The sequence below is a fragment of the Candidatus Thiodiazotropha sp. AKIB8 genome (assembly GCF_058244675.1).
In genome coordinates, this window is sequence record NZ_JBSYOO010000049.1 from 1 (window position 1) to 115,343 (window position 115,343).

The 115,343-nt window shown below is 45.9% G+C and carries 100 protein-coding genes and 1 riboswitch; of the genes, 55 read left to right on the forward strand and 45 right to left on the reverse strand.

All coding sequences use genetic code 11. The features are described 5' to 3' along the window. Positions 1-674: 674 nt before the first annotated feature. The 7 genes from AC4IFB_RS16815 to AC4IFB_RS16845 form a co-directional block, all read right to left on the reverse strand. Positions 675-1,469 (reverse strand): esterase/lipase family protein, encoded by a 795-nt coding sequence (locus tag AC4IFB_RS16815; RefSeq protein WP_490780766.1) that lies wholly within the window; start codon positions 1,467-1,469, stop codon positions 675-677. Positions 1,470-1,482: 13 nt separating this feature from the next. Continuing rightward, positions 1,483-2,460, reverse strand: coding sequence for a sulfite dehydrogenase subunit SoeC (gene soeC, locus AC4IFB_RS16820; protein WP_490777918.1), 978 nt, complete (start codon positions 2,458-2,460; stop codon positions 1,483-1,485). A 126-nt stretch (positions 2,461-2,586) separates the two neighbouring features. Continuing rightward, entirely contained in the window at positions 2,587-3,312 is a 726-nt protein-coding gene (locus AC4IFB_RS16825; protein WP_490780767.1) for a 4Fe-4S dicluster domain-containing protein, read from the reverse strand. Positions 3,313-3,337: 25 nt separating this feature from the next. Then, on the reverse strand, positions 3,338-6,247 hold the full coding sequence (soeA, locus tag AC4IFB_RS16830; protein WP_490780768.1) for a sulfite dehydrogenase subunit SoeA: 2,910 nt from the start codon (positions 6,245-6,247) through the stop codon (positions 3,338-3,340). 288 nt (positions 6,248-6,535) lie between these two features. Beyond that, the gene (locus tag AC4IFB_RS16835; protein WP_490780769.1) at positions 6,536-7,015 is read right to left on the reverse strand and encodes a hypothetical protein; all 480 of its coding nucleotides are present in this window, start codon (positions 7,013-7,015) and stop codon (positions 6,536-6,538) included. Beyond that, on the reverse strand, positions 6,990-8,891 hold the full coding sequence (locus tag AC4IFB_RS16840; protein ID WP_490780770.1) for an ATP-binding cassette domain-containing protein: 1,902 nt from the start codon (positions 8,889-8,891) through the stop codon (positions 6,990-6,992). Before AC4IFB_RS16840 ends, AC4IFB_RS16835 begins: the two co-directional genes overlap by 26 nt. Before the next feature lie 208 nt (positions 8,892-9,099). After that, positions 9,100-10,095, reverse strand: a complete 996-nt coding sequence (locus AC4IFB_RS16845) for a response regulator (RefSeq protein WP_490777913.1) — start codon at positions 10,093-10,095, stop codon at positions 9,100-9,102. 569 nt (positions 10,096-10,664) lie between these two features. Between AC4IFB_RS16845 and AC4IFB_RS16850 the strand changes: the two genes are divergently transcribed. The 3 genes from AC4IFB_RS16850 to AC4IFB_RS16860 all read left to right on the forward strand — a co-directional run bounded on the left by AC4IFB_RS16850 (position 10,665) and on the right by AC4IFB_RS16860 (position 12,311). Beyond that, a complete protein-coding gene (locus AC4IFB_RS16850; RefSeq protein WP_490777912.1) occupies positions 10,665-11,372 on the forward strand; it encodes a Crp/Fnr family transcriptional regulator in 708 nt (235 codons plus the stop codon). Positions 11,373-11,465: 93 nt separating this feature from the next. Continuing rightward, a complete protein-coding gene (locus AC4IFB_RS16855) occupies positions 11,466-11,912 on the forward strand; it encodes a DUF6858 family protein (protein WP_490777911.1) in 447 nt (148 codons plus the stop codon). Positions 11,913-11,936: 24 nt separating this feature from the next. Beyond that, positions 11,937-12,311 (forward strand): NifB/NifX family molybdenum-iron cluster-binding protein, encoded by a 375-nt coding sequence (locus AC4IFB_RS16860; protein WP_490780771.1) that lies wholly within the window; start codon positions 11,937-11,939, stop codon positions 12,309-12,311. Between the two features lie 4 nt (positions 12,312-12,315). On the opposite strand, the gene AC4IFB_RS16865 is transcribed toward AC4IFB_RS16860, so the two are convergent. The 6 genes from AC4IFB_RS16865 to dapA all read right to left on the reverse strand — a co-directional run bounded on the left by AC4IFB_RS16865 (position 12,316) and on the right by dapA (position 18,728). Continuing rightward, the gene (locus AC4IFB_RS16865) at positions 12,316-12,816 is read right to left on the reverse strand and encodes a GlcG/HbpS family heme-binding protein (RefSeq protein ID WP_490777909.1); all 501 of its coding nucleotides are present in this window, start codon (positions 12,814-12,816) and stop codon (positions 12,316-12,318) included. An 86-nt stretch (positions 12,817-12,902) separates the two neighbouring features. Then, positions 12,903-14,114 (reverse strand): flavodoxin-dependent (E)-4-hydroxy-3-methylbut-2-enyl-diphosphate synthase, encoded by a 1,212-nt coding sequence (ispG, locus tag AC4IFB_RS16870; RefSeq protein ID WP_490777908.1) that lies wholly within the window; start codon positions 14,112-14,114, stop codon positions 12,903-12,905. 162 nt (positions 14,115-14,276) lie between these two features. After that, the gene (locus tag AC4IFB_RS16875) at positions 14,277-15,545 is read right to left on the reverse strand and encodes an NAD(P)/FAD-dependent oxidoreductase (RefSeq protein ID WP_490777907.1); all 1,269 of its coding nucleotides are present in this window, start codon (positions 15,543-15,545) and stop codon (positions 14,277-14,279) included. Between the two features lie 263 nt (positions 15,546-15,808). Then, a complete protein-coding gene (locus AC4IFB_RS16880) occupies positions 15,809-16,579 on the reverse strand; it encodes an MBL fold metallo-hydrolase (RefSeq protein WP_490780772.1) in 771 nt (256 codons plus the stop codon). A 3-nt stretch (positions 16,580-16,582) separates the two neighbouring features. Beyond that, entirely contained in the window at positions 16,583-17,725 is a 1,143-nt protein-coding gene (gene bamC, locus AC4IFB_RS16885; RefSeq protein WP_490780773.1) for an NlpB/DapX family lipoprotein, read from the reverse strand. A gap of 127 nt (positions 17,726-17,852) precedes the next feature. Next, positions 17,853-18,728 carry a 4-hydroxy-tetrahydrodipicolinate synthase gene (gene dapA, locus AC4IFB_RS16890; protein WP_490780774.1) on the reverse strand — a complete coding sequence of 292 codons (876 nt, stop codon included), beginning with the start codon at positions 18,726-18,728 and terminating at the stop codon, positions 17,853-17,855. Positions 18,729-18,886: 158 nt separating this feature from the next. Between dapA and AC4IFB_RS16895 the strand changes: the two genes are divergently transcribed. From AC4IFB_RS16895 to AC4IFB_RS16905, 3 genes are all read left to right on the forward strand, one after another. After that, positions 18,887-19,426 carry a glycine cleavage system transcriptional repressor gene (locus AC4IFB_RS16895; RefSeq protein WP_490777903.1) on the forward strand — a complete coding sequence of 180 codons (540 nt, stop codon included), beginning with the start codon at positions 18,887-18,889 and terminating at the stop codon, positions 19,424-19,426. A 16-nt stretch (positions 19,427-19,442) separates the two neighbouring features. Beyond that, positions 19,443-19,928 carry a peroxiredoxin gene (locus AC4IFB_RS16900; RefSeq protein WP_490780775.1) on the forward strand — a complete coding sequence of 162 codons (486 nt, stop codon included), beginning with the start codon at positions 19,443-19,445 and terminating at the stop codon, positions 19,926-19,928. Between the two features lie 76 nt (positions 19,929-20,004). Then, positions 20,005-21,414 carry a PhoH family protein gene (locus AC4IFB_RS16905; protein WP_490780776.1) on the forward strand — a complete coding sequence of 470 codons (1,410 nt, stop codon included), beginning with the start codon at positions 20,005-20,007 and terminating at the stop codon, positions 21,412-21,414. Between the two features lie 198 nt (positions 21,415-21,612). On the opposite strand, the gene AC4IFB_RS16910 is transcribed toward AC4IFB_RS16905, so the two are convergent. Next, positions 21,613-24,453 (reverse strand): hybrid sensor histidine kinase/response regulator, encoded by a 2,841-nt coding sequence (locus AC4IFB_RS16910; protein WP_490780777.1) that lies wholly within the window; start codon positions 24,451-24,453, stop codon positions 21,613-21,615. 173 nt (positions 24,454-24,626) lie between these two features. On the opposite strand from AC4IFB_RS16910, the gene AC4IFB_RS16915 reads away from it, so the two are divergent. Further along, a complete protein-coding gene (locus tag AC4IFB_RS16915) occupies positions 24,627-25,313 on the forward strand; it encodes a Crp/Fnr family transcriptional regulator (protein ID WP_490780778.1) in 687 nt (228 codons plus the stop codon). Positions 25,314-25,449: 136 nt separating this feature from the next. Further along, positions 25,450-25,644, forward strand: a complete 195-nt coding sequence (locus tag AC4IFB_RS16920; RefSeq protein ID WP_490777898.1) for a YgaP family membrane protein — start codon at positions 25,450-25,452, stop codon at positions 25,642-25,644. 77 nt (positions 25,645-25,721) lie between these two features. Here the strand turns inward: AC4IFB_RS16920 and AC4IFB_RS16925 are convergent, their stop codons facing one another. The 3 genes from AC4IFB_RS16925 to AC4IFB_RS16935 form a co-directional block, all read right to left on the reverse strand. Next, positions 25,722-26,792, reverse strand: a complete 1,071-nt coding sequence (locus AC4IFB_RS16925; protein ID WP_490780779.1) for an AI-2E family transporter — start codon at positions 26,790-26,792, stop codon at positions 25,722-25,724. Positions 26,793-26,914: 122 nt separating this feature from the next. Further along, positions 26,915-27,301, reverse strand: a complete 387-nt coding sequence (locus tag AC4IFB_RS16930) for a hypothetical protein (protein WP_490777896.1) — start codon at positions 27,299-27,301, stop codon at positions 26,915-26,917. Between the two features lie 43 nt (positions 27,302-27,344). Then, positions 27,345-28,253, reverse strand: a complete 909-nt coding sequence (locus tag AC4IFB_RS16935) for a selenium metabolism-associated LysR family transcriptional regulator (RefSeq protein WP_490777895.1) — start codon at positions 28,251-28,253, stop codon at positions 27,345-27,347. Positions 28,254-28,534: 281 nt separating this feature from the next. On the opposite strand from AC4IFB_RS16935, the gene AC4IFB_RS16940 reads away from it, so the two are divergent. Further along, the gene (locus tag AC4IFB_RS16940) at positions 28,535-29,812 is read left to right on the forward strand and encodes an OmpP1/FadL family transporter (RefSeq protein WP_490777894.1); all 1,278 of its coding nucleotides are present in this window, start codon (positions 28,535-28,537) and stop codon (positions 29,810-29,812) included. A gap of 213 nt (positions 29,813-30,025) precedes the next feature. On the opposite strand, the gene dsrE2 is transcribed toward AC4IFB_RS16940, so the two are convergent. The 3 genes from dsrE2 to AC4IFB_RS16955 form a co-directional block, all read right to left on the reverse strand. Continuing rightward, on the reverse strand, positions 30,026-30,508 hold the full coding sequence (gene dsrE2, locus AC4IFB_RS16945; RefSeq protein WP_490777893.1) for a sulfur carrier protein DsrE2: 483 nt from the start codon (positions 30,506-30,508) through the stop codon (positions 30,026-30,028). A 50-nt stretch (positions 30,509-30,558) separates the two neighbouring features. Beyond that, on the reverse strand, positions 30,559-30,789 hold the full coding sequence (locus tag AC4IFB_RS16950; protein WP_490777892.1) for a sulfurtransferase TusA family protein: 231 nt from the start codon (positions 30,787-30,789) through the stop codon (positions 30,559-30,561). A 183-nt stretch (positions 30,790-30,972) separates the two neighbouring features. Then, positions 30,973-31,299, reverse strand: coding sequence for a rhodanese-like domain-containing protein (locus AC4IFB_RS16955; protein WP_490777932.1), 327 nt, complete (start codon positions 31,297-31,299; stop codon positions 30,973-30,975). Between the two features lie 178 nt (positions 31,300-31,477). Between AC4IFB_RS16955 and cysG the strand changes: the two genes are divergently transcribed. After that, the gene (gene cysG, locus AC4IFB_RS16960; RefSeq protein ID WP_490780780.1) at positions 31,478-32,902 is read left to right on the forward strand and encodes a siroheme synthase CysG; all 1,425 of its coding nucleotides are present in this window, start codon (positions 31,478-31,480) and stop codon (positions 32,900-32,902) included. Positions 32,903-32,970: 68 nt separating this feature from the next. On the opposite strand, the gene AC4IFB_RS16965 is transcribed toward cysG, so the two are convergent. The 5 genes from AC4IFB_RS16965 to AC4IFB_RS16985 all read right to left on the reverse strand — a co-directional run bounded on the left by AC4IFB_RS16965 (position 32,971) and on the right by AC4IFB_RS16985 (position 39,136). Then, a complete protein-coding gene (locus AC4IFB_RS16965; RefSeq protein ID WP_490780781.1) occupies positions 32,971-33,435 on the reverse strand; it encodes a rhodanese-like domain-containing protein in 465 nt (154 codons plus the stop codon). 277 nt (positions 33,436-33,712) lie between these two features. Further along, positions 33,713-34,357: a response regulator gene (locus tag AC4IFB_RS16970; RefSeq protein WP_490777931.1), complete on the reverse strand. Its 645-nt coding sequence runs from the start codon at positions 34,355-34,357 to the stop codon at positions 33,713-33,715. 72 nt (positions 34,358-34,429) lie between these two features. Beyond that, positions 34,430-36,100 (reverse strand): histidine kinase, encoded by a 1,671-nt coding sequence (locus tag AC4IFB_RS16975; protein WP_490780782.1) that lies wholly within the window; start codon positions 36,098-36,100, stop codon positions 34,430-34,432. 32 nt (positions 36,101-36,132) lie between these two features. Next, positions 36,133-37,278, reverse strand: a complete 1,146-nt coding sequence (locus tag AC4IFB_RS16980; RefSeq protein ID WP_490780783.1) for a tRNA nucleotidyltransferase/poly(A) polymerase-related protein — start codon at positions 37,276-37,278, stop codon at positions 36,133-36,135. A 31-nt stretch (positions 37,279-37,309) separates the two neighbouring features. Continuing rightward, entirely contained in the window at positions 37,310-39,136 is a 1,827-nt protein-coding gene (locus AC4IFB_RS16985; protein ID WP_490780784.1) for an ABCB family ABC transporter ATP-binding protein/permease, read from the reverse strand. 186 nt (positions 39,137-39,322) lie between these two features. On the opposite strand from AC4IFB_RS16985, the gene AC4IFB_RS16990 reads away from it, so the two are divergent. The 4 genes from AC4IFB_RS16990 (at position 39,323) to AC4IFB_RS17005 (ending at position 43,423) form a co-directional block, all read left to right on the forward strand. Continuing rightward, positions 39,323-39,679: a S24 family peptidase gene (locus AC4IFB_RS16990; RefSeq protein ID WP_490780785.1), complete on the forward strand. Its 357-nt coding sequence runs from the start codon at positions 39,323-39,325 to the stop codon at positions 39,677-39,679. Positions 39,680-40,082: 403 nt separating this feature from the next. Further along, on the forward strand, positions 40,083-40,316 hold the full coding sequence (locus tag AC4IFB_RS16995; protein ID WP_490777885.1) for an ATP-binding protein: 234 nt from the start codon (positions 40,083-40,085) through the stop codon (positions 40,314-40,316). A 665-nt stretch (positions 40,317-40,981) separates the two neighbouring features. After that, complete coding sequence (locus AC4IFB_RS17000; RefSeq protein WP_490777884.1) at positions 40,982-42,109, forward strand: NAD(P)/FAD-dependent oxidoreductase; 1,128 nt, start codon at positions 40,982-40,984, stop codon at positions 42,107-42,109. 102 nt (positions 42,110-42,211) lie between these two features. Further along, complete coding sequence (locus tag AC4IFB_RS17005; protein WP_490780786.1) at positions 42,212-43,423, forward strand: GGDEF domain-containing protein; 1,212 nt, start codon at positions 42,212-42,214, stop codon at positions 43,421-43,423. A 72-nt stretch (positions 43,424-43,495) separates the two neighbouring features. Here AC4IFB_RS17005 and AC4IFB_RS17010 read toward each other — a convergent pair whose 3' ends face one another. The 4 genes from AC4IFB_RS17010 to egtB all read right to left on the reverse strand — a co-directional run bounded on the left by AC4IFB_RS17010 (position 43,496) and on the right by egtB (position 47,680). Next, positions 43,496-44,329 (reverse strand): heparin lyase I family protein, encoded by an 834-nt coding sequence (locus AC4IFB_RS17010; protein ID WP_490780787.1) that lies wholly within the window; start codon positions 44,327-44,329, stop codon positions 43,496-43,498. Positions 44,330-44,831: 502 nt separating this feature from the next. Continuing rightward, entirely contained in the window at positions 44,832-45,275 is a 444-nt protein-coding gene (locus tag AC4IFB_RS17015; protein WP_490780788.1) for a hypothetical protein, read from the reverse strand. 192 nt (positions 45,276-45,467) lie between these two features. Next, on the reverse strand, positions 45,468-46,421 hold the full coding sequence (gene egtD / locus AC4IFB_RS17020) for an L-histidine N(alpha)-methyltransferase (protein WP_490780789.1): 954 nt from the start codon (positions 46,419-46,421) through the stop codon (positions 45,468-45,470). Beyond that, positions 46,421-47,680: an ergothioneine biosynthesis protein EgtB gene (egtB, locus tag AC4IFB_RS17025; protein ID WP_490780790.1), complete on the reverse strand. Its 1,260-nt coding sequence runs from the start codon at positions 47,678-47,680 to the stop codon at positions 46,421-46,423. Before egtB ends, egtD begins: the two co-directional genes overlap by 1 nt. A gap of 363 nt (positions 47,681-48,043) precedes the next feature. On the opposite strand from egtB, the gene AC4IFB_RS17030 reads away from it, so the two are divergent. Then, positions 48,044-48,637, forward strand: a complete 594-nt coding sequence (locus tag AC4IFB_RS17030; protein WP_490777879.1) for a class I SAM-dependent methyltransferase — start codon at positions 48,044-48,046, stop codon at positions 48,635-48,637. Positions 48,638-48,720: 83 nt separating this feature from the next. Then, positions 48,721-49,017 (forward strand): MGMT family protein, encoded by a 297-nt coding sequence (locus AC4IFB_RS17035; protein WP_490780791.1) that lies wholly within the window; start codon positions 48,721-48,723, stop codon positions 49,015-49,017. Positions 49,018-49,048: 31 nt separating this feature from the next. On the opposite strand, the gene AC4IFB_RS17040 is transcribed toward AC4IFB_RS17035, so the two are convergent. The 4 genes from AC4IFB_RS17040 to AC4IFB_RS17055 are packed head-to-tail and all read right to left on the reverse strand — an operon-like array spanning position 49,049 to position 53,286. Then, entirely contained in the window at positions 49,049-49,642 is a 594-nt protein-coding gene (locus AC4IFB_RS17040) for a nucleotidyltransferase family protein (RefSeq protein ID WP_490780792.1), read from the reverse strand. Between the two features lies 1 nt (position 49,643). Further along, positions 49,644-50,633, reverse strand: coding sequence for an XdhC family protein (locus AC4IFB_RS17045; RefSeq protein WP_490780793.1), 990 nt, complete (start codon positions 50,631-50,633; stop codon positions 49,644-49,646). Beyond that, positions 50,633-52,822: a xanthine dehydrogenase family protein molybdopterin-binding subunit gene (locus tag AC4IFB_RS17050; RefSeq protein ID WP_490777875.1), complete on the reverse strand. Its 2,190-nt coding sequence runs from the start codon at positions 52,820-52,822 to the stop codon at positions 50,633-50,635. Before AC4IFB_RS17050 ends, AC4IFB_RS17045 begins: the two co-directional genes overlap by 1 nt. Further along, complete coding sequence (locus AC4IFB_RS17055) at positions 52,819-53,286, reverse strand: (2Fe-2S)-binding protein (RefSeq protein ID WP_490777874.1); 468 nt, start codon at positions 53,284-53,286, stop codon at positions 52,819-52,821. Before AC4IFB_RS17055 ends, AC4IFB_RS17050 begins: the two co-directional genes overlap by 4 nt. Positions 53,287-53,784: 498 nt before the next feature. On the opposite strand from AC4IFB_RS17055, the gene AC4IFB_RS17060 reads away from it, so the two are divergent. From AC4IFB_RS17060 to mltF, 4 genes are all read left to right on the forward strand, one after another. Beyond that, entirely contained in the window at positions 53,785-55,674 is a 1,890-nt protein-coding gene (locus tag AC4IFB_RS17060) for a DUF6345 domain-containing protein (RefSeq protein WP_490780794.1), read from the forward strand. 374 nt (positions 55,675-56,048) lie between these two features. After that, a complete protein-coding gene (gene dinB / locus AC4IFB_RS17065; protein WP_490780795.1) occupies positions 56,049-57,239 on the forward strand; it encodes a DNA polymerase IV in 1,191 nt (396 codons plus the stop codon). A 257-nt stretch (positions 57,240-57,496) separates the two neighbouring features. Continuing rightward, the gene (locus AC4IFB_RS17070) at positions 57,497-58,285 is read left to right on the forward strand and encodes a DUF2189 domain-containing protein (RefSeq protein WP_490777871.1); all 789 of its coding nucleotides are present in this window, start codon (positions 57,497-57,499) and stop codon (positions 58,283-58,285) included. Between the two features lie 531 nt (positions 58,286-58,816). Continuing rightward, positions 58,817-60,250, forward strand: coding sequence for a membrane-bound lytic murein transglycosylase MltF (gene mltF / locus AC4IFB_RS17075; protein WP_490777870.1), 1,434 nt, complete (start codon positions 58,817-58,819; stop codon positions 60,248-60,250). A 25-nt stretch (positions 60,251-60,275) separates the two neighbouring features. Here mltF and AC4IFB_RS17080 read toward each other — a convergent pair whose 3' ends face one another. Genes AC4IFB_RS17080 through tadA form a run of 3 tightly spaced genes read right to left on the reverse strand, consistent with a single transcriptional unit; the run spans position 60,276 to position 62,631 of the window. Then, positions 60,276-61,064 (reverse strand): inositol monophosphatase family protein, encoded by a 789-nt coding sequence (locus AC4IFB_RS17080; protein WP_490780796.1) that lies wholly within the window; start codon positions 61,062-61,064, stop codon positions 60,276-60,278. A 44-nt stretch (positions 61,065-61,108) separates the two neighbouring features. Then, entirely contained in the window at positions 61,109-62,149 is a 1,041-nt protein-coding gene (locus AC4IFB_RS17085; RefSeq protein ID WP_490780797.1) for a phospholipase A, read from the reverse strand. Between the two features lie 5 nt (positions 62,150-62,154). Next, entirely contained in the window at positions 62,155-62,631 is a 477-nt protein-coding gene (gene tadA / locus AC4IFB_RS17090) for a tRNA adenosine(34) deaminase TadA (protein WP_490780798.1), read from the reverse strand. Positions 62,632-63,284: 653 nt separating this feature from the next. On the opposite strand from tadA, the gene AC4IFB_RS17095 reads away from it, so the two are divergent. From AC4IFB_RS17095 to AC4IFB_RS17205, 23 genes are all read left to right on the forward strand, one after another. Continuing rightward, positions 63,285-63,488, forward strand: coding sequence for a dodecin family protein (locus AC4IFB_RS17095; RefSeq protein WP_490780799.1), 204 nt, complete (start codon positions 63,285-63,287; stop codon positions 63,486-63,488). A 101-nt stretch (positions 63,489-63,589) separates the two neighbouring features. Further along, complete coding sequence (lysM, locus tag AC4IFB_RS17100) at positions 63,590-64,021, forward strand: peptidoglycan-binding protein LysM (RefSeq protein WP_490780800.1); 432 nt, start codon at positions 63,590-63,592, stop codon at positions 64,019-64,021. Positions 64,022-64,389: 368 nt separating this feature from the next. After that, a complete protein-coding gene (locus AC4IFB_RS17105; protein ID WP_490777864.1) occupies positions 64,390-65,187 on the forward strand; it encodes a substrate-binding domain-containing protein in 798 nt (265 codons plus the stop codon). A 10-nt stretch (positions 65,188-65,197) separates the two neighbouring features. Then, positions 65,198-68,050 carry a putative bifunctional diguanylate cyclase/phosphodiesterase gene (locus AC4IFB_RS17110; RefSeq protein ID WP_490780801.1) on the forward strand — a complete coding sequence of 951 codons (2,853 nt, stop codon included), beginning with the start codon at positions 65,198-65,200 and terminating at the stop codon, positions 68,048-68,050. A gap of 655 nt (positions 68,051-68,705) precedes the next feature. Then, a complete protein-coding gene (locus AC4IFB_RS17115; protein WP_490780802.1) occupies positions 68,706-73,343 on the forward strand; it encodes a PAS domain S-box protein in 4,638 nt (1,545 codons plus the stop codon). After that, entirely contained in the window at positions 73,331-73,771 is a 441-nt protein-coding gene (locus AC4IFB_RS17120; RefSeq protein WP_490777860.1) for a bacteriohemerythrin, read from the forward strand. The genes AC4IFB_RS17115 and AC4IFB_RS17120 overlap by 13 nt, the downstream gene beginning before the upstream one ends. 1,635 nt (positions 73,772-75,406) lie before the next feature. Continuing rightward, the gene (locus tag AC4IFB_RS17125; RefSeq protein WP_490780803.1) at positions 75,407-76,108 is read left to right on the forward strand and encodes a hypothetical protein; all 702 of its coding nucleotides are present in this window, start codon (positions 75,407-75,409) and stop codon (positions 76,106-76,108) included. A gap of 138 nt (positions 76,109-76,246) precedes the next feature. Continuing rightward, on the forward strand, positions 76,247-76,534 hold the full coding sequence (locus AC4IFB_RS17130) for a pilus assembly protein (RefSeq protein ID WP_490777858.1): 288 nt from the start codon (positions 76,247-76,249) through the stop codon (positions 76,532-76,534). A 107-nt stretch (positions 76,535-76,641) separates the two neighbouring features. Then, a complete protein-coding gene (locus AC4IFB_RS17135) occupies positions 76,642-78,543 on the forward strand; it encodes a pilus assembly protein TadG-related protein (RefSeq protein ID WP_490780804.1) in 1,902 nt (633 codons plus the stop codon). 79 nt (positions 78,544-78,622) lie between these two features. Further along, complete coding sequence (locus AC4IFB_RS17140) at positions 78,623-79,459, forward strand: hypothetical protein (RefSeq protein ID WP_490780805.1); 837 nt, start codon at positions 78,623-78,625, stop codon at positions 79,457-79,459. Positions 79,460-79,463: 4 nt separating this feature from the next. Then, the gene (locus AC4IFB_RS17145; protein ID WP_490780806.1) at positions 79,464-80,177 is read left to right on the forward strand and encodes a hypothetical protein; all 714 of its coding nucleotides are present in this window, start codon (positions 79,464-79,466) and stop codon (positions 80,175-80,177) included. 212 nt (positions 80,178-80,389) lie between these two features. Further along, positions 80,390-81,235 carry a Flp pilus assembly protein CpaB gene (gene cpaB / locus AC4IFB_RS17150; RefSeq protein ID WP_490780807.1) on the forward strand — a complete coding sequence of 282 codons (846 nt, stop codon included), beginning with the start codon at positions 80,390-80,392 and terminating at the stop codon, positions 81,233-81,235. A 27-nt stretch (positions 81,236-81,262) separates the two neighbouring features. Beyond that, the gene (locus AC4IFB_RS17155; RefSeq protein WP_490780808.1) at positions 81,263-82,381 is read left to right on the forward strand and encodes a type II and III secretion system protein family protein; all 1,119 of its coding nucleotides are present in this window, start codon (positions 81,263-81,265) and stop codon (positions 82,379-82,381) included. A gap of 3 nt (positions 82,382-82,384) precedes the next feature. Continuing rightward, the gene (locus AC4IFB_RS17160) at positions 82,385-84,073 is read left to right on the forward strand and encodes a TadA family conjugal transfer-associated ATPase (protein WP_490780809.1); all 1,689 of its coding nucleotides are present in this window, start codon (positions 82,385-82,387) and stop codon (positions 84,071-84,073) included. Continuing rightward, complete coding sequence (locus AC4IFB_RS17165) at positions 84,073-84,921, forward strand: type II secretion system F family protein (protein ID WP_490780810.1); 849 nt, start codon at positions 84,073-84,075, stop codon at positions 84,919-84,921. Before AC4IFB_RS17160 ends, AC4IFB_RS17165 begins: the two co-directional genes overlap by 1 nt. Before the next feature lie 27 nt (positions 84,922-84,948). Continuing rightward, positions 84,949-85,869: a type II secretion system F family protein gene (locus AC4IFB_RS17170; protein WP_490780811.1), complete on the forward strand. Its 921-nt coding sequence runs from the start codon at positions 84,949-84,951 to the stop codon at positions 85,867-85,869. A 32-nt stretch (positions 85,870-85,901) separates the two neighbouring features. Next, positions 85,902-86,447: a hypothetical protein gene (locus tag AC4IFB_RS17175; protein ID WP_490777849.1), complete on the forward strand. Its 546-nt coding sequence runs from the start codon at positions 85,902-85,904 to the stop codon at positions 86,445-86,447. A 38-nt stretch (positions 86,448-86,485) separates the two neighbouring features. Further along, entirely contained in the window at positions 86,486-86,857 is a 372-nt protein-coding gene (locus AC4IFB_RS17180; RefSeq protein ID WP_490777848.1) for a DUF192 domain-containing protein, read from the forward strand. Between the two features lie 2 nt (positions 86,858-86,859). Then, entirely contained in the window at positions 86,860-87,333 is a 474-nt protein-coding gene (locus tag AC4IFB_RS17185; RefSeq protein ID WP_490777847.1) for a tetratricopeptide repeat protein, read from the forward strand. 40 nt (positions 87,334-87,373) lie between these two features. Then, entirely contained in the window at positions 87,374-89,572 is a 2,199-nt protein-coding gene (locus tag AC4IFB_RS17190; protein WP_490780812.1) for an AHH domain-containing protein, read from the forward strand. A gap of 7 nt (positions 89,573-89,579) precedes the next feature. Next, on the forward strand, positions 89,580-90,239 hold the full coding sequence (locus tag AC4IFB_RS17195) for an imm11 family protein (protein ID WP_490780813.1): 660 nt from the start codon (positions 89,580-89,582) through the stop codon (positions 90,237-90,239). Between the two features lie 202 nt (positions 90,240-90,441). After that, positions 90,442-91,020, forward strand: a complete 579-nt coding sequence (locus AC4IFB_RS17200) for a hypothetical protein (RefSeq protein ID WP_490780814.1) — start codon at positions 90,442-90,444, stop codon at positions 91,018-91,020. A gap of 376 nt (positions 91,021-91,396) precedes the next feature. Further along, positions 91,397-93,121, forward strand: coding sequence for an OmpA family protein (locus tag AC4IFB_RS17205; RefSeq protein WP_490780815.1), 1,725 nt, complete (start codon positions 91,397-91,399; stop codon positions 93,119-93,121). Between the two features lie 55 nt (positions 93,122-93,176). Here AC4IFB_RS17205 and AC4IFB_RS17210 read toward each other — a convergent pair whose 3' ends face one another. Beyond that, on the reverse strand, positions 93,177-93,899 hold the full coding sequence (locus AC4IFB_RS17210; RefSeq protein WP_490780816.1) for a hypothetical protein: 723 nt from the start codon (positions 93,897-93,899) through the stop codon (positions 93,177-93,179). Positions 93,900-94,221: 322 nt separating this feature from the next. Here AC4IFB_RS17210 and AC4IFB_RS17215 point away from each other — a divergent pair, with 322 nt between their 5' ends. From AC4IFB_RS17215 to AC4IFB_RS17250, 8 genes are all read left to right on the forward strand, one after another. Next, on the forward strand, positions 94,222-95,316 hold the full coding sequence (locus tag AC4IFB_RS17215) for a 6-bladed beta-propeller (RefSeq protein ID WP_490780817.1): 1,095 nt from the start codon (positions 94,222-94,224) through the stop codon (positions 95,314-95,316). Positions 95,317-95,820: 504 nt separating this feature from the next. After that, a complete protein-coding gene (locus AC4IFB_RS17220; protein ID WP_490780818.1) occupies positions 95,821-96,447 on the forward strand; it encodes a cytochrome c3 family protein in 627 nt (208 codons plus the stop codon). A 62-nt stretch (positions 96,448-96,509) separates the two neighbouring features. Then, positions 96,510-97,154, forward strand: a complete 645-nt coding sequence (locus AC4IFB_RS17225; RefSeq protein ID WP_490780819.1) for a c(7)-type cytochrome triheme domain-containing protein — start codon at positions 96,510-96,512, stop codon at positions 97,152-97,154. Positions 97,155-97,375: 221 nt separating this feature from the next. Continuing rightward, the gene (locus AC4IFB_RS17230) at positions 97,376-97,873 is read left to right on the forward strand and encodes a c(7)-type cytochrome triheme domain-containing protein (RefSeq protein WP_490780820.1); all 498 of its coding nucleotides are present in this window, start codon (positions 97,376-97,378) and stop codon (positions 97,871-97,873) included. Between the two features lie 232 nt (positions 97,874-98,105). Beyond that, on the forward strand, positions 98,106-99,893 hold the full coding sequence (locus tag AC4IFB_RS17235; RefSeq protein WP_490780821.1) for a hypothetical protein: 1,788 nt from the start codon (positions 98,106-98,108) through the stop codon (positions 99,891-99,893). After that, positions 99,890-100,897 carry a 6-bladed beta-propeller gene (locus AC4IFB_RS17240; RefSeq protein WP_490780822.1) on the forward strand — a complete coding sequence of 336 codons (1,008 nt, stop codon included), beginning with the start codon at positions 99,890-99,892 and terminating at the stop codon, positions 100,895-100,897. The genes AC4IFB_RS17235 and AC4IFB_RS17240 overlap by 4 nt, the downstream gene beginning before the upstream one ends. 1 nt (position 100,898) lies before the next feature. Continuing rightward, positions 100,899-102,692, forward strand: a complete 1,794-nt coding sequence (locus AC4IFB_RS17245; protein ID WP_490780823.1) for a cytochrome c3 family protein — start codon at positions 100,899-100,901, stop codon at positions 102,690-102,692. A gap of 73 nt (positions 102,693-102,765) precedes the next feature. Then, positions 102,766-103,920: a c-type cytochrome gene (locus AC4IFB_RS17250; RefSeq protein WP_490780824.1), complete on the forward strand. Its 1,155-nt coding sequence runs from the start codon at positions 102,766-102,768 to the stop codon at positions 103,918-103,920. A gap of 72 nt (positions 103,921-103,992) precedes the next feature. Here AC4IFB_RS17250 and AC4IFB_RS17255 read toward each other — a convergent pair whose 3' ends face one another. Together AC4IFB_RS17255 and AC4IFB_RS17260 are read right to left on the reverse strand one after the other, a co-directional pair. Further along, positions 103,993-104,379: a hypothetical protein gene (locus AC4IFB_RS17255; RefSeq protein ID WP_490777833.1), complete on the reverse strand. Its 387-nt coding sequence runs from the start codon at positions 104,377-104,379 to the stop codon at positions 103,993-103,995. A gap of 107 nt (positions 104,380-104,486) precedes the next feature. After that, positions 104,487-104,575, reverse strand: a riboswitch (cyclic di-GMP riboswitch). Between the two features lie 306 nt (positions 104,576-104,881). Then, positions 104,882-105,247, reverse strand: a complete 366-nt coding sequence (locus tag AC4IFB_RS17260) for a tautomerase family protein (protein WP_490780825.1) — start codon at positions 105,245-105,247, stop codon at positions 104,882-104,884. A 362-nt stretch (positions 105,248-105,609) separates the two neighbouring features. Here AC4IFB_RS17260 and dctP point away from each other — a divergent pair, with 362 nt between their 5' ends. The 3 genes from dctP to AC4IFB_RS17275 all read left to right on the forward strand — a co-directional run bounded on the left by dctP (position 105,610) and on the right by AC4IFB_RS17275 (position 108,734). Continuing rightward, positions 105,610-106,614: a TRAP transporter substrate-binding protein DctP gene (dctP, locus tag AC4IFB_RS17265; protein ID WP_490780826.1), complete on the forward strand. Its 1,005-nt coding sequence runs from the start codon at positions 105,610-105,612 to the stop codon at positions 106,612-106,614. A gap of 84 nt (positions 106,615-106,698) precedes the next feature. Further along, a complete protein-coding gene (locus AC4IFB_RS17270; RefSeq protein ID WP_490777830.1) occupies positions 106,699-107,331 on the forward strand; it encodes a TRAP transporter small permease subunit in 633 nt (210 codons plus the stop codon). Beyond that, the gene (locus tag AC4IFB_RS17275) at positions 107,328-108,734 is read left to right on the forward strand and encodes a TRAP transporter large permease (protein WP_490777829.1); all 1,407 of its coding nucleotides are present in this window, start codon (positions 107,328-107,330) and stop codon (positions 108,732-108,734) included. Before AC4IFB_RS17270 ends, AC4IFB_RS17275 begins: the two co-directional genes overlap by 4 nt. Before the next feature lie 670 nt (positions 108,735-109,404). On the opposite strand, the gene AC4IFB_RS17280 is transcribed toward AC4IFB_RS17275, so the two are convergent. Both AC4IFB_RS17280 and AC4IFB_RS17285 read right to left on the reverse strand, forming a co-directional pair. After that, positions 109,405-109,695 (reverse strand): hypothetical protein, encoded by a 291-nt coding sequence (locus AC4IFB_RS17280; protein ID WP_490780827.1) that lies wholly within the window; start codon positions 109,693-109,695, stop codon positions 109,405-109,407. A 90-nt stretch (positions 109,696-109,785) separates the two neighbouring features. Continuing rightward, positions 109,786-110,682 carry an AraC family transcriptional regulator gene (locus AC4IFB_RS17285; RefSeq protein ID WP_490780828.1) on the reverse strand — a complete coding sequence of 299 codons (897 nt, stop codon included), beginning with the start codon at positions 110,680-110,682 and terminating at the stop codon, positions 109,786-109,788. Between the two features lie 160 nt (positions 110,683-110,842). On the opposite strand from AC4IFB_RS17285, the gene AC4IFB_RS17290 reads away from it, so the two are divergent. Beyond that, a complete protein-coding gene (locus tag AC4IFB_RS17290; RefSeq protein WP_490780829.1) occupies positions 110,843-112,300 on the forward strand; it encodes a C13 family peptidase in 1,458 nt (485 codons plus the stop codon). A 181-nt stretch (positions 112,301-112,481) separates the two neighbouring features. Here AC4IFB_RS17290 and AC4IFB_RS17295 read toward each other — a convergent pair whose 3' ends face one another. The 4 genes from AC4IFB_RS17295 to AC4IFB_RS17310 form a co-directional block, all read right to left on the reverse strand. Continuing rightward, positions 112,482-113,435 (reverse strand): ketopantoate reductase family protein, encoded by a 954-nt coding sequence (locus AC4IFB_RS17295; RefSeq protein WP_490780830.1) that lies wholly within the window; start codon positions 113,433-113,435, stop codon positions 112,482-112,484. 12 nt (positions 113,436-113,447) lie between these two features. Next, entirely contained in the window at positions 113,448-113,645 is a 198-nt protein-coding gene (locus tag AC4IFB_RS17300; RefSeq protein ID WP_490777823.1) for a tautomerase family protein, read from the reverse strand. Positions 113,646-113,807: 162 nt separating this feature from the next. Beyond that, positions 113,808-114,734 carry a catechol 2,3-dioxygenase gene (locus tag AC4IFB_RS17305; protein WP_490777822.1) on the reverse strand — a complete coding sequence of 309 codons (927 nt, stop codon included), beginning with the start codon at positions 114,732-114,734 and terminating at the stop codon, positions 113,808-113,810. 58 nt (positions 114,735-114,792) lie between these two features. Further along, on the reverse strand, positions 114,793-115,143 hold the full coding sequence (locus tag AC4IFB_RS17310) for a 2Fe-2S iron-sulfur cluster-binding protein (protein WP_490780831.1): 351 nt from the start codon (positions 115,141-115,143) through the stop codon (positions 114,793-114,795). Between the last annotated feature and the right edge of the window lie 200 nt (positions 115,144-115,343).

Sequence of the window (115,343 nt, forward strand, 5' to 3'; positions counted from 1 at the left end):
ACTCAATATACTCGGCGCCGAACATTTCAGAGCGTATTGCCAAAAAAGACATCAGGCGAATGAGATTATAGCGATCATGTGATTGTATGGCATTGTTTTACATGGGTAATTACGTATTTCACCACATTGGAAGCCATGAGGTGGCAAGGAAATAATCCCAATTATTCTTTGGCAATAAAGCCTATTGGCAGCATAGAAAAACTATCGACGTAAATGCTGACACTCATGCTCAAAGCACACAACCGAAAGGTCTAGTGGAATTAAAATAATACTTTCACAGTCTCTGGAGCATGGGAACGAGAAAAGCTTGAAAACTTGATGGCAATAAAGACAGGGGACAAGCTCTAATGCCATGACATTTGAAGGGATAGCATCTGATATGGTATTTGAAATGGTGAGGCAGGGCCGACACCCTACGCTCCATTCTGGCTTTTGGTGGGGCATGGCCCCACCCTACCCTGAACAGTGCGCCTCTTATTCATTCCCTCGCTGGAGCGTAGGAAAAAGGAAATACAAGTCGCCAGGTTATTGGAAATGCGATCTGTAGGGTGCTGGCCCTGCCGCACCATTCTGCCCGTTCTGGCTTTTGGTGGGGCAGGGCCCCACCCTACCTATCTTGAGAAAATGTAGGTGCGGCCTGGCCGTACCATCCAATTAGCACGCTAAAAAACAACTCAAAGAGTTTCCAGGATTTCCGCAAGCAGTTTACCGTCCAATGGATGTAAGGTATGGCTGAGTGGCGATTGCCGGACCTGAACCCTGCCTTTCAGCGCTGAGACACTATTCATGTCTTGGCTAAACGCCGGCACCAACTCGTCTCCCATACCAACTGGGCCAGAACGCACCACTGAAAGATAGTGAATCTCAGGATGAGGTTGGCGATTTAGCCAAAACAATAGGTTTCCAGGACGCTCAGGGGTTAGATCCAGTAATACGCCCCATGAGTCACGCACCACGTCATAGAGATCTCCGACAAGCAAGGATTTCACTGTACTGACCGGAAACAGATCGTCAGTCTTATCCAGTGCCTCAACGGATCTTAGGGTTCCCAAATGGGGCGATGCAATGGTAATCAATGCCTTTGTTTTCGGTATTCCACCCATCACCAGTGCTGCTCTTGCAACAACACCACCTGCTGAGTGACCAATCAGTATCAATTGCTCTTGAGGGTGACGTTTAGCTATGGCATTCAGCATATCCCTCAGAACCCTTGCCTGGATCATAATGGGCTCGATAGAGGGAAGCTCAACCGTGTAAAACTTATTTTTCGCTGATGCCGATGAGAGTGGAAGCAAGCCTCGGGCTGTGAGTACACCTGCCTGTTGCCAGCCTGCCTGATGAAGTCTATTGCTGATGCCGCTATGCTCCCAGGAAGCGGCGCTTCCAAGATAGCCATGCACCATAACCGCCACATCGGCCCTTGCCGATAAGGTAACCAGACTCAAGAATAAAACAGCAAACCATTTCATATTCAAACCCTCCTTACGCCATGCTTTGGTAATAGAGATTCTGCGGGTGTTTAGCCTCGGTAAAAAAGTGGTATCGCTCTAGAATAAGTCCCAGATATTGAATTAAAAAAGCGGCAATCGGTAGTCGCGATGATTCCAATACATAAGCAAGAAGAATCAATAGCACTGGCAGAATGAACACCATCAACAGAAAGCCGTAGCGAATCATCTGCAAAAAGGCTTCACTTTTACCATGGAAGAACTCACGGGTATTGAATGACCCTCCCATAAAACCCTGGGCCTTCTGGTGAAGATGCGCATGGTGCACCCCAATTGCTGACTGAAGGCTGACCTTGCAGCGGAATTCACTGTTACGATAGAGCGTCGCACCGCGGCTTATCGCTCCAAGCAAAGTTGCCACAACTGCCCAGGTGCCATAAAAAACCACCAAGTTCGATCCCTGATAGGCTGACACGGCAGCGGCCAGCATAAAGCCAGATGCTATACCTAGGAAAAGAAAGTTGGCTACCGTCAAAGGAGAGTGCCAGGCCTTGATAAAGCGAAGGCTGGCGTAAATCATGGCGGTACAGAGAAACAGTAAAAAAGTCGCCACGGTACCAATGGCACCGATAATCAAAGTGATATCCACCGGTAAGGTTTGCGATATAACAAAAAGAGGTTGAGTCCATTCCAGATAGTGAAATAGACCATACATTGCCGTTAAGGCCATTGTGACAGGCAGTATAATCACTTCACGGGATAGCCAGGAGGTTCGCCATTGAGTCGCTGCTCGCCAGGCCCTTTCTGGACGACCTAAATGAAACACCGATGCGATCAGTCCGGCAATCAGCAACAACAGGGATAAGATACTGCCCTGGGCATAGAACTCATCACTCTGCACCGGCAGCAAATTGGCCAGTGAGTAGAGTTGGCCTGTAAACAAGGCTAAAAACAGCCCCTGTCCGACACCTATCAAGGTGGTCAGGAATATTACAGAAAAGGCTGGATGCATGATTAATTCTCCGAAACTCAAATATCATGAAGGTTTTCGCTTGCAGCGTGCCTAACCATTACGCTTTCAGCCATCGCAATCGATACACCATTCATGAACATAAATTCATTGTCCATCTGGACGCTCTTACCAAGCCACATCATCAAGAGTCTCACCACCTTCAGGCAGGCTGGGCAGTTGCTCTTTCTTCAGCGGATTGTCAGCTCGTACCAACTCATCCTCATGAATCTGGATACGAGTCTTGCGTCGAGGCAGATAGTGATTTGCCGGTTTGGTACCCCATTCAGGCTGCAAGGCATAGCCACCCTGTTCACGGATCGCTACAGAGACTACCGAATCGGGATCATGCACATCGCCAAACAATCTGGCACTGGTTGGACAGGCCAAAACACAGGCGGGCTTACGTTCTGATTCCGGTATTGTCTTATCGCTAATGCGATCGATACAGAGGGTGCACTTTTTCATCACCCGCTGTTTTTCATCAATCTCGCGGGCGCCGTATGGACAGGCCCAGGAGCAATATTTACAACCGATACATTTGTCATAGTCCACCAGCACCACACCATTATCCTCACGTTTATATGAGGCACCTGTCGGACAGACCGGAACGCAGGGTGGATCTTCACAATGCAGGCAAGACTTGGGAAAGTGATAGGTCTCAGTATGGGGGAATACACCGGCCTCATAGGTCTGTACCCTATTGAAGAAGGTGCCGTTTGGATCTTCGTCATAGGGCCGTTTATCAGTCATGGAACCAGCCCAACCGGAGGTATTCCACTCTTTGCAGCTGGTCACACAAGCGTGACAGCCGACGCAGACGTTGAGATCAATGACGAGTGCTAGTTGTGTCATTTTATTAAACCAATAGTTAGATCATTCATTTGATGTTGTGCTTGCGCCGAAACATGCCGGCAAAGTAGGCCTGCCATTTACCTCGGCGAGGATCCTGACCTGGCACTCTCTTTTGCACTTTAAACTGGGGCGAGGTCACCTTGGGTTCATCCTTGCCGGCCGGATAGATCTTGACCCGCACATCAAACCAGGCCGCCTGCCCGGTTACGGGGTCAGAATTCGACATGAACTCTCCCGCTTCACAAGGTGGCAGCTCTTCAGAAATCAGATGATTGAGCAGAAACCCCTTCTGTGACTCATTCGCTTTGTCACTCAACCCCCAGGCACCGGCTGCTTTACCGATCGCATTCCAGGTCCAGACCGTACTCGGCTCTACCGCCTCAGAGAATCGCGCCATACAGCGCACTTTGTTGGTTGGCGATTCCACCCAGATCCAATCACCGTCTCCAAAACCACTCGCTTCCGCCAGCTTGGGATTGACGAATAGATAGTTGTGGGTGTGGATCTGACGCAACCAGGCATTCTGGGAATCCCAGGAGTGGTACATCGCCATCGGGCGCTGGGTCAGGGCACTGATCTGATACTGTCTGTTATCGATCAGCTTGTGCTCCAGCGGTGCAGTGTAAAACGGCAGTGGATCGAAATTTCTGTCAATCCGTTTACGTAACCGCTCCGGTGGCTGCTTACCCGGTAATTTCCCCTGGGCTGCCAGACGAAAGCGCTGCAACACTTCGGAGTAGAGATGTATCGTTATCGGCTCCACATAACGGGTCATGCCGTGGGCTCTTGCCCACTCCAGGTAGCCCTGATTCCAGTTGCGCATGTATTGATACGATTTTGGCAACTCGTATTGGTAGAAACAGCCGTTTTTCTGGTACATCTCCCATTGGCGGGGATTGGGTTCACCTTTAAGAAACTTCTCACCACCTTTACCCCGCCAGCCGGCCAGAAAGCCGATCCCGGAACCAGGAGAGCTTTCATAGTTGGTGATAAAATCCGGGTAGTCCCTGAATTTCCGACTACCATCCTGTTTCACAAAAGCCGGTAAACCAAGTCGACTGCCCAGTTCAATCAATACCTCTTGGAATGGTTTGCACTCCCCTTTCGGCGGCACCACAGGGATACGCACAGAGTCCACAGGCCCCTCAAATTCAGAGATTGGCCTGTCGAGCATCGACATCGCATCGTGACGCTCTAAATAGGTGGTATCGGGCAGCACCAGGTCGGCAAAGGCAACCGTCTCTGACTGGAAGGCGTCAGCAACAATAATGAACGGAATTTTGTACTCACCATGCTCATCCTTGTCTTTCAGCATATCCCGAACATTTTCGGTATTCATGGAGGAGTTCCAGGCCATATTCGCCATGAACAGCAACAGAGTGTCAATTGGATAGGGGTCACCCCGCCAGGCATTGGTGATGACATTGTGCATCAGTCCATGCACCGATAAGGGATACTCCCAGGAGAAAGCCTTGTCGATTCTTACCGCCTCTCCCTGTTCATCTACAAACAGATCGTCTGGCTTGGATGGCCAACCCAGAGGCATGCCGTCCAAAGGCGTATTCGGTTGCACACCCTCTGGTGAGTTGGGTGGCTTGGGACAAGGGGGAATGGGCCTTGGAAACGGGGCTTTGTGACGAAAACCACCTGGTCTGTCGATGGTGCCCAGAATGGTCATCAGGATACCCAGTGCACGGATCGCCTGAAAACCGTTGGAGTGAGCAGCCAGCCCACGCATGGCATGAAAGGAGACAGGATTACCAGTGACACTGGCATGGTCGTTACCCCAGCTGTCTGTCCATTGAATCGGCAGTTCAATTTTCTGGTCACGAGCTACCACACCCATTTCATGGGCCAGGCGCTTGATTGTCTCAGCAGGAATTCCGGTGATGTCTTCGGCCCACTCTGCGGTGTACTCTTCCACACGCTCTTTCAGCAGCTGAAAAGCCGGCTTTACTGAGGTGCCATCCTCAAGGGTGAAATTCCCCAACAGTCGGGGGTCAGTACCGGGTGTATGGGTTGAAATTTCCCGATCCAGCTCCCGATCCCACCAGAGTTTATTCTCTGGATCGAAGCAGCCCTCTTCCACATGGGTCTCAAAGCGACGGAAGAGGCCGTAATCGTCACACTCCTGGTCATCAACAACAAGTTCGGCAGAGTTGGTATATTTGATCAGAAACTCTCGATCGTAGAGTCCCTGCAGGATCAATTCACGGATGATCGCCAGTATCAGAGCGCCATCGGTACCCGGCTTGATGGGCACCCACTCATCGGCAATGGCTGAATAACCGGTGCGGATCGGATTGATGGAGATAAAACGTCCACCCCGCCGTTTAAAATCGGCCAGGGCAATCTTCATTGGATTGGAGTGGTGATCCTCTGCTGTACCGATCATGATGAACAGCTTGGAGCGCTCCAGATCGGGCCCACCGAACTCCCAGAATGAACCACCGATGGTATAGATCAGGCCAGCGGCCATATTGACTGAGCAAAAGCCGCCATGGGCTGCGTAGTTTGGCGTACCGAACTGCTTTGCAAACAGCCCTGTTAGGGCCTGCATCTGATCCCGGCCGGTAAACAGCGCAAATTTCTTGGGATCCTCCCCCCGTATTTTTCCAAGACGCTCTTCAATCAGGTCGAAGGCCCGCTCCCATGAGATCTCTTCAAATTCTGAGTCTCCCCGCTCAGCGCCCTGCTTACGCAGTAGTGGCTTGGTCAGCCGCGCAGGTGAGTACTGTTTCATGATACCGGATGAGCCCTTGGCGCAGATCACCCCTTTGTTTAGCGGATGGCTGGGATTACCCTCGATATGGCGTACTTCCCCATCCCTTAGGGTGACCCTTATTCCACAGCGGCAGGCACACATATAACAGGTGGTCTCTTTGGTCTCGACACGACCCAGATCGCTGTCAGATTGTTTTGTAGGATCCTGCATGGTGAAAAGCCTTGGTTTGAATTCAGTATGGGTAAGAATATCCTTATATTAGCTTTTTATGATTTACCATGCCAGCAATTACCATCACAATCCTTTGGGGGAGGACATACTTCATTTAATGGCGTTTAATAAGATTGACTAAGCCAACGCTCGTATGTTGCTTCGCCAGAACCGGAGAAACCGGTAGAAAAGCGGTTAATTTTTGGTTTGGTTTTTTGCCGTATCCTGTAGATTAAATCAATTTCCCTATTCAACAGATCCGGCTGAGGGTTACCTAAATTACCACGCCTAGTAACGATACCTCTCCACAACCTCGTAGCCGTACTCCTGCTTCCAGCCCCAGGAGTAGTTGCGCAGATCATATAGCGCTGCCCGCTCCGCCTCTGCTGAGGAGCGTGGACTGAAGCCACATCCATAACTGGTACGCGGTTTTCCACGTAGGGTGGTGTATACCGTTTTTACGATCACCATATAGGCATGGGGCAGATCGGTACTTGCCTGGGCGTGAACATCCTGACCTTTTGTTCGATAGCCTTGATCAAGAAGACGCTGTTTCGCTTTCAGCAGCGCTGTTTCCGCACTATCTGAGAAGGAGGCGTGCCACTCAATGGCGAGGGAGTCACCCTGGCGTTTGGCAACCACACAACTGCCACCAGCCCAGACTGATGCCGGAAACAGCAATCCCAGAATAATAAGCAGAACCAGACCCTTCATGAGAGAGGGTGTCGGGCGTGAACGTCGATCACAGCGCCTCCTTGAGTGATTCAAGATATTCCCAGCGTGCATAGGCCTGCTCCAGGTTTTGTTCCACCTCTGTCATCTGCAGCTGTAGCTCACCAACCTGTTCTGCCCCGGATGTCTGATAGAGATCGGGATTACTCAATTGGGCTTGGAACCCACTCAGGGATTGCTCCAGCTGTTCGATCGTTTGAGGCAATTGATCCAATTCGCGCTGATCTTTATAACTCAGCTTTGCTCTCTTGTTTTTCGGCTTTTCTTTCTGAGACTTGACCTTTTCCTGGTTGATTTTCTGCGCATCTTGCCGAAGCTCACGGCTTTTTTGCTCCCAGTCACTGTAGCCACCAACAGATTCTGAGAGCCTGCCCCCCTCCTCAAACACAAGACAGCTGGTCACAGAATGGTCGAGAAACTCCCGATCATGGCTCACCAGCAGCAGCGTCCCCTGGTAGCTCACAAGCAGCTCCTCAAGTAACTCCAGAGTTTCAATATCGAGGTCATTGGTAGGTTCATCAAGAACCAGAACATTGGCAGGCCTGGTAAACAGTTTAGCCAACAGCAGTCGGTTACGCTCACCACCAGATAAGGCATGTACCGGGGCTCTCGCCCGTTCTGGGGTGAACAAAAAGTCCTGTAGATAAGAGATGATGTGCTTGCTTTTGCCATCCACCTCAACCTTGTCGCTACCCCCGCCCACATTTTCCTGCACAGACAATGCTTCATTCAGCTGGCTGCGTAGCTGATCAAAATAGGCAACTTGTAGTTGAGTTCCTAACTTGATCTTTCCTTTGTCAGGCTGCAACTTCCCGAGCAGCAGATTTATCAAGGTCGTTTTGCCCGATCCGTTAGGACCGATAATACCAACCCGATCACCTCGCATGATGGTGGTTGAGAAGCCTTTGATCACGGGAGCCCCCTCCCAGGCAAAGTCGATACCCTCCACCTCGACCACCAGTTTTCCAGACCGCTCCGCTGACTGCAGCTGCATCTTCACTTGTCCGGTTGTATTGCGTCGTTTGCTGCGCTCATCTCGCATCGATTTGAGCATTCTGACCCGCCCCTCGTTACGGGTTCTTCTCGCCTTGATGCCCTGTCGAATCCAAACCTCTTCCTGGGCCAGTTTTTTATCGAATCTATCATTGGCTTGGGCTTCAGCATTCAGCATCTCCTCTTTTCGACGCAGAAAATTGCCATAGTCTCCAGGCCAATCAGTCATCTGCCCCCGGTCAAGTTCGAGAATCCTGGTCGCCAGCCGGCGTAAAAATGCCCGATCATGGGTAACAAACAGAACTGCACCTGGAAAACCAAGCAATAGATTTTCCATCCAGTCGATCGCCTCAATGTCGAGATGGTTGGTTGGTTCGTCCAGTAACAGCAGATCGGGTTCGGTAACCAATGCCTGAGCTAACAGCACCCGGCGCTTCAAACCTCCTGAGAGTTCACTGAATTGGGCATCTGCATCCAGTCCTGTGCGGGAAATAACAGTTTCCACCCGTTGCTCCAGCTGCCAACCACCTGAGGACTCAAGATCATGCTGCGCCTCTGCAAGTGATTCCAACAGCGCCTGATCTCCCTCCTCGGCCAGACGATGACTGATACGGTGGTAGTTCTTGAGTTTTTCTGCCAGCCCTCCCATGCCGTCAGCAACCAGGTCATAGACAGATCCGGAAACATCCTCGGGTACCTCCTGAATCAGACGGGCGATATCCACACCGTTACTGACTACACGCTCACCATCATCTGCGATCTGAGACCCCATGATCACCTTCATCAAGGTCGACTTACCCATACCGTTACGCCCCAACAGCGCGATGCGTTCTCCTTTTTCAATACTCAGGTTGACCCCATCCAGTAGTGGCGCATCGCCAAAGCTCAAGTGGAGGTTGCGCAGGGTTATTAACGGCATTGGTATTCCTGTATTTAAAGGCCCTTGTCGATGCAAAAGAGAAGCTTTTGATCACAGAGTAATAGCCTGATGAGGTGTGATTATCTCACAGCACTCCAGACTCGTCTCTTACCCTGGAAACAGGAGAACCGCGACAACGCTTAGGAGGGGTGGTTACCAGGTAATGGAGGAGGACTACGAAAATCCTGAAAGCGGATGTATCTGCAGCTTATAACTGCTCAGACTCCCAAGCCATCAATAGACGACTGACGTGGTGAGGCGCCTCTTCATTAAGCAAAATATTTTCCTGGCTCTGTATACCATCGATGAGTTTATGAATGCTGGTTATCAATGGTTGCAATCGCTCTCGCTCACCCTGCTTATCAACTAACCGCTGCACACCTGAGATCCGCTGATTAACCACCTCAACCAACAAATTCAGATTCTCCTTCCAACGCTGATAGCAGGTCTTGTTGTGCACGGGCATATTGCGCACTAAAACTGAGACAAATTTTGTATTGATTAAAGTGCGATGACCAAAATCGATGATTCGGCCTTTGTCATACATACTTTCCATCATCTCCTGATCCAATACCCCCACTTCACCGGCATGGGAAAAATAGTGGCCGCTGGAGGTCATACGTATAATCACCCGTAAACCAAATCGCTCAAAAGTGGTCAGCATCTGTTCCCCAAGAGAGCGGATATCATCGCACTCAAGACTGACAGAGATAAACTTCGCCAGCTCCCCAAGTTCAGCACTGAACGCCAAAGACTCTTCCATCTCCTCCTGAACCAGAGACGAGCGTTGCTTCGCATTCTGCAGATCATGATGATTGTTGAAAGCAATTCGAATCTTCAGTAACAGCTCATCTACATCATAGGGCTTGGAGACATAGTCATCAGCGCCGGCCTTATAACCAGCCAGACGCTCGCTTAATCTGGAGAGCGCAGATACAAAGATCACAGGGATCGGTGAGGTAGCTGGATTGGCCTTAATGATTCGACAGACCGTCAAGCCATCCATCAACGGCATATCGACATCAAGCAGTATCAGATCAGGTGGATCCTGCTCAAGCTGATCGAGACACATCTGCCCATTTGAGGCCAATGAGACCCGATAAGTGATTTTCAATATCTGTGCAAGGCTTGTCAGGTTTGACTGTTGATCATCTACAACCAGTATATGGTGAAGTTTAGAAGTCGGTTCCTGGTGACTCATCATCCACATCTCCGGGGCAAATACAAAACACCGTTATTTGAGGCCATACTCCAGAAAGCAATTGCTATCCCCCTTACTGGACGCCAAAATAAAGCCTGGTTAGTACATCTAAATTCTATCCCTTTTTGATGATTCCGAAAGCCCCACATCAAAGATGGATTATTGTCAGTTTAGTGATTTTTATGCGCATAACCATACACCTCAGCCCGCACAGGTTCCACCGTCACTGGAAAAAATTCACTGCCTATCAATGCACGATCTGGTATGGTTGACAATGTAGCTATGTTTTTACCTGGGTAGTTCCGGTTTTCTGATTGGAAAAAGTCTATGCAAATGGAGGCTTTATTATAATCGGCATTGATTTTGTCTCCTCTGAGCTAAACCAAGCCGGTTTCGCTGCATGTTGAAACTGACAGTCAGGATGGATGAAAAATCAAACGCTTCAGAGCTATCTTAGGTAACTAAAAACGGGCACAATCGACTACTTCCAGAGATCACTATTTCTCGCTGATACGGAATATATTCTCAGGTGCCCCTAAAAGCCGTAAATTTTATGTGGTTAAAAAATAATTATGGTTAAAATCGTTACCTTTAAGGACGCCAGGGATGGAGTTGCAGACTGTCTGAAGTGCTCGTTACGCGAATCGGTTCTGTTTGCGGATCTCAAAGAAGAGGATTTCGAGAAGCTCCACGACCCGATAGATCAGTACACACTCCCAGCCGGATCAACCCTCTATCATGCTGGTGACAAAGGCGACCGCATGTACACAGTGCGCAGCGGCATTCTCAAATTGGTGCAGTATCTGCCTGATGGGAGTCAGCGCATCGTTCGCCTTATCCGCACCACAGATATTACCGGCCTCGAATGCATCGTTGGAGAGGCCTACCAACACGATGCGGTGGTTTTGCAGGAAACAGAGGTCTGCTCTCTGCCTGTCCGGGTAGTGGATAACCTCAGCCAAGAGAACCCAGCACTCCATAGAGAGCTGCTCAACCGTTGGCAGAAAGCACTCAATGAAGCCGATGCCTGGCTCACTGAACTCTCTACCGGTTCTGCAAAACAGCGTGTTGCGCGATTGTTACTGAGGTTGGTGAAAGACACCCAAGAGAGTCAGTGCAGCCTGTTTGCCCGTGAAGACATGGGGGCCATGCTGGGTATTACCACTGAGACGGCGAGCCGAACCATTGCCGAGTTCAAGCGCCAGAGTCTACTGATTGAAACCACTCCCAACCAGTTCTTACTGGACACACCAAATCTTCAAAGAATTGCAGAGGATTGATCATTTTCAATGCCTTAGCTGGCCTGTAAGCATTACATTCCCCGGATAATCAATTGTTCAACCATCACCACCGATGGACAATGGAGATGCCACTTGCAACAGGTCGTCGAGGAAATTGGGCTTCCGGTATTTTCACTCCAGATCGATACAGCGGATTGTCGCTTCAAATCGGTTGAAGAGATCGTCGCCTATTTAGAGTCAGAAATCGCTGGTCACAAATCGGCCCGGTTCATTGCCACTTTCAATCACTTGAAACACACGTCAGAACTGCCCGAGGGGCAATTGGCGGAAGGCATAATCGCTGCCTACAATGTTCTTTTCTGCTTTGGATTTACCCTCCAGGCGCCAGAGCAATTGGCCTGCCGTCCAAGATCCATTGGCATCTGTCAGATGGAAGATCAGATCACCGTCTCATTTATCGAGGCACCTATGCCTGTAGCCAATGCAGTGATGGAAAAATGGGCAAATTCACTGATGATAGAGCATCCTGCATCTACTTCCAGTCCGATGAGACCCGAAGCTAAAAAGATCCTCTCCTGAGCAAACAAGAGATGTAATTGAACGATGAAAATTGCTGTAACCAGTCAGAACTTTCGCACCATCACTGCTCATGCAGGTAAATGTCGCCGTTTTCTTATTCTAAGTCGGAATGGCGACGGTGAATTAGTTGAAGTGGATCGGCTGGACCTACCCAAAGATATGTCGATGCATGAGTTCAAAGGCCGGCAACATCCGCTGTTCGAATCTGATGTGTTACTGACAGCCAGTGCTGGGCAAGGTTTTATCAGACGCCTGGATCAGGAAAAGACCCAGGTCATCTGTACCAGTGAAACCGATCCCTATGCCGCAGCCAGTGCCTTGCTGGATGGCAGACCACTGCCAGCAGCAGAACAACACACGCACCATCAGCCAAGCACACCCATCATGCCGGGACTTTGAAGAATCAGAACTCCATTTCCAGATCATCTATTACCTGATCGATACCAGCTTGTGCGCAAGCCTCATCCGTTTCACCTGAAGGTGCGCCACTCACCCCTACTCCACCAAGCAGTTGTCCACCCGCTTGAACCGGCAGGCCTCCGGCAGACATCACCAAGCCATCTATCCGCCCGATGGGGCTGTCGGCTCTATCTTTCAGTGCTGAGGTGGCAGCATTGAAGTTGACCGCAGTAAAGGCCTTTTGACGACTGATAGGCAGTGTAATTTGAGCCGCAATCGTGTCACGCATGGTAACTTGTACAATCCCATTCCGGTCGACCACGGTCACACCTATCTGGATACCCTGCTTACGACAGGCCTCAACTGCACCTAATGCGATCTGATTGGCTTTTTCCATCGTCAGACGTTTCAGATTAACCGTAGGTGACGCCTCGTCATCAGCATGTACTACAGGGACTGCCAGAAACAGCAGCATACTTGCCAGTGCTATTTTAGATTTTTTCATTATCCTCTCCTCAGTGGCTCTTTCTTGGCCATATATTATTGTTTAGTCGGACTAAATCTAACAGTTAACTGTTACTATTCATCTCATTATTGATAGTGATTCTGCACATATTCATCCACCAGCTGAATGAACTGCTGTGCAATATTCTCGCCTTTCAGGGTGACGCTTTTCTCCCCATCCACATAGACAGGTGCTGAAGGGGACTCACCTGTTCCTGGCAGGCTGATACCAATGTTAGCCTGTTTGCTCTCACCAGGGCCATTGACAACACACCCCATGACAGCAACCGTTAGAGAGGCCACTTCTGGGTATTTTTCACGCCACACAGGCATGCTTTCACGAAGATGGGTCTGTACCTCTTTTGCAAGATGCTGGAAAAAGGTGCTGGTTGTCCGCCCACATCCTGGACAAGCCACTACCATCGGCGTAAATGCACTGATCCCCATGGATTGAAGCAGCTCTTGGGCTACAATCACTTCCTGGGTTCTTGCTCCACCCGGTTCCGGCGTCAAAGAGATTCGGATCGTATCGCCAATACCTTCTTGCAACAACACCGCCAGGGCAGCACTGGAGGCAACTATCCCCTTTGAACCCATCCCCGCTTCAGTAAGACCGAGATGAAGCGCATAATCGCAACGCTTTGCCAGCTCCCGATAGACAGCAATCAGATCCTGTACGCCACTCATCTTACAGGAGAGGATGATTTGCTCAGGTGAGAGACCTAGTGCCACCGCACGTTCCGCACTTTCGAGAGCAGAGGTCACCATGATCTCCCGGGTCATCTGGTCGGCTGGAAGAGGATTCTCAGAATTTGCATTCTGATCCATCATTCGGGCGACGAGTCCCTTATCAAGACTGCCCCAATTAACACCAATTCGTACCGGCTTCCCGTAGCGGCAAGCCAGTTCGATCATAAGAGCGAACTGATTATCACGCTTCTCACCACTTCCCACATTACCCGGATTGATACGATATTTTGCCAAGGCCTGGGCGCAGTCAGGATAGTCACTTAACAGACGATGGCCGTTGAAGTGAAAATCTCCGACCAGAGGAACATCAAGACCCATCTGTTGCAGGCGATTTTGGATTTCGGGTACTGCCTCTGCAGCAGCCTCATTATTGACTGTGATTCGCACCAGCTTTGAGCCTGCACGGGCCAGCGCAGCCACCTGCTCAGTAGTCGCGTCGATATCAGCTGTATCGGTGTTGGTCATAGACTGTACAACCACAGGTGCGTCACTCCCAATGTGTACTCCGCCAACCAGAACACTTCGGGTTTGATGTCTTTGAATTGCCACGCTTGTCAATGCCTCTGTTTACCTACTTGGTTTGGCACGATTTTGCCTGACTGGAGATGCCTCGCCAACACCCTTGTGAAAGCGCAGCGATGAGAAAGTTCATGGTAGTGCGCTAGTGTGGTGATGCCCGGCCGACGGCCGGGCTGCTGAGAAGAGTGTAAACTATTTCAGTTTACCGATACCTAGCATCTTCAAAATATACTTTTCATAGATTGGCTCGGATGTACCTTTCTTCATCTTGCGGATGAAATACTTCTCAAAGGCGATCTTGGCCATATGAACCCACTTGCCTTTCTTGAACCAGGCAACGTTGCGAGGAGGGATTTGAGGCAGAGCCACGAAGGCTGCTCCTGTATCGCCCATATCTGCCAGGCAGATGGCGTTCCAGGTTGCCAGAGTTGTACCCTCTCTTCCTGCCAGATCATCAGCAATGTTGTGCACAATAGCGGTTACCATTGATTCGATCATATAGCCAGTCTTAGGGGCACCTGTTGGTACTGCGGTCGCTTCCACAGGGGGTATTGCAATACAAACACCGGCAGCATAGATGTTGGGATATTTTGGATTGCGCTGATGATCATCAACAAACACGAAACCACGTGGATTACACAGCCCATCAACCTCTGCCACGGCTTCAACACCTTTGAAGGCGGGTAACATCATCGAATATTTAAACTCAAGCTCATGATCTTTGATCTTATGGCCTGAATCATCGTACTGTTCGACGATCATCTTACCCTTTTCAACCTTGGTTACCTTGGCATTGGTTATCCAGTTGATATGGTGATTGCGGAAATCGCTCTCGAGAAAACCCTTTGAATCCCCCACACCACCAAGACCGAGATGGCCGATATAGGGCTCAGAGGTAACAAAGGTGATCGGTATTTTGTCACGAACCTTCCGCTTTCGCAGATCCGAGTCCATGATGAAAGAAAATTCATAAGCCGGGCCGAAACAGCTGGCAAATGGCATTGCACCAATAATCACATGTCCAGGATCATCCAACAGATCGAGATAAGCCTGATAAGCCTTCTCAGCATGATCAACTGTACAGATTGATTCGGTAAAACCCTCCGGCCCTGAACCCTCAACTTCTTCAAATGCCAATCTGGGCCCAGTTGCAATAACCAGGTAGTCAAAGTCGACCGAATCTCCACCATCCAGGGTAACCGTCTTGGCTTCGGGATCAATCTTTGCGACCCTATCGGCAATAAAATTGATACCTTTCCGCTCCAAATGGGGACGAATATCAAAGGTGATGTGGGAACGATCACGCCAGCCGACTGCGAGCCAGGGATTTGAAGGAACGAACTGGAAATACTCCCGCTCGTTGATCATTGTCACTTCGTGTTCACGACCAAGTTCCATGCGAAGTTCATAAGCACAGGGCATCCCACCTGTACCGGCACCTATTACTACGATATGCGCCATCTTAGGAAAACCTCCATCCACTCCTGAAATTATTAGTATGCGGTGATGCCAGGAGAGGACACAGCACCGCTAGCTTGTGAAGTTGTCAGTTTATATTCAAGTTACTGAAAATCAAAGCTAATAAAGCATTTCCGCATACAGTAATCTACTGTATTACTTAAACTTTCTGCATCCACACCAACAACATTCAATTTTTCAATCAGGCTGATTACAACGCACCACTGACGCCAAGCCTGAGGCTTAAAAGCTTTAGATCTGAGTCTCTACTGGCGTGTAAACCAATCACTGACGCTACTCTGGGAGGCGAGGCTGAGTTTTGCTTCCAAGTGTGGCAGATGTTGCGTGATCAAGGATTTAACCAACTCCGCAGAGTTATTTTTTTCACTGATATGAGAGGCAACCAAATTGTGTAATCGTTCAGTAGGCAGTTGATTTAGCAACTGTAGTGCTTGATGGTTACTTAAATGGCCAAGGCCACCACCAACCCTGGCTTGCAATGAACGGGGATAGGGTCCATTCGCCAACATCTCCGAATCATGATTGAACTCCAATACAAGATTATCGCAATCCTTTAGGATTTGACTGATATGGGGCGTTATATGGCCAGCATCGGTCAATACCCCCAGGCGGTGTTTGGCTGATGTAAATACAAATTGGCAGGGTTCTCTGGAATCATGTGGTACTGGATATGGCAGAACGGAAAGATCCCCGATGGAGAAGGGCCCTGCATGACTGTCTATCAGCTGCAGATCGGGGAGAGATCCATAGCTGACGCTATGAAATGTACCTGGCGTCATCCACACCGGTAGCTGGTAACGTCTCGCCATGGCACCCACACCCCGTATATGGTCACCATGTTCATGGGTTACCAGAATTGCCGTAAGCGTAGTGGGATCAATCGCCAACTGGCTGAGCCTTGCCTCTACTTCACGAGCTGCAAAGCCGCAATCGAGCAGCACCCTGACATGGGCAGTCTCCAGCAGCAGCGCATTGCCGCGACTGCCACTTCCGAGAATCGCAAAGCGTAGCGACACTAATCAGCGTATCTGTTCGTGAATCAGTCCAAGTATGGTTTCAACAGCTATGGCATCGGCTTCTCCACCCTGCTCATTTCTCACCACAACCTGGGTAGTTGTTCCGTCAGATAAGAGTTTCACCTGATATTGAGCCTCACTGTTGATCTTTTCTTCATCATCCGACCAGAATGCAAGCTTGGAGAGAAACCCCTCATCCTCTTTTTCATCTTCCGATAATTGGCTGTAACGAACAAAATAGGTGCCATTGGATCGATCCCTGTCTTCCACCGCAAACCCAACCCGATCAAGGGCAACCCCAGTCAGTCTCCAGGCTCGGGCAAACTCTTCGTCGATCCACAATTCCGGTAATTCTCCAGTCGTCAGCAGACGAGAACGATCTGCTCGTTCGCTGGATGCAGAGACCGCCTCCTTAGCCTTCTCAGAGGAGACACCAAGATGCACCATAAGGCTGCGTAGCATAGAGGCCTCGACCTCAGGATCATTGGGACGAGGGGTCCAATAGGTGGTATCCGCATCACCACTGATATTTTCTTTCAGCTTCTCTTCCAATCCTCTATGGGTTAAATAGAGTTCAGTAGTTCCTTGCTCGAGTCCCCGATCCAATCTGACCCGAAACTGATCCCTGGTGGCTGATGAGTAGATACCGCCCAGGGCTTTTCTGAAGAATTCAGTAATAAAGCCTTGCTTGATATCAGCACGGCTCTCCAGCCAGTCCGTTTTCATGACACCGACTTTTGGATTCTGCTCGATCAGAAGTAGACCGTTTTTACGCCAGAATGCCACTACTTTCGGCCAAACTCGACGTGGTTCAGCATCGATAACCAACCAGCGCTTATCACCATCACGTTCGACTCGTATACCTTCAAATTCAGGTAATACTTCCTCGGCAACTATGGAGCCGGAAGTTCGTTTATCCCGCTGACTGGCATACTCCTCGTAGGAGGCACTGCCAGCACCAGGAATAGCCATTGCATCCTGAATGGTCTGGCTGGTTAGATCTGGAGGTATCTCCAAGTCATCGACAGTCTCTTGCTGAGTTCGGTATTCACGCTCCGAATCGGAGAAAAATCCACCATCAGAACTGCAACCAGACAATGACAGAATCGATAAGGATAGAGAGATAAAAATTAGGTTTAAGCGCATATTCAAGGAGTTTTGCCAGATTGTACTGTGTTGCCTATGACAAGGATTTTGACTTCAAGTTTTGAGCAGGAAGAGGTTTGGCACTTCTTACTCGGGACTTTCGGTGCATGAAGGCTGTATTTAATAATCACAAAACCCCTGCCTGCTGCATGGCAGCACGCACTGGCGGCTCTGATGTTTGTGTCATCCAGGTAAGGGGTAACCGGATACCCTTCTGAGCAAGCCCAAGCTCTGTCATCGCCCATTTTACCGGAATCGGACTCGATTCCACGAAAAGTGCACTATGCAATCCTGCCAGACGCTTATCAATTGCCTCTGCCTCAGAGCGGTTGCCTGCCAAAGCAGCAGCCACCATATCATGCATCAAAGCTGGTGCTACATTCGCTGTTACAGAGATAACCCCGTGACCGCCTCTCAGTAGAAACTCACATCCGGTGGCATCGTCACCACTATAGAGCTCGAAATCAGAACTGCAGAGATCCATTATCTGCTGTAACCGGTCAAGATCACCTGTTGCCTCTTTGACCCCGATAATATTCGGGATAGGTGCCAGACGCGCAATCGTCTCGGGGAGCATATCGCAGGCGGTACGACCTGGGACATTGTAGAGAATCTGAGGAATATCGACCGCTTCGGCCACAGCCTTGTAGTGCTGAAAGAGCCCTTCCTGGGTAGGCTTATTGTAATAGGGCGTAACCAATAGACAGGCATCTGCCCCAGCCTCTTTGGCACAGCGTGTCAGATCTATTGCCTCTCGGGTAGAGTTGGCCCCGGTACCGGCAATAACCGGAATGCGTGAGTCAACATATTCAACCACACGACGAATAACCGCACAGTGCTCCTCTTCATCGAGGGTAGCCGATTCACCTGTCGTGCCGACAGCCACTATGGCATCACTGCCCTGCTGGACGTGAAAATCCACCAACCCTTGCAGAGCGCCATCATCCAGGACGCCATCTTCACTCATGGGAGTGATCATTGCTACCATACTGCCGTGAAACATCAGTCCACACCCCTAATTTTGATCAATCCGCAATGTTAGCCTGTGGCTCGTGACTCTGACAAGTGGCACAAATTTAAACCATGACATATCGCTTGTGACTCACCCCTGGTGGTACACTCAACAAAACCCTGAACAATAACTGACTGTAAGAGATCCCAATGTCCACACCGAAGAACTTTCTGGTTATCTCGGCACTCGGCAAAGACCAACCCGGTATCGTCAAGAATCTTTCCAAAAAGATCCTCGACGAGGGCTGCAATATTACCGACAGCCGGATGACTGTACTCGGCGGCGAATTCGCCATACTGCTTCTGATCGAAGGGCCGTGGAATACCCTGGCCAAACTGGAGTCAGCTGTTCCTGAATTGCAAAAAGATTTGGGCCTGACAATCATCTGCAAACGTACAGAGGGCCGCATTCCATCGAGTAATCAACTGCCCTATCTCGTTGAAGTGGTCTCCATGGATCACCCTGGCATTGTCAATCAATTGGCTGAGTTTTTTTCCGAGCGTCAAATCAATATTGAAGATATGACTACTAGCAGTTATTCCGCAGCCCACACCGGCACACCGATGTTCTCGGTACACCTGAGTGTCGGCATACCATCGGAAACCCAGATTGCCGTGCTGAGAGAGGAGTTCATGGACTACTGTGATGCCCTCAACCTCGACGCAGTCATAGAACCGATCAAAGGTTAAGGAGGAATCACCACAAATGAGCGCTGTCGCCATTGGAAAAACCGTAGCCGATATCCCACTCCCTGCTACGGGAGATAAACAGATAAAATTCAGTGATTTCCGAGGTAAGCCGATTGTGCTTTACTTCTACCCCAAAGCAAGCACACCAGGATGTACCCAAGAGGGTCTGGATTTCACTGCAGCGATTGCCAAATTCCGCCGACAATCTGCTGTAATACTTGGCGCCTCCAGAGATGGAGTAAAAGCGCAGGAAAACTTCAAATCCAAACAAGGATTTCCGTTTGAGCTGCTATCTGACAAAGATGAAACCCTATGCCAGGCCTTCGATGTCATAAAAATGAAATCGATGTATGGCAAGAAGGTAAGAGGGATCGAGCGCAGTACTTTCCTGATCGATGAGGCTGGTAAGTTACGCTATGAATGGCGAAAAGTTAAAGTGAAAGGCCACGTTGAAGAGGTATTGGAGACACTTAAAGCCATGCGGGCTGGAAATCTCTCCTGAACCACACCCTAAAAAACCGTTGTATTGAGTTTCATGCCAATGAAGCTCATCGCCTGCCTGAGAATTGAGACCGAGCATGTCAGAATCCCAAACCAATAAACCACGCTTGTTTGTCCTTGATACCAATGTATTGATGCATGATCCGACCGCCCTCTTTCGCTTCAAAGAGCACGATATCTTTCTTCCCATGGTGGTACTTGAAGAGCTTGATAAGGGCAAGAAGGGCATGTCAGAAGTGGCAAGGAACGTTCGCCAGACCAGTCGTTTTCTCGACGAACTGATGGGACACGCCTCCCAGGAGACAATCAGCCAGGGATTACCCTTGAACACCCTGCAGCTGAATGGCACCAGTGATGCAATTTCTGGACACCTATTGTTTCAAACCAAACCAGTCACCAAGGATCTGCCACTCTCGTTACCGGGCAACACCCCTGACAACAACATACTCGCCACAGCGCTCGATCTTCAATCGGAATACCCTGAAAAAAGTATCGTACTGGTATCCAAGGATATCAATCTACGCATTAAAGCCACCGTACTCGGAATCCGGGCTGAGGACTATAGCAATGATCAGGTGTTGGAAGACGTCAATCTGCTCTACAGCGGACTCGATGAGGTTGAACCTGATTTCTGGGAGCAGCATACAAAAGAGCTTGAATCATGGCAGGAGGAGGGTAGAACTTTTTATCGTGTCACTGGACCCGATACTCAATCCTGGTATCCGAGTCAGTGCCTTTACTTAAAGGGCGATGAGGGATTTCAGGCAATTGTCAGGGAGCAGCAGGATAGTAGCGCCGTCATTGAGCTGGCTGAGGACTACAGTAATCCCAAACATGCTGTTTGGGGCATCACCGCACGCAATCAAGAGCAAAATTATGCGCTGAATCTATTGCTCGATCCGAACCTCGACTTTGTATCACTTTTAGGTACAGCCGGCACAGGTAAAACCCTGTTAACACTGGCCGCCGGATTGGTACAGACACTTGATCTCAACATCTATCGTGAAATCATCATGACCAGAGTCACTGTTCCCGTTGGTGAGGATATCGGTTTTCTACCCGGCACCGAGGAAGAAAAAATGACTCCCTGGATGGGGGCATTGATGGATAACCTTGAGGTACTCACCCAGACCGAAGGTGGTGAATGGGGTCGCGCTGCAACAGAAGACCTGCTGCGCAGCCGTATTCGAATCCACTCCCTCAACTTCATGCGAGGCAGAACCTTTCTCAACAAATTCATCATCCTGGATGAGGCTCAAAACCTCACACCCAAGCAGATGAAAACCTTGATCACCCGTGCAGGACCAGGTACTAAGATCGTCTGCCTGGGGAATGTCGCGCAAATCGACACCCCCTACCTGACTGAGACCACCTCCGGTCTGACCTATGCAGTGGATCGTTTTAAGAACTGGCCTCACAGTGGCCATATCACCTTGCAGCGTGGAGAGCGTTCTCGATTGGCCGATTATGCATCAGCTAACCTTTAAGGAGCCCCTGAGACATAGATAAATCGGTTCCTGATGGCTGAAAGGCTCCAATGCTGCCATAGCCCTTCGCGAGCCGTAGGATGGGGCCATACTCCACCAGAGAAGTTGGAAAATTGAATCAAGTTGCCTCAAATTCACACCAGCCATGCAGAAATAACACTATCTGAATCTCTTGATGTGCTTGGGTCTACGCACCATTCAGTGGATACTTCCCCTATCCACAATACTCTTAAGTTCGCTGATAGAGCGTCTATAGATCTCTGCTGTCTGGTTATAACTGGCGATTAAGCCGCCGGTATCCCCCTGTCTGCCTTTGAACTCAAGGTCTCTGGCGAGGATGGAAAGCTCCATAGCGCCAACATTTGCGCTGCTCGATTTCAGGGGATGGGCCGATTTAACCAATCCATCCATATCACCGGCCTTTACGGCGTCACGAATTCCAAGCATCAGCCCAGGTGCGCTCTTAAGATAACTCTCAAGCACAGAGACGAAATCCTCTTCCATGATTTCGTATAGCTCTTCTAATACGTTACGATCAATCATGCCACCAGATGACATGCCCGTATCTCCAACATGCAGCAAATCCTCACTCGATAAATCAATTTCTGCCCCTTCTTCAGTTTCTTGAACAGGCTCTGTTAGACTAGCATCACTGCCCTCACTTATCATCTCTTCCATCGGCAACCACTGACGCAGCATATTTTCGAGCTGGGCCGGTTTTACCGGCTTTGACAGATAATCGTCCATACCCACTGCCAGGCAGCGCTCCCGATCCCCAGCCATGGCATTTGCTGTCATGGCAATAACCGGGGTACGCATCAACCCCTGCTTCTGCTCCCGATCCCGAATTGCCTCTGTGGTTTCATATCCATCCATTCTGGGCATCTGGCAATCCATCAGTACCACGTCGAACTGCTCTTCGCTCATCGCTTGAATAGCTTCGATACCATCATTTGAGGTTATTGGAGAGAGACCAGCCTTCTCCAGCATTTTCTTCACAACTGCCTGATTGACTGGATTATCTTCAACCACCAGCACCCGCCCTGCCAACCTGGTATGAGACTGATCCTGCTTAGCATCATCTTCCCGAATGGCACCAGGTTCTTGCTGTGGTTCAAGTTGACTATCCAGCCAATTGAAATGGTCGTCCGGCATACGTGGAATCGGTACCTCTTCCGGCATAGTTGTCACCCCAGAGGTCTGCTCAACATCGAATATTCGATTTAACCGTTGTTTGATCTCTTTGCCGGTCGTGTTGGCAGTTAGACACTCGACACCCAAGGCCTCGTAGGTCGTAGAGGCTTCATACGGCACGTTCACGGCCAGAATCATGACATCGCGCATATGCGCCACTTCTCTCGCCGAATTGATGGTTTGGGCCAGATTAATACTGGTTAGTGAAGCATCGAACACAATCAGCTCATAACGCCAGCTCACGCCTAGGTTTGCTGAAGATTTGAGTTTATGGAGAGCATCGTATTGATCCACAGTCTGTTCCACCATCATCCCCTCTTCCTTAAGGGTATAGAACAACTGCCGGGCCTCTTGAATTTGTGTATCAGCAACCAGCAGGGTGCGAATATCCTGCAGATTCCGTCTTCCAGAAGGCATCTCTTGTAGAGATTTTCTCATTGGCAGGATAAACCAGAAAAAAGAGCCTTGATTCGGCGTAGATTTGACCCCGATCTTACCCCCCATCAACTCAGTCAGTCTTTTGCAGATCACCAGACCCAAACCGGTTCCACCATGCTTGCGCGTGGTTGATGCATCTGCCTGTGAAAAGGGTTCGAACAGACGCTCTACCTGTTCCTGGGTCATTCCAATCCCCGTATCACGTACCGCGAACATCAGTTCAACCTCTGTACGGGAGGTTTGACGATTAGACAATTCAACCGTGACCTCACCGTGCTCGGTAAACTTAATTGCGTTGCTTACCAGATTAGTGAGAATCTGACGCAAGCGCATGGGATCACCCCTTACGGTTTTCGGTACACCCCGTTCGATTCGATAGTTGAGTTTTAAATTGCGTCGATCAGCAGCGTTCTTCATCAAGGAGGTTACCTGCTCAATGGTATTTACCAGATTGAGCTCAATAAATTCCAAATCGAGTTTACCCGCTTCAATCTTTGAGAAGTCGAGAATATCGTTAATGATGCTGAGCAATAGCTGTGATGAATTGAGCGCTGTGCCGACAAACTGTTTCTGCTCCCGATTCAGCTTGGTCTCAAGCAACATTTCGAGGATTGGCAGAATGCCATTCAAAGGTGTTCGGATTTCATGACTCATGGTGGCCAAAAACTCAGATTTGGCCAGGTTCGCACCTTCTGCCTCCTCCTTGGCTAGAAACAGCTCCTGCTCAACGGACTGACGCTGATCGTTTTCCTGAATCAAGCGACTCCTCATCTCACTCAATTCTGTTTCCGAAGCAACCATACGCTCATGTAACAACACCCGATTTGCGGCCATCAACAGGTAGCCCTGCTGATATACCGTCATCCATGCAGAGAGAATCAGTAACGCAAGAGCATAAGCAATCAACCCGGCGAGGAACTCTTCACTGACCCCCTCTTTATCGCCATTCAGCACCAGTACTATCAGAAGTGTTGCCGACAGCACGAAAACTATGCTGAAGAAGGTATCAATAGTGAGTAGCAGGGCAGTCAGCAGGAAAACAGTACCGATCAAAACCAGATCGATGACCAGATAGTTGGTTGATTCTGGATTGAATAGTAGGTGCACCAACGCTGCAGCCCATAACAAGCCAAGCAAAAGAACCCCAGGAAGCATGGCGTAACGCCAGAACTGCAAATTTTCAAGCTGACTTTGCCTGGAAAACAACGTCAGTGTCGTTTGTCCCAGCAACACAACTGCAAGCAGTCCTCCCCAGACAATACCCAGGTTGAACTCCCAGACTTTGTTGAGATAGAAAAAGAGCACTCCAGCGATTAAATTCGCAATAATGAGTGTAATGCCATTGGCATATAACAGGCGAATTCGTTCTTTTTTGATTTTTATCGCTTCTGCGTCTGGATCTGACATGCGGGTAACTTAAGAGCCTTAGATCACAAATATATAGTAAATTAGCACATCATGAATACAAGTGTCTCATCTTCAGTTACTTTACCCGAAGTAAAATTGCCTTTATTTTGTATTAGAGGCACTTTGAACAGCACTATTTCGCTCCAAATGTTCAGCAGTTTTCTGAGGTTGCTTTGATTACCGACGCCAACACAATTTCCCGAATTATCGAACAATTCCATTTCCTGCAGAGCGCAGATAGTGACTTCGTACAACGCTTTTTCGATCGTGTTAACAAGATAGAGTTGCCCCCATCACAACCAATTTGCCATCAGGGCACCCAATGCAGTCATCTCGCACTGGTCATCTCGGGAGTGGCGAGGGTCTATAAAATCAGTGACAGCGGTAGAGAAATCACATTATACCGAATCGGCCCGGGTGAAAGCTGCATCCTGACTGCCTCCTGTATCATCAACGACGAGCCCTTTCCTGCCTATGCGATAACTGAAGAGCCAATTGAAGCAGTGCTGATCAGTACGGCTGATGTGATACGTTGGACTGATGACACGCCCGCCTGGAGAAACTATCTTTTCAATCTTATCAGCAGTCGCTTAAGTGAAGTCATTGGGGTGGTTGAGGAGATTGCTTTCCGCCGTGTTGACCGCCGCTTGGCCAGCTACCTGATACAGAGAGCTGATACCATTGATGGATCTATCGAAACCACACATCAGGTAATAGCCTCAGACCTCGGAACTTCCAGAGAGGTGGTCAGTCGCATTCTTAAAGACCTCGAGCAGCAGCAAATGATCTCCACAGCCAGAGGTGTGATAAAAATCTGCAACAGAGACAGCCTCTACGAAAAAAGTAGTGAAACTCAATAAACCAAGTGCTGTGTGACTTAGTCACATACATTTACTGGATCAGGGCTTATCCTCTGCTTTGACCTCTACCAGCACAACGGAAATCTGAACTCGTTGGCAGCTTGGTGGTTTAATCGAATAACTCAGGAGAAATAGCATGACTCAAAATGTAGGCGGTATTGAACGAATTCTCAGGATTGTTGGCGGACTGGCCATTCTTGCATGGGGCTTTCTGCTCAGTGACCCAATCAACTGGTTAGGGGCTATTGGCGCTGTTCCTCTGGTCACAGGCCTGGTCTCCTTCTGCCCACTCTGGACACTGTTTGGAATCAACACCAAAAAAGCCTCCTGAGCTTACTTTCAGCTTCAACTGGGTTAGGGGCCGTGTGCCACTATTAACCTGTCTCCTCTGATGAGTGAGACAGGGGCTCAGTTCGAAACTTCAACCTCCTCACCCACATCCCTGGGCCAGGCAGCAAGCACCGCCTGCACCAGTGTTGCCAGAGGAATAGCAAAAAACACCCCCCAAAAACCCCAGAAACCACCAAACACAAGAATCGCAACTATGATCGCGACAGGGTGGAGATTAACCACTTCAGAGAAAAGCAGTGGTACCAAAACGTTCCCATCCAAGGCCTGGATAACGAAATAGGTCGCTGCAAGCCAGGCGAAGTCTGATGACCACCCCCATTGAAACCAGGCGATAAATAACACCGGTATAGTCACTACTGCGGCGCCGATATAGGGAATAATTACCGATAACCCGACCAACACCGCGAGCAGCAGTGCATAGTTCAGCCCCAAAAAAGTAAACGCCACAAAACTGAATGACCAGACGATAACGATTTCCCAGAACTTCCCTCGCACATAGTTGGCGATCTGTATATCGACATCTTTCCAGACAGTCACAGAGAAGCGGCGGTGGCTGGGCAGATAGGAGACAAACCAGTCAATAATCAGCTTTTTATCTTTCAGGAAGAAAAACACCAACAAGGGCATCAGAATCAGATAGACCACCAGAGTGATGACGCCAACCACAGATGCCAGAGACCAGGTAACTGCCTGCTGGGCAAAAGAGGCGATCTCATTGCGTATCTGTAGAATCAGTTGATCCACCTGATCCTGAGGTATCAGATCCGGGTAGCGTTCTGGTAATTGCATCAATGCCTGTTGACCAAGGGAGATCATACTTGGCAATTGCTGAAGAAAATCTGTGACCTGACGCGATAACAGCGGCAGGAGCCCAAGCATGATCAGGGCAACGAAGAGCAGAAACAGAATAAATACCAGTATCACCGATAACAGCCTGGGCCAGGAACGACGCTCCAGATGGGTGACGACACCCTCCAGGAGATAGGCGACAACGATACTTGCCAGGACCGGGGCAAGCATATTCCCCATGGTTATTACAATACCGAAAAAAAAGATCAGAAAAAGGGTCAGAAAAATGATCTGAGGATCAGAGAAATAGCGTTTGAACCAGTTGGTGATGACCTGCATGTTATTAACCCGACGCGGTATTAGGTTGTGTTCAGCTGCGCATCTGCCTATGGATAGGCATATAACGCCCAGAATTCACAGATGATCTGGTTAGGAAGCCTCTGATCAAGTCGTCAAGTGGCTTAAAAATTATTTCGATAATCTTGATAGTGCTTATCAAACAGAGCTTCCAGTTCCTCAATAACCTCTAAGGCATCCCTACCCTGCATAATGTGAGACATCATCAACGATGAGGTCTCATCCAATAATTTGTCTCGTTGAAGCATGAAATAACTGGCTGAAAGCCTTTTTATCGCCTTGACTACCGACTCTTTTGCAGGGCGTTCCACCAATTTCGGCTCAAGTGGCGTCGCCTCTTCTTCAACACTGTTGCCTAACTCCTGACGCCCGGAGAGAAACTCAGCAAAGGCGATCAGTGTAGCTCGGTCTCCAGGGGCTAACTGGGTAAAGAGATTCAACAACGCCTGTTGCTCAGAATCGAGCTTCTGCTGTTTGGGTACAAAATGCACCTAGTGTAGGGTCCTGTATTGATGAGTACTTCGCATATTATTGCTAAAAATTCTCTTTGGCATGATCAACACAGTAGCCTCTCGCGAATTCAAGCAGCTCTTCCATGGCACGCAAACGAAACTTCTGCTTCTGATGTACGAAAGAGAAGGGTCTCTCCAATGCGGGGACCAGATTAATCGCTCTAAGGGTATCCAGTTTCAACTCTTTCTGTATGGTAGCCCTGGAGACCACCGAGACACCCATTCCTGCCTCTACAGCACCCTTGACAGCTTCTGGACTACCCAACTCCATGTAGATGTTCAAGGTTGAATCAGAACTGTGATTTTCCAGATACTCATTGATTACTTCCCGAGTACCAGACCCCTCTTCACGGCAGATAAAGGGATACTCAAGCAGCTGCTCGATCTTTACCGATTCCAGATTCGACAAATCGTGATTCGGAGGCACAATCGCCACCAATTGGTCTTTACGACAAACCTCAACCACTAAATTCTTGTTGCCAACCGGTGCTTCCACAACACCTAGATCGATGTTGTTGTTTTCTACCATAGAGACAATCCCTTCAGAGTTTGAAACCCTTAAATGTATCGTCACTTCTGGATATCGGGTTCCGAAATCTCCTAGCAGGGATGGCAGCATATATTCAGCGATGGTGGTACTCGCGCCAATCGTCAGCGCCCCCCGGATCTCTCCGGTCATCTCCCTCACCGAGTTCTCCATATCCGCATACAGATCGAAAATTCGATCTGCATAACCGAATACCCGATCACCCGCTTCAGTCAGACTGATACGATTGTGGGTTCTGTCAAATAGACGTGTATTGAAATACTCTTCAAGTTGACGAACTTGAAACGTTACTGCCGGCTGGGTCATATGCAGGGTCTCAGCCGCTTTAGTGAAGCTCAAAAGACGTGCAACTGTATGAAAAACCTGTAATCTTCTATCCGCCATGGGTATATGAATTCCGATCAGTTGTTCTTTGTATGGATAAACCCTTTTTATACCACAAACAGCAACACAGAGGGAGCGTTGATCAACTTTTCCGTTTTTACCTGAGCCATGTTGTGGTAGTTTTATCTAATATCTCTAAACTCATTTCACATTGACTGGACTTGCAGATGGATGAAGAATGGTCTGGTTAGGACTAAAAACGCACCAGAACTAAATCCGAACTAAGAAAAAATGAGATAGGATAGTTCTGGAGAATAACAACAGAAAGGTGGAGGATCCGCATGCACCATAAACTCAAATTCAAGGCCACTAAACTTGGACTGGCCTGTAGCTCAGCCCTTTTAATGGCTAACTCAACTGTTCAGGCTTCTGGCTTCGCAGTCCCGGAATTAAGCATAGCGGGCCTGGCCACATCCAATGCCTTGGTTGCCAACTCTGAAGTCCTGGGTGCAATTGCCTATAACCCGGCAGCGATCTCTTTCCATGAAGGTAGTTCAGTATCCCTAGGAACACTGCTGATTCAACCTGACCTCACCGCAGACACTGGCTCAGGAACAGTAGACAGCGATGGCAATGATCTTGTGGCGGCACCAGCTATCACAGCGCATAGCACCTTGAATGAGGAGTGGGGCATTGGCATTGCTATCAATGCCCCTTTCGGACTCGAGAGCGAGTGGGATACCGAAACTTTCAGCGATCAATACCCAATGGGATCCTTCATCCCCACAAAGACCCTTCTGGAAATTGCGGCATTCAGCCCAAGCGCCTCTTACAAACTGAGTGACCAGGCCTCCCTGGCGGTCGGCATTGACTACTACTGGATGAAAACAGTGGAATTTAACAGTGTTCTCAACGATGGCAGTAACTACCCTGGGTTCAATCTTGAGGGTGACGGGAGCAGTGTAGGTTTCAATCTTGGCGGTATGCTGGTACTCGACAGCTGGAGTTTTGGTGCAAGCTATCACTCAAGCTCAAAAATCAAGGTCGAAGGTACTCTGGATGATCAAGCCGGCGTAATACCGGCCAGCGTAGGTGATGATGTAACCGCAACCCTCGAGCTGCCCTGGCGCCTGCAAGTCGGAGCAAGATACGAAGCAACCGAGAAACTTGGAATCGAGTTTGACTACACCCGCACAGGCTGGAATAAATTCGATACCCTTGACGTCAAGAGTGATAAGTATGGTTCCACTATCTTCACAAGCGTCAATAACTTCGAAAATGCCAGTGCTTATCGCCTTGGCGTAACCTATGACTTCACCCAGGCAACGCAATTAAGAATTGGCTACACCTACGATGAAACGCCGCAAAAAGATGAGTATTTCAGCCCCCGAGTCCCTGATGCTGATCGCCAGCTCTTCAGTCTGGGTGTAGGCCACACCATTAGTGATGGTTGGACATTCGACGTCGGCTATATGTATGTCCAATTCGATGAACGCACCATTGAAAGCGATCAAGCAGCAGTGGCTGGACAAGAGCTGAACGGAACCACTGCAGTGAATGGTACCTATGACTCCAGTGTTCACCTGTTTGGATTAGGCGTCACCAAAACCTTCATGTAAGCAATCCCTGAATGGATCCAGTGCGGATCTGTTTTAGGCTTCGCAGAGGGATGAGTAACAGCCGCTATTGAGTTGTTTCTATCCATCTGACTTCTGACAGGGTGCGGCGGCAGGGCCGCACCCTTCTCAATCAAATCTGCGGATGATCTTTTTCTATAGTCCAAAAAAAACGCCGCCCTTGTGGGGCGGCGCCGTGACTGCAATTACTAAGGGTTAGATGTAAAGGCAGATATCACTTGTACCCGCGAATTCAAAGAATCTTGCGGCACCGGCATATTCGATACCATCAATGAATTCGGAAGTATTCATTTCGAACAGATCCACTGTCATTTGACAGGCGATCAGTTTCACCTCGGCTTCCTGGCAAAGTTCCCGCAGTTCAGCAAGATCGGCCACACCTTTGGAGGCCATCTTTTTCTTCATCATGCTGGTCATCATGCCCTGCATGCCTGGCAGCGTCAGTCCAACCACAGGAAACCACTTATCCATACCCATAGGCATGGGCATACCGGGATTACCAAGTGGGGTAACCTCAAGATCCAGATCCTTCTTCAACAGCTGTAATCCGTAGAAGGTGAAGAAGATCTCAGTTTCGTAACCCAGTGCTGCAGCGGTTGAGGCCAATATAAAGGGCGGATAAGCCCAATCAAGAGAGCCTTTTGTTGCAATAATCGCTAACTTCTTTTCGTCTGACATCGCTTTGTCTCCAAAAAAGTCCCTATCGGGTTTGGGTCGCTGATAGCTAATCAGGCCTTTTTGATGAGGAATTCAAACTTGCCGCCGACTTCCTTGGATTCCATCAGTTCGTTACCGGTCTGATTGGCAAAAGCCTCGAAATCCTTAACTGAACCAGGATCTGTTGCAATAATGTGCAGGACTTGTCCAGATTCCATACCATTCAGGGTTTTTTTCGCACGCAGAATCGGCAGAGGACAGTTGAGTCCGCTTGCGTCCAGTTCTTGATCAAAATCTGCCATGGTATGACCTCCAGCATTTGTTAAATTGTATGTGTATTTAGTTTTTATGGAAAAATTAGACGGACATTTATATGCCAAGCGATCTATAAACGCAAGCATCAGTCAGCTCTAAAAAACCTATATTCAGACAAGCCTCAATCATTTCAGACCTGTCTGTGTAAAATCATTCCTGAACCGCAGCATCTAGCTTGCCAGCTTGGCTTCGAGACGATATCCCGACCTTGCCCAGCCCAGTATTCCTCCACGCAGATTGATTGCGTTGGTAAACCCCTGTTGTGCCAGGTAGGCGCAGGCATGGTAGGAGCGCGCACCACTATGGCAGTAGAGAATGACATCTTTGTCTTTGGGCAACTCCGCGATACGCACCGGAATAAGATGCATTGGGATATGCTCCGCGTCAGGTAGTACACCCTGGGCTAATTCACCTGCACTCCGTATATCCAAAAGCAGAAAATCACCGCCTTCGGCGATGCGGACCTCAAGATCAGAAGCGTCTATTTCCTTTATCATCACGTTCGAGCAGCCTTAATATCTCAAAAAACAGGGTTAATTAGTATATTAATGTGTTTAAATATTGCAAGTTTGTTTAACACGAAATAACCTGGCTTTTGCAAAGTGATTAACTCATGCTAGTGTGGTGTATCACACTAGTACTTTAGTCTAATAATTTACTATCCGGTTGTCTTTTATGGACTTTTTCCCAATATTCCTCGACATCAAAAACAAAACATGCCTCGTCATAGGAGGCGGTGCAGTTGCTGAAAGAAAAACTGCATTGCTGCTCAAATCCGGTGCTGATGTAGTACTCATAAGCCCAGAATTGACGCAAAACCTGACGGGGTGGCGTGATATGGGACGTCTAAATCATGTGCAAAGAGCTTTCCATGATGAGGATATTAGTGAGCAACATCTGATCATCGCTGCCACCAATGACCCGAGCTTGAACCAGCAGATTGCCAATCTTGCCAATCAGCGACGTATTCCGGTGAATGTGGTTGATCAGCCCTCTCTGTGCAGCTTTATCGTGCCATCAATTATCGACCGTTCTCCGGTAGTGGCTGCTGTCTCCACCGGTGGCGCCTCCCCGGTATTGGCACGATTGATTCGTTCCCGGCTTGAGTCCCTGATTCCTGCTGGATATGGTCGACTGGCTAATCTGTGCAATCGTTTTCGCCAACGGGTTAAAGACCATTTCAGTCAGCCTGAAGATAGGCGTCTATTCTGGGATCGGGTACTCGAGGGTGGGGTCGCCGAGAGAGTCTTTTCCGGAGATGATGATGAGGCCGACCAGTTGATGGAACGGCTGCTGTCAAATCCCAAACTGGATCAGGATATGGGAGAGGTCTATCTGGTCGGTGCAGGTCCGGGGGATCCTGACCTGCTGACCTTTCGCGCCCTGAGGCTGATGCAGCAGGCCGATGTTGTGGTCTATGACCGCCTGGTGGCAAAACCAATTCTTGAGATGACGCGCCATGATGCTGAACATGTCTATGTCGGCAAGGAGCGTGACAAGCATGCCATGCGACAGGAGGAGATCAACAAGCTGCTGGCAGAACTCGCCAAGCAGGGCAAGCGGGTGTTGCGTCTGAAAGGGGGTGATCCCTTTATCTTCGGCCGCGGTGGTGAAGAGATCGATACCCTGGCGGCAGAAGGGGTGCCTTTTCAGGTTGTACCTGGTATTACCGCTGCCTCCGGTTGCGCCTCCTACTCAGGCATTCCCCTGACCCATAGAGATTATGCCCAATCGGTCACCTTCGTGACCGGTCATCTCAAAGATGGCAGCATGAACCTTAATTGGGATATGTTGGCTCAACCGAGTCAGACACTGGTTTTCTATATGGGCCTGGTAGGACTACCGGTTATCTGTCGGGAACTGCAAAGCCATGGGGTAGCCGGTGATATGCCGATTGCCCTGATTCAACAAGGCACCACGCATCTGCAACGTGTCTTCACCGGCACCCTGGATAATATTCTGCAGATCGTTGAACAGGAACGACCTAAACCACCAACCCTGATCATTGTCGGCCATGTGGTTGAGTTGCAGGAGAAACTCTCCTGGTTTGAGGCACCTCCCCATTCAAAGCAGGGAGCCACGTCACCGGTGGATTTTTAGTCTCGCTGGTCACTGCTGCACCGAGAATCTGCGATGGGGTGCAGCAGAGCCACACGTTACCCGGCAGACTATTTGGGAGTGAGCTGATCTTCTCTTAGTTTCGGCGTAAAATAGTCGTCAGCGTCATCAATATCGACCGGTTGACCATCCTTGTCCACCATCGGCTGTTCGAAGTCATTCCAGCCGCGCAGGCCGGTTTTCAGGGAGGCCACGTTTTCATAACCCAGCATCTTCATGGAAAAGGCTGCCAGCACACTTCGATAACCCGAGCGACAAACCACGACCACCTCCTTCTGCCGAGCTTTTACCAGCTCAGGAATAGTCTCTTCATAGTCCCATTCACAAGCAGATTCGAGAATACCCCTCGGTGCATGTATCGAGTTCTCGATATGCATCGCCGCATATTCATAGGGTTCCCTTACATCCACAACAAGCAGCTCAGGATTTTCCTGCAATCGCTCTTCAAGAATCCAGGGCATGATCTCTTCAACATCCCCTAGACAATCGCTTATCAGGTTTAAAAAATTTTTCATCTACTCAACCTAGGGCCTGTTAACACTAATCGAATCGGCCCTGCTGAGACTATTTTTTCGTCCAGCAAGGCAGAATGAGTGAGGTGTTGTCATTTTACATAGGCGAATGATAACGCCGCTGGGCGGAAAAATAGCCTCAGCCCTTCGGGTTACCCCTGAAAAAACGCCACTCGGCGTTGCTCGTCGTTCATTTGGAGTGATCAAAACCTCTCTCCTCGCGCCTTGTTTGGCGCTTTTTCAGGGGCAACAGGGCCGATTCGATTAGTGTTAACAGGCCCTAACCTCTGGAACATAGGTTCTGTTCCACAGCGATCACTGCCGCTTCGACTCTAGAGTGAACCTCAAGTTTACGCAGGATAGCTTTTACATGGAGCTTTACAGTGCCATCAGAGATCCCCAGGTTACGCGCAATAACTTTATTGCTCTGACCATCTGCCAGGTGGCACAAAATTTCCCGCTCACGGGGTGTCAGTTCATCGAGTGAAGAGGCCAGGGTACTACTGCTGGGCTGCTCCCCCTGCACTGCTTTGGCAAGAATTCCGGTCAGCTCTTTGGCGACTACCGTCTGCCCCTTGGTTATCTGCTGCAGGGCATCAATCAGTTCATCGGGTTCCATGTCTTTAAGCAGATACCCCTGGGCACCATTCTGCAGCGCGTCGATAACATCTGCCTCCTCTCTGCTGGTTGTCAGCATGCTGATTGGCATTTCCGGATAGTGCTTACGCAGAACGCACAACACTTCAGTGCCGGTCATGTCGGGCATACGCATATCCAGTAGCACTACATCAGGTCGCTCATGAGCCACAGTTTCAATACCTTTCAGGCAATCACCTATTGCTATCACATCGATTCCACGACGCTCCAGGAGTTCCTGAAGGCCGATACGAAACAGAGCATGATCATCTATCACCAGTACCCGCATGTTTAAGTCACCTTTGTAGACTCGCTTCGGTTTATTGACCCGGCGACCAAATAGATTAGTTTCAGCCATAATCTATATGGTTACCGGATTATTGGTAGTGCGAATCACCAGCTCAACCCGGGTCCCTTCTCCAGGCTCACTCTCTATCGACAGCTCGCCACCCACACGTCGGGCACGCTCCTCCATGATCGACAGACCGATATGTTCACCTGGGTTACCTTGCGGAGCCGCCCCTTCAAAGCCGACGCCATCGTCTTCCACCAGGATAAGATATTGTCCCGGCCCACGACAACGTAGCAGGACTCTGACCGTATGGGCATTCGCATGTTTACGGATATTGGCCAAAGATTCCTGGACAATCCGCAATGCCTGCATCTCTTGTGAGGTGTCCAGATCGGTAATATGGCAGTCCGGCTGAAAGAAAGCCGAGATACCTGTCTCCTGGTCAAAACGCTCTACCAGCTTGCTCAATGCGGGAACCAGACCGCGCTGATCCATAGGAGCTCGAAAACTATTGATCAGTTCCCGCAATTCATCATGGGCCTCATCCAGGCCATTATGGATACGCTTCGCCTCCTGCTCAGCCATCTCAGACACTGGCTCATTTTGCAGTGTCTCCTCCAGCATACGTACCTGAAAACGCAAACTCGCCAGGGTCTGAGCGAGGGAATCGTGCAGCTCATGTGCTAGTGATGTTCGCTCTTCAACAATCGATAGACGCCGGGCTTCGGAGTCTGATCTCTGTTTGGCAACTGCCATACCCAGATGACTGCCGATAGTATTCAGTATATCCAGTACATCTTCACGCCCATCATAGATACCAGGCTTGTCCACATAGAGGTGGTAGAAACCCAGCACATCGCCGTGATACCACATCGGTACTGAAACCCGCTCCACCTCATCTACGCTGAACATCCGTCTGCCATTACGATGGGTGCAGAGCCGGGGATTCTGGCTACAGAGGATATCCCCCGGAGAGAGGGCGATACCGCACTGACATAGCTTTATAGGTAACAATTCCTGACCGTTATAGAGCTTGCCTTCCAGATCGATACATCCAACCTGACGTACCTTATCGTCCGGCAGAACAAGATGTACCGTAGCTGAGCGGGCGTTAACCATGCGTTTAAAAACCTCCATGTACTGTAGTAGCAGTTCATCCAGGTTTTCCGATTGATTGATACCGGCCGCCACATCGTAGAGTACCTGCAGGGATGTTGTCTTCTGCGCCAGACGCAGAGTCTGACGTGCCACCCTGACCTCCATATCTTCATAGATATCGGTCAACTCTTCGCTCAGACTGTCTATATCACGAGCCATACCGCTCAACACACCACTCGGTTCAAAGGTCTTTTTACTGGAGACAGGCTCACCCTGACAGACCTGATTCACCGTCTGCTCCAGCGATGAGAGCGGTCGCAGAAGTTGACTGCGCAGACGAATCATCACCAACACCATGGAGAAGAGCGCCAGCGAAATCCCAAGCAGCAACACAACCTGTAGAGAAGACCGGCCGCCTGATTCACCAATCAGCATCAGAATTGAGCTTAAACTGACCAACAGGCTCAGCCCCAGAAAAAGGATAGGCAACAGCAGATTACCGGTAAACAAGATTCGCAGACTCGGCCAGTGCTTGCGATCAATGATACTCTCCAGCCAGGTCAGCCACCTGTGCAGGGGGCCCTGAGTCATCCCTGGCGTAGAGAGAGATTCATTAGAAGTTGTTTTCTGTTCCGCTTGCATATCGTGACTCTATCACGAACCTGAAAATCCGGTCAGTTATCCAACCCGTTTAACTTCTGTTGCAGATAGGCCAGTCGCCAGGCACGAATCGCATCACCCAACGCTTGCCCCTTCAACCCCGACTGACTGATCTCCTCAGGCACCGGCTCCAGCACAACCTGCACTGCATGATCCAGTCGGGCATTCAAATTCTCCATTATGGCGGGCCAGAGAGCCTCTGCACTTAACAGAAATCGCTGATATCGCTCTGGCTGTTGTCGAGGTTTGAGCACCATAACCAGATCAAACAGGTTATCCGTACCCTCAATAAGATCGAGTCGCGAACTGAAATACAAGAGATCACCTAAGGTTTGTGCTGTCTGCTTATCGATACGTCGCAACCCTATCCAGCTCTTGGCATCAGACTGCTTTTGTGCGCTATGAAACAGCGCCACAGAACTGCGGACCGCAGACTCATCGCTTATGGATACAACACGCTTGAGTCCTGACACCAGTTGAGATACCTCTGCAGAGCCATGTCCGGCGGAATCCCTATCCATCTCCTGTGCCACTTCCGGTAGCAATCCCTGCAAAGCCCCGCAACGATGCAGTACTTCGAAAAAACGCCAGGGTTGTGATTCGCTCATCGATCGGCTCATCTCCCGCCAGACTCGCTCTGCAGAGAGCGTCTGTAACTCTGACTCAGTGGCCATCTTTTTCATCAATCCATGGGTTGCGTGGGCAACCCTAAATCCCCACTCTCCCAGTTTCGCTGCAAAACGGGCAATACGCAGCAGCCTCAATGGGTCTTCACTGAAAGCCGGGGTAATATGACGCAGCAGCCCCTCATCCAGATCACGCTGTCCCTCGCAGAGATCAATAACATTGCCCGAATCGTCCATCGCTAAAGCGTTGATCGTAAGATCACGACGAAGCAGATCCTGCTCGAGGGTAATCTCAGCTCCGTATGAAAGCTCAAATCCTTTATAACCGGGAGCAGTTTTTACTTCGACTCTTGCCAGTGCGTACTCTTCACCACTCTCTGGATGGAGGAATACGGGAAAATCCATATCAGCTCGAGTATATCCTTTCGCAAGCATCTCTTCCGGGGTAGCACCCACAACCACCCAGTCCCGTTCGCTAAAGGGGAGACCCAATAGCTGATCCCGAACTGCACCACCTACCAGATAGACTTTCATCGACAAATCCCTATCGGTAGAGAATCAGGCATCATGGTCTGACCTCTGCTGTCGTTGATTCCTGCAGACTGGCCTGTTGCTGTTTTTGCTGCAACAACCACATCTGTTGGTAGTGCCCCTGACGCTGCAACAGCTGCTGGTGGGTACCCTGTTCGATAATGGCACCCTGATCCATAACCAGAATACGATCTGCATCGACCACAGTGGAGAGACGGTGGGCAATCACCAGGGTGGTGTGGTTTCTAGCCACCTCTCCCAGTGTCTCCTGTATCGCCTGTTCTGTCTTGGTATCGAGTGAGGAGGTAGCCTCATCAAAGATTAGAATCTGTGGTCGTTTCAACATCGCTCTTGCTATTGCGACACGCTGTTTTTCGCCTCCGGAAAGCTTCAACCCGCGCTCCCCGACTATCGTCTGATAGCCATCGGGTAATTGCTGAATAAATTCTGAGATTTGAGCGATGCGTGCAGCCTCTTCAATCTCCTCTTGGGTTGCATTAGGTCGACCGTAGGCAAGATTATAGAGAATGCTCTCATTGAACAGTACAGTGTCCTGAGGAACTATGCCGATTGCTGACCGCAAGCTCTCGCGTGTAACCTGACGGATATCCTGGCCATCGATTAAGATGGCGCCTTGGGTGACGTCATAGAATCTAAACAGGAGTCGCGACAGGGTCGATTTTCCCGCCCCGCTATGCCCTACCACCGCAAGTTTCTCAGCTGCCTTCAGGGTAAAGTCCACTTTGCGCAGGATCTGTCGCTCTGACTGATAGGAAAAATCGACCTGTTCAAAACGTACTTCCCCACCCTGCAGAACTAAGCTGGTTGCATCCTCAGCATCGGTGATCTCTGGCTCTTGTTCTAAAAGCTTAAAGATCAGATCCATATCGGCAAGGGAGTATTTGATCTGACGATAGACGATGCCAAGAAAATTAAGGGGGATAAAGAGTTGCAGCATGAAGGCATTGACCAGCACCAGGTCACCGATGGTCATAGTGCCATCAACAACCCCTTTGGCAGCGAAGATCATAATAAAGGTAACACCGACTGCAATGATGCCCCCTTGCCCGAAATTCAGCAGAGACATGGAGGTCTGACTTTTTACCGCATTCTCCTCCCAGTTTGAGAGCGTCTCATCGAAGCGGTGAAGCTCCAGCTTTTCGTTGCCGAAATACTTAACAGTTTCGTAATTGATCAAGCTGTCGAAGGCCTGGCTATTGGCCTCGGAATCGAGACGATTCATGATATGGCGATACTCCATGCGCCACTCTGTAATCGCAAGGGTAAAGCCGACATAGATAATCACAGTGCCAAAGGTTACCAGGCTAAAGGCAATGTCATATTGAGTAAGCAGTACTGCTGCCACCAGGGAAAACTCCACCACCATCGGTAAGATACTGAAAACCATGTAGTTCAGAATAGTGCTGACCGAGCGGGTACCCCGTTCAAGATCGCGGCTGATCGCCCCCGTCTTACGCTCCAGATGGAATCGTAGCGACAGTTCATGCAGATGGGTCAGGACACGATTGGAAAGATTACGCATTGCCCGATACCGCACCCGAGCAAAAACAGCATCCCGCAACTCATTGAAAAGGGAGCTGGCAAGCCTCAAGGCGCCATAAGCCAGCAGCAGGAAAAGGGGCAGTATCAGTATCGTTTGCTCACCAGTTTCCAAGCCATCCACAATCTCCTTGAGCAGCAGAGGTATACCGACATTAGCCAGTTTGGCCAATACCAGACAGCCCAGGGCAAACATAGCACGCCCCCGATACTCCCAAAGAAATGGCAGCATGCTTTTCAGATTGTGAAGATCCCGCCTATCAGTATGGACAGAACTTTGGGATGAGATATGGTGGGCCATAGTGGTCTGCGGTGAATCAAAACGAGCATGGTATCGAAATTCAGTCTGATATGCGCGCAGCATCTAGTGAAATAGACTATTCCATATATCAGGCATGGTTATTATGAAGCTGTGCACTGAACCACTGAACAGGATATATTGTGCTGCCAAGTTGAATAAACCGTGAAGTAAATAGTGTGATAGCTCATGAGTAATGATTGCAGTTATAACGAACTCTACCCCCTACAGGTACTGGATGACAGCATGCAACCGGAATTTCCGGAAAAATGCATCATAGTCATCGAACCCTCGGAAATCTGTGCCACCGGCGCCTATGTGGTTGCTGAAGCCCAAGGTGAAAGATGGTTCCGCCAATACATTTCGAAAAGTGAATCGGATAAACGGCTGGTTGCCCTCAACCAGGGCTATCCGGATATTGAGTTGAAAGCGGGTGAATACAAGATTGTCGGTGTTGTGGTTCAACGAAACATCGGACGGGAAATCAAGCACTACCACCCTTATGTCCCTGGCGGCACACCGCCAAAAACCATACCCGTCAATTGAGTCCTGATTCAGGTTGCATCGCAGAACGCTTTGGTTTCTCTCTGCCTCACTCTTTTTTACTGTTATCAGCGGGAGTTACGCTACTGTTACCTCGTCATAGATTCTGTACCATTCAGAGCCGCCCCGATACGTCAGATCAAGGCGTGGCTCGCAGGGAATGGCAGGCCCTTTACAAGAGCCACAACGCATAATTAAGCGTCCCTGCTGTTTTTTCCTGTATTCAGGCTATTCTCATAATGAGGAGTGAGTAAACCTGACTCTAAGGTTCACTGTTTGATGGGTAGCCTGCCAATTTGTCGCTAACAGAACCGTTACAATAATATTTTTGTGCCTAGTGGACCGCATGGTAAGTTCGGTAACACTCAGAGCCTAGTGAATCGTCACACCAAGCAGGAGAGAAACCATGAATATCGATCTCGCAGATGTCACTCTGCATGTTGATGAAACCCTGGACACCAAAGGCTTGGCGAATCTGGAAGATGCGTTTCGCAACCGGGAAGGTGTGGTCTCTGTACATGTGGATAAAAAGCGCCCCCATCTCTTTGTACTTGAATACAATCCAGAGAGGGTCAACAGCAAAGACCTACTGACCATAACCCAGTATCAAGGCCTGCACGCCGAACTGATCGGCTTATGATTAATCTATTTGGCTAGCGCGGATTGGTAGCTATACCTCAGGGAGGAAGATCAATATATTTCACCAATTTCAAGATGATATCGAAAAACAAGTTTCGCTATCCAGGTAGGGTGGGGCCATGCCCCACCATAAGCAGGTTAACAATTGCATTTGCTTGCCGGGTTAATAATTATTAAAAAATATTGAGCTTCTATCCCCATTTTGGTGGGGCATGGCCCCACCCTACAGCTCGTGGAGGGGTGTAAATAGCCGGTGTATATCAGCTCACAAAAAATGAGTCTCCATACAAAAACCACAAACCCCAGAAGTAATCTGAATTATTTTTTACAGATAGCCATGAACCCGTTGATAACCCCTGCTTCAATTAGGATAATCATCCAAAAGTCCAGCAGTCACTCTAAAATAACCTCAAACTCTATTTGTAATAGACACCTTGAGATGAGAATCTATTGACGCAGCAACAGTGAGCACTTAGTGTGGTTATTTAATAATAAAATTAAACCAGGGCCTGTTAACACTAATCGAATAGGCCCTAAGAATGATTATCTTTTCAAGGTATCTAAACGCCTCTATCTGGAACAATAAATTTTTTATCATTGGATAATGAATTCATCCAGTTCGTAGGCCGTTTATTTACCAGACATTTACAGATTGGGAGTATGGAGATGCAGAGAGTGACAATTGTTGGCAGTGGTTTCGCTGCTCTGACTGCGATCAAAACCTTACGTGCAAAAAACAGCTCAGCAGAGATTACTGTTGTCAGCCCCAAAGCAGAATTCCACTACCTCCCAGGCTCCATATGGATTCCTTCCGGAATCCGCGAAGCCAGTGATCTGATCATCCCCTTGGGTCCCTTCTTCAAGCGGATGAATGTCAAACATGTACAGGGCCTGGCAACCGGACTTAGTAGCGATGGGCGCAGCCTGGAAACCAGCGAGGGCAGTATTGAAAATGATGGACTGATCATCGCCTCCGGTGGACGGTTTATCAAGAAACTGCCCGGTATAGAACACGCAATCACACCCTGTGAAGGTATCGATGCAACCTTAAAAATTCGCCACCGTTTAAGAGAGATGGACGGCGGCATTATAGCAATCGGTTTTTCAGGCAATCCAAAAGAGCCAAGTGCAATGCGTGGTGGCCCAATGTTTGAGTTCCTGTTTGGTATCGACAGGCAACTACGACTGGAAAAACGACGAGATAATTTTAAATTGATCTTCTTTACCCCGGCAGAAAACCCAGGCCAACGGCTCGGCCCAAAGGCGGTTACCGGCCTGGTAAGAGAGATGAAAAAGCGCGACATCGAAACCCATCTGGGACATAAGATGGTCAAGTTCACAGCCACCAGCGTGGAGACCCAAGGCGGTGTATTCGATACCGATCTTATTCTGTTTATGCCAGGCATGACGGGCAATCAATGGTTCGACAATACAGACCTTCCCCGCTCCCCTGGTGGATTGATCCGTGCAGATGCACAGTGCCGGGTGGAAGGGATGGAACGTGTTTATGTGGCTGGTGATTCAGGCAGCTTTCCCGGCCCGGACTGGATGCCGAAACAGGCTCATATGGCTGACCTGCAAGCAGAAGCTGCAGTTAAAAACCTGATCTCCGATTGGCAGGGAAAACCTGCTGAAGAGACTTTTAAAGTGGAGCTTGTGTGCATCGTGGACAGTCAAACCAGTGGTATGTTGGTTGCCCGCACAATGAAGCGAAATATCGTAATGCCAAGTATGCGCATTTTTCATTGGATGAAACGGTTTTTTGAATGGTGGTATCTACGCCAATACCGCTAATCTATCTATAGGATCTGCAATCCTACCCTATTTCAATGACAGCTGGCTTTACAGGAATAAGACAACAAGAGTTTGATATATACCTTGAACATGGAGTGTTACGTGGCGACCGAAACCATATCTGCGGTATCGAAAGGCGAATGGAAAGCACTGCTTCTGCAGGAAGAGAAAAAAAATGAACGGTATGCCAATTACATCAGGTTGCTGCTGACGCTGCTCTACCTGGGGGTCGCCTTCACCATTAAGGATGAGATACCATCCTATTCATTCAACGCCATCATCTCGTCCGCACTGATCAGCTGCATCTACGGGTTACTGGTTTTCAATACGCTGAGAACGGCAAATCCACCCAGATGGATCAAATACAGTTCCATCTCAATCGACATCATACTGCTATCGATAGTGATCTACAGTTTCGGCAGCTTCCGCTCTTTCAAGACAGAAGCTTTTCTGCTCTATTATCTCTGGATAGGACTCTCCACTTTACGCTTTTCGCCCCGCCTTACATTCACTGCAGGAGCATTAAGCACACTCTCTTATCTGCTCATTGTCTGGTTGGCGATCAACAATAACACCATCGAACTGGGAACTATCACTGAAGAGTTCACCAGCGATCGTGTCAGCAGTCTCAACATTATTCTACGACTGCTCTTTCTATCATCATTTATTGCATTATCAGTTTACACTGCCTATATCTTCAGGGTTATCGCAGCCAGGGCACTCAGCGAGCAACTATTAGAGGTGCGCAATCATGAGATGAGCAACACATTGGATCAACTGCGCAAAACACAAAAACAACTGGCAACAAAAAACCGCGAGCTTGCCACCCTTTCAGAAATCGACATGCTGAGTCAGCTCTATAACCGACGAAAAATTGATGAAATTATGCGCGAAGCCTTAGTCGAGGTAATCGCTCAGCCGACAACCTCGCTCTCCCTGATACTGCTCGATATCGATCTATTTAAGAGCTACAACGATAGCCATGGCCACTTAGTGGGCGATCAAGTCATACGCAAGGTTGCAGAGTTACTTATGAAGTCTGCACGGGGCAATGATTATATCGGCCGTTGGGGCGGTGAGGAGTTTATTATAATCTGCAAGCAAACAAATGCCCACGATGCGTCGATTATTGCCGAACGATTGCGTCGGACCATTGAGACCACAACTTTAGAAACAGTCGGTAGTGTAACCTGTAGCTTTGGCGTCTCCCAGTATCGGCGGAACGACGGTGCTGACAGCTTGCTGAAGCGTGCAGATGAAGCCCTCTACCACTCCAAAGAAGCCGGTCGAAATTGTGTTACTTTAAAAAAGTAAATATAAGGAGCAAATAATAAGTCATAGATTGCCTACCTGCTTAACTATGACTTACTCAGGATTTCATAGTATTTATTGACAAAGTGGTGGTGAGGTAAAAAACAATGGACCTGTTTCATTGTATTTTATTTCGTCAAACCATACTTGATGATTTAAGTCGCTCCCATTCCTATACAATCCGAATTTAGGATATACAACCAGCTCTTGAGCCACTTCATTATTTGGTAAAACTGATTTTCCAATACTAATTTGGCCTCTATCAACAATGCTTTCGTAACATGTAGAAGAGGCTGATTTTCTCCATACTTTTAAATAACCATCCGATTCAAGTGATCCACGAAAAGACATAACAAAGTCTATCCACTCCCCCTTTCTTACTTCATTAGTGTCAGTATATAAATTAAGTGCAGGACCTGTAAGGGTGTCATCGTTTCTGACATTTACTCTTAATACACTATTGTCATTTAAATAAAAACCAATGATTGGGGTACCTGCATATTCTTGCCATACTTGAAAAAAACAAAGCCAAACATCTGGATCAGGGAATTCTGATTGAAAATTAATAGAGAATTTAACCCAGTACTGCTTTTCAAGTGGCAACCCATCAGCCAGCACTATTTCTGATCTGTTGATATCAAAACTGCTATTCGGAATACCATTTCTACTACTTGGTATATGTATCTTTACACTGCTTTGACCATTTCTAGATAACGAGGTATATCTAATAGGGAGGTAAGCCCCATTTTCATGACTTAGCAAATATTTTTCATCATTTATTGAATCGTCTATCCAGTAATAATTATTATCTACAGTACTACGATACGCATTTTCATTATCAATATAAGCCTGCCCTGCACTTACCTTTCCCACAAATAACAAAAATATCAAAATACATATATTTTTCATTTATTTTTCAATCCCTTAGACCAAACCATACTACATATTTAAGTTCCTTAATCATCCCAGAATACTTTAGAGTTAACTAATAAGCTGTAGTTATTTCACTCCTGCTATATCCCAGGATTCCATTCTATGATATTTATAAACATCCCATCAAGTGTACAACGAACCTCCAAACAGGACAGCTCACAAGACCACTTGAACAATTACATATTGAATACGCGCTAAATCACTAGTGCCGCATAACTAACTGTATCAATCAACCACAAACAACAAGCTTTACACCCCGGGATAGATACTACCTTTATCCTCAACCAGCAACACATAATAGAGGTAATTCATACTATTTTATCCTTATCCGCTAGGGACATCACCCTATCCTATAGCTTTTGTTATAACGAAAAGGGATGACTATATTCATGCTTACTGGAGAGAAGTGACAAAAACAGATTAATCTGAGGATATTATTACAAACAATCTGAACTCAGCAGCCAGAAGACAAAGTTGATTATAATTGATACTTCTGTTGAAGACGGTCAGCGATCAGATCGTAGCCTTTGAACCTCAATTCAGCTATCTCACTACTCTGCTCATATATTCTATTGAGTTCAGCCAGCACGACTCCACCATTCCCGCTTAGCAGATCCTTACTAAAAAAGGCCTCAACCAGAGCCATATGAACTTTGTAAGACTCTATATAAGCCTCACTCTCTCTGTTACCGTAATTAATTAGTGACTTTTCGAAGATGATATATCGATTCAGAAGTCTTATGTGTTGCGCCCTGTTAAAGTATAGCTCTGCAACCTCAGGAGCAGAACAACTCCTGGCAATCGTTAACAGCTCTTTGCTGGTAAAAGCAGGTTCACTTAATTGCAGATCATGGCATGCAGGGTGCTCTTGTGCAGATGCACCCGCTATAAAAACAAAAAACAGAACAATAATCCAATGCATAGCAACCACTCCCAATTTAAAGATTTTATTACAGCTACATTACAAAAACTTATAGCTGATAATTAAAATCGTGCAAGTGGTTATATTCCCGTAGGAATTAAATTAACTTCCCAGCAAACAACTTTGTACCTATAGAATAACTCGAATGCCTACCATTGCAGCTAAACAAAAAACAAGACAATTAAAACAGAACTACCTTACTTGAAGCAGGTAAATGGCAAACATGTCATCATCATCCACCCAATATTTTATCTCATCATAGCCACAGTCTGATGCCATTTTGATAAACTCTTCTGGAGTGTACTTGTATGAATTCTCGGTGTGCAGATATTCGCCAGCCTCAAATTCAAATTGGTGATCATCAATACGCAGGATATGTTGACGAGTGCTCATCAGATGCATCTCTATTCTACCTGCATCGCTATTATAGAATGCTTTATGCTGAAAGTTTTCCGGATTCAACTCCGCATTCAGCTCTGCTTGCATTCGATTCAGCAGATTAAGGTTAAATGCTGCCGTCAAACCAGCTGCGTCGTTATAAGCAGCATCTAAAAGACCCTTGCTCTTTTTGGTATCAACACCAATCAGTAACATGCCACCTTTACCCAAGGTAGTATTCGCCAAGCGCAAAAACTCAGCAGCATCTCTGCGGCTGAAGTTTCCAAGGCTCGAACCTGGAAAAAACAACAATCTTGGTCCGTTTGGCACCTCTTCTGGTACAGGCAGAGAGTGGGTGTAATCAACACACGCAGCACATATTGGTAACCAGGGAAACTCTTCTGCCAAAGAGATCGCGCTGGACTTCAGATAATCAAAAGAGATATCCATCGGCACGAAAGCTGAAGGCTGTAGATAATCCAAGAGTAGTCGTACCTTACTGGCACTACCCGCCCCAGGCTCAATCAATATACGCCCCCTGCCTGTGTACTCTGATATCTCGTTGGCAAGCTGTTCAAGCATGCGTCGCTCAACTGTTGGAAGATAGTACTCCGGCTGTTCGCAGATCAGGTCAAATAGCTCCGAGCCGCGTTTATCATAGAAAAACTTTGGTGGTATCGATTTCTCTGCCTTGGAAAGACCACTTACAACAGCATCGTAGAGACTTGACGAGGCGGGTTTATGATCGTGAAATGAGATATTTTCCATCAGACATCCTCCGCTAGACGCAGCCCGGTAAAGGCCCAACGCTCATCGGGGTAAAAAAAGTTTCTGTAACTTGCACGACTGTGCCCTGTAGGCGTGACACAACTACTGCCTTTCAACACCATCTGATTTGACATGAATTTACCGTTGTATTCCCCCATTGATCCTTCAAGGGGTTTAAAACCGGGATAGGCCGTATAGGGAGATGCCGTCCAGGCCCACAGATCGCCATACCACTGACCACTCTCTCCTGCTGGCCGGGGATGAAGCAGGCTCTGATCTGAAAAATGGCCATTGACAGGCAGTTCACTCAGCATGCTTTCCAACTCTGTTTCAAAGGGTAACCGCTTACCCGCCCATCTTGCATAGGCATCGGCCTCGTAGAAACTCAAATGAGAAACCGGCTCATCAGAACTCAGCATGCGCAAACCACCCAGAGTGAACTGCGTCCAGCCTCCATTCTGTTGCCAATAGAGTGGATGTTGCCACCCTTCGCGCTGTAGAAGCGCCCAGCCATCGGAGAGCCACCATTCTGGTTTCCTGTATCCCCCGTCTTCAATAAAGGCCAGGTACTCACCATTGGTGACAAAGCGGTCAGCCAATCGATGCTCTCGCAAGAGCACATCATGCCGGGGTGTCTCGTTATCATAAGCAAAGCCATCCCCACTATTACCAACCTGTTGTACCCCCCCTGCACGATCTACCCAGACCATATCTCTGACCTCACCAACAGTTTCAGGCAGATCGTCTCGATAAGCAGGAAATATGGGATTTACAGAAAAATTATGTTTAATGTCCATCAGTAGCAGCTCCTGATGCTGCTCCTCATGATTAAGGCCAAGGATGACTCTGAATGCCAATGTTTTCCACTGGGACTCTTCTATCTCAGTCATCAGCTGAGCCATAGCATCATCCACATACTTACGATAGAGATAGACCTCTTCTACTGTCGGACGTGACAGCAGACCGCGATTCGCTCTGGGATGCATCTGCCCATGAGTGTAGTAATAACTATTGAACAGGAAATCAAATTTGCTGTTGAAGGGTTGATAGTGACTGTTGAAGTGGGGCAGGACAAAGGCTTCAAAGAACCAGGTAACATGCGCGATATGCCACTTAGGTGGACTGGTTTGAATAATTGATTGAATCTGATAATCGTCGACGGACAACGGTGCGCACAGGGTTTCGGTATAACTGCGTACACGACGATATTCAGATATAAGCAGTTCCCGACTGGAATCTGTAGAGACACTGGTATCCATATGGGCATTTATTCTTTTTCAGGTGTCTGTATATATTGGCAGATTCTCCTGCATCACTTTGAAAAACATACCATGAGAAAAACAGGGATAAATTGTTTCCAAATTAGAGAACTTCACCATCCAACCAATTTGTCTGTGAAACTTAGTGACAATGAGATCAAGTAAAAATTCTGCTTATTTTGTGAATCTTTGATTTATATCCCGTATAGTCCCCATCTTTCCCAATAACTCCACTATTTGTGTTGCTTCTTATACGGCTTCATGGCAATGTGAATTCAACTCTTATGAGATTAACTTTCAAGGAACAGAGAGAATTCCCAACATCAAAGGAAAGGTGTACCCCACATCTTCACCAATAAGACAATGCTGCAGCAATTGAAATTAAAACCGGATTTCCTATCGGCCTGGTTGCGCAATCCGCGACAAGTTGGTGCCGTATTACCCAGTAGTGGCGGCTTGACCAGTGCTATGGCCTCGCAGGTCAATAATAGTAAAGGACTCACCATAGAGCTGGGCGCTGGAACCGGTGCTGTCACCTCAGCCCTGCTCGATAAGGGCGTTACCCCGGAAAAGCTTGTGGTGGTGGAAAAGGATCAGATTTTAGCTAAAAAACTGGCCCGCCACTTTCCCACACTAAAAATATTGGAGGGTGACGCAGCCCGTCTGCAACAGCTCCTGAAGCAATCTGAGCTGGGACTGGCTGACAATGTAATATCAAGTCTACCCCTGTTAAGTATGCGAAGTCATACCCGAATAAGGGTACTGTGTGAGATTTTCAATAGCCTTCAACCCGATGGAAAACTGGTTCAGTTTACCTACTCCATAAAGCCCCCCATCCATAAGCAACTCGCCAATGCACTACAGATTAGTGGTAGTCGCATCGACCGTGTACTTTGGAATCTACCGCCCGCCCATGTCTGGGTCTATAAACGGGCAAAACCGAACGAATATAATTAAGGGCACCTCTATCGATTGATATCAACAGGATTTCTCTGATCAAGTGATCGATTGCAAAAGCAATAGCATTCAGGAGCGATCCAATGGCGAATGAAGAGATGCGCCACGCGTTCTACACAAACCTGGCTTCCATCCCGGCAGGCCGCTACTGCAGCTACGGTGACATGGCAACACTATGTGGCGTGCATGTCCGTCAGATACTCGCCTGGTTACGCACCCTCCCAGCAGACAGCAACTTACCCTGGTACAGACTGGTCACTGGCCAGCAACGGATTGCAGACTACCCTGGTAACGAAAAGCAGCACCGGTTACTCGCAGAGGAGGGGTTGATAGCGGCAGAGAATGGCAGGTATCCAACTGAGCAGAGATGGCCAGAGTGACAATCTCATTTCAAGATAAATCGATATCTTTTTAACCTAAAATACAATTCTGCTCAGCAACTGATAACTCAGATGGGTAATCAACATCTTGCAGAACACCCGGATCATCCGTTGGCATTAACTCTAACTCTTTGGGATAGTCCTGGAGTAGCTGCCGCCCTCCCCGATCCCCATCTAATTCACTCAGCTGATCCCCCCAAGCGCCCGAGAAACCAACAGGATGCCCCCGCTTACCACCATAGCCAGGGGCAACCATGGATGCCCCTTGATCTAATCGCTCCGCCAAAGCAGCAATCGTTTCTGACTTGATCCAGGGCATATCAGCCAATGCAATCAACCAACCCGCAGCATCTATTGTGGCCCTGACAGCCAATGAGAGACTATCTCCCATACCTGCACCAACAAGCTTGTTCTCGATAATTCTAAAGCCCAGCTCCTCTAACGACTTTGCCAGACCTCTATCCTCAGGACGAACTACCGCAACCCCGCGAGGAACAGCTGATATCAGGTGTCGGGCAGATACAATCGCCATTGCTTCACCGTTGGATAAGGGGTGCAGCGACTTGCTCGATCCAAACCGGCTTCCACCTCCTGCGGCCAGCAAAACAGCGGTTAGCGGTACCATTTCAGACCTCCATGCTCACACCGACTCCGGCATGATTACGAATTGCGGTGATTTCAGCCATGATCGACAAAGCAATCTCAGCTGGACGTTTACTGCCAATGGAGAGTCCGGCAGGGGCATGTATGCGAGCAACCTGAGCCTCATCATGGCCAAGCTCCAGCAGGCGTAAATGTCGTTTTTCAGCACTGCGTCTGGAACCCAGCGCACCAATATAGAAGGCCGCAGTGCCCATCGCAGCACTCAAACCAAGATCATCCTGACGGGGATCATGGGCCAAGGTAACAATCGCTGTTCTGGGCGCATCACGCAGCCCATTCACCTCATCGTCAGGCATAAGTTTTGAGTAGCGCACCCCACTCAGCGGATCTTGATCAATAAACTCATCCCTAGGGTCGCAGATAGTGACCCGATAATTAAGCGACAACCCCATGCTGGCAAGATATCTGGCGATCTGTCCATCACCGATCAACAGTAATTGCCATGCTGGGCCGAATACCTTGACAACCCTCTCATCAGTTACCCTGAACTCGACCCCGGGTTCTGCCTCCAGCAGACTGACTTCACCTGACGGGAGTTGAATCTGACGTGAGACCAAACGATCCTCTGCCAGCAGATTTAGCAGTATTTGTAGATTTTCTGCAGATTGAACACACTCCACCAGCAACTCCAGGCGACCACCACAAGGCAGTCCCAGACGCTCCGCTTCAATTCGCTCAACCCCGAAATCAACCAGTACAGGCGTCTCCGCCCCCAACTCACCCGCCCGGTGTCTAGCTATCAGAGTCTCTTCGACGCAACCACCGGAAACCGATCCCAGGGATCGCCCATCACTATGGATAGCCAACATCGAGCCGGGAGGCCGGGGGGATGACCCCCAGGTACGCAAAACTGTAACCAGGGCCACCCGCGCACCCTCTACCAGCCAATCCACAGCAGTACGCACTACATCGATATCATCTGAAACCGGATTCACAACTTCAGGATAGGTCATCAACTCAACCGCAATGGCAACTGACGTAAACGCTGGCCTGTTGCCGCAAATACCGCATTTGCCACTGCAGGGGCAATAACCGGAGTAGCCGGCTCTCCAACTCCTGTGGGTGGTTCGGCGGATGCGACAATGTGTACTTCCACCTCCGGCATCTGATCGATACGCAATACCCGATAGTCATTAAAATTGGACTGCTCAACCGCACCATTTTTGAAGGTCAACTCACTAAACAGAGCCGCTGACAGACCGAATCCCATCCCACCCTGCATCTGTGCCTCGATGATGTCCGGGTTGATCGCAATTCCGCAATCCACGGCTATCACAACTCGATCGACAGTAATTACACCGCGTCTTACAGAGACTTCTGCCACCTGGGCCACATAGGAGTTGAAGGATTCATGGACAGCGATACCCCGACCACGATTTCGACCCAGGGGCTCTCCCCACCCGGCCTTCTCCGCCGCCAAGTTCAATACAGCGAGATGCCGTGGATGATTGCCCAGCAGTTTCCGGCGATAGATCAAAGGATCCTCTCCCGCCTTGATCGCCAACTCATCGATGAAGCACTCGACCGCAAAAGCGGTGTGGGAAGAACCCACAGAGCGCCACCAAAGCACTGAAACCGGCAACTCTGGAGAGTGGAGATCCACTTGAATATGCTTAATCTCATAAGGTAGATTCGCTGCACCTTCTACCGAAGTCATGTCGACGCCATCCTTCACCATGACTGACTCAAACGGGGTGCCTTTAAGAATCGACTGACCTACGATACGCTGCTCCCAGGCATGGGGAGCACCCTGCTCATCCTGGGTGGCGCGCATACGATGCAGGTAGATAGGGCGATAATATCCTCCATGGGTATCGTCCTCACGGGTCCAGATCATTTTCACAGGGGTACCCGGCTTGAGAGACTTGGCGATATTTACCGCCTCTAGAACATAGTCTGCGGCAGGGTTAGCCCTGCGGCCAAATGAACCGCCTGCATAGAGCATGTGGATATGCACCTGCTTAGGCTCAAGACCCAGCAGCCCCGCAACCTGCTGTTGATCACTGGTCTGCATCTGCTCACCATTCCAGATGTCACACCCCTCTGCATCGATACGTACTACACAATTCATCGGTTCCATTGCAGAGTGGGAGAGAAAAGGAACGCTGTATTCCGCCTCCAAAACAGATTCAGCAGCAGCAAGCACTGTCGATGCACTACCCTTTTTGGTTGCTTCTAACCCTGGCTCTTGGGCCATCTTTCTATAATCATTGAGTATCTGCTCAGAACTCTTATCAAAGGCGCCAGAATCGTCCCAGGTCACAGAGAGGCGATCCCTGGCAAGCTTTGCACCCCAGAAATCATCTGCAACCACCGCCACCCCGGTGGATAGCTCAACAACTTTACGCACCCCTTTGACCTCTAAGGCCTTAGCAGAATCCACCTGTTTGACCTTCATGCCGATCTTGGGTGGATGCAGCACCAGTGCCGTTAATAGACCGGGTAGATCCATGTCCTGAGTAAACTGAGCCTGACCGTTGATCTTCTCTGCAGTGTCCTTGCGAGGGATACGTTTACCGATCAATTTGAATGACTTGGGATCTTTCAACTCAACACTCTCTGGCACCGGTTGCTGAGCAGCCAGCTCTGCCAGGGCACCAAAATCAGCCTGACGACCAGTTGGGGAGTGTTTAATCACGCCGGATGAGACTGAGATTTGATCAGCTGGCACCTGCCACTGTTTTGAGGCAGCCTGAATCAACATCGCTCTTGCAGCTGCCCCAGCTCGCCTCATCTGCTCCCAGGAGTTGGCCATTGCGGTACTTCCACCCGTACCCTGCACCTTGCCCCAGAAAAGATTGTTATAACGAGCAGCATCCGCAGGTGCACCCTCCACTCGCACCATATTCCAGTCAGCATCCAACTCTTCCGCGACCAGAGTAGCCAATCCGGTATAGGTACCCTGCCCCATCTCCAGATGCTTCGAAATCACCGTAACAACACCCTCTTTGTCGATACGTAAAAATGCATTCGGAGAGAAATCCCCAGCTGCCTCAGGTGCTGTACCGGCAATTCCCGGCCCGGCCTGCCGCTGTTCAGCCATAACCGTCGGAATGACACCCAGGGTCAAACCGGCCAAAGAGACTGCACTACCAGCAAGAAAACGACGACGACTCAAGTTAACGATATGCTTTGTGTTCATGAGTGACCTCCGGTGAGCTTGCCGGCAGCCAACTTAATCGCTTCCCGAATCCGTGCATAGGTAGCACATCTACATAGATTGCCCTGCATTGCCTGATCAATATCGGCATCACTGGGCTTTTGATTCCGCTGCAGCAGTGATGCTGCAGACATAATCTGCCCCGACTGACAAAAACCACACTGCACCACCTCCAGCTCTTTCCATGCTGCCTGTACCGCTTCACCTGCCGGGGTAGCCAACCCTTCGATGGTGGTAATCTCTTTACCTACCGCATCCGATACCGGCGTGATACAGGAACGAACTGCTGCACCATCCACATAGACTGTACAACTACCACACTGCGCTATACCACAGCTGTACTTGGTTCCTGTAAGACCCACATGATCTCGAATCACCCACAGCAAAGGCATTTGCAGATCGATATCAAGGGTATGACGGACGCCATTAATAGTCAGATTTATCACCTCAACCTCCTCATCTCTTCGAAACCCGCTCAACTGATTTTTTTAGTTTTAAACGAGTCCTGGGGAAAAAAGATATATGTCGCTTCGACATATAATAGCTGATTAAGTTGAATCAAAGATCTTTTCCATTTACAAATTAACACCATTTACTTCAGTGTTATTGAGATCATTGTTAAATCTTTCAATTGGCTGCTAATTACAGCAATGCTGATTGTGCAGAATCCCCTAAGAGGGACAATGTTACTCAATCCCTACCCTACTTCAGAAATATTGTTATTCCACACCGATCTTGAAACGCTTACCTCCTCTCTGTAGCAGCATATCCAGCAACAGCATGTGACAAACATCATCAGCCATCCCGGTAATATTCCACAGCCAACTTGGTATCTGATTCGGTAGCTTAATACCCAGTTCGATCAGGGATCGTTCTTCAAGGGAAAATCCAAGTAGCTAAAGGATCTTTACTCACATTAATCTATCTTTATTGGGATAAATCATATGGATATTTGTAAAAAGAGTACCAAAGCGGTACGCATTGCGCTCTACTGCACCGCACTGAGCGTTCCAGGGCATCTGTTGGCAAAAGAGCTACCTGTATATCATGCAATTGACAATGGCATCTCTGAGGCTCAAGCCTATCAATTTTCAAAATCGCTACAGGTCGACCCAGAACTGATCGACCTGGAAACTTTCCATCGCACAGGAAAAATCGGCTACATCGATCTTGCTCGGCACCAATACATTCCGACACGTATAGTGGGCCAAGGTGAAGCGGACGAGGAGAAAAAATCGACAGTTCTTGAACAGATTGACTTCGATGCCTTGTCCATGATCCAACCGATAGACGAGGATGTTGTTCTTCATCTGTTGGAAACCTCCTTAAAAGAGGCGGATATACTGCCGCAGGCCTATAAACCCTACATACGCCACACACAGTTTGAAGCCGTCGATAAAGAGGGCAAAACAATAGCTGATGCAATGGTCGATACAAAAGTAGACCTGCAACTCTACACTGCAGGCTTACCTCTGATCGGGCCAGGCGCAAAAATTACTGCCACTGTCGGCGCAGATGGAGGAACAACCCAATTCAACTATGCCAACCGTATCTTGGAAGAGGGTGAATATGTACCTGTAATCAGTCACACAGATGCAAAAAGAGAGTGCCGACAACGGATATTGAGTAGTAGCCAGAAGAGCACACTCGACAAACTCAATATAACGACTCAGTTAGTCTACTACGCACCTTCCTTGGATATCACTTCTGTAAAAACCATCCAACCTCATTATGATTGTGGTGGTACAGCAGTCGTAGATGGTGAGATCGTTAATCTTTTACATGAACTGATACCTGCTATAGAGAGTACGGCCTATGTAGCGGATGTCTCAATCGATGCAACGGTTAAAGGTGAAGTCATCAATGCAAAGGTTGATATCAATGGCGGCCAGCCACCATACCAAGTAGATTGGAGTGCGGATGGTGCAAAGCCAATCAACCGCAACGGTACCGCTATCTCCTTTGCTCAACAACAGAGAAAAGGGGTCAACGAAGAAGTCATAACCGTTAAAGTTACAGATGCCAATGGTATCGAATCGCTGGCAACGACAACAATTGCACTACCGAGGGTATCTCAATCCTCAGACTCAAAGATTGCTGAATTTTTTAACACGGCAATAACTTCACTACTCCATAATCTGATACCTGCAGTGGAAGCAATCGGCGGCATCACAGACTATGGTACAGAGAACGCAGTAACCAATCAGTTTGGTGATCTTGAGCAAGGATTTATCGATCGCATGCAGACTGCCGGTGTAACAGAACGTTTCAGCTGGTCAGGAACCCTCGCATGGGAACAGGACTTCAAGGCGAGTTCAGACAGCAGCTGGATCGACAACACAGACATGACCTTCTATGTCGGACACGGTTATGGTGGCGGCTTCACATTTGAAGACACCACACACGACGATGGCACTCTCGATTATGATGATGCCACTGGTGATTGGGGCGATAAGGACTTGGAGTGGCTCGCCCTGCTCTCTTGTCAGGTGCTGAAGGATGATTGGAGCGGCATGTCTCGCTTTGATCGTTGGAAGCAGGAGTTTGATGGCCTGCACCTGCTACTGGGTTTTCACACCAATGCCTATGCCTGGAGCAGCTTCTCTGGTGAGTTTGCAGACAACATGCTGAAAAGCAGCCCCATGACTGTAAAAACTGCCTGGTTTGAAGCAACTGACACAGACCAACCTGCGAGTGTAGTACCCGTCGTCATGGGCGTACTGGATAACAACGGCATGTCCAATGTAAATGACTACTTCTGGGGCAAAGGATCAGTTGGCCCGGATATCAGAGATGGCGACATCATCGGCTATTGGAGTATTAAAGTCCTTTAATTTGATTCAATGATTTTTATAGTAATAACCAACCCGATTCAGATCTCTGAGTCGGGTTTTTTAGTATGGCGTTGCCAATAAGGCTTACTACTTCTCAAAGTAAAATTAAAACCAATCCGTAGTGGGCTCTGATGAATCATGCAAGTGAAAATAGTGCTCTCTCACAATCAATCCATGCTTTTAAGATCATGCTATAAAACATACCTTGTTTGCTAAAAAGCTCTACCCCACCATAATCCGTTCGAAGTCTAGCTAGGGCCTGTTAACACTAATTGAATCGGCCCTAAATCAAAAGCAGCCTTTCCAAGATTTTATTGAATAACAATAAATACAGGAAAAACATCATTAAAGGGCTAATAGTATAAACTACCCAGATGAGTAATCGCCTCATCATGCACATCGACCTGGATGCCTTCTTTGCCTCCATCGAACAGCGGGATCATCCTGAATATCAGGGACGTCCGCTGGTCGTCGGCGCCGCACCAGGTAATCGGGGCGTAGTAGCAACCTGCTCCTACGAGGCTCGGCGCTACGGTGTTCACTCGGCAATGCCGATTAGTGAAGCTGCCCGTCGTTTACCCCCTGAAACTGTCTATGTTCGACCCAGCATATCCCGCTATGTCGAGGTTTCACGGCAGATCATGTCAGCTCTTGAGAGCATATCGCCAGTGGTAGAGAAGGTCTCTGTGGATGAGGCTTACCTGGATATTTCAGGTATGGATCGGTTAATTGGCACACCGGAGACGATAGCTCAAAGAGCAAAGAATCTAATCTGTGAAACTGTCGGACTAACCGCTTCAGTGGGCATCGGCCCCAACCGTCTGATCGCTAAACTTGCCTCGGATTTCCAGAAACCCGATGGACTCACGGTGGTATTGCCAGATGGTGTTATAAATTTTCTCGATCCACTGCCTCTTACCGCTCTTCGAGGACTGGGATCAAAGAGTGCTCCGAAACTTCAACGCATCGGCTTGCGTACAGTAGGCGATGTAAGACAGCTCTCCCTACTTGATCTTAGACGCCATTTAGGCAATCTTGCTGGCACCAGAATCTATGAGCAGGCCAGGGGTATCGCTTCGGACAAAGTCCATAGTCTAGCCACTCGAAAATCGATCTCCAAGGAGACCACCTTCAACCAGGACATCACCGACCTGGAGATCTTACGAGAGACACTCCATTGGGCTGCCCAGGAAGTAGGCTATATCGCACGCCAGGAGAATCGAATAGGCAGACAAGTAACGCTCAAAGTCCGCTATAGCAACTTTGAAACGAACACCCGTATCCGAGCTTTCACAACACCAACTTCAGAAGACCACAAGATCTTTCAACAGGCCTGGAAACTCTTCTTGGCCGAACACCGAACCGGACAAGCGGTACGTCTGATAGGACTCGGCATTACTGGGTGGGATAGTGAAACGAACCCACTCGATCAGGGTGACCTGTTCCACGAACAGGTATCTGAACCTGACCCTAAGCAAGGTCGCCTCTACGAAACAATTGATGAAGTCAGCAACAAGTTTGGAAAGAGATTGATTCGTTTGGGTACTCAGCGACATAAGACTTGAGCTTTTACTCTAACGGGCACACCTTTAACCTTACATATTTTGTTGATTAATTAACAACAACAAAAAGTGGACGTTCTCCATTCAGCAGCTAAACTTGAGAAAAATAATAAAAACAACTTATTAAAATAGAGTTCAATGAGTTGCAATTGAACTGGCAAATTACACTACTAAAAACAACAATCTGGCGTTAGCACACCAATAATTATAGTGGTCTCTTACAGAGATCTATATTAGCGCCTGCTTCTGGAGGATTCAAAATGGAAACCACCGCCTATACAGGTAGTACTAAATGGGATGAACTGGCTGTCAATAAGATCGAGTTTACTGAACCATTCACATGGCTAGCCAAAGGCTGGAAGGATATGCGCGATGCTGGACGTTATAGCCTCACCTACGGTTTAGGAATCGTGTTGATCAGTGGGCTACTGACTTATGCGCTGCTTGCGACAGGCAACCATTTTCTCTTACCTTTCCTTGTTGCAGGATTCTTTCTCATTGCACCATTTTTAGGCATTGGCCTATATCAAATGAGCGCTCATCTGGAAAAGGGAGAACCGCTCAAATCCTGTAACGCAATCGAAGCCTGGAAGAGCAATCATACCCAGATCAGCATGATCACAGCAGGTTTTCTGATCATCACTCAACTCTGGATTGCCTCTAATTTCATACTATTTGCCCTGTTATATGAGGGTATTTCACCCCCCATAGGCAACTTCATCAACAATGTATTCCTTTCAGAAAAAGGGATGATCTTCTCTTTAGCAAGCATCACTGTCGGTTTTTTCTTCGCCTGGTGCGCATTTGTAATCAGCGCCATTACTGTACCTATGCTGATAGATCGCAAGGTTGATGGATTCACAGCAATCCGTTTCAGCATAAAGTCGGTACTGAAGAATATGCCAGCCATGATGCTGTGGGCTTTTCTGATCGTCCTGATCGTGGGCACTGGTCTGATTACATATTATATTGGGTTAATCCTTGCCCTACCCATAATTGGACACGCAAGCTGGCATGCTTATCGCTCTCTGGTTCCAACAACATATTAACCCGGCGACTAAGTATGTTGTCTTCAGCCGATGTTGATTCAAGCGAGCATAAACCACCAATGGCGCTTGTAGTCTGGGCCCTAGGGGAGCCCCGCTACTGGGCCAGGGTGTCTGTTGATAGTCGAGATTGATTCGCTACGCTACGGTGTCAGCGTCACTTCGCACCTTTAGAAACCCCGGGTTCCAAAGGCATCATCTTATTCGAGTCAGCCCCGTTTGGCCGTTCCTGCACCTCTCCTTGTAGCCAGCCATATAGCTGTCAAGAACAGCACCACATCACACTGGAGCACCCCAGATTGATATTTGCTGACTATAAATCCAATTAATTGCCTAAAATCAATGCCAGTGCAATCAAATTAGGCTACCAAGAGAGGCCAGCCCCAACAGAAGTGGGCACATCTTAGATAAAGTGGCTAAACTTAAGCAAAATATGGACGCTTTGCTTTAATGCCACAAATAAGTTCTACTTCAAGGGAGCCTGACTCCAATTTCATTGTCATAACAAAAAGTAATAGACGACTACTGATTTAGATGCATTTCACTACATTTTCCAAACCTGCCACTTACTGCCTATTGGCCGTGGCCATGCTGATAAGCAGTTGCAGCATCCCTCCCCCATTGGTAGAGCGTATCAAAGACTCAGGTGAACTGAGAGTGGTTACTCGCAACAGCGGCACAACGCTCTATGAAGGCTCTGAGGGGCTGACAGGTCTTGAGTATGATCTGGTGCAACTGTTTGCAGAAGAGTTAGGTGTCAAACCCCATTTCATAATTCCCGAACGCTTTGATGACCTCCTGCCAACGGTGTCAAATGGTGATGCCCACCTTGCAGCTGCAGGATTGACAGTTACCCCGAAAAGACAATCCAGAATCCGTTTTGGCCCCTCATATCAGGAGATTACCCAGCAAGTTATCTATCGAGCAGGCACTCACCGCCCACGTAAAATCGAAGATCTATTGGATAAGAAGTTACATATACTGGCAGGCAGCAGTCATGAAGAGGAGCTGCTACGCCTGAAGAAGACCTATCCAGTGCTGAAGTGGGTCAGCCATGATGATCTGGAAAGTGCTGAGTTGATGCAGATGGTGGAGGATAAAGAAATTGATTTCACCATTGCAGACTCGAATGAGTTCGCTGTAACACGACGCTTCATGCCTCATATCAAGGTGGGGTTCGATCTCACCAAGCCGCAACAACTCGCCTGGGCAATGGCCCATGCCGAAGATGCCAGCCTGTACCAAGCCATGGAGACATTTTTCGACCGTATCCGCGAAGATGGCACACTCTCCCAGTTGATTGAACGTCACTACGGTCACATTGGTCGTCTAAACTTTGTCGAGCTGCGAACTTTTGTCCGACATCTTGATAATCGACTACCAAAATATCAGACATTCTTCGAAGAAGCCGCTGCAATCACCGACATGGACTGGCGACTATTGGCAGCAATTGGCTATCAGGAATCCCACTGGAACCCAAAGGCCAAGTCCCCTACTGGTGTGAGGGGCATCATGATGCTGACTCTGGCTACTGCCAAGCAGATGAAAATCGAGAGCCGCCTCGATCCCAAGCAAAGCATAATTGGTGGTGCGAAGTATCTTCAATTTATCAAAAAAAGACTGCCAGAACGCATTCCAGACCCTGACCGCCTATGGCTTACTCTGGCTGGTTATAACGTTGGTTTTGGTCATATCGAGGATGCTCGCATTCTCACCGAGCAACTTGATGGCGATCCAGACAAATGGGTGGAAGTAAAAAAACACCTACCCAAACTGAGCCTGAAGAAGTGGTATAAACATTTGAAACGAGGCTATGCCCGTGGCAAAGAACCCGTTAATTATGTTGATAACATTCGGGCCTATTACGAGCTGTTGAAGTGGCAATTACGGCAAAGAGAAGCTGCCAAAAAATCCAACAACGAAGATGATTCTAATCACGTTTTATCCATCACCCCAGATGCGTTGTAACAATAAACGTGAGCCAGTTACAGATTCACGAATGATCCCTTAACCATTCACTCCATAGCAGTAATAATTCTTCAGAAACAGCGGCCAATGCTGGTTGCTTAAGCAGTGTAATCGCTGATTCAGGCATCAGGCACCTGCCTCCAGCCTCACTGAAAATCAATCGACCCGCAACATAGTCCCAGAGTGACTGCCCACCATGATGATAGATCTGCGCTCGACCAGCTGCAAGCCAACACCAATCGAGGGCAACAGAGCCAATACTTCTTTGAGAGCGGAATGGTGGCTTTGATACCAAAGCCATAGCAAGTTCAGGCTGCAATCTCTTAAAATCGACCAATGCAATAGAATCATTTAACGACTGCTGCCGGTTGCTCAATTGCAGAGGTGTACCGTTTAGCCAGGCTCCTCTCCCTGCTTCAGCAGAAAAACACTCCTCGCGTACAGGATCGTAGACGACACCCAGTACAACTCGTCCCGATTTGACCAGTCCCAGGGAGATACTGAACAGCGGGAATCCAGCAGCAAAGTTAGCTGTACCATCCAGTGGATCGAGGATCCACAGACCGGTGTCACTGCTGGAGAGAAGAGACTCCTGCCGCTCAGGCGTCATCTCCTCACCCAGTAGCGGAATATCAGGCCAATATTGCTGTAGCGACTGACTGAGCGATTGCTGACAACCAAGATCAGCCGCAGTGAGTAGACTGCCGTCAGCCTTCTCTTCTGCACTGACATTTAGAAATCTCGGCAAGATCTCTTCAACAGCGGCTTGTTTAACCAACGAGGTAACGTTACTAAGTTGAGGTAGTTCAATCATTGACTTCGCACCCAGATTGATAACCGGCGTAATTGTAAAACAGTCTAAAGCCAATCTGTCAATTGCAGTCCAAATCCTAAACGATGACTCTTGGCATTATAATCGATCAGACTCTCACCATAACCGTGGAAATACTGCAGATAGCCGCGCCAACGACCATACAGCGGAAAACTCCAGTCGAGCTGGACGGTATCTCTGTTCTCTCCATCGAACAGGTTCCTTAGCAGAAGACTGAAGGTTTGATTCTGTTTTTTGTAGAGCCCTTGAATCTCATACCGACCTAGGAAGTCATCAATATCGGGATTATCGTCGTTATCCTCAGGGATTCGATACCAGGGCTTGAAACCAACGAGAAGATTGTTTTTCTCAATGAGAAAGTTTGCATAGATACGATTCCAGCTTCGCGAAAGAAAGCCACCCTGACCGTTAGACTGGTGAACAACTCCAAATTGGGTCAGGGCGTTACGCCAACCATGTATCTCCCACTCCCTGGGCCAAATATCAGGCACAACCACAAACAGTTCCGGTTCATGGTTGGTCTCCCTGAAGGGTGATGAAATATCCTGGTTATAGGCCTGCCAGTATGAGAGATTGGTATAAGCGGCATAGAGATCGACATCGGTGCCGAACAGACCTTCAATTACCGGCATTTTGTAACTAAGCTGAAATTTTATCTCCCAACGGTCGAAATCCGACTCAGGTATATTATATATATCGGCATTCGGTTCAGCATTGTATGAAGCCAGCAGTACATAGTTCTGTTTATGCGGCGACAGAACAAATGGATTACCCCGCGTTGCCCGTTCTGCGTCCAATCTGTTAGCAACCAGAGACTCAGATGTCATCTCTTGCTGCAACTCAGTAGGCGGAGTTAACTGCTCATCAGCAGATTGCACCACCGGATCTGTATCACATTCAGCCCTCAAGTCAGCAACTGACAGAGTTGGCGCTGCCGACTCCAGCTGTTTTAAAAGACAACGTTGGTAATCATTCAATGATTCGGCAGCCAGAGGTAGATGAACAAATAGAGTGCCGCAAACAAAAAAACGCAGCAGCGGTTTGAATACAACAGATACAGCTGGCATGAAAACTAATCTCTCACTTTGGATTTAGCACGTTTACGTCTGAAAAAGTTCTGCAATAGCTTTGCACTGCGCTCCTTTAACAAACCTCCATCAACCTCGACACGGTGATTAAATCTATCATCTGTGGGTAATAAGTCGAATACACTGCCTGCTGCCCCACCTTTAGGGTCAGGTGCTGCGTAGACCACCCTCTTTACACGAGCATGGACAATTGCACCAGCACACATCGGACAAGGCTCGAGGGTAACATACAAAGTAGTGCCTGGTAGACGGTAGTTGCACTCATGAACAGCCGCATCTCGCAGAGCAACTATTTCAGCATGCGCTGTTGGATCGTGACTACTGATCGGTTGATTCCACCCTTCACCAAGTACACGACCCTGCCTGACCAGCAGCGCACCTACAGGTACCTCACCCTGCTGCTCAGCCCTTTCAGCCAATATCAGGGCATGTTGCATGAAATGCTCGTCTAGTGTTGACATTAAAAATGATCTTTAACTGAATCCACTTGAATAATTACGGCAAGAAATCCAGCTCTGACACAGGGCTGCACAAGCCTATAGCTCTCGATAGAACAAATCATACCATTATTATTATTAATCATATAGTTAAGTAACACTAAATTCGTCTGTCCGGCCAGATTTTCGATCAAAACCTGCCTATTCAAGACGTAGATCACATGCAAAAGTACGCTAATGCGAAGAGCAGCTGTGCATTTTGGCGACAAGATGTCTGCTGATGAGTTGTTCAGAGGCTCCTCATTTCAGTTTTAAAAAATCATTACAGAGATCTGCAATACCACTCTAATTAATCCTGTAGAGATAGGGTTTCATATGCGATCGATGAATGAAAATTTTTGTGACTTTTACTGGATTACTCTATTTGGCATCATCCAATTAACCTATGCTACAGACGGATCAGAACAATAAATAGTGATCAGAATACGATTTCGCAGCTTGCGTAGAGTTACAAATCCTCTGATCTCGCAGATCCAATAGAGCTGTCATACTGTTTTGTGACTCAATGCATTATGCGGATAAGACGGATATTGACCTGCTCAGATGGGCCAACCCCTCATCCTCATGCGACGAGCAATATCACTATGGCACTAAATATTCCAACAGGAGATAGAGATATGTCAGTCGCAAAAGTCACTGAAATTACCGCCACATCCAACAAGAGTTTTGATGATGCTGTAACCAAAGGTATCAAGCGAGCAAATAAAACCCTAAAGGGTATAAAAGGGGCCTGGGTCAAGGACCAAAAGCTATCCGTTAGTGACGGTAAAATCACTGAATACCGTGTCACCATGAAGGTAACGTTTGTGTTAAAAGATTAGCAGAGACAACCCACCTGAATAGTTACAACTATGACTATACCTTAGAGCAGTGCTTTTCAACTGCATCAATATGTTTATAAATAAATGATAGGAGAGCAAGAATGGGGCTATTTGATTTTGCATCAAATTTCGGAAAAAAACTGTTTGGCAAAGATGATGATCCTGCTGAAAAGATCAAACAGCAGATCGAAGCGGATAATCCAGGAATCAAGGATCTAGATGTCCGCTATGAGGACGGCAAGGTAGTATTATCAGGAGACGCAGAGAGTGCCGATGCGCTGGAAAAGAGTGTCTTGATCGCAGGCAATGTCAAAGGCGTCAGCGAAGTAACTGCCGATGCAGTCAACGCACCAGAGCAACTGGCCAAGGTGGAGTACTACACCATTGAAAGTGGCGATACGCTATCAGCAATAGCAAAGCGATTCCTTGGTAAGGGGTCCGACTACCCGAAAATCTTTGAGGCAAATCGTGAAGTCATCAAAGATCCCAATCTCATCTACCCTGGCCAGAAGATCCGCATCCCACTCGACTGATCTGAATTTATCTAAATAATATTTTTTCCGGAAGCGCTTAAGTAAACAAAACCTGATTACTCTCCTTCCTGTATCCAATACCCCCTCTCCATGGCAGAGAGGGGTTAAGTATTTACCCTGGAAGTATCTGCCAAATAAGCAAAAACATATTAAGAATTAAATGACTAATCATGTGCAATATGAGGCCCATCTCGACTATACTATTTGAATTCCCTTCTTGAAGGGAGTACCTCGCTTATCGCGTCGATGGACGCCGCTTTAGTATTTATCTAACCACGACAAAGCAAGGTGAAATAGGGTTCAATACCTATGGATAACTTAATTCACACAAGGATAGAGTAACGCCAAAGAGACAGGTTTAGCAGCAAATGATAAAAAAGGTCACAACTACCATTTCCTTACTAGGAATATTGAGTTTTGCAGCTTATTTTATCAACTCACTTCTATTTACCCCTCCCCAACCGCCCTACAAAAAGGAACTCCTTGTATACTGTGGTACCACTCTGATCAAGCCCATGTCTGAGATCGCTTCGATCTTAGAGGAGCGTGAAGGAATCAAGATATCGATCATCAAAGGCGGCTCAGGCAATCTACTTAAATCTATCAGATTCAACCGCATCGGTGACCTCTACCTACCCGGCTCAGAGTCATATATAAAACAGGCCAATGATGAGGGTCTTATCAGTGAATCGATCCATGTAGGATACAATAAGGCTGCATTGATGGTGCGCAAGGGCAATCCAAAAAAGGTAAAACCTGATTTGAGTGAACTACTACGTCCTGACCTCTATGTCGTTTTAGGGAATGCTGATAGTGGCAGCATCGGGAAAGAGACTAAAAAAATCCTCTCTTCGGCCGGTTTATTAGAGAATGTCATGCTCAACGTGAGAGAGTTGACCACTGACTCAAAACGACTTACCGATGTCATTAATAATAGCGAGGCTGACCTGGTCATTAATTGGTTCGCACCGTCCACTTGGCCTGAAAACTCGAATTTTATTGATACACTCCCCATTGACGAACAGTATGCAAACAAAAAAAGATTAGTATTAGGTTTACTAAGTACCGCAAAATATCCAAAGATAGCACGACTATTTTTGGATTACGCCTCCTCCAAAGATGGAATAGACATATTTAACCGTTATGGACTCTATAGCGTTGATTAAAAGCAGTACCATGCAGCAACTAACTGAACACCCAATCCAACGACAAATCATTGGTCTTGCGTTATCGATACTGATAATCGTTATCACCTTAGTGACTGTACATACAGGTTTAGAACTAAAAACAAGCAAATTAGAACAACAACGAGACAATCAGAAAGCAAGACAGGATATTGGTCTATCAATATACCAAAGACTTTTTTCAGCTAAGGCACATATCTTCAAGCTGAGTATGTTACGAAACAAGCTGGATCTGGAAATAGTAAGAAAACATTTTGATGCTAATCTGCTTACTATAAACAAAGGACTGGCAATATTACACAATGGAGGTGTTTTTAAAGATGAGATTGCAACCAACATACCTGGTAGCAACAATATGAATCTTGTAGCCATCTACAAAAAACCGGAGAGAGGCGGTTATGTTCTTGAAGTCCTTGAGCTTAGTCCTGCCCTACATGAATTAGATAAACAGGCACAACTTTTGTTTCAATTGATCGAGCAGAGAATAGCTCAAGAAGAAGCTCTATCTGTAAACCTACAAACTCGGATTGATAATCTGATGAAGACTATCAATACCGTTCTTCAGCGAACACACGAAAACGCTGCACGGATACTCTTTGAAAGTCAAAACAGACTCTTAACATTAACACAACAACTGCATGATGCTAAAAGCATTCATGATAGCTTGCGTATCCCAGTAGTACTTATTGCATTGAGTTTAGCTGCCTACCTGCTCCTCATCACTCTGACGAGAGTCGGTAAAGTTATAGAGAATCGCAAGCGTGCAGAAGACCAGCTGCAACTACTGCTTGATACCACTGTTGAGGGAATTTTCGGAATAGACAACAAAGGATTGACCACTTTTGTCAATCCTTCAGCTTCTCGCATGTTAGGGTATCTACCTCAAGAGTTAATCGGACAGAACAATCATAAGTTGATTCATCACACTCAACATGATGGAACACCACACGATCAATCTGAATGTAAAATTCTTAAGGTACTTAATGGTAATGCATCGAATACGATCGATGATGAGGTTTTCTGGCGCAAGGATGGTACATCGTTTCCTGTTGAATATTCCAGTATTCCAATTTATAGAGATGGCCATCCTATTGGTGCAGTTGTTAACTTCAGTGATATTAGTGAACGCAAACATGCTGAGAAACGTATTCGCACACTCCTGCAAGCTGTCGAACAAAGTCCTGTGTCGGTGGTAATGACTGATACTGCTGGCAACATTGAATATGTAAACAGCGCCTTTGAATCAGTAACCGGCTATAGTGCGGAGGAGGTCATAGGTCAGAATCCTAGAATATTAAAGTCGGACAGCAGCCCTGCTTCTCTGTTCAAAGAACTCTGGGAATCGATAATATCCGGTCATGCCTGGAAGGGTGAACTACAAAACCGCAAAAAGAGTGGCCAGTTATACTGGGAACGCGCCTACATAGCACCAGTGGTTGATGAGACCGGATTGACCAGCCACTATCTTGCTGTAAAAGAGGATATTACCCTGCAGAAGCAGCAAGAAGAAAAAATCATTCACCAGGCAAATTATGACAGTCTTACACAACTACCAAACCGTTTCCTTACTCTAGACAGACTTTCTCAAATTATCAAAGAGGCTCAACGTAACCAACTGCATGCTGCTGTACTGTTTCTTGATCTTGATGATTTTAAAAGAATTAATGATTCAATGAGTCATGAGATAGGCGATAAGCTACTTATCAATGCTGCTAAACGACTTCAGGAGTTAGTTCGCATCGACGATACCGTAAGTAGACTGGGTGGAGATGAGTTCATCATTTTATTGGGTAACTTACATAATGAGAGCGAGGTGTTTCCAGTAGCGGAAAAGCTACTCAATTGCTTCAGAAAACCATTTCTTCTGGATGGACGAGAATTGATTCTTACAGCAAGTATCGGCATTTCCATCTATCCAAACGATGGTGATCACCCTGCAGAACTTCTGCGCAATGCAGATATTGCCATGTATGAATCCAAAGATCAGGGACGCAACGCCTTCAACTTCTTTAATCACAATATGAATCTTGGTGTTTCAAGACGCCTGCAACTCGAAGAGCAACTACACGGGGCACTTGAACGAGGAGAATTCCAGCTCTATTACCAACCCATTCTCGATATCTCCAGCTGTGAAGTAGTTGCAGCTGAAACATTACTGCGCTGGAACAGCACTGTTTTAGGCAGCATAACGCCTGATGAATTTATCCCTATAACAGAACAGACTGGACAGATAGTCTCAATTGGCATGTATGTAATGCAGGAAGCGCTGAAGATGGCATCGCACTGGCAGAGACTTCTCAATAGACCATTTAAAATTGCCATCAATATATCACCGCGCCAGTTTAGAGATCCAAATTTGTTACATCAGATAAAAGATATCTTAACCACAACCAAGATACCCAGTGAATCCGTCGAACTGGAATTAACAGAAGGCGTACTGATGAGTGGTCATACTTACATCGATGACACCCTGGAAGGGTTAAATGAATTAGGCGTCACCCTAACCATGGATGATTTCGGTACCGGCTACTCATCCCTAAGTTATCTACGCAGCTATCCATTCGATACCTTAAAAATCGATCGCAGTTTCATCAACGACATAACAACGGACCCAGCTGACAGAGAACTGGTAAATGCCACGATCGCTATGGCCCATGGCCTGGGTTTATCCGTGGTCGCTGAAGGGGTAGAAACTAAAGCGCAATTGGATCATTTAAGAGAGCAAGGGTGCGAAATGGCTCAAGGTTTTCTTTTCAGCAAACCCATACCAGCAGACAAGATGACCAATTTACTTAAAAATAATCAGGAGAAAATCTACAACCCGGACAAACCTTATCTAGCTTAAAATAAACAACGATTAGAATATCTCACTCAAACATACCACCCACTACTGCAACTCTCTGCAATTGATAAATGGTGCGTTTATTGCAGTGTATATCCTCGAATAGCCCAGTGAACACTCACTCATATTTTCTGGTCAGGCAACCACAACAAAATTAAGTTGTCCCAATCACTCCTAAGCGTCTATATTAAAGCTACGAGCTATAATAATCTTATCACTGCATCAATAACTGACAGCTCTAATTGGCACAAAATAATATAGTGACGACTACGCTATCATCAGGTTGAGAAGGCTAGATGAATGCAAGTATACATCCTAAGCTATATCAACTCGCAAACCTGGGATACACGGAAATACCTCTTTTTGGCGAGGGGGAATCCTATCTCTTGTATTTAGTACTTACACTTCATTACCATACTGATTCAGTCAACTATCAAACCACCTCTACATACCTGCAACAGCTGTATCACAAGCTGGCTCGTGAACTTCTGCCACCCTATCCTGCAAAGCTTCAGAATAGAACTCTCTGTTATCAAGTGCCTACTCAGACAAGAACCTCACTGACTGATCATAGCACCATTACCACTCACTCTATGATCCTGATTAATTACATTATTGCAGCCATCTATTTCAATCAAGGAGAGGGGTCTTTGATAGAATGAAGGAGTATGGTAAACCGAAACTGATACTTCTATCGGGATACATCGAAGTCGACATACCTGCTCTGGTAAGTCAACTGCTCAAGCCATTGCTAGCACCCGATACAGATTTCGTTGAGTCTAAGTTTGACCTGTCCAATGTCGATACCCCCTACGCAGCTCTCACTCAGATAGTTCAAACTGTTATTCGTAAAATCTTAGGCAAAAGAAAGCAGGAACTTAATTCCTGGAGAGGTGCGATACTAAAAGCAGTTGGGCCGAATGGACACCTCATCAACGACCTTGCCCCAGATCTCGAGAGACTCATCGGAGAGCAGCCACCACTTCAGGAGCTAAAACCTCGGGATACTCTCAAACGCTTTACATCAACAATACATAGTTTCCTCAAGGTTACTTTCACTCCTGACCATCCGTTTGTACTGTTACTGGTGGATTTACAATGGATCGACACCCCTACCCTAGATCTACTCGAGCATCTGCTTACCGACCCAGATATCAACCACATCCTCATTATCGGTACCATTAGTGAGAATGAGGTCACTCCCAGCCACCCGCTGATGAAATCATTAGATTCAATGCGAAATAGTGGCACTACAATTCAGACCATAGTGAACTCTCCATCGGGAGAAGATCACAGGTTTGAATTAAATAAAGAGTCCCCACGCAGAGAAGAGAAGCCATTGCAACAGTTTGATGCAGCAAAACTTGTGAAAACGATACAAAAAGTTTCACAACAATTAGAGCTTCCAAAACTGATGCAAGCACTAACGACTTATGCGTTGGAAACTTCGACTGCAGACAGGGGCCTTTTGATTGTTTCGCATGATAAAATCAATACTGTAGAAGTGGAGGCTAGTGCAGACGGAAACAACATTAACGTTAAAGCAGTCCAGGCACCGATCGATAGTAATAGCTGTTCTGAAACCATTGTCACGTACGCCATACAGGCCAGACAACAGGTCATTCTCAACGATACATCTCTCCCTGGCGTGTTCAGTAATGATCTCTATTTGCAACAAAAGAGCAAGCGATCTCTGCTTTGTCTCCCCCTCCTCAGCCCAAACAATCCAGCAGGTGTGTTGTACCTGGAAAACACCCAGTCTATTGGCGCTTTCACCCCGGATAGAGTTGCACTGCTGGAGCTACTGGCAGCACAGGCAGCAATCTCATTGGAAAATGCCTCTTTATACAACGACCTCAAGGAGAGCGAAGCTAGATATCGTCAAATCATCGATACCGCAAATGAAGGCGTATGGATTCAGGATGATAACTATGTCACTACATATGCCAATGAACATATGGCACAAATGTTGGGTTATACCGCAGACGATTTGATTGGACAGAAAGCCACCGATTTCATGTTTGAAGAGGACAAAATCGAACACGCTCTTAAAATGAGCGAACGACGAAATAATAAATCTGATGTATATGAACGACGCTTGATTCACAAAGATGGAAGGTCGGTATGGATGCTGATTTCCGCTACACCTATCTTCAAAGATGGCCAGTTCAATGGTTCAGTTGCGATGCTGACTGACATAACCGAACGTATCGAAGTTGAACAGCATCTGGCTACGAGTGAGCAACTCTTCCGTACCCTGATTGAAAACTCTCCTGATCAAATCTCACGATACGATTTGAATCTACGTCGCCTGTATATCAATCCAGCACTTCAAAAGCTGTTTAAGGTACCGCTCGATCAAGCGCTCAACAAGACCTCCATGGTCTCTTCACCACTGCTCGACCCAGAAGCCTATATGGCCGTTATCCATAAAGTCATCGAAACCGAACAGGAGTGTTCCGATGAGATCGCCTATCACAACCAGCAAGGCGAGATCGAATGGGCAAACGCACGCTTTGTACCCGAGTTTGATCTAAACGGCAAAGTCGCAACTGTACTGGTCATATCCAATGTCATCACAGAAAAAAAACATGCCGAGCAGCAACGACAAGAACACCTTAACTTTCTCCAGAGCCTGGACCGGGTCAACCGGGTACTGCAAACAGAGGGAGATTTCGATCAAGTTATGAACATGGCCCTGGATGAGATTCTCGATATCTTCGAATGTGATCGCGTCCACCTGGTTTATCCCTGTAACCCGGACGCACCAAGTTGGTTTGTGCCGATTGAACGCACCAGGCCCGACTATCCAGCAACCTACCAGCTCGGCCAGAAACAGCCCATGAGTGAGCATGTTGCAAGCACCATGGCTCAACTACTTGACTCGAATCAACCAATCAAACTAGGAGCAGATTCACAATACCCGATAACGGATATCATGCGGAAGAGACTCCATATTCGCTCTATCATGACCATGGCCCTCTACCCCATAATTGACCAGCCTTGGCAATTAGTAGTGCAACAATGTTCTCATGATCGGAATTGGAACGATCAAGAGCTACGTTTGTTTGAAGAGATAGGCCACCGTCTTTCAGATGCCCTGAACTCTCGACTATCAATCCGTAACTTACGTGAGAGCGAAGAACGCTTTCGCCTGGTCTATGAAAACTCACCGGTACCGATATGGGAAGAGGACTTTTCTGCCGTCAAATCACGCCTTGATGAGCTGAAAGAGATCTGCGGTGACGACCTGGAAAGCTACCTTATTGAGCATCCTCAAGTCATTGCTGAGTGTGCAGCAATGGTACATATTATCAATATCAATAGTGCTGTCATTGAACTCCATGAGGCCAATAGCAAAGAGGAACTATTAGAAGGCCTGCCGAAGACCTTCCTTGCCGAATCCTATAACGCTTTCCGTAGCGAGCTCATCGCCCTTGCAAATGGCCAGACAGAACTGGTTTTTGACAGCGCAGTACAGACCCTGACAGGGAGACGCATTGATATCAGCCTCTCATTTTCGGTCTGTCCGGGTTATGAAAAGAGCCTGACCAAAGTATTTATCTCAACAATTGACATCACTCAGCGCAAGCAGAGCGAGGATCACATGAGGCTGGCCGCCAGTGTTTTCTCAACCAGTCAGGAGGGAATCCTGATCAGTGATGCCAATAACCGCATTATCGATGTCAATCCTGCCTTCAGTCATCTAACAGGTTACAGCCGAGATGAAGCTTTGGGCAAAAACCCCAAATTTCTCAGTGCAAATCAAAATGACCCAGCACTCTATGAAGAGATGTGGCAATCGATCAACAGCAATGGCGAGTGGCAGGGTGAACTCTACAACAAACGTAAATCCGGTGAAATCTTTCCAGAGCAGCTTTCCATCGTCGCGGTGCGTGATAAACATGGAGAACTACAGCACTATGTGGGCGCTTTTTCAGATATCAGCATGATCAAACAACACGAGGCAGATCTCGACCGCATTGCACACTATGACATGCTTACCTCTGTCGCCAACCGGCGCCTGCTCGGGGATCGCCTGGAACAGGCTATTGCCCATGCCAAACGACACACAAAAAATCTTGCCGTCTGCTATCTCGACCTCGACGGCTTCAAACCGATCAACGACCAGTTCGGTCACGAGGCTGGAGATCGTATGCTTATTGAAATCGCACGTCGACTGGAGACGATATCACGTGCCGAGGATACCGTCGCCCGCTTGGGCGGAGATGAATTCGTGCTGTTGTGGAACAATATAGGCAGTCAATCCAATTGCGCTATGGCTCTGAACCGCGTACTGATGAAAGTATCCAGTCCAATGCAGTTAGAGAATCAACCTGTATCAGTCACAGCCAGTATCGGTGTAACCCTCTACCCGGATGATAATGTGGATGCGGATAGCCTGCTACGCCATGCGGACCATGCTATGTATACAGCAAAACAGCTAGGCAAGAACCGCTACCAGATCTTTGACGCACGTCTGGAACGGCACATATCTGCACGGATTGAATTGATGGAAAAAATAGACCACGGATTGGACTGCGGCCAGTTTGAGCTCTATTACCAACCCAAAGTGGACTATACAACCTGTCAGGTGGTCGGTGTTGAAGCACTTCTACGTTGGAACGATCCGGTGCTCGGCTTGGTAGGTCCCAAGGAGTTTCTCTCGCTGATCGAAAACGATGTTCTGGCGTTCCGCATGGGATGCTGGGTGATGAAACAGGCAGTTCGTCAAGCAAAAATCTGGCACGAGCGGGGGATTACCCTGCCGATCAGCATCAATGTCTTCCCTTGTCACCTCAAGCACCACTCCTTTGTCGATGATCTGCGCAGTGCTATTGCATCGAACTGGCCGCAGATGCCGAGAAGTCAACTGATGATAGAGATTGTAGAAACTGACGACTTAGAGGAGCTTGAACCTATCGAACAGGTTATCAGAGAGTGCGTGGCGATGGGAATCAGCTTCTCCCTGGACGACTTTGGCACTGGTTACTCTTCACTTGTCTACCTGCGTCGATTAAGTATCCAAGAGCTGAAGATCGACCAATCTTTTGTGCGCGACATGCTTGAAGACCCTGATGATGAGGCAATCGTCGTCGGTGTAATCAGCCTAGGCCGGGCTTTTGGGCTACGAGTAGTCGCTGAAGGTGTTGAAACCTTAGAGCAGGCCCAGTACCTGACAAATCTCGACTGCCCCATCGTCCAGGGTAATGGGCTGGGAAAACCCATGCCTGCACACACATTAGAGCAATGGTATACAGCATTCACTAAGGAGTTGACAGAATGCCACAAATAGCGGGATTGCAGGCAATTGAGTGGAAGGAGGCGATTACCACTGGCATCGATGTCATCGACAATGAACACCACTACCTTCTAGAAATCCTGCAAGAGATAAATGAAAAACTGTTGGTAGATGACAGCGACCTGTTATTGGAGCAAGCGATCAAAAATCTACTCTGTTACGCTCTAATGCATTTTGAAACCGAAGAAGCGCTGATGCAGCGCTATAGCTATGCGGCAGCCTATCCCGATGAAGCACAGGATCATATTATCCAGCACCGGAAATTTTCTCATCGGATTGTCACTGTGCACGATCAACTGCGAGAGGGACAAAAGATTTCACGTATTGAGATAGTGGGCTTTCTTAATAACTGGCTGCAGGATCACGTCTTCGACAGAGACAAATCGTTATGCATTTTTTTGGTACAAAAAATGGGTAAATGATTATCAAACAACAGTCAATATCGATTGGCAAACAAAGATATTCATAACCAAACACAAAATCGTATAGCAAAAACCACCACTGACGGATGCCCTATGGTGATTTTTCGAATTTGAGCTTGTGAATTAAATATTAAATATTAGAATATCGATAGGTAACCCTATTAATATATATCATCTATTCTACTCAGGTGCGCATACCGATTAAGCGGCTTGTGCCGTCGTGCGCTATCGCATCAATTCCTCTGTTGCTTCATTGCCCAGTGTCTATCGTGGTAGCTGCAGAATTGCATCACAACCAGCGTCGTTCTTTTTTCATTACTTTCCAAAAAAGCTGTACTCTGTGGCAAGTATTGATGCAATAAGCCGTTGCAGCTTTAATTTAATAGGCTCTGTCATGAATGATATGGCCGCGCAAAGAAAAACGTAGCGCCCACATCTCCTTTTGTGTTTTCTGGCATGCTTATTGCATATTTTATGATGGCGTCTCATACCGCCTTTTATGGTTGAAAGTTCTATTGCTGCTTCGGTCACCGCATCTGCGCTTTTTACCGGAGTAAAACGGTTAGCCTACTTGTAACCACCAACAACTTGCATGATTCAAGTTATATATATTTAATTTTTATATATTTCAACAACATGTGATAGTTTTTTTATTTTGTCAATGCAAGACCCAATCAGGCTAAACCAGCAGATGTTTTTTACTCCAAACAAAGTCCCAGAAAGAAGTAATCACAACCAGACTGGCAAGCCAGACCATTTGCAGGCTGAGCCAACAGATACAAGGAATCAGTTATTTGCCTAACAGAAAAACAAGCTAGAACAAAGAGTATTTAATATAATTTATTACTGTTTATTTTCAGCAGGGAGAGAGTAGATTAGATAGCCTGATTACACGTCATATACCAAAAAACAGATGCATGAATTAGAAGTACCCGTGTCTTAAATACTAATAGAAGCAGGGACATATGTATAATTTTGATGCCAAGTACTTAATCAACGCTTTAGCTATTCTCGTGTAATCTTTTTATATATTATTTCATAGTTGATATAAAAATTACTCATTCTGGCGAAGAAAGCATAGCCTCGGCCAGATGAGATAATTCTTTATATATGAAGAATAATTTACATCACTGATTTATGTGATTGAGTTCTCACTCCTAAGATAGTTTTCCTAATCTTCCTCTAAATGTTCAATTTAGCCCAAATTTACAATTGTAAATTACAAACCATTAAAGTTAGTATTCGGGTTAATGACATAGTTCAATTTAAAGATTGTATTTTTTAGGATATGAAGTGAAAAACTAGACGCTAAATATTCAGGTATGTTCATAGCGACTGCTGATACCTTCTGAATAATATATCTATCATGGGTAGTTGCAGGTGATAAAGCGATTCTAGACCATTACTGTGTAGTAAATCTCAACAACACAGTAAATATTAGGATGCAATTTCAAGTAACAGCAGTATCCGTTAAGACTCAAAAGTATCTGTCAGGATCGGAATATACTGAGCATCTTTTGAGCAGACAATACAGACCACCTGAATCAAGTTGTTATTTGATTAGGTATTTACAAAGGATTGAACAACCAAGAAGGATCTTACTGGAAGTCACTGGACTGGATGACAATTGGATAGATGACGCTTTCAAGAAAGATTTTTCATTGGTGCCTTGTTTCACTTACTGTATTTGTTTATACAACCATATGCCAAGCAACTGAAATCAATGTTGCCTTGGAACAGCACGACAGCTATTTAAGACCCGCGAGGTCTTTTTCAGCTGTTCTGGTTGAATACAACAAGCACAACGAACAAACCAAGCACAAAACCAAGCTAACACTTAGCGAATATGGTATGCGATCTGAAGCCCTGAATGCTGAAGATAGTGTACAGCATATGGTTTTCATACAAGATTACGACTCATCACGTAGGTGGCTGGTAAACACAACTAGAGCTTGTTATAGCGAACTACCTGAAGATAAGGGTACCGATGAAAAAGCCAGTAGTGATAAACACTCCACTTCAACGCCAAGTATTTTATCTATTAGGCCCTGCAATAACAGTAAGGCAGAAAAATTATCTGCAAGAGAAATAAATAATACTGAATTAAGCGTTTGGAAGTGCACAGATCAACAAGGTCTTACTTACATTCAACATTTCAGTACATTGCTAGGCCTTGTTGTTCGTCAAGAAAGTCAAGAAGGGCAAATAGGTGAGCTAGTAAATATTTCCCTGAACAGCCCAGAGCCTCAATACTTCAAGCCATCGGATAAGTGGCGAGAAGTTACTTTGGAAGAATTCATCACTGGAAGAGCTGTGTTGCCTAGCTATGAAGATTAGCCTGTCAATATAGTTTAGAGGGTGAGAATACTAAGGATCAGAGATGATCTAATTACATTATAACGTTTTTAAGAAGAGCCATATCAGTGCATAAGCACAAGATGGGAAAAGTAATCTGTACACTAAGGAGCTATATAAATGTTAGTTAAATCTGGAAAGCAAGTATCTCGTCGTTCTCATTTTGGTCAAGGTATGACTGAGTACATCATCATTGTAGCTGTTATTGCTGTCGCAGCTATTGGAGCCTTCGGCTATTTCGGTCAGATTGTTGAAAATCAAATCTCAGGTTTAGGATCTGAGCTTGGCGGAGGTAGTGGTGCGGATGCTCGTGCTAACTCAACAACACTCGGTGAAACCGCGAAAACACAAGCTGCAGGTTCTGCAAACAGCATGGGTAACTATGATGCTAATGATGCTACAAACTAAAGAGTAGCTTTTACAACAGGTTATTTACCTGTTTGTGCTTATGATAAGGAGGCCTGACTTTACCAATGGATAAGAGGTAAAGTCAGGCCACAAAATGGAAAGTAATTATGCCCAGATTGACACGTAGAAAACAAAAAGGACAGGCACTCCCATTGGGAATTGCGTTACTTGTATCATCTGTCCTCTTTACGATTGTCTTATACAACACAGGACAAACTGCATCTGAAAAATCTCGTCTAACGAATACAGCAGATGCAGCAACATACAGTGGGTTAATCTGGCAAGCTCGCGCATTAAATTTCCAAGCCTATACAAATCGCGCAATGGTCGCGAATCATGTATCTATTGGGCAGATGGTAAGTTTAACTTCCTGGACAAAGTACGCATATATTCTTGCAAGAAATATTGATTATATAGGTCGCTGGTTTCCAATTGTTGCCGGTATTACAGGTGCTGCTAAAGAGTTCACTGAAGGTTTAGATGATGTAATGGTAACAATTGCAGAAGTTTTTATTCCTGTAGTTGATAATGTTAATGCCGTATTGACTCAATCACAAAGAGCAGTCTACCTGGCAAGCTTTGCTGCAACACCTGGCATCGTCAGTGAAGTTGTACAGAAGAATGACAATCGCTACAACGCAACCTCAGCTTATGCATTAGTAGGCATGGGTGAAAATGCAGTTGATTGGAATAACTTTTCGAATAGATATGATGACGACGAAAGTCTGTTAAGAAAAGCAGATGTTGTTAATCGCTCTAAAGACGAATTCACACGCAATCGAAATTTTAGTGGAGGCCGAATCAATCTGGGAGTCGTGAAAGTCTGGTTAAAAAAAGAAGGTGAATCAAGGCTTGTTTCTGAAGATTCCTCTACTTCCACAAACAATTGGCTAAACAATAACGATAGCAGTGAAAGCAATCTTGAATGGGAGTGGAAAGGTAAGGATTCATACTCATTCCATATTAAAGTATTACATTGGGATGGATGGGATCACGATGAAGTTCCGCTAGGCTGGGGTTCGAAATATGTCAATGGAGACTTCGAATGTGACGAAACTGCCAATCAAAGCAGATGGTGGTGGTTCGGCTCAGGTTGTACAAGATATTTGAATGAAAACAGAAGAGGTGAAATGCTTGCTGATACGGAAAACGAAGAACTTGATGTGGATTACGAGGGTATACGTGCATATTATGACCTCTCTGATTTAAGTCAAGAAAACAAAGATCCACGCCTCGCATTACGCATTCAAGTTGAGCTTCCAGAAAATGAAGTCAGAACTGCATCAAAAATTGATGGTATAGGTTCATCCTCTACGCCAAATAGCACATCAGGAAATGGACTCGGTCAAGGTGTGTTTGGAACCGAAGACAGAATGGCTAGCGGTGGTATGGCAGCAATATCAAGTGGTGAGTTATTTTTTCATCCACCAGATGACTATTTGCCGTCAAATAGAAGAGGTCGATATGAGATAGCCAGTCTTTTTAGTCCATATTGGGAAGTTCGTTTGACTAAAACCCCTGTACAACGCCGTTTCATGGCATGGGCTTTACGTGATACAGCACTGCTCACTCAGGGCGCATCAGGCATTGTTGATGGTGTAGACAGGTTTATCAGTGATAAAACAGAAGAATTAGAGCGACTATATCAGTTAGTTGCAGAACTGGAAGATCAGATAGATAACACAACTGATAACGCACTTCGCACCCAATTAGAGAACAGACTGAATTCAACTAACTCAGAAATCGCTCAACTTGAATCTATTAACGTAGATACATCTCAAGTAGCAACTGGTCTAAATCAAGGCATGGCTCAAGGTATGACTAGCATATCTAACACGAATATTAGTAGCTACCAACAAATGCTAAATAATTCTGCTGGTCAACAAAGTCAATCGATAGCTGATGATTTTCAAAATCAAATCGTTGATCAAGTAACTGATCAAATGCAAGAGTCTTTAGAAAATGCTATGGAAAATGCAGTTGAAAACGCTCTATCTTCAATGCTATGAGCAAATTAAAGTAATATTAATTTAATCAGATAGCGATTATTTAAAAGCAAATCATTTTGATGTTTCAAAGGGATTAGTTATGAATCATTCACATACTAGTAATATATTCAAACAAAATGGTAATGCTAGCGTTGAAACCATTCTATTCGCAACCGTAATGGTTCCGTTACTCGGCGGTCTACCTTTACTGGGTAAAATATCGGACATAAACAATACTACGACACAAACAAGTCGTTATCTGGCATGGGAACAGACCATAGCTGGCCCTATATACAAAACACCAGATCAATTACAGACAGAAATTAATAATCGCTTTTTTGCCAAGCCTGACTTACTTATTAAAACGAATAGAGAAGCTTTGACTGGTGATGAGTATCAGAATCCAATGTGGACTAGTTATGGTTATGACGAGAACAATGATGTTAATCGTATGGTTGGACCAGGTAGTGTAACACGCCCTCAGATTACAAATCAAAGTCCGGACAGTATTGCTGGAACTCTTTCTTCCGGTATAAAAACCATTGGAAGAACCATGTCTTCATTTAGTGGAGGCGATTGGGATATTGAAGGTAAAGGCCTATACACAGCTTCCGTATCCGTAGATATCGCTAGTAATAAATATTTAAATTCTGGTGTTGATTGTAACAATCAAGAAAGTGAAAACATATCGTCATGTATTATCAAGTCTAACACTATTTTTGTTGACAGTTGGAATGCTAGAAATGCATCTCAAGCAGCAGATAGAGCACGGACATTTGTACCTGCAGGATCACTTGAAGAAGTAGGTAATGCAATAGCTTATGTGGGTTATATCCCATTTTTCCAAGATATTAGGGGATTACGTTCTGATAGTAATGGAGGATTTGGCTATGTAAACGCTAATGTCTTGCCAATGGATCGATACAGTGAAGATTAGTTAGATGATATATTCACTTAATATTTCTAAATATTTTTCTATTCCAATAGTCTGCATAAGTCTTGTATCTACATGTACTGCATTTGATATCTCAGATGTAGCTGAACCTCCTAATGCTAAAGTTATATATGTTGGTGATGTGATCCAAAACGGGCTGCCGCTTCAAATGAAACAATTTTCCGTTGAACAACCAATTTCCGAAGTATTTAACTTTTACAAACAACGTTGGTCTGACATAGGCGTTCGCCAGGATAACGTTCCTGATTTCATAGAAAAGATTGTGGGTGAATGGCGTATTTTAAGCAAAATTGAAGGCCACTCTAGCGTTGTTGTTCAGGCTAGAATTAGAAAGACTGGTGTAACAGAAGGCTTTATTTCTGTAAGTGATATGTCTGAAAAAAAAGAGGTTAATGAAATCACAACCTCATTTCCCCGACTAACTGATAGTGAGATATTGTCGAGTACAGAATCACAAGATAGTGGCCGAATAGCAACTACTCTTATGATAACAAATAAATATTCTATCGATGAGAATAACAACTACTATCGTTCAAACATGAGTGAAAAGGGTTGGTACTACACAAATGGAGAAATACGTAACAATGTCGCCATGCTTCATTTCACTAAAGAAAATCAGCAATGTGAAATTGCTATTTCTGAAAGAAATGGAAAAACATTAATTTTTGCTAATGTTGTACAATTAAATGAAGACAGTTAACAAATACTTTTTCTCTAAAAATCAGTCTGGACATGTAACAGTTGAGTGGGTTTTGGTTACATTAATCCTAATCCTTATACTATTTGCTCCAATATCTAATGATAATCAATCTGTGATGAGTATGTTAATGGAATCAATTAGAGATTTTGACCGTAACAGGTCTTTGCTTTATTCCTTGCCATAATTGATATATCAAACTACTGAGTAATTTAATGAACACCAATGTAAGTAAAGTTGGCACGCAACAAAAGCGTGTTGGTAGTAAGTTCATCAACAAAAATATTGTCATGTTGATATTATCACTGATAGTAGGTGTTTTCGGTGTCTATCTAGCGAAAGGTTTTATTGAAAACAAAGTAAATTACTACAAAAGCCAACTAGAGAAGACTGAAGAAATGGTATCTGTTGTTGTACCAAATAGAAATATACCCAGGGGTACAATAGTATCAATAAGTGACTTCTCTATACGTGAAATACCAAAAAAATATGCGCACCATAATGTTGTTACAGAATCAACCTTTAACACAGCTGCTGGTCAAAGAGTTAGTTTTGATGTAACCAAAGGTAAATCATTGTTATGGGCACACCTTGAAGGTGGATTAATGCCTACATTTTCTGGAAAACTTGAAGAAGGTAAGCGTGCCCTTGCGTTTACTGTAGACAAAATCAATTCTATTTCTGGTTTTTTGCAACCTAAGGACAAGATTGATTTACTTCTAGAATATAACAACGAGGTATTACCAATTATTCAAAATCTCCTTGTTCTTGCAACTGGCGTAAGAACTCATATAGATAAAACTGGAAGATTATCTGAAGATGCATTCCGTACGATTACTGTCGAGGTAACTCCTGAAATTGCTGAAAAAATTACTTTAGCAAAAAGCGTCGGCAAAATAACGGCAATTTTAAAATCACCACAGGACGAACAATCTTTCAAAGATACGCCTATGACTATCGCTCAATTACTTAACAAACCAAAACCAAAAGTAAGAATACGAAAGCGTCAGATAGTAAAAAAAGAAGGCATTGAGTTTATAATCGGCGGATCAAGAAATTAAACGATCCTGTATAGAAGGTAATACCAAGTGTTAAAAAGAATTTATGCATTCAATATTGCAATGCTGTTAATACTATTTTCAAATGTTGTCATAGCTGAAAATATTGATATGTTTGTCGGTGAAATTAAGATCATTGGTAGAGTCAACGTTGATAGAGTAGCTCTTGGACGTGGTGATATATTAAAAGTCGAAATACTAAAAACAAAAGAACTTTTAATTATCGCGGAAAGCGCTGGTAGTACATTTTTAAGATTATGGAATAAGGATGGTAGTTATTTTGAATACAATATAAGAGTAACTAAAGACGATCCTGAGAAAAGAGTGCGCATGGACAGTATGATTCGAATTAAGGTAAAAATGGTTGAATTCAGAAAGAGCGCTCTATCAAAGTTAGGTATTGATTGGTCACAAGCATTTGGTGGACCAACCTTTTCAACTGTCGGTGACTTTGTCACAAACTCATTATACAGACCCGCACAAGCAACAATTGATGGAGCAACATTACCATTAGCTGTTAAACCCTTTTCGTCCTATTTTGGTATTGCATCTACACTGACCTCAACAATCAACTTACTCGCTTCAGATGGCGATGCAGTAGTTTTGTCTGAACCTGTTTTAACATGTGTCAATGGTGGTTCAGCTAAGTTTATATCCGGAGGCGAATACCCGATACCTGTTACAGGAACTAATGGTAGTACCAGTGTTGAATTCAAACAATACGGTATAAAAATGGATATATCACCAAAAGCAAACACAAAAGATCAAATATATACAACAATTAAGGCCGAAGTAAGTGAGATTGATAAATCAACTACAGTACTCGGTGTTCCTGGAATATTAAAAAATGAAACTGAAACTATAGTTAATGTCCAATCAGGTCAAACTATTGTAATTTCAGGCTTACTAAAAGCAAAACAAGGAAGAGGAACCAGTAAAGTTCCTGGGTTGGGAGATATACCTTTAGTTGGTGGATTATTTGGCACAGATGATTTACAGAATGAAATGTCTGAAATGGTCGTATTTTTAACACCTGAAATAGTTGATGTAGAAGATACATATGATGCTCAAGCAAAACGAATGGCTACTATCAGAGAACGTTCAGTTAAAGAGATTACAGAACATCTCGAATTTAGTATTTTGGATTGATTGATGTTTGATATTATATACCAACAGGGAAGAAAACGAAGAGCACGTCATTCAATTAAAGGTGATCGTTGTGTTATTGGTAGTGCACGTCATAGTGATCTTGTGTTGAAACATCGTCACATTACCAAGAAGCATGCAGCAATTTATTCAGAAAACAACCAAGTACATATAGAAGACCTGGGAAGTATGACAGGCACATGGGTTAACCGTGAGCGCATAATCAATTATGGACCACTCAGTGAACATGACGAAATAACAATAGGTGATGTAAGTATAAAAGTAGAGATACAGCAGTTACGTGAGTCAAATATACAGAGTGTAACTTCATCTACGATTAAAACACCTGACTCACAAAAAGAAATCGATATCATATCTGATATAGATATTAGAGAGCACACCCAAAAGAATGAAGCAATTATTTATTGGACTAAGAACATACATGATCAATTAATTTCTGAAATGGATTTAAGACGTAAAGATGTGCACAGCATGTCTGATGGTCAATTAAGAATAGAAGCTGAAGCACTACTTGATCAAATTCTAAACAGAATAAAAAGTGATCTTCCGTCTGACATTAATATCTCTAAATTACGTGTAGATGTACTCAATGAGGCTGTAGGTTTAGGTCCATTAGAAACATTTCTAGATGATGACACTATCACAGAAATAATGGTTAACAATCATCAAGAAATTTTTGTCGAACGATCTGGAAAATTAGTAAATAGTGGTGAATCTTTTAGTGGTGACCAAGCTGTTCTCTCCGTAATAGAGAGAATTATTACCCCTCTTGGTCGAAGAATTGACGAAAGTAGTCCGATGGTTGACGCTCGCCTCAAAGATGGTTCACGAGTTAATGCAATAATTCCACCACTTGCCATAAAAGGGCCGAGCCTGACAATCAGGAAATTCGCAAAAGAACGACTAACATTTGATGATATTGTTAATTACGGATCTGTTAGTCAAGATATGGTTGACTTTTTAAAAGTATGTGTCGAACAGAGAAAGAATATAATCGTTTCAGGTGGCACAGGTTCAGGTAAAACTACCTTATTAAATGTACTTTCTAACTTTATCCCAAAAAATGAACGCATTATAACTGTTGAAGACGCCGCAGAATTAAAACTTAACCAACCTAACTTGGTCTCTTTAGAGGCAAGGCCTGCTAATTTAGAAGGACGCGGTTCTATTACTATACGTGAATTAGTTAAGAACACTTTACGAATGAGGCCTGATAGAATTGTAGTCGGTGAGTGTCGTGGAGGTGAAGCTCTAGATATGCTTCAAGCTATGAATACAGGCCATGATGGCTCACTAACTACAGCTCACGCTAATACACCAAGAGATGCTCTCTCACGACTTGAGGTTATGGTTTTAATGGCAGGTATGGATTTACCTGTTACAGCAATCCGAGAACAAGTTGCATCAGCAGTACACATTATCGTTCAGCAAACCCGCTACTCATGTGGTTCTAGAAAAATATCAAAAATCACTGAAGTTACTGGTATTGAAGGTAGCACAATACAATTACAGGATATTTTTGAATATAAACAACACGGAGTTGACGAAAACGGAAAAATAAGAGGTGAATTTCAATCAACCGGTTTTATCCCTTCATTCTATGAAGAATTGAAAACTATAGGAATAGAAGTAGATCTTTCTATTTTTGGCAATAGTCTGGATGAATTCAGCTGATGGATATTTATCTGATACTCGCTATTGTATTTGTAAGTGTAAGCCTCGCTATCTGGCAGTTTATGTCTTTTAGTATGCGTGGTTTTGAACGTTATCAATCTACCTTTACAGAAAGGACTGAGAGTAAATTAGAAAATTTATTCTTATTTGTAGATACCAAAAAAGTTTTTTTATTCAATATACTTCTTCTACTTGCACTGCCAGTTGTCACTTATCTTCTTACAGATTCTATTTTCTACTTATTTATTGCAATTGCAAGTCTACTATTTTTACCAAAATTTCTACTATATCGCCTTGAATCAAAGAGAAAAAACCAGTTTATACAATCTTTACCTGATGCTTTAACACAAATTGCAAGTGGTATGAGTGCAGGACAGACTTTCTCATCCGCCTTGGAAACGATGGTACAAGAAACAAGAGGCCCAATCAGTCAAGAATTTTCTCTGGTAATACGTGAACAAAGGTTAGGCATGTCATTAGCAGAAGCTATGGAGAATTTAGGCGAGAGAGTACAAGCTGAAGAGCTTGATCTGGTTGTCACTGCCACGCAAATTTCTAATGAAGTTGGTGGTAATTTATCTGAAATATTCAAGCGACTGTCATCTGCTTTAAGACGAAAACTAGAAATGGAAGGTAAAATTAAAGCACTAACTTCGCAAGGTATTCTTCAAGGTTGGGTTGTCGGTATGTTACCTGTTTTAATCATAATAGCACTCTATTTTGTTGATCGAGATAATATCGCACCAATTTTTTCTAATCTCCTTGGCTGGATATTTTTAGGTATTATCTTTATCAATGAGATTATTGGCGGACTGATGATAAGAAAAATTGTCAGTATTGATATTTAAACTACCAAATTAGAAAGCAGCAACATAATGGATCTACTCTTAATTAGCATCATTTTTGGTATTCTCCTAGCGACTCTATTCTGGAATGTCTATAGGTTTTTTGCTGCTGTACCAGATGAAGATCGTTCATACCTCGATCGCCCCCCAGTGGGCTTTAGGTTAACTTGGCCTGTTATAAATGCTTTTGTACACTATTTTGGTCATTTCATCACACAAAACTATCGTATTGTTACATTGCTTAGACTAAGAAAGGCAGGACTTGAGTATATGTTAAGTCCCGACCAGTTCTTTGGTGGAAAAATAGTAGCTGCAATTACTGGCATTATGTTTGTCTACCTCATACTTTTCATGTTAGATACTAATAGCTGGACTTTTTTATTTCTTGGGTTAATTGGCGGCTTTTATTATCCTGAATTATGGTTACGTGAGGCAACAATGCTGCGTAACAAAAGAGTCTTTAGAGACCTCCCCTTCTATCTTGATATTATTATCCTCTCTGTTGAAGCAGGTACAAATTTTACTGGAGGACTCCAGCAAGCAATCACTAAAGCAGCAGATGGACCACTGAGACAGGAATTCAGTCGCGTAATCAGAGATATTCGGTCTGGTAAACCTCGTGCAGAAGCTTTACGTGACATGTCAGATAGAATCGATAATGAGAGTATACGAAGTGTTGTTAGCAGCATCATACAAGCAGAGAAAACAGGTTCAAGTCTAGGCCCAGTTCTTAAAGCACAAGCTGATCAACTAAGAACTGCAAGATTTCAAAAAGCTGAAAAGATGGCGATGGAGGCACCAGTAAAATTACTTGGTCCACTGGTAATGTTTATTTTTCCTAACACGTTTTTAATAATTATTTTCGTAATCATCAGCAGCGCCATTCAAAAAGGCGTACTAACCTGGCCTGTTTTTAAGCCTCTTGTATGGGCATTTAATTGGCCTGGATAATTTTTAATTCACATTGGAGAAGTCGCCTTTCAATGAATATAAAACAACTCATGACCATTTTTGTTATCACAGTAGCAATATCAGCTTGTAATAGCAGTAATGATCAAATTCCACCAAATAGTCAGATTACTGTTTCACCCTCTTCATATACATGGACGGTTACAGAATATCTCGATGATATTGGTCAGTGTATTTACTTTACAGACGTCTATCAGGACACAGTTGTGCAAATCTCTGTTCTCGACAGTAATGAACGTCCAATAGGTGAAGTTGATATATCAATGTATTTGTCACCATCAAATAGCACATCACCAGTTGAATTTGATAATGAATATGTCTTTTACCTTTATGATGATTTTAACGGCAATGGCGTTGTAGATCATCCTCAGGAACTTGTAAGCAGTACTGGTGATTCGATTTTATATGATACACAAACTGAAAAGTATCACGGCACTAAATCGATGATTATTCGTACAAATACATCTTGTGGTGGATATAGGGCGACACTTAACGTATATGCTGGTACTGCTTATGGCTCGATGGAAATCAGCACAGAAGCGTCTGATGAAAATGAATAGTTAAAGTTTTAACATATCTAGAAAAATCTAAATAGAACATGAAAATAGTAAACATACAATTAAATCAACCAACTTCAAATAAGGAAAGTAGTCCATATTTCAAAGTTAAGTTGGCAAAAAGCTTCATTGCACGCCTAAGAGGATTATTAGCCAGTAAACGTTTAGGTAGCATGGAAGGCCTTTTACTATTCAACTGTTCTTCAATTCATACTTTTGGTATGCACTATCCTCTCGATATTGTTTTTTTAGATAGGAGCGGCAAAGTATTAAAATGTAAGGAGTGCGTTAAACCATTCCGCACTGCTTCATCACGAAACGCATACTACACACTCGAGTTGAATAACGGCACTATTAAATCACAGGGTATTGCAGTAAATGATCATTTTAATTGGCAAGGTATGAGTTTTTAATCATGTATAAGAATGCATTAATCATAATTATTATAACTATGTCTTTGGGTGCATGTAGCACTACTGCCAAAACAAAATCCATTACACTTTTAGAAATGGCAGACAAGGCATATGAACAAGGTAGATGGGCTGAAGCCGAACAACATTATCTAGCCATAACAAAAGCAGTCCCTACAGATTTTTATGCCTGGTTTAGACTAGGTAATACACGCTTACAACAAGGCAACTTAGAGTCTGCGATTCATGCTTATCAGTTATCGATACAACGAGACCAAAACCAAGCAAAGACTCATCATAATCTCGCTGAATCATATTTAATATTAGCTTATTTATCATTACAGCGCGCTTACGACCTTTCTGCTGACAATAGCTATGATCGAAAGGTTATTGTGCAAAAGCGGAAAAAACTCCATCCAATTATTTATAAACGGATAAAGGATCTGCCATCACCGGCACAGCGATTTATACGTTATTAGTAATAAAAAAAGGCACGACAAGGAAATATAGGAGAATTCAATGATTAATGTATGGAGCTTAACGAAGCGGTTTAGTCGTGTCAAAAGGATCCGGCAACATGGCGCAGCCATGACAGAATTACTGGTTTCTTTACCTGCCCTACTCCTATTAGGTTTAGGCGGATTGCAAACCGCACTTATCTATGATGCAAAAACAACCATCAACTATGCTACATTTGAAGCTGCTCGCGCAGGGGCTGTAGGACATGCACAAAGTAGTGCTATCAAATCAGAACTTGGCCTCAGACTTGCCCCTCTCTATGGTGGTGATGGCACCCCTAGAAAAGCTATTGCAGCAATTACCCGCTCAAGTCTTGAGGTTCAAGATCCTAGATTCACAAAAATTGAGATTATAAACCCTACCGTAGAAGCGTTTGACGATTATGGTAGAGATATCGTAGACCCACGTACAAACCAAACGCATTTTGGTATACCAAATAGCCACTTACGTTGGCGTGACCAATCAGTAAATTCAAATAGCGGTGTTAATGTTCAAGACGCTAACCTATTGAAGATAAAAACCACTTTTGGATATGAGCTAAAGGTGCCACTGATGGACCGCGTAATTCCTGCGATTATGCGTCAATTCGATCCAGATAATAGTCAATTTTATAATTCACGCCGCATTCCTATTACCTCTGTTGCAACTGTACGTATGCAATCCGATGCGTGGAGAGATAACAACAATATTCATTCAACCGAAGAACCAGGTGGTGGCACTCCTGCAACAGGTAATACTGGTGAAGGTTCATCTACTGACAGCAATGATACAGGATCTGACAATTCAGATAGTAATAATGAGAACAGTTCTGGAACGGACAATACTGGAGACACAAATTCAGGAGATGCTGGTAATAACTTCAACGACGATCAGAATACAAATAGCGACAATCCAATGGATTCTGTCGAATGTGAATCCAATAGCCCTGAAGATGATAATCAGGGAGCTAGTGATGAAGATCAAGGCTTTTGGGGTGACCTATGGGATGGTGTAAAAGATGGATTGGTAGAAGGTTATGAGTTCGTCAAAGGTTTCTGGGCTGGAATAAAAGACCAAATTGGAGATCTCGTAAACATTGTACTACATCCTATCGACACAGCTGCTGGTTTGATTGAGCTTGGTAAGGCTTTCTACAATGATCCAGTAGGCACTGCTCAAATGATTGGTGAAGCCCTTGGCGAGGACTGGAGCAAACTTGTAAATTGTGGCGCTTACGATAGAGGTAGGATCATTGGCAACTATGTAAGTCCTGCATTTATGATGAAGCTAGCTACAAAACTTAGTAGGTTTGGTGATCTAGCACAAGCTTTAAGACGTGTTAAAGAAGATATGCCATGCGCCAGCTTTTCATCTGGCACTCAAATACAGACATCACTTGGTCTTAAACCAATCGAAAGTGTATTAAAGGGTAATCTAGTTGCTTCACGGGATGAATACTCATACCTTGATACTGACCAATCCGTGACAAATACCTTTAGTAGGTTCGTTGATCATTATCATCTACTTGTAACTGACCAAGAAACAATAAAAATAACTGATACCCACCCACTATGGGTACAGGGAGTTGGTTGGGTAGAAACTAAAGATATTGAACGAGGGAGTGTAATTGCTACTGGCACTAGTGATGCAAGGGTGCTCAGCAACACAAGGATTAATAGCACTCTAAAAGTACATAATTTTAGCGTAGCTAATACTGAAAGTTATTTCGTTGGAAATAGTTTAATCTGGGCACATAATGCAACAATTAGGTGCATTTCTGGAAATTTAAATCATTCATCTACAAGATTAAGAAATCAAATGAATGATATGGGTATTAATATTCCTGATGGCTACTCAGCTCATCACGCAATATCAGGTTCAGTTGCCCAGCAATCTGATGCTCTTCAATATGCCGCAAAAAATTTAGGATATGACATTGATAACCCTCTAAATGGTATAGCATTACCACGGACACAAGCAGCAATCGATGATATGTTAGCGAACGGACCACCGTACCTACCTGTTCACACTGGTGGCCACACTGATGAGTATTATAGCTATGTCAAAGCAAAACTTGATGATCTAGACGCTGAATGGGCCAGTGGTGAAATGACTGAACAGGAATTATTCGATAGGGTTTATTCAATCCAATCTGAAATCACAGATGATTTAACAAACTGTCGTATATATTGTCAGGCGGCAGATCCTAACAGAGGCTAACTGATCTATGTACTACCAGCTTCATGTAAATCCAGTCAGTTGTGGGGATTTCTGTAATGCCTTTTCTGTTCACCGAACTGATTATGATGTCGACAACTATAGAGCCATATCACAATTACTTGTAAAGGATCAACCTCTAACAGATTCAGCTGTTGAATATATCAAACAATTCTTTTCTATATATTGTGATCCTAAGTGCCAGTCACTACCTATGGCAGATTACTACGAAATAGGTACTGCCAAAATAATCTCAGAAAAATTAAAAAATATGCTGCTGGCTATAGGAGTTAATTGTCAATACGTACCAATAACAACGCTGGATGATTCCAACAATAATTATGGGACATTCTATTTAGCGCATTTTCGCCCTATTTTAGATTGCTTTGATTATGATAAATCACAATATACATTGGTTGAACGTAAATCAGGAAAAAGACCAACAAGCCTTAAACTTCTCGAAATCAATAACTCTATAATAAAAAAAGATTCATCACTTTTCCGAATCAAATACTTTGAAAATAGAATTATTGTAAATGATAGTATATATGATTTGATCAATGATTCTGATATCCGTGGCATTCTTTTTCTTCCATTACCAGTTCATGAATTTGATTCAGCTAAATTAATACGTCAATTAGAAATTGATTGCTCAAAGAAGGATAAGTAGAAAATATGAATACCTATTTAATCGGAAATCTTCTCGGTCGCCTTGTTATCAGTTACTTCATAACTTGGCTAATTATATTCTTCTTCAGTAGCTTTAAATGGCGCGAAACATTTTCTAATAGTCTCAAGTGGTATGGATTAGTTCTTTTGATCTTTATATTTCTTTTAGGATTAGGTGCAGGAATGATCCAGAGATAGCAATTATGAATCGTTATATAGGAGTCACCAAATCAAGATTCTTTTTTACTTTAGTTTCTCTTTTGTTTTTTATTGGTGTTGCTGTTGCGGAACAATCAAAACGCCCAATGAAAAAAAACCTACTTCATGAGCTAGGTCTCGAAGTATGGACGGAATTTGATCCACTCTGGATAACAGACATAAAATATCGTGGAAAAAAGCCAATTTTTACAGCCCAATCGCCACCCAAGGTATACCCTCCTGCTGCAATGTCAATCGTATCATTTCCTGGCATGGCATTAAATCCTAATGAGCTATATGAAGTAGCAACAACTGCAATTAAAACTGGCGCTAAGAACTATCAAGTTTCTGATCAAGATATATCGAAAATGGAGCCAACATTATCTAGCTATGGCGAACTTAAAGGCTATGAACTGAATTACCGGGGAACTGCAAATGGTGTTGCGATTGATGTAAAGGTCTTTGTTGGTCATAAATCGGGAAACGGGCCTATCATGATGCAGATATACACACTTAGGGATAAACTCCCTCACCTCAAAGAACAAATTCGTAGAAGCTGGAGTAATATCAGTTATCTAAAATAGCTATCTTTGGAAGATTCAACTTTAAAGTGCATCACGACTTATCCAAAAGCTCATCAAGCCGGCAGACAGGCATCTCGTTCCTAATCTAGTGAATTCAATTTGTTAGTGCAACTCATATAGGGCTGGTCTGAGGAGTACAATGAGATATAAAAAGTAACTACTCAGACTTTTTTTCACTGTCTTTAAGTAAATCTGATCTTCCCCACCAAACGCCTTCAATATTTCATAGTTTAGATGTCAACATTTGTAGCATTTTAAAACCAGGTGATTTTTCCTTTAGAAATAATGTAGAATATAAGAAAATTTTAAAATACCAAAGAAATAGACCCGGTCCACGAGCTGTTCAGTGGCCAGTCCACTGACAGGAGTGAACGTCATGTTTACCAAAAGCCCGCTCGTTACAATTATGTTCAGCATTGCGGTCTCAGCCGCCCCAGCAACCCTCCTTGCCGAAACTACCTCTGAATCAGAATACCAGCCGACTTCAACTTCCAACCGCTTTCAAACCCCCGAGTGGATCAAGTTGCGTCGAACCGAGATGGATGCGTTGCGTGAAAAGTTTGCCTCAGAACGAGACCCCAGGATGTTTCGTCAAATGCCCAACATGAAGCCATATCAGGCTCCTCAAGTTCCAGATTGGATCGCTGATCGTCGCTCTCAAATGCCGACTACACCCCAGATACCTGCTTTTAAGACACCCGACTGGGTAGTTAAGCGTCAAGCACAACAACAATCCATGCCGCAAATGCCTGCTTTTGAGACACCCGAGTGGGTAGTTCAGCGTCGAGCACAACATCAATCCATGCCGCAAATGCCTGCTTTTGAGACACCCGAGTGGGTAGTTAAGCGTCAAGCACAACAACAATCCATGCCGCAGATGCCTGCTTTTGAGACACCCGAGTGGCTAGTTGAGCGTCGAGCACAACATCAATCCATGCAGCAGATGCCTGCTTTTGAGACACCTGAGTGGGTAGTTAAACGTCGAGCACAACATCAATCCATGCAGCAGATGCCTGCTTTTGAGACTCCCGAGTGGGTAGTTAAACGTCGAGCGCAACATCAATCCATGCAGCAGATGCCTGCTTTTGAGACTCCCGAGTGGGTAGTTAAGCGTCAAGCGCAACATCAATCCATGCAGCAGATGCCTGCTTTTGAGACACCCGAATGGGTAGTTAAGCGTAGAGCGCAACATCAATCCATGCAGCAGATGCCTGCCTTTGAACGCCACCAACTACCTGAGTGGGTCAAAGAGAGGCGCGCCAAAATGGCAACGGCCCCCCGTACACAACCCGACTTTTGGCAACCAGACACTGCGCCCTATGCGGCTCCTGCTTCATCTCAGGCCGGCATACCCGTACATGGCTCACCAGTCTGGGGTGCACCCGCCCCATACTATGGCCGTCCATACCATAACAACGGTTGGGGAGGTTCAAATTGGGGACCTTTCGACGCCATGGGAGACATGTTTGGCGACATGGACATGGATTTCAGTATCAGCATGAAAGGCTCAGGGCGTGGCCATGGTTACGGAGATGGACGTGGCTATAACGGTTATGGTCATGGCCCTTACGCATGGCCAGCACCGCTCACCACTGATACCGTCACTCAGGTTGCTACTGCAGCCAATGCTGAACCAGCACCGATCGCTGACGAATCCCCAGTCAAAACCGATAGTGATGCAGATGGCGTGCTGGATGTTGCAGACATTTGTCCTGATTCTGCAGCCGGTGTCGTCGTTGATGGTTTAGGTTGTGAAGAGTCAGCATCCATCGTCTTGCGTGGTGTCAACTTCAAGACCGATTCCGATGAGTTGACCGATAGCTCTATTGAAATTCTTGATCGGGTAGCCAACACCCTGATTGCAAACCCAACTGTTGTGGTTGAGATTGCCGGTCATACCGACAGCGACGCTGATGAGGTATACAACAAGGATCTATCACAACGCCGAGCTGAGACGGTAATGGCCTATCTTACAGACAAAGGCGTTGTTGCCGACAATATGAGCGCCATGGGGTATGGTGAAGAGCAGCCAATTGCCTCAAATGAGACATCTGAAGGCAAAGCACAGAACCGACGTGTCGAACTTATCCGCAGTAAGTAAATAGTCTCGCAGGGGGCGTATTTCGCGCCTCCTGATCTAGACCCTAGCCAACAAGTTAAGGTGCTTCAGTACTTTGTGTGAACTTGGCTTGCTCGAGTAAAACTTTATACTTATAGCCAGAGCCTATATCAATATTATTCCGAACCACACCGCTAGCAGTTACCAGCTCTCCTGGTGAGACCATTTCATCTGAGGTAGCAATCAGCTTATCATTTGGCTTGGTACCCGTACCGTCCTGCAATGTAATCCAGTTCTTGCCCATGATATTCGGATTAACCTTAACAACCTTTGCTCGCAATTCCACGATTGTGTCCTTTAGTCTGGTTGCATTCTCCTGAATCCCAGCTATCGTCATACCGCCTGAGAGTGGATCAATATCACCAGGCTCTGGGGCTTTGACTGAAGCTGACTGAGGAGCCACCATAGCCCCTTCTGTCTCTCCTTTTCCAGCCACTGAGCTGTGAAGGCTATCCATATCCATGTCACCTACCCGGTTCGCCTTCTGTACAAAAATGATGGACTCAAAAGTTCTATCCAGGGTTTTACTGTAAAAGTCCTTCATCTCCATGCCACCTGAAAACTCAATCTCATCCCCGGCGACTATTGCCAGATGAGTGGTTGCAATCCAAATATTCTCTTGTTGGAGCTGCACATAGGTATAACTGCCTACATCGATGACATTTTTAACCGTACCCGTTCCTGTACCAACCTCATCAGCTGATGTCGCCAGGCTAGTAAACAGAAGAACTGCTGTCACGAATGATCTGAAGTTATACATAATTATCCCTTCAATAAGATTGAGCAAGGCTTATCCCGGAAACCTCTTGATAGGTCTTGGCCAAAAGATCTCAACGGTAGACTAATATTTGCTATGTTTTTATTCTGGTTGAGTGCAAATACCAAAGCAACGAGATATAGGCACACTGATAGTTCTGTAGCTATTCTATTATTATCTATTGTCACCGAATCCTCTGACATTGATTCGATACCATGCTGGGTTCCTGAGACGCAGGAGTTAAGCTACCATACACTTAAGCGTACTCGATCAGCACCTCTATTACAAAACAATAGCTGACATTTGAACCACCGGGAGGATAAAAGTGAGCCTTAAACCAAAAACTGGTTTTCCCAATCTTAGATATCAGCCAGAATTTTGTCTGACACCGATAATTATAATATTAGCATTGATTACATTAGTTTCTGGCTGCGCCTCTCGCGTTCCCTCTTCCAGCGAACAAGCTCAAGCAGAGAATTTCGTTTGGCCTGCACCACCAGCAAAACCGAGAATTCGCTACATTGGCTCACTTAAATCTTCTGAATCACTAACTGCTGAGAGTAAACAGAGTTTGCGTGACTGGTTCCTTGGAAAAAAAGAGGAGAAGCCCCTGGAATTAATCAAACCCTATGGTGTTCACAGTGACTCGCAAGGGCGAGTATATGTAGCCGATACAGGTATAGCAGGACTTGTGGTATTTGACCGCAAAAAACAAAATTTAACCTATTGGGGTACTACTGGTCCTGGCGCATTAAAAAAGCCAACAGGTATTACATCTGATGCTCAAGGCAATGTTTACGTGAGCGATGTTATAGATCATCGCGTGGTCATTTATGATAAAAATGGAAGTTTTATAAATGCATATGGCGGCAAGGATATCTTAACTTCACCTGTCGGCCTTGCCTTCAACGATGAAACTCAGCAACTTTATGTCGTCGACTCAAAGAAGCACCAAGTAACTGTTTTTAATAAGGATGGTGGAATTGATTTCACCATTGGCGAACGCGGTGGCGACTCTGGTAAATTTAACTTTCCTACCAATATTGCCATGGATAAAAATGGAGTAATCTACATCTCTGACACGATGAACTTTCGTGTTCAGATATTTGACCAAGCAGGTACATACCTAAGAAGTTTTGGGAAACTCGGAGACAGACGAGGCCAATTTAGTCGACTCAAAGGTATTGGAATCGATAGTGATGGCCACATCTATACCGTGGATGCTGCTTTCAATAATGTGCAGATTTTTAATCCGGATGGCAAACTGATGTTGACTCTGGGCCAGTCCGGCACTGGGCCAGGAGGGTTTTATCTACCTGCCGGCGCTCATGTAGACCAAAACAATCACATCTTTATTGCTGACCAGTTGAACCAGCGAATCGAAATGTTTGAGTATCTGAAAAATGGTCAAGAACCCTAGTGGGTAGGACCACTATTTCGGTAATATTCATCCGAACCATTAGTTGATATACCATATGCTGGAGTTCAGCCTATTGTTGTCAGCGTTAATTAGATTACAGAACATACTTAACTTCCATTAGTTGCAATAGTGAAGATTTATTTCTATTTATCTTTAACTAGTAGATTCATCGTTGAGACATTTAGATCAATAAATACCAAGTAATTTACTTAATATTTATTTCCCTCCTACTTTGCAAATCAATTACCTGCTGATCGTTGGCAACATGTCATTTAGTTCCCCAAAAACATTGACGTTCTTTGAATACTGACATAGGATTGTTATTAATGTGGGAATTTTATCCCATTTCTTAAGCAAACCTTAAGAAAGCCTCAGAACTGCTGATCTACAAAGCAGCCCAGGCGAAAAAGCAGTAGAAGCACCCTAAGCAGTAAAAATTAGAACTAAATATTCAGCACTAAAAAGGAGCTGGTGCATCATCCATTACCTTTCGGGAGGATTGGAATGAGGAACACAGCAACCAAGGCATTACTACTGGCCTTCTTCACCCTATTCGTCACATCATCATTTGCAGATATTGCCGGTACATCTCACGACCTGACGAGTCAGACAACTCTATTGACCAATGCAGGTAACACTCAAATATGTGCTTACTGTCATACTCCACATAACGCCAGTACAACTAACAACACAACACCTTTGTGGAATCATGAGGACACCACAGCAACCTACACTATGTACAGCAGTCCATCTCTTGATATGACAATTGCAGGCTCACCATCAGGTGTCTCGCTTGCGTGTCTTAGCTGTCATGATGGATCTGTTGCAGCAGATCAATTAATTAACTTTCCGAGCGGTGTAACCGCTGCGCAAGGTGTATTCACTTTGGGTGACAGTCTTGGTACTGACCTGAGTAATGATCATCCGATCTCCCTCACCTACAACTCCACACAGGATACTGATTTCGTTGCCGCGGTAAATTCCCAGGTCAACGGCTTGCAACTGTTTGGTACAGGCGGTGATCAGGTCGAATGCGGTACTTGCCACTCTGTTCATGACAATACCAATCAGCCTTTTCTACGCTTAAGCAATGCCGGTAGTGCGTTATGCCTGGCATGTCACATTAAGTAGTATTACTGCGAAATAGTCGCATGATCTGCCTAGCAGACAAGCTGAGCAGGATAGCCAGGGTTATGCTTATAACCCTGGTTACATCCTGTATTCTATTGATTGCTGCTTGCAGTACTGAGACCAAGAAGCTTTTCTTCGATATACAGCCTCCTACAGCCAAAGATCTGGCTGAAGAAGAATTAAAAAGACAGGCTGCTTTGATTGAATCGCAAACAATTGAACTAAAACAGAGCCATTCTGGAAATATGAGTGGCACACTCTTTTTACTGCCAGAAGACAATGCACCCAGACCTGACATTGAGTCAATCAAAGAGTGGGACAAGGTAAAGAAAATATTACCTAAAGATGATGAGAAGAATATTGACTGGTCAGATGCTTTAGAGAATGGTTTGATTCGACCTCGTCCAGGTAAGGACCCAAAAACATTGTGGGCCACTGCCTTCCAATGGGATTTTATAATTAAAGCCGAAGAGCGTGAGGACGACGCATTCTTTCCCCACTCTGCACACACTGTTTGGCTTGGTTGTAAGAATTGTCATAACCCAACGCTATATCCCTACAAAAGAAACCCTGCAACCATGAAAGAGATGAAGCGAGGGGCATCTTGTGGGGCATGTCACGGCAAGAAGAAAGTATCTTTCTCTCTCAAAGCATGTGATCGCTGCCACATAAACGATGATGACGAGGAAGAAGAAGACGACGACTGACTTATAACAATATATTAATTTCGTTTTATGGGTAAATAATTGGTGAGCTTATGTGTACTAATCAGACCATAAGTATTACGACACTCAGCCGTCGTGTGTTGACTCATGGCAAGGCATCAAAACGCCAAAGTAGCACTCCTACAACAAGTTTTGATAACGCAGTCCGTGAGCCAACACACGACGGACTGTCGCTAAAATTCATTAGGTTAGGGGCTACAAGAATGACTCAGCTCAGTGTTGCAGCTCTTGACAAGGGAGGGGCCATTCCATCCTTAGGTCCGTTAACGGCACACCCCTGTGCCACTCCTGCCAGCGACCCGCGCCTTGATCTGAACCATTCTTGTAGCCCTGAGTGTCGTAACACTTATGGTCTGATTAGTAAGTACAGTTGTATTCTACTATCGTCATTGATAATTCTTTTTGCGTGCTGCTCAGCGCTTAGTGCTGCTCCGGGAGATATTCAGTACACCCGTGAAGGTGGTGATCCAGAAAAACTGAAATCATTTCCACCTTCAATTTTCCCTCATTGGATACATCGTATCAACTACCGTTGTGATGCCTGCCACAATACTTTATTTGAAATGAAGACAGGCACCACACTGATCAACAAAGATCTGATGAAAGAAGGCAAAGTCTGCGCCACTTGTCATAATGGTACAGAGGCCTTTGACGACGATTTTGCGAATTGTAATCGCTGTCATTTGATAAAAGAGAAGTAGTAGTATGCTTCCGCGGGAGATCATGCAAAAGAACATGATATCTCCTATATGTTGGTGTTTACTGATTACTCTCATCTGCATATGGAGCACTAACATTTCAGCAGAGCTTGGTGATAATCTTGGGCTTTATCCAACAGAGTTAGATGCTATTGTAAAATTTGATGGTACTAAGAGGCGCAATGGCAGTAATTCTCGTGAAACAGAGTGGGAAGCCGGGCTGAGGATTGGGCAGATGGGCTACCTGCTGGACCAAAAAATTGCCTGGTTCCTTTTTGACATCGAACCTGTATATACCTGGTCCGAGTTCGAATCAGATCAGTCACGACAGGAAAACGACGGTGAATTTCTGAATTATCTGTTGCAGACGAGTCTTTTAAGTGGCACTCCTGGCCCATTTGGTTTAGATATGTCAGCTCAAAAAAGCTCTAATCTCAACACCGGTTCTCTGGGTAGCCGCTTTGATACTGTAATCGATACTAAAAGTGGCACCTTACATTGGAAAAATCCTGCTTTCCCTTCAAGCCTTACCTATCAAGAGAGAACCTTTGATGAAGAGTTTCAATCAAGTTTAAACAGCTCTATTACAGAACGTGATGAGTTATTGAAGAGCTGGATTTTAAAAGGACGTAGCAGCAAACTAAATATCCATCTGGAGCGTAGTGAACTTGATGATAGAATCGCAACCCGCGACCAGGACTATGAACTCGACAGAGGAAATGTTTCGCATAATCTATTTTGGGGTAAAAACAGCCAACTGCACTCCATTGCAACCTATTATGATCGAACAGGATTTAATGAAAACAAGCGATTGAGTATCGATGAGACAGCCAGAATTCAGCACCTGAACAACCTTTATAGTCGCACATCCTATCACTATCAGTCGATCACACAGAGTATTGATAGTATAGAACATGGTGGTGACTTTGAACTGCACCACAGGCTTTATAAAAATATAGATACGATTGCCCATATCAATATCAATAGTCGTGAATCTGATAATTTGGACGAAGATCGATGGCGTCTCGGTATGGAGACACAGTACACGAAAAATAAACTTTTAGGCGCAAATGTTAGAGCTGGTCTGCGCGCCTCCTATCAGGAAACTGATCGTATTTCCAAACTGAGCACTATTGATATCTTCGATGAGAGTAAAGCAGTACCGCTGACAGGCGCAGTGATTCTTGATCAGCGCTTTATCATAGCCAGCACAATTATAGTAACCGATAGCAATGGAGTGGTTGTATATAACGAGAATACTGATTACACAACGATTCAACTATCTGGTGATCTTACACAGTTGCAAACTATTCCTGGAGGACGAATTAATTCTGGCGATACAATACTTGTAAGCTACCAGGCACAGCAACTTCCTTCTCAGGAGTTCTCTACTACTTTTACCAATTACCACTTCTCAATAGACTACGACTGGATAAGATTGTCCCATTCCGACAGTCAGTCAGATGACAAACTTATTTCGGGTGCTAGTGAAAGTTTTCTGCAGAATACACGTAACACTTTCACTGACCTGGAGTTTCGATTCAAACCTTTAGGTATAGATACGGTACTAGGTGCAGAACGCCGTTATACTCTGTCAGGCGGATTCGAATCAACAGCATATACATTGAGCCAATTTTTTAATTGGACATCGTCATGGAACAACAGAAAAAAGGGCGTAATTTGGAATCTCAATGCCACCCAATCATTCATCGAACAGGAATCACTGGACACGGATCTCTACCGTATTGATCTCACTGCTAATTGGCAAGTGAGTCGTAACTTCAATATCCGTCCAACAATAAGTGCGTGGAAAAGAGAGGATAGAGGAAGCGCAATAACAGGCGGATTCAGAGAGGACCAATTCATCACCGCAGGCCTTTGGGCTCAATGGCGATATCGTAAACTTGAACTGGATTTCAACTATCATCATAACAGACGTGAAATTACCAGCACACAGAATAATGGAAAAACCGAAACTATCGATGACAGATTGATGTTTACACTGAGGCGGAGAATCCTGTGAACAGATTTCTTATCGCAACACTTTTACTGCTCTTATATGCCTGTTCTTCAACAGGCCCGACACCACTGGTCAAGACTGATCAAACTCCCCGTCTGGTATGGCCGGCGGCTCCTGAGATATCAAGAGTAGAGTTCATTACCACTTTTCATAACCCAAATGACCTGGGTATCGAAAAATCGTTCATTCGAAAAGTAGTCGAGTTTTTCACAGGTAGTGAAGAACAGAGTTTGTCCCGCCCCTACGCTGTAGCCGTTCACAAAAACAGAGTAGCCATTGCTGATCCAGATGCAACGACTATACATATTTATGATTTAGATTCTCAGTCATATATAAGCTTCAATTCGGCCGGAGAATACCCCTTTGAATCTCCAATCGGGGTTGCAATTGATACTAATCGACTATTCGTAGCAGATTCTAAATTGAATAAAGTATTTGTTTTGAATAGCAAAAACGAAATTGTAAAGGTTATAAATAACTTTTCCCGTCCAACGAGCCTAACCATTAACTCGACATTAAGACATCTATATATTTCAGACACTCTAGCGCATACGATACATGTCTATGATTATGATGGTAATTTTCTATACAAGATTGGTAAGCGTGGAGACCAGGATAGTATGTTTAACTATCCTACACATTTGGCATTTTCCAATAATAGACTGATTGTCAATGACACCATGAATTTTCGCATTCAGTCCTTTGATGACAGTGGCCGACATATACACAGTTTCGGTAAGCAAGGGGATGCTTCAGGTTTTTTCACCCAATCAAAAGGCGTCACTGTAGACTCTGACGGTCATATCTACGTGGCAGATGCCCTGGCCAATCGTATTCAGATATTTGATCAAAATGGTAATTTTTTACTTGAGTTCGGCAAATCAGGTGACAAACCCGGTGAGTTTTACATGCCTTCCGGGATAACAGTCTGGGATGACAAAATCTTTGTTGCCGACTCTTATAATCAACGCATCCAGGTTTTTCAATACCTGAAGGTGGATGAGTGACATGCATAAGATCTATCTTCTCTTTATATTGCTGATGATAGCTTCCAATACCACTCAAGGTGGTGTGGCTGATACACTACATAACCTATCGACATCAGGACCTGGCTTGGTAAAGAGTCAAACAGAGGATCGTATCTGTATATTTTGTCATACGCCTCACGCATCAGCCCCAGACTCACCTCTATGGAACAGATCATCGGGTGGAGTATACATAGACTATCAGAGTAGTACCAAAGACGCAGAAGCGGGCGTTATGAGTTCATCCTCTGTGTTGTGCCTCTCATGCCATGATGGCACTATTGCCTTGGGTAATATGATTAATCCTGGCGTCACCAATGACCTCGGTAATACATTCATCACTGGCCGATCATTGGTCGGCACAAACCTCTCAGATGATCACCCGGTATCTATTTTTTATACTCCAGGTCTTCTATCAACAGACCCTGACTTGGCCCACCCCAATAACGTTGACCTGCCACTCAGTAATAATGAACTGCACTGCTCCACTTGTCATGATGCACATGAAAACATCCATCCACCATTTCTCCACAAATCCACGTTAAACGGTGAATTGTGTACCACATGCCATCTACACTCCGGTACTGGCTGGGAGTGGGTCAGCAGTTCCCATGCAACCTCAAACGCCACAGCTCAGGGAGCAAATCCCTGGTCTGAACGTAAACCAGAGTGGAGAGGCCTGACTGTACAGGAGAACGCCTGTATGAATTGTCATGCACCTCATAATGCAACAACACCAGAACGACTACTAAAAAACAGTGAAGAGAATACCTGCTACCTATGCCACAACGGAACAGTCGCTCAAACAGACATAATGAGTGAACAGCAAAAGTTCTATCACCACCCGGTAGAACAGACGCCGAGCATTGATCATGACTCCTTACGTATAGAGAACCCTCTGACTATGTCTCTTCACGTAGAGTGTGAAGATTGCCACAACCCCCATGCAAGTTTTAATTCACCACCCTTGATCTCTTTCAACCCGACCAATCCACTCGGTGGTAATCACTCAACTGCACCGCTAATCAACGGCAGCATGGCAGGTGTAACAGGTATTGACATCAATGGCAGCTTAAAACCAGAAGCGGACTACGAATATGAAGTCTGCTTCAAGTGCCACGGTGTACCAGGTAAAAGCGCTTGCGATACCCAGCGCTGCTCCACTGCAAACAGCTACAATATGGTACGTGCAGATGGCATATATAGTATTCGAGATAAAGTTAATTCAGGTAATCCCTCTCTGGTCTCCTATCACCCAATAGAGCTAAACAACCCCACAAACAATAGCGAGGTGCCCAGCCTGCGCAATGATATTCCCCTGACTACCACCAGTGGGCAGATCTATTGCAGTGATTGCCACAGCAGTAATGCATCTCCAGCTGCAGGCGGAGTGGACCCAGCCGGACCACACGGATCTACCTATGAAGGTATATTGGCGCAAAGTTATGATTGGGATCCGGTCAATGCTACATCACTCTCAAACGAACTCTGTTTTAAATGCCACGATTCCGGCAATCTCTATACCGACCAAACCTTTCCTCATACCAAACACGTTCTTGACGAAAATTTTGGCTGTATCAACTGTCATGACCCACACGGTTCTGCATCTAGCCCTCACTTAATTAACTTTCTAACATCATCCAATGTAGCGGGTCAGGTCAGGGAGATTACTGGTGCTGGTGTTTATAACGAACCAACCTGGTTAGACAATGGCGTACACAATGGTGTCTGCTGGCTCAATTGTCATGGGGTAGCACATACTGGTTATGATTATTAAGCATCCTATGCTCACACTACTTTTGAGAAATTTCGTGGCCGATTACTCACGTCATTTTACTTGGGGTTAAACTATGAAACTTGTCGCTCAGATATTGGCGCTTCTCACACTTCTCATAGCTGTTACTTCTATAGCAAATGCCAACCCATCCCCTGCTTTTGAAGGCAGAAAGCTCTATATATCTCACTGCATGATATGCCATGGTATGGATGGAAAAGGCGATGGTCCTCTAGCAGTTAGAATCGACATTGAAGCAGAGGATCTCATCAGTTATGTACCAACTAAAAGTGACTATCAACTTCAAAAGATAATTACAGGTGACAGGAAATCACCCAAATCCCTACGTTCAGGGCACGGTAAAATAAGTGAGGATATGCCAAAATGGAAAGATATTCTCAAGCCGATCCAGATCACCTCACTAATCGCCTATCTTCGTTTTCTCAGTACAACAAAACACAACCTGCCTGGAGATCCTGAACTGGGCTATGAGGTATATCAGCGTTATTGCTCAATCTGTCATGGAATTGATGGTGGAGGTAATGGCGCTTTAACAAAACTCATCGGTGTAAAACCCATTGATCTTACTAACCCTCAAAAAACTGACACTATCAGCAATCGATCCCTTGCTGATCAGATTCTTGAAGGGAAAGGGGATTATATGCCCGCATGGAGAGATATTCTTACAGAAAAGGAGGTCGATGGTGTTGTCAGTTATATCAGGCTGCTTTACCAGGTATGGGCTCATCTGGAGAATGGAGGTCTAGTGGTGGTTATGAGTTACCCAGTCACAGATAATAATAGTCCATCTCAATCTTTATTGAGCGATGGCACATGCTCAAGCAAAGTTAACCTTTCCGAAAAGGGCAAATCCGAAGCATTAAAAATCGGTAGACTATTTCGCTCCAGGGATATTGCAATTGATAGTGTGCTAACCAGTCCCCACTGCCTGGCAAAAGAGAGTGCACTCTCTGCATTCGGGCGTGCTGAATCATTTGATTATCTGGCATCGCGTGAGAAACTTCCTGATGAGCAATCAGTTTCTTATACTTCCCAGCTTGAAAGCCGTATCGGCAACTATAGAGGAAAGGGCAATCTTATTATTTTTACCCACCAATCAATTATCAAAGAGATATCATTTAAAAAACTAAAGGAAGGGTACTTTCTAGTTTTAAAACCGATGGGTAACGACGAGTATGAGGAGTTTGGAATCTATAAGCTAAATCAATAAGATGTAGGGTGCGCCCCTGGCGCACCACTAGATCACGAGGTCAGTGAAATCTACCAACTATCTCATTAGCATTCAGCGATATACAATTCGTCTTGCATCAAACAGGGATTTCATCTCAACACTGCATTGAGACTTCTGATCACAGATCACTGCTTTAACCAGCCTCTCAGCACCCACACGACTACTTGGTTTACGCCAGATAGGGATCAGCTTTGTTGAACTATCCTGATAATCCCCTTCCATGATCAGGGGGTCATTATAGATACTAGTCAGGTTTTCGCAGCGAATATAGAGAACATCGTTGTGGCCACTGGCATAATCGCATACCCACCGCTGCTGGTCAGCATCGTTGAATATTGGGTTATGATACTGATCACTTGCCATACCATTGAACGACATAGTAGAGAGCAACAGTGCCAAACTAAGGAAAAGTGATTGTGCTTTGAACCTTGTGTACATCTTTCAACCCCTATCATGCTATAGGAGTTCGAAACGACAAGACGCACAACACATGGTTATTGGTCTGAATACGCCACCAGTTCTTTTCAACTGGCTCATATCACGGTTTCGGTAATCCATCGGTCATAGGCAGTCAAACCGCCCTTAGACTGTGATTTTGCGTCCCTACCTTTCAGCAGGTTTGCCTTTTCGAACACGCTTAGAAGCAGATCATAATTGCTTCTGTAGCCTATAACGACCTGAAACCTCAAAACTTTAACGTTTGCTATAGGACTTTAACCAGTCAGAAATCATATCAATGAGCAGCTATTTACCGACCTGGCACAGCGCGCAAGCACAATACTTTTACTTAAATTACAACATGTTGCGCAGCATAGCTTAGACAATTATTTTTTAACTTAACACGGTATATCAGCAGCCATCTGACCACTGGGCAGAATCAAGATAAGCATTGTAATCGACAAGCCAGACACTTAGGGTCTGCAAACACTAGTGTGGTGCGTCATACTACAAATTGCGCGATGCCATCGCGAAAAGACCAATCAATGTCATGGTTTTCTGCGATTGTAATCAATACGTTCCCCGGATCTATTCCAGGGTCGTTGGCAAGATTTTCAACACATTTTTTATAAAAAGCCTGTTTTGCCTTGTTTGATCGTCCTGCACGCATTATGAGATACATCATCACCCTATCACCATCGCGTTCCTGATATTGCAGACAATGGGGCTCAACCTCATGAACAATCTGGTAGCGATCATCTTCAGGAAAGTCCATGGTTTCAATGACCGCAGAGTTTATGCCATCAGTGACCGCTTTAATATATTCTGCTGACTTACCCTTAAGTATAGAAATATTGACTAACGGCATAGGAGAACCCCTTTAGTTAATAGGCCAGACTAAAGAATAGCAGACTTATCTCTCAACTCTTTTTTTCATCTGATAACCCCAGTTAACATGATGATAATTTGCACATTCAAGCAGAGATGTCACGCCTAAAACATTACCAACTTCAAATTCATGTGCTGAATATACAAAATGCCCATCAAAGCCAAAACGGTGGTTATGATTGGCCTCATCTATAACCCTCTGATCAATTTTGGACTTCTTTTAATCCAGCAGCTAACCTTGCATATACTAAGCAGACGATAAGTATCAAGGGGGGTAATCTCAACCCACATAGTTGCTCACCCCTTTCCGGGCATCATCTCGCGATATCGAGGAGTATCACAATGAAAATAACAGGTCGTGCCATTTTGGCTGCCATAATCATAGGCGCTTTTGCAATTGGTGAACTACAAGCAGCCACCGAATGGAATGTTTCCCTCTGGGGCAAACGCCGTGCATTTACTGAGAATGTTGAAAAATTAGCTGAACTGGTTGAAGCCAAGACCAAGGGTGAGTTTAAACTGAATATCTCCTATGGCGGTCTCTCCAAGTCCCGTGAAAATCTGGATGGTATCTCATTTGGCGCTTTTGAAATGGCTCAATTCTGCTCCTTCTACCATACTGCCAAGAACCCCACGATTACAGTTACTGAACTGCCCTTTTCCCGCAACATCTCATTAGCCCGGGTAACCGAAATCTACACAGAAGTCTTTAAACACCCCATTGTTAAAAAGGATTTGGCACGCTGGAATGCCACCCTGCTGATGCCCACTCCGCTACCTCAATACAACATCGTCAGTAAGAGCGATGCCATTCAGGAACTGGCTGACTTCAAGGGCCTTCGGGTACGTGGCCCTGGGGGCATCATGGGTGTTCTGGGCAAACTGGGAGCAGTCAAAACAGGCGTTCCATTCTCCGAAGTTCGTCAGTCCATGGATTCAGGTGTAATCGATGCTGCCTCCTTCGCCCCCCATGCCCATCTGGCAACAAAATCCTACAAGGTAGGCAAATGGTATACCACCAACCTGAACCTGGGATCAGCCAATTGCCCTGTTGTAGTCAATACTGATGCCCTTAACAGCCTGAAACCGGTACATCGGGATGCACTGCTTGGTTCAGTCGATGAAGCTCTGGCCTATTACGTCAAGAACTACAATGAAAACACCACGGGTAAGTATCAGGCGGCTGTGACAGATGAGGGTCTCACAAAAGTGACCTTCACTGCAGAGCAGACTGCCGAATTGAATAAGCTCTCCGAGTCGGTGAGAGCAGAGTGGATCAAGAACAATGCGGCGCAATTCGATTCCCAGAAACTGTTCGATTTTACCGCTGCCCTGTTTGCGAAATAGACCAAAGGGAGACGGCGACCTCCAATCGACTGACCAGAAAATAGCTGACTGACAATAATTGCAGCTATAACAGCAAAGGCACTCATGTCCAATTCTGCAACAATACTGAATGACGATTCGCGATTAAGCCTCGCGGATCGCCTCTTCTTTAAACTCGAGTCGCTGCTTAATTTAATTGGTGGCATAGCAATATTACTGCTGGTTTTCCTCGCCACCACTAACGTGCTTGGACGCTGGCTTTTCTCTCTGCCGATCGACGGCTATGTCGACTGGGTTGAGCAGGCCATGGCTTTCATCGCTTTTCTCGGTATCGCCTATACCAAACGTCTTGGTGGCCATATCAGAATGGACATACTGATCAGCCGCCTTCATGGGCGGATTCTTTGGTTTGCCGAGGTACTATCTGTATGCCTGATGCTGATGGTCACTCTTGTGCTCATTTACGGCTCCTATCTCCATTTCTGGCGTGCATATGATATCGGCGACTCATCGCTGGACATCAATTTACCCACCTGGCCGGCAAAACTGGTCGTACCTCTGGCATTGACAGTTTTGGCCTTAAGATTGATTTTACAAATTTGGGGATATGCACGAGCTATAAAAGATGACGGCGATCATCCTGTGGCAGTGCCGTTGATTGAAAATGCCGCCACAGTTGCTGCCAAAGAGGCAGAGGCTCTGATGGGCGATATTAAAGAGAGTGGGAATCGCTCATGAGCTTGTTTGAAACCATGGCGAACATGGATTCAATCAGTATCGGATTATGGGTTACAGGCGCAATGCTGCTGTTCGTCATAATCGGCGTAAGAGTTGCCTTCGCCGCTGCTCTGGCTGGCTTTCTCGGCCTGTTGTGGATCTTCTCTGCGAAGATGGGATTTGAAAAAGGCTTCGGTGTCGCTGTCAAAATGGCTGGCACCATTCCTCACTCAAAAGTCTCTACTCTGGCACTCTCATTGATTCCCACCTTCATTTTAATTGGCTTCCTCGCTTATCACGCCGGTCTGACAAGAGCACTATTTGAAGCAGCAAAACGCTGGCTCGGCTGGCTACCAGGCGGGATGGGGGTAGCCACGGTATTTTCCACCGCTGGGTTTGCCGCCGTCTCCGGCGCCTCTGTCGCCACCTCGGCAGTATTCGCACGCATTGCAGTACCCGAGATGTTGAAACTTGGCTATGACAAACGTTTCGCTGCAGGGGTAGTGGCTGCCGGTGGCACACTGGCCTCCTTGATCCCACCTTCGGCGATTCTTGTGATTTACGCGATCATCGTTGAGCAGGATGTAGGGGCGCTGCTGATGGCCGGATTTCTTCCCGGTGCCGTCTCCGCGCTCATTTATGGCGGATTGGTGATTCTACTCGCCAAGACGCGCAAGAATTTTGGCCCACCCATCACCGGTTTTTCATGGAAGCAGCGATTTCAATCCCTCCCCGGTGCACTACCCATCTTCTTTGTGATCAGCATAATTGTGGTGTGTATCTATGGTGGTGTGGGCACCCCCACTGAAGCCGGTGCACTTGGAGCATTCATCATACTCTGCATAGCAATCTATCGAGGTGCACGCTGGACAGAGATAAAAAATTCGTTAATGGAAACCGCCAAATTGACGGTGATGATTTTCACCATCATCTGGGGTGTATTGCTCTATGTAAGATTTCTCGGCTTTGCCGACCTCCCCAGCGCATTCTCAGACTGGATCACCAGTCTGGATCAAAGCCCGATGCTAACCCTGCTACTCATCCTTTGTGCCTATGCACTACTCGGCATGTTCATGGATGCCATCGGTATGCTGCTGTTAACGCTGCCGGTGGTCTACCCCGCAGTGATTGCCTTGAATGGGGGAGAGGCCGTCACTGCAGCTGAATCCGCATTCGGTGTCTCCGGTGTCGGCTGTTCCATATGGTTTGGCATTATCGTCGTAAAAATGGCAGAACTATGTCTGATCACCCCTCCTATCGGATTGAACTGCTTTGTGGTGGCAGGAGTACGCCCGGAGTGCACGGTTCAGGATGTGTTTCGAGGTTGCATCCCATTCTTCATTGCCGACGTAATCACTATCGGAACCTTGATCGCCTTACCAAATATCGTGCTCTGGTTACCAGGACAAATTGGCTACACTTAACCTCACGTCCTTATAAGGGTCTCGGGAAGGCGCTTCGCGCGCACCCTCTCCCCAACCCCTCTCCCGTAAAGGGAGAGGGGCTTTCAGAGTAGCCGTAGGGTGGGGCCATGCCCCACCATTAAGTGCTGAAACGCACAGACCCTTCCTTTCTCGTGTACCAAAATCTAATTTCGAATTTTCCCAGCTTTCATTTACAACACCCTCTGCTAGGAGGGGGAGAGGGCTTTTAGAGTAACCGTAGGGTGGGGCCATGCCCCACCATAAGTGCTGAAACGTGCAGCTCCTCGCTTTCTCATGCGCCAAAATCTATTTTCCAATTTTCCCAGCTTGCATTTGCAACACCCTCTTGCGAGAAGGAAGAGAGGGAGTTCAACAACACCATCATCCAGACCATTACTCAGCACAACAAGAATTGATCAGATCGTACCGCATAGGATTCAGTGTCATAAGCGCTTCGCGCGCACCCTCTCCCCAACCCCTCTCCCGTAAAGGGAGAGGGGCTTTTAGAGTAGGTTTAGGTACAAACTGGTAACAGAGGGTCATGTAGATATAAAGATACCTGATCGAACTTGTTAGTGATTGCCAGCTGTAAATAATGATCTATTCCTCTCTATTCACACCAGAGGATTAGCTGATTCAAAACAAGATCCACACTCTCTTGCAAGATGGATCAGATAGTCAGGTGATCGAAATATTTAATCTTTGGAGGAGACTCAAGATGGGCAATCAACTTGTCCATGACACCATTTTCCGCAATGAATTTTATATATTTCTGATGCTGATCAACTGACAACCACTCTTCATCAAAAATCATCTCTCCGGACTCTTTATCCAAGAAAACCCTAACCCCAAAACAACCTTCGAACCCCCTGACTGTTGACAAATTGCTCTGCAGAAACGACAGCAAACTATCATAAGCGCTCTTCTTTACAACTGATTCAATAATTACTTTTTTATTCATATCCATCTCCTGTCAGTTAAATCAGGAGATACTTTATTTGTCTAACATCAACATCACTACCAGGAAACGGTCATAAATACGGTTTTCTGTTCATCTTTTGTCTTTCATCTGTTGTGGTGTCATGCCATACATTTTTTTGAATGCAGAAATAAAATGTGAAACATTTGAATAACCGACCTCTATAGCTGTGGCAGTTACAGACCACTGTTTTGCTAGTAATGCATGGGCATGGGAGATACGCTGCTCAATCAACCACTGTTTTGGGGTCGTACCATAAAGCGCCTTAAACTCACGATTAAAGGTGGAGATACTACGCCCAGATAGCGCCGCCAGCTCTGAAGCACTCTGACCTGATAAGGCATATTGATCCATCAAACGCTTTATGTTTCGCTTAGCCCTGCCTCTTTGAACAGCTATTAAACTTTTTTTCAGGTTTCCGTCATCATGAATATCAAGTAGATACAACAACTCTAAAAGTTTAATCTCCCCTATATGAGGTAAATTATTTAATGAACCATAAATCGAATGTAGTGAGACAAAATACTCCGCCACAACATTATCAATCTCTACTTTTAAAATGGCATCTTGATTTGATATTGACAATGAATTCATAGGACCATGGGACAAGAACCTGGATAACACTTCCGATCCAAAGAAAACCAGATACGCCTTTAGACCATCCTCTTCATGTATATAGTCTGAGTATAAGTTCAATCCTTTAGGTAAAAAAACAGCTTCACCCGGACCAATGTTGTACGATTCATTATCACTTGTAGTAATAGTCTCCTTACCTGACTTGATATATACCAAACAGGGAACACTGGTATGGAACTCAATATTGATCAGATCCCTATCTAGATCTTTATAGAACACTGAAGACTCATCACTATGTAGTATCGGCTTGACATCCCGCATATCAAAGAGCGCTTTGGGGATCTCAAGAATACTATTTTCGCAATATTGAGCTAGACAATTCTTATTCTGCATTCTTCTTCTCGTCCTTGTCAGTTACTCCGTATAATATGCAGTGAATTACCCTTTACCAGGGTCTGTTAACACTAATTGTATCAGCCCTAATAAAGAACTCAGGATTTTCATCCTGCTGCCGATGCCTGTTGTGATACTAAAGGGAATACAGAGAGCAACCATGGATGTAAATTCTATTCTAAAACAACTTATCGCAGTAACCATCAATCTCAAAGCAGGATTGCGCCTTGCCACTGGGCAGAAAGTAGCACGGAATAATTTCGTCTACTCCATCGACCAGGGGTTTTGGCTCTTGGCCCTACTGCTCTGCCTCGAAATCATAATCCCTTACCTGGCAGCGGAAAAACCGGCGCTATTCTCCACATATGGCCTGAACTACCTGGGCGCCACCTATCTGTTTGATCTGTTGATCCTGATGTTAATGGCCAGACTGGCAAGAGCTGACTCCACCGACACAGGCAGGCTGCTGTTGGCCTTCCTGGCTTCAATGCCGCTCATTACAGTTGTCTTCCATCTCTTCACACTACCCGAACAACTCTATTATAACCATCCAGTAGGAGGCGGCAGCCTGCTGTTACTACTGCTCATCTGGCACCTCTTCATCGTTTTTCGCCTGTTGCGAATCATCCTGATGGAGGCCTTTAGCAAGGCGGCCTATCTGGCTGTCTTGAGTCTGTTACTCTCCATTTCAAGCTCTTGGATTCTGCCATATAGCCTACTCTGGTATAGCGATGAGCCCACACAGAGTGAGAACACCTATTCAAAGCTAAATGATCTTAGTGTGGAGGATCTTTTCTATAATCAATACTCACTGGTTGATAGCGCGTTGAATGATTTGATGCCCCAACGGCCAGGAAAACCCGATCTCTACTTAATGGTAGTGGGAGGATATGGCCTGGAGAAGGTCTTTCTCAATGAGGTCGAGTATGTACGTGATCTTTTCGATCGACGCTTTGACACCTCCGGACGATCGATGGTGCTGGTAAACAATATAGACACCCTGGATCGCTACCCCCTGGCAAACCGTCACAATCTGGCCGACAGCTTAAATGTGGTAGGCAAGATCATTGACCCTGACGAGGATGTGCTGTTTCTTTTCATGACCTCACACGGCAGTAAGCAGCATAAATTTTCAGTCAGTTTTGGCCCTGTTCCACTGGACGACTTGACCCCCACGCAGGTACGTCAGGCTCTGGATGATGCAGGCATTCGTTGGCGTGTAATAGTGGTATCAAGCTGCTACTCCGGGGGATTCATCGAACCCTTGCGCACACCTCAGACACTGATCATTACAGCCGCAGCCAAGGACAGAAAATCATTCGGTTGCGGTGCCAAGAGTGAGTTTACCGATTTTGGCACAGCCTATTTCAAACATGCCCTGGATAGACAACCTGATTTTGTCGAGGCATTCGATATTGCCGCAAAATGGATAGATGAAAAAGAGCACAGAGAGCATCGTACGCCCTCTATACCTCAACGCTTCGTTGGTGATGAGATCCGTGCCAAACTTGCCCAGCTGGGAGGTGTGGCCGAATACGAAGCAGGTATTCCCCAACAGACCTATCCTTCAGGGAGTTGTGAATCCTGGTCAAACCCTTCATCGTGCATGAGCGACTGATAGACGCTGATGAAATTAGGCTGAAAAAGGGAGCAAGAGATGGTTTTACAGCATCGTTTGGCGTGGGAACCATTGATAGCGGTAGAGATATGCAATCAGTGGCAATCTCTTTGCTCACTCAACAACAAGCAGACCGACCTGAGATGATTGTGATTCACCGATGCAAGGGTCACTGCACCCTTCAACTTTCCCTATCGGCTGTCAACTGATTCTCCAACAGTGTGTAGATCAATGCGGTCATCGGCGCCTCTCTCCCCAGCTTTAGGCAACGAGCCACGACCACACCGCTGATGGCATCCAACTCTAACGGCCTTCCCTTCTCCCGATCTACCAGCATGGAGGTCTTGATGGCATCAAACTGACAGATCAGCTGATACATCTCGTCGATATCAGACTTCGTCAGATAAACACCATCAGCGGATGCGGCAGTTGCCACCTCCTCCATCAACTGATAGACGGTACGGGTCAGTACAGGATGAGCTGTCAGACTTCGTGTGTCGAGGCCTGTCAGGGCACTCAGTGGATTGACCCCGTTGTTGATCAATAGCTTCCGCCATAACGCCTTCTGTATCGATTCGCTCAGAGTGGTTGGGATATCGGCCTGGTTAAAACAATCGGCCACTTTTTCCAAATCCTTTTGCAAGCGCGGATGATCCTCCGCTTGCTTCCACGCCCCCATCACCACTTGCGCCACTCCGGTGGCTTCGACGACACCAGGCGTGACGATATGGCCGCCAATGCGTACTGCGAGTCCACCCACTGTCCGCTCACTGCCAATATGGGAGGCTATGATGATCTCGTTATCTACGCCGTTCTGTAGTGACAACACCGCTGTGTCGGCACTGGCGAGCCAGGGCTCGAGCTCAGCCATCACTGCTTCTGTTGCGCCCGCTTTAACAGTCAGTATGAGCAGATCAAAATCGTTGGCCTGACAATCTTCGAGCAGGGCACGCTGGTCGATTGCATCCACCGCCCCGTCGAAGTTGAACTCCGGGTGGCTCACCGACAGGCCATTACCACGAAGCGCCGTCAGATGATCCCCTCTGGCAACGAACACCACTTCGTGACCGGCAGTCAGAAGACGTGCGCCATAGTAGGCGCCGATGCCGCCGGCACCAAGGATTAAAAAGCGCATAGGATAAGGAGTCTAGGGCTTAGCATCTCGCTCAGCCACTGAAATTCCAGCGATGGCCCAGTGGGTTTTCGGCACCTCCTGGATTATGACCCGGACCTGCTCCGGTTTGACCTTGAGCGTATCCACCACGACCTGGGTGATACCCTGATAGAAGGCCTCCTTTTGCTCCTGTGTTCGACCTTCCATGATAGTTGCCTGAATCAATGGCATGGGTTGACCTCTTTAAATGATTATGAATAAGGATCACTGTTTACGTTTACGGTTGAGACTCTACCGTCTCATACTAGGGCCTGTTAACACTGACAAAAAGCAGGCGGCTACCATTTTGACAGCCGCCGGCCATTTGATCTGCAGCCCAATGACTGTAGCGCTTTAGGTTAGAACTGTAAGGAAGCGGTCATTGAGAGTGCGCTCATAATAGAAGATACCCTTGCCGACTTGATCAAAGTCCCAGGTTCGCACCGGATGATCAGGATAGGCAGTGTAGCCACCACAATAGACCTCATTACGATTGCCAGAGGGATCGAAGAAGTAGATGGTCTGACCGCGGGTGATACCGTGACGGGTCGGCCCAATATCGAGGGAGACGTCGTTGATGGAGATGATATCAGCAGCAGCGCCCACTTCATTCCAATCCTGTAGCAGAAAGGCAACATGGTGCAGCTTGCCAGCCTCCTCGTGCTCTACAAATGCAATGTCGTGTGCCTTGTTGCTGGCAGTGAGCCAGATAGCCAGAGAGTCATCGCCCTCAGGCATATCGACCTTCTCAGGCTGATAGAAGTCGAGCACGTCACAGAAGAACTCCCGCGCTTTGCCGATGTTGGGGCCGTAACAGAGCAGATGATCGAAACGGCTGGCGCCCATACCCTCAGGACGACGGGGATAGATGTCCGGGTTGTTGATACCGGGATGATCATCAGACAATTCAACCTGATGATAGAGCTCGATGCGATGTCCAGTCGGTAACGTGAAGCCGATACGTGGTCCGAATCCCGGCTGCTCGCCTGCAGGTACATGATCCACCTCGAGACCCCAGGCAACAATTTTGGGTTCAATCTGCTTCAGATAATCATCACTGTCGACTTTGAAAGCAACATAGTCCAGTCCGGCGCTCTCAGCCTGACGCAGCACCACGCTATGGTGATCAAATTCGTCCCAGCCTTTGAGACAGATCCGGCCATCAGCCTCTTTGCTGACGATGTTGAGTCCCAAAATATTCTGGTAATGATTGATCGCTTCGTCCATATCCAGTACGCGAATCTGTATCAGTCCAGGACGGAGTACGCCTTTAAATGCCATATTGAAATCCTCTCTGTTTTGTGAAAATCGTATAGTTATTGAGCCTGTCTCAAGGCCATCAGCCGACACTGCTAATACACACTTCATCTTCGGGATCGATTGCTAAATCCGGTCTCAGGGACTTCTCCATTTTTCCCACCACAGTGATCGACAGATTACTGGTGGGAATGCAGCGGCAAGCCAGCACAATCTGATTCGATTCGTCAGCCTCGCTGATTACACTGCGACTCATCTTTCGCTTTAGAAATGTTCCTGAGTTCACCTGGACTCTGCAGACACCGCATCCACCACCCCGACAACCGGCGGGTATGCCTCGTCGGCCCAGTTTCTCCATCCCCTGCAACAGGGTCTGGCTCTCTGAGCAGGGATAGGTTTCGGTAGAATTTTCGATGATGATCCGGTGTTGCATCGCACCCCCTTTCGTTGAATGTTGTATACATAGTCGGTATTTCCAGCCACTTACCACCCGTTCGGTGAGTGAGCAGACCTTGAATGGCTTAGAGCAGAATCTGTGCCAGACGGGATAGAGAGGATGGCTGAGCGTGCAGGACTGAAAGGGTGACCAGCAACAAAGGTCAATGAAAAAGTGGTGTTTTGAACGCTATATGT

Coding starts and splice junctions, on each gene's coding strand:
- AC4IFB_RS16815 (WP_490780766.1), bottom strand. CDS start 1,469: ATGAAATGGTTTGCTGTTTTATTCTTGAGTCTGGTTACCTTATCGGCA.
- soeC (WP_490777918.1), bottom strand. CDS start 2,460: ATGCATCCAGCCTTTTCTGTAATATTCCTGACCACCTTGATAGGTGTC.
- AC4IFB_RS16825 (WP_490780767.1), bottom strand. CDS start 3,312: ATGACACAACTAGCACTCGTCATTGATCTCAACGTCTGCGTCGGCTGT.
- soeA (WP_490780768.1), bottom strand. CDS start 6,247: ATGCAGGATCCTACAAAACAATCTGACAGCGATCTGGGTCGTGTCGAG.
- AC4IFB_RS16840 (WP_490780770.1), bottom strand. CDS start 8,891: ATGCCGTTAATAACCCTGCGCAACCTCCACTTGAGCTTTGGCGATGCG.
- AC4IFB_RS16845 (WP_490777913.1), bottom strand. CDS start 10,095: ATGATGAGTCACCAGGAACCGACTTCTAAACTTCACCATATACTGGTT.
- AC4IFB_RS16850 (WP_490777912.1), top strand. CDS start 10,665: ATGGTTAAAATCGTTACCTTTAAGGACGCCAGGGATGGAGTTGCAGAC.
- AC4IFB_RS16860 (WP_490780771.1), top strand. CDS start 11,937: ATGAAAATTGCTGTAACCAGTCAGAACTTTCGCACCATCACTGCTCAT.
- AC4IFB_RS16865 (WP_490777909.1), bottom strand. CDS start 12,816: ATGAAAAAATCTAAAATAGCACTGGCAAGTATGCTGCTGTTTCTGGCA.
- AC4IFB_RS16875 (WP_490777907.1), bottom strand. CDS start 15,545: ATGGCGCATATCGTAGTAATAGGTGCCGGTACAGGTGGGATGCCCTGT.
- bamC (WP_490780773.1), bottom strand. CDS start 17,725: ATGCGCTTAAACCTAATTTTTATCTCTCTATCCTTATCGATTCTGTCA.
- dapA (WP_490780774.1), bottom strand. CDS start 18,728: ATGTTTCACGGCAGTATGGTAGCAATGATCACTCCCATGAGTGAAGAT.
- AC4IFB_RS16895 (WP_490777903.1), top strand. CDS start 18,887: ATGTCCACACCGAAGAACTTTCTGGTTATCTCGGCACTCGGCAAAGAC.
- AC4IFB_RS16900 (WP_490780775.1), top strand. CDS start 19,443: ATGAGCGCTGTCGCCATTGGAAAAACCGTAGCCGATATCCCACTCCCT.
- AC4IFB_RS16905 (WP_490780776.1), top strand. CDS start 20,005: ATGTCAGAATCCCAAACCAATAAACCACGCTTGTTTGTCCTTGATACC.
- AC4IFB_RS16910 (WP_490780777.1), bottom strand. CDS start 24,453: ATGTCAGATCCAGACGCAGAAGCGATAAAAATCAAAAAAGAACGAATT.
- AC4IFB_RS16920 (WP_490777898.1), top strand. CDS start 25,450: ATGACTCAAAATGTAGGCGGTATTGAACGAATTCTCAGGATTGTTGGC.
- AC4IFB_RS16925 (WP_490780779.1), bottom strand. CDS start 26,792: ATGCAGGTCATCACCAACTGGTTCAAACGCTATTTCTCTGATCCTCAG.
- AC4IFB_RS16935 (WP_490777895.1), bottom strand. CDS start 28,253: ATGGCGGATAGAAGATTACAGGTTTTTCATACAGTTGCACGTCTTTTG.
- AC4IFB_RS16940 (WP_490777894.1), top strand. CDS start 28,535: ATGCACCATAAACTCAAATTCAAGGCCACTAAACTTGGACTGGCCTGT.
- dsrE2 (WP_490777893.1), bottom strand. CDS start 30,508: ATGTCAGACGAAAAGAAGTTAGCGATTATTGCAACAAAAGGCTCTCTT.
- AC4IFB_RS16950 (WP_490777892.1), bottom strand. CDS start 30,789: ATGGCAGATTTTGATCAAGAACTGGACGCAAGCGGACTCAACTGTCCT.
- AC4IFB_RS16955 (WP_490777932.1), bottom strand. CDS start 31,299: ATGATAAAGGAAATAGACGCTTCTGATCTTGAGGTCCGCATCGCCGAA.
- cysG (WP_490780780.1), top strand. CDS start 31,478: ATGGACTTTTTCCCAATATTCCTCGACATCAAAAACAAAACATGCCTC.
- AC4IFB_RS16965 (WP_490780781.1), bottom strand. CDS start 33,435: ATGAAAAATTTTTTAAACCTGATAAGCGATTGTCTAGGGGATGTTGAA.
- AC4IFB_RS16970 (WP_490777931.1), bottom strand. CDS start 34,357: ATGCGGGTACTGGTGATAGATGATCATGCTCTGTTTCGTATCGGCCTT.
- AC4IFB_RS16975 (WP_490780782.1), bottom strand. CDS start 36,100: ATGCAAGCGGAACAGAAAACAACTTCTAATGAATCTCTCTCTACGCCA.
- AC4IFB_RS16980 (WP_490780783.1), bottom strand. CDS start 37,278: ATGAAAGTCTATCTGGTAGGTGGTGCAGTTCGGGATCAGCTATTGGGT.
- AC4IFB_RS16985 (WP_490780784.1), bottom strand. CDS start 39,136: ATGGCCCACCATATCTCATCCCAAAGTTCTGTCCATACTGATAGGCGG.
- AC4IFB_RS16990 (WP_490780785.1), top strand. CDS start 39,323: ATGAGTAATGATTGCAGTTATAACGAACTCTACCCCCTACAGGTACTG.
- AC4IFB_RS16995 (WP_490777885.1), top strand. CDS start 40,083: ATGAATATCGATCTCGCAGATGTCACTCTGCATGTTGATGAAACCCTG.
- AC4IFB_RS17000 (WP_490777884.1), top strand. CDS start 40,982: ATGCAGAGAGTGACAATTGTTGGCAGTGGTTTCGCTGCTCTGACTGCG.
- AC4IFB_RS17010 (WP_490780787.1), bottom strand. CDS start 44,329: ATGAAAAATATATGTATTTTGATATTTTTGTTATTTGTGGGAAAGGTA.
- AC4IFB_RS17015 (WP_490780788.1), bottom strand. CDS start 45,275: ATGCATTGGATTATTGTTCTGTTTTTTGTTTTTATAGCGGGTGCATCT.
- egtD (WP_490780789.1), bottom strand. CDS start 46,421: ATGGAAAATATCTCATTTCACGATCATAAACCCGCCTCGTCAAGTCTC.
- egtB (WP_490780790.1), bottom strand. CDS start 47,680: ATGGATACCAGTGTCTCTACAGATTCCAGTCGGGAACTGCTTATATCT.
- AC4IFB_RS17030 (WP_490777879.1), top strand. CDS start 48,044: ATGCTGCAGCAATTGAAATTAAAACCGGATTTCCTATCGGCCTGGTTG.
- AC4IFB_RS17035 (WP_490780791.1), top strand. CDS start 48,721: ATGGCGAATGAAGAGATGCGCCACGCGTTCTACACAAACCTGGCTTCC.
- AC4IFB_RS17040 (WP_490780792.1), bottom strand. CDS start 49,642: ATGGTACCGCTAACCGCTGTTTTGCTGGCCGCAGGAGGTGGAAGCCGG.
- AC4IFB_RS17045 (WP_490780793.1), bottom strand. CDS start 50,633: ATGACCTATCCTGAAGTTGTGAATCCGGTTTCAGATGATATCGATGTA.
- AC4IFB_RS17050 (WP_490777875.1), bottom strand. CDS start 52,822: ATGAACACAAAGCATATCGTTAACTTGAGTCGTCGTCGTTTTCTTGCT.
- AC4IFB_RS17060 (WP_490780794.1), top strand. CDS start 53,785: ATGGATATTTGTAAAAAGAGTACCAAAGCGGTACGCATTGCGCTCTAC.
- dinB (WP_490780795.1), top strand. CDS start 56,049: ATGAGTAATCGCCTCATCATGCACATCGACCTGGATGCCTTCTTTGCC.
- AC4IFB_RS17070 (WP_490777871.1), top strand. CDS start 57,497: ATGGAAACCACCGCCTATACAGGTAGTACTAAATGGGATGAACTGGCT.
- mltF (WP_490777870.1), top strand. CDS start 58,817: ATGCATTTCACTACATTTTCCAAACCTGCCACTTACTGCCTATTGGCC.
- AC4IFB_RS17080 (WP_490780796.1), bottom strand. CDS start 61,064: ATGATTGAACTACCTCAACTTAGTAACGTTACCTCGTTGGTTAAACAA.
- AC4IFB_RS17085 (WP_490780797.1), bottom strand. CDS start 62,149: ATGCCAGCTGTATCTGTTGTATTCAAACCGCTGCTGCGTTTTTTTGTT.
- tadA (WP_490780798.1), bottom strand. CDS start 62,631: ATGTCAACACTAGACGAGCATTTCATGCAACATGCCCTGATATTGGCT.
- AC4IFB_RS17095 (WP_490780799.1), top strand. CDS start 63,285: ATGTCAGTCGCAAAAGTCACTGAAATTACCGCCACATCCAACAAGAGT.
- lysM (WP_490780800.1), top strand. CDS start 63,590: ATGGGGCTATTTGATTTTGCATCAAATTTCGGAAAAAAACTGTTTGGC.
- AC4IFB_RS17105 (WP_490777864.1), top strand. CDS start 64,390: ATGATAAAAAAGGTCACAACTACCATTTCCTTACTAGGAATATTGAGT.
- AC4IFB_RS17110 (WP_490780801.1), top strand. CDS start 65,198: ATGCAGCAACTAACTGAACACCCAATCCAACGACAAATCATTGGTCTT.
- AC4IFB_RS17115 (WP_490780802.1), top strand. CDS start 68,706: ATGAAGGAGTATGGTAAACCGAAACTGATACTTCTATCGGGATACATC.
- AC4IFB_RS17120 (WP_490777860.1), top strand. CDS start 73,331: ATGCCACAAATAGCGGGATTGCAGGCAATTGAGTGGAAGGAGGCGATT.
- AC4IFB_RS17125 (WP_490780803.1), top strand. CDS start 75,407: ATGACGCTTTCAAGAAAGATTTTTCATTGGTGCCTTGTTTCACTTACT.
- AC4IFB_RS17130 (WP_490777858.1), top strand. CDS start 76,247: ATGTTAGTTAAATCTGGAAAGCAAGTATCTCGTCGTTCTCATTTTGGT.
- AC4IFB_RS17135 (WP_490780804.1), top strand. CDS start 76,642: ATGCCCAGATTGACACGTAGAAAACAAAAAGGACAGGCACTCCCATTG.
- AC4IFB_RS17140 (WP_490780805.1), top strand. CDS start 78,623: ATGAATCATTCACATACTAGTAATATATTCAAACAAAATGGTAATGCT.
- AC4IFB_RS17145 (WP_490780806.1), top strand. CDS start 79,464: ATGATATATTCACTTAATATTTCTAAATATTTTTCTATTCCAATAGTC.
- cpaB (WP_490780807.1), top strand. CDS start 80,390: ATGAACACCAATGTAAGTAAAGTTGGCACGCAACAAAAGCGTGTTGGT.
- AC4IFB_RS17160 (WP_490780809.1), top strand. CDS start 82,385: ATGTTTGATATTATATACCAACAGGGAAGAAAACGAAGAGCACGTCAT.
- AC4IFB_RS17165 (WP_490780810.1), top strand. CDS start 84,073: ATGGATATTTATCTGATACTCGCTATTGTATTTGTAAGTGTAAGCCTC.
- AC4IFB_RS17170 (WP_490780811.1), top strand. CDS start 84,949: ATGGATCTACTCTTAATTAGCATCATTTTTGGTATTCTCCTAGCGACT.
- AC4IFB_RS17175 (WP_490777849.1), top strand. CDS start 85,902: ATGAATATAAAACAACTCATGACCATTTTTGTTATCACAGTAGCAATA.
- AC4IFB_RS17180 (WP_490777848.1), top strand. CDS start 86,486: ATGAAAATAGTAAACATACAATTAAATCAACCAACTTCAAATAAGGAA.
- AC4IFB_RS17185 (WP_490777847.1), top strand. CDS start 86,860: ATGTATAAGAATGCATTAATCATAATTATTATAACTATGTCTTTGGGT.
- AC4IFB_RS17190 (WP_490780812.1), top strand. CDS start 87,374: ATGATTAATGTATGGAGCTTAACGAAGCGGTTTAGTCGTGTCAAAAGG.
- AC4IFB_RS17195 (WP_490780813.1), top strand. CDS start 89,580: ATGTACTACCAGCTTCATGTAAATCCAGTCAGTTGTGGGGATTTCTGT.
- AC4IFB_RS17200 (WP_490780814.1), top strand. CDS start 90,442: ATGAATCGTTATATAGGAGTCACCAAATCAAGATTCTTTTTTACTTTA.
- AC4IFB_RS17205 (WP_490780815.1), top strand. CDS start 91,397: ATGTTTACCAAAAGCCCGCTCGTTACAATTATGTTCAGCATTGCGGTC.
- AC4IFB_RS17210 (WP_490780816.1), bottom strand. CDS start 93,899: ATGTATAACTTCAGATCATTCGTGACAGCAGTTCTTCTGTTTACTAGC.
- AC4IFB_RS17220 (WP_490780818.1), top strand. CDS start 95,821: ATGAGGAACACAGCAACCAAGGCATTACTACTGGCCTTCTTCACCCTA.
- AC4IFB_RS17225 (WP_490780819.1), top strand. CDS start 96,510: ATGCTTATAACCCTGGTTACATCCTGTATTCTATTGATTGCTGCTTGC.
- AC4IFB_RS17230 (WP_490780820.1), top strand. CDS start 97,376: ATGACTCAGCTCAGTGTTGCAGCTCTTGACAAGGGAGGGGCCATTCCA.
- AC4IFB_RS17235 (WP_490780821.1), top strand. CDS start 98,106: ATGGGCTACCTGCTGGACCAAAAAATTGCCTGGTTCCTTTTTGACATC.
- AC4IFB_RS17245 (WP_490780823.1), top strand. CDS start 100,899: ATGCATAAGATCTATCTTCTCTTTATATTGCTGATGATAGCTTCCAAT.
- AC4IFB_RS17250 (WP_490780824.1), top strand. CDS start 102,766: ATGAAACTTGTCGCTCAGATATTGGCGCTTCTCACACTTCTCATAGCT.
- AC4IFB_RS17255 (WP_490777833.1), bottom strand. CDS start 104,379: ATGTACACAAGGTTCAAAGCACAATCACTTTTCCTTAGTTTGGCACTG.
- AC4IFB_RS17260 (WP_490780825.1), bottom strand. CDS start 105,247: ATGCCGTTAGTCAATATTTCTATACTTAAGGGTAAGTCAGCAGAATAT.
- dctP (WP_490780826.1), top strand. CDS start 105,610: ATGAAAATAACAGGTCGTGCCATTTTGGCTGCCATAATCATAGGCGCT.
- AC4IFB_RS17270 (WP_490777830.1), top strand. CDS start 106,699: ATGTCCAATTCTGCAACAATACTGAATGACGATTCGCGATTAAGCCTC.
- AC4IFB_RS17275 (WP_490777829.1), top strand. CDS start 107,328: ATGAGCTTGTTTGAAACCATGGCGAACATGGATTCAATCAGTATCGGA.
- AC4IFB_RS17280 (WP_490780827.1), bottom strand. CDS start 109,695: ATGAATAAAAAAGTAATTATTGAATCAGTTGTAAAGAAGAGCGCTTAT.
- AC4IFB_RS17285 (WP_490780828.1), bottom strand. CDS start 110,682: ATGCAGAATAAGAATTGTCTAGCTCAATATTGCGAAAATAGTATTCTT.
- AC4IFB_RS17290 (WP_490780829.1), top strand. CDS start 110,843: ATGGATGTAAATTCTATTCTAAAACAACTTATCGCAGTAACCATCAAT.
- AC4IFB_RS17295 (WP_490780830.1), bottom strand. CDS start 113,435: ATGCGCTTTTTAATCCTTGGTGCCGGCGGCATCGGCGCCTACTATGGC.
- AC4IFB_RS17300 (WP_490777823.1), bottom strand. CDS start 113,645: ATGCCATTGATTCAGGCAACTATCATGGAAGGTCGAACACAGGAGCAA.
- AC4IFB_RS17305 (WP_490777822.1), bottom strand. CDS start 114,734: ATGGCATTTAAAGGCGTACTCCGTCCTGGACTGATACAGATTCGCGTA.
- AC4IFB_RS17310 (WP_490780831.1), bottom strand. CDS start 115,143: ATGCAACACCGGATCATCATCGAAAATTCTACCGAAACCTATCCCTGC.